At 64.8% G+C, this 114,423-nt stretch carries 99 protein-coding genes and 1 pseudogene (1 of these 100 running past the window's edge); 41 read left to right on the forward strand and 59 right to left on the reverse strand.

Features of this window, described 5'->3' with window-relative positions; translation table 11 throughout:
- Both P7F60_RS21000 and tal read right to left on the reverse strand, forming a co-directional pair.
- On the reverse strand, positions 1–161 hold the start of the coding sequence (locus P7F60_RS21000; RefSeq protein ID WP_277919647.1) for a DUF1345 domain-containing protein. The gene continues 517 nt to the left of window position 1, outside the view; only the first 161 of its 678 coding nucleotides appear in the window; its start codon is at positions 159–161; the stop codon falls past the left edge of the window.
- 116 nt (positions 162–277) lie between these two features.
- On the reverse strand, positions 278–1,237 hold the full coding sequence (gene tal, locus P7F60_RS21005; RefSeq protein ID WP_277919648.1) for a transaldolase: 960 nt from the start codon (positions 1,235–1,237) through the stop codon (positions 278–280).
- 191 nt (positions 1,238–1,428) lie between these two features.
- On the opposite strand from tal, the gene P7F60_RS21010 reads away from it, so the two are divergent.
- On the forward strand, positions 1,429–2,445 hold the full coding sequence (locus P7F60_RS21010) for a sugar-binding transcriptional regulator (protein ID WP_277919649.1): 1,017 nt from the start codon (positions 1,429–1,431) through the stop codon (positions 2,443–2,445).
- On the opposite strand, the gene P7F60_RS21015 is transcribed toward P7F60_RS21010, so the two are convergent.
- Both P7F60_RS21015 and P7F60_RS21020 read right to left on the reverse strand, forming a co-directional pair.
- Positions 2,442–3,314: a bifunctional helix-turn-helix domain-containing protein/methylated-DNA--[protein]-cysteine S-methyltransferase gene (locus tag P7F60_RS21015; protein ID WP_277919650.1), complete on the reverse strand. Its 873-nt coding sequence runs from the start codon at positions 3,312–3,314 to the stop codon at positions 2,442–2,444. The two genes, P7F60_RS21010 and P7F60_RS21015, sit on opposite strands and share 4 nt — an antisense overlap.
- A 72-nt stretch (positions 3,315–3,386) precedes the next feature.
- The gene (locus P7F60_RS21020; RefSeq protein WP_277919651.1) at positions 3,387–3,884 is read right to left on the reverse strand and encodes a DUF2244 domain-containing protein; all 498 of its coding nucleotides are present in this window, start codon (positions 3,882–3,884) and stop codon (positions 3,387–3,389) included.
- Positions 3,885–3,906: 22 nt separating this feature from the next.
- On the opposite strand from P7F60_RS21020, the gene nth reads away from it, so the two are divergent.
- Positions 3,907–4,677 (forward strand): endonuclease III, encoded by a 771-nt coding sequence (gene nth / locus P7F60_RS21025; RefSeq protein WP_277919745.1) that lies wholly within the window; start codon positions 3,907–3,909, stop codon positions 4,675–4,677.
- A gap of 4 nt (positions 4,678–4,681) precedes the next feature.
- Here the strand turns inward: nth and P7F60_RS21030 are convergent, their stop codons facing one another.
- A complete protein-coding gene (locus P7F60_RS21030; protein ID WP_277919652.1) occupies positions 4,682–5,389 on the reverse strand; it encodes a sulfate transporter family protein in 708 nt (235 codons plus the stop codon).
- A gap of 62 nt (positions 5,390–5,451) precedes the next feature.
- Positions 5,452–5,742 carry a hypothetical protein gene (locus P7F60_RS21035; RefSeq protein ID WP_277919653.1) on the reverse strand — a complete coding sequence of 97 codons (291 nt, stop codon included), beginning with the start codon at positions 5,740–5,742 and terminating at the stop codon, positions 5,452–5,454.
- A 272-nt stretch (positions 5,743–6,014) separates the two neighbouring features.
- On the opposite strand from P7F60_RS21035, the gene P7F60_RS21040 reads away from it, so the two are divergent.
- Positions 6,015–7,817 (forward strand): adenine deaminase C-terminal domain-containing protein, encoded by a 1,803-nt coding sequence (locus tag P7F60_RS21040; protein WP_277919654.1) that lies wholly within the window; start codon positions 6,015–6,017, stop codon positions 7,815–7,817.
- 7 nt (positions 7,818–7,824) lie between these two features.
- Here P7F60_RS21040 and P7F60_RS21045 read toward each other — a convergent pair whose 3' ends face one another.
- The 9 genes from P7F60_RS21045 to P7F60_RS21085 form a co-directional block, all read right to left on the reverse strand.
- A complete protein-coding gene (locus P7F60_RS21045) occupies positions 7,825–9,408 on the reverse strand; it encodes an FGGY-family carbohydrate kinase (RefSeq protein WP_277919655.1) in 1,584 nt (527 codons plus the stop codon).
- Positions 9,409–9,426: 18 nt separating this feature from the next.
- Complete coding sequence (locus tag P7F60_RS21050) at positions 9,427–10,104, reverse strand: HAD family hydrolase (RefSeq protein WP_277919656.1); 678 nt, start codon at positions 10,102–10,104, stop codon at positions 9,427–9,429.
- A 21-nt stretch (positions 10,105–10,125) separates the two neighbouring features.
- A complete protein-coding gene (locus P7F60_RS21055) occupies positions 10,126–11,607 on the reverse strand; it encodes a mannitol dehydrogenase family protein (RefSeq protein WP_277919657.1) in 1,482 nt (493 codons plus the stop codon).
- 65 nt (positions 11,608–11,672) lie between these two features.
- Positions 11,673–12,674, reverse strand: coding sequence for an ABC transporter ATP-binding protein (locus P7F60_RS21060; protein ID WP_277919658.1), 1,002 nt, complete (start codon positions 12,672–12,674; stop codon positions 11,673–11,675).
- 21 nt (positions 12,675–12,695) lie between these two features.
- Entirely contained in the window at positions 12,696–13,520 is an 825-nt protein-coding gene (locus tag P7F60_RS21065; protein ID WP_277919659.1) for a carbohydrate ABC transporter permease, read from the reverse strand.
- Between the two features lie 9 nt (positions 13,521–13,529).
- Positions 13,530–14,402 (reverse strand): sugar ABC transporter permease, encoded by an 873-nt coding sequence (locus P7F60_RS21070; RefSeq protein WP_277919660.1) that lies wholly within the window; start codon positions 14,400–14,402, stop codon positions 13,530–13,532.
- Positions 14,403–14,586: 184 nt separating this feature from the next.
- Positions 14,587–15,897: a sugar ABC transporter substrate-binding protein gene (locus P7F60_RS21075; protein ID WP_277919661.1), complete on the reverse strand. Its 1,311-nt coding sequence runs from the start codon at positions 15,895–15,897 to the stop codon at positions 14,587–14,589.
- Between the two features lie 146 nt (positions 15,898–16,043).
- Entirely contained in the window at positions 16,044–16,997 is a 954-nt protein-coding gene (locus tag P7F60_RS21080) for a sugar-binding transcriptional regulator (RefSeq protein WP_277919662.1), read from the reverse strand.
- 95 nt (positions 16,998–17,092) lie between these two features.
- Complete coding sequence (locus P7F60_RS21085) at positions 17,093–18,604, reverse strand: alkaline phosphatase family protein (RefSeq protein WP_277919663.1); 1,512 nt, start codon at positions 18,602–18,604, stop codon at positions 17,093–17,095.
- Between the two features lie 173 nt (positions 18,605–18,777).
- Between P7F60_RS21085 and P7F60_RS21090 the strand changes: the two genes are divergently transcribed.
- A complete protein-coding gene (locus tag P7F60_RS21090; protein WP_277919746.1) occupies positions 18,778–19,602 on the forward strand; it encodes a MerR family transcriptional regulator in 825 nt (274 codons plus the stop codon).
- Positions 19,603–19,664: 62 nt separating this feature from the next.
- Here the strand turns inward: P7F60_RS21090 and P7F60_RS21095 are convergent, their stop codons facing one another.
- The 5 genes from P7F60_RS21095 to P7F60_RS21115 form a co-directional block, all read right to left on the reverse strand.
- Positions 19,665–20,555 carry a DMT family transporter gene (locus tag P7F60_RS21095; protein WP_277919664.1) on the reverse strand — a complete coding sequence of 297 codons (891 nt, stop codon included), beginning with the start codon at positions 20,553–20,555 and terminating at the stop codon, positions 19,665–19,667.
- A gap of 141 nt (positions 20,556–20,696) precedes the next feature.
- Complete coding sequence (locus tag P7F60_RS21100) at positions 20,697–21,311, reverse strand: alpha/beta hydrolase (protein ID WP_277919665.1); 615 nt, start codon at positions 21,309–21,311, stop codon at positions 20,697–20,699.
- Between the two features lie 13 nt (positions 21,312–21,324).
- Positions 21,325–22,257 carry a VOC family protein gene (locus P7F60_RS21105; RefSeq protein WP_277919666.1) on the reverse strand — a complete coding sequence of 311 codons (933 nt, stop codon included), beginning with the start codon at positions 22,255–22,257 and terminating at the stop codon, positions 21,325–21,327.
- Positions 22,258–22,459: 202 nt separating this feature from the next.
- Positions 22,460–23,161 (reverse strand): uracil-DNA glycosylase, encoded by a 702-nt coding sequence (gene ung / locus P7F60_RS21110; RefSeq protein WP_277919667.1) that lies wholly within the window; start codon positions 23,159–23,161, stop codon positions 22,460–22,462.
- Between the two features lie 85 nt (positions 23,162–23,246).
- Positions 23,247–24,287 carry a glycoside hydrolase family 5 protein gene (locus tag P7F60_RS21115; protein ID WP_277919668.1) on the reverse strand — a complete coding sequence of 347 codons (1,041 nt, stop codon included), beginning with the start codon at positions 24,285–24,287 and terminating at the stop codon, positions 23,247–23,249.
- Positions 24,288–24,555: 268 nt separating this feature from the next.
- On the opposite strand from P7F60_RS21115, the gene P7F60_RS21120 reads away from it, so the two are divergent.
- Positions 24,556–25,893: an O-antigen ligase family protein gene (locus tag P7F60_RS21120; RefSeq protein ID WP_277919669.1), complete on the forward strand. Its 1,338-nt coding sequence runs from the start codon at positions 24,556–24,558 to the stop codon at positions 25,891–25,893.
- 32 nt (positions 25,894–25,925) lie between these two features.
- On the opposite strand, the gene P7F60_RS21125 is transcribed toward P7F60_RS21120, so the two are convergent.
- From P7F60_RS21125 to P7F60_RS21140, 4 genes are all read right to left on the reverse strand, one after another.
- On the reverse strand, positions 25,926–27,884 hold the full coding sequence (locus tag P7F60_RS21125; RefSeq protein WP_277919670.1) for a nucleoside-diphosphate sugar epimerase/dehydratase: 1,959 nt from the start codon (positions 27,882–27,884) through the stop codon (positions 25,926–25,928).
- Between the two features lie 158 nt (positions 27,885–28,042).
- Entirely contained in the window at positions 28,043–28,603 is a 561-nt protein-coding gene (locus P7F60_RS21130) for a sugar transferase (protein ID WP_277919671.1), read from the reverse strand.
- Between the two features lie 101 nt (positions 28,604–28,704).
- A complete protein-coding gene (locus tag P7F60_RS21135; protein ID WP_277919672.1) occupies positions 28,705–29,607 on the reverse strand; it encodes a DMT family transporter in 903 nt (300 codons plus the stop codon).
- Between the two features lie 111 nt (positions 29,608–29,718).
- On the reverse strand, positions 29,719–30,198 hold the full coding sequence (locus P7F60_RS21140) for a class I SAM-dependent methyltransferase (RefSeq protein WP_277919673.1): 480 nt from the start codon (positions 30,196–30,198) through the stop codon (positions 29,719–29,721).
- 108 nt (positions 30,199–30,306) lie between these two features.
- On the opposite strand from P7F60_RS21140, the gene P7F60_RS21145 reads away from it, so the two are divergent.
- Positions 30,307–31,470, forward strand: a complete 1,164-nt coding sequence (locus P7F60_RS21145) for a DUF3095 domain-containing protein (RefSeq protein ID WP_277919747.1) — start codon at positions 30,307–30,309, stop codon at positions 31,468–31,470.
- Here P7F60_RS21145 and P7F60_RS21150 read toward each other — a convergent pair.
- On the reverse strand, positions 31,460–32,761 hold the full coding sequence (locus P7F60_RS21150) for a nucleotide sugar dehydrogenase (RefSeq protein ID WP_277919748.1): 1,302 nt from the start codon (positions 32,759–32,761) through the stop codon (positions 31,460–31,462). The genes P7F60_RS21145 and P7F60_RS21150 overlap by 11 nt on opposite strands.
- A gap of 309 nt (positions 32,762–33,070) precedes the next feature.
- On the opposite strand from P7F60_RS21150, the gene P7F60_RS21155 reads away from it, so the two are divergent.
- The 14 genes from P7F60_RS21155 to P7F60_RS21220 all read left to right on the forward strand — a co-directional run bounded on the left by P7F60_RS21155 (position 33,071) and on the right by P7F60_RS21220 (position 51,598).
- Complete coding sequence (locus P7F60_RS21155) at positions 33,071–34,417, forward strand: adenylate/guanylate cyclase domain-containing protein (protein WP_277919674.1); 1,347 nt, start codon at positions 33,071–33,073, stop codon at positions 34,415–34,417.
- Positions 34,414–35,391 carry a polysaccharide lyase gene (locus P7F60_RS21160; protein WP_277919675.1) on the forward strand — a complete coding sequence of 326 codons (978 nt, stop codon included), beginning with the start codon at positions 34,414–34,416 and terminating at the stop codon, positions 35,389–35,391. Before P7F60_RS21155 ends, P7F60_RS21160 begins: the two co-directional genes overlap by 4 nt.
- A gap of 136 nt (positions 35,392–35,527) precedes the next feature.
- Complete coding sequence (locus P7F60_RS21165; protein ID WP_277919676.1) at positions 35,528–37,417, forward strand: ABC transporter ATP-binding protein; 1,890 nt, start codon at positions 35,528–35,530, stop codon at positions 37,415–37,417.
- A complete protein-coding gene (locus tag P7F60_RS21170) occupies positions 37,414–39,339 on the forward strand; it encodes an ABC transporter substrate-binding protein (protein WP_277919677.1) in 1,926 nt (641 codons plus the stop codon). The genes P7F60_RS21165 and P7F60_RS21170 overlap by 4 nt, the downstream gene beginning before the upstream one ends.
- A complete protein-coding gene (locus P7F60_RS21175; RefSeq protein WP_277919678.1) occupies positions 39,339–40,337 on the forward strand; it encodes an ABC transporter permease in 999 nt (332 codons plus the stop codon). Before P7F60_RS21170 ends, P7F60_RS21175 begins: the two co-directional genes overlap by 1 nt.
- Positions 40,334–41,512: an ABC transporter permease gene (locus P7F60_RS21180; RefSeq protein ID WP_277919679.1), complete on the forward strand. Its 1,179-nt coding sequence runs from the start codon at positions 40,334–40,336 to the stop codon at positions 41,510–41,512. The genes P7F60_RS21175 and P7F60_RS21180 overlap by 4 nt, the downstream gene beginning before the upstream one ends.
- Before the next feature lie 84 nt (positions 41,513–41,596).
- Entirely contained in the window at positions 41,597–42,808 is a 1,212-nt protein-coding gene (locus P7F60_RS21185) for a glycosyltransferase family protein (RefSeq protein ID WP_277919749.1), read from the forward strand.
- 4 nt (positions 42,809–42,812) lie between these two features.
- Entirely contained in the window at positions 42,813–44,054 is a 1,242-nt protein-coding gene (locus P7F60_RS21190) for a glycosyltransferase family 4 protein (RefSeq protein WP_277919680.1), read from the forward strand.
- A complete protein-coding gene (locus tag P7F60_RS21195) occupies positions 44,051–45,196 on the forward strand; it encodes a glycosyltransferase (protein WP_277919681.1) in 1,146 nt (381 codons plus the stop codon). The genes P7F60_RS21190 and P7F60_RS21195 overlap by 4 nt, the downstream gene beginning before the upstream one ends.
- Positions 45,197–45,362: 166 nt before the next feature.
- On the forward strand, positions 45,363–48,062 hold the full coding sequence (locus tag P7F60_RS21200) for an ABC transporter transmembrane domain-containing protein (RefSeq protein WP_277919682.1): 2,700 nt from the start codon (positions 45,363–45,365) through the stop codon (positions 48,060–48,062).
- 104 nt (positions 48,063–48,166) lie between these two features.
- On the forward strand, positions 48,167–48,625 hold the full coding sequence (locus P7F60_RS21205; protein ID WP_277919750.1) for a Crp/Fnr family transcriptional regulator: 459 nt from the start codon (positions 48,167–48,169) through the stop codon (positions 48,623–48,625).
- Between the two features lie 106 nt (positions 48,626–48,731).
- On the forward strand, positions 48,732–49,733 hold the full coding sequence (galE, locus tag P7F60_RS21210; RefSeq protein WP_277919683.1) for a UDP-glucose 4-epimerase GalE: 1,002 nt from the start codon (positions 48,732–48,734) through the stop codon (positions 49,731–49,733).
- 30 nt (positions 49,734–49,763) lie between these two features.
- Complete coding sequence (locus P7F60_RS21215) at positions 49,764–50,855, forward strand: glycosyltransferase family 4 protein (protein ID WP_277919684.1); 1,092 nt, start codon at positions 49,764–49,766, stop codon at positions 50,853–50,855.
- Complete coding sequence (locus P7F60_RS21220; RefSeq protein WP_277919685.1) at positions 50,852–51,598, forward strand: polysaccharide deacetylase family protein; 747 nt, start codon at positions 50,852–50,854, stop codon at positions 51,596–51,598. The genes P7F60_RS21215 and P7F60_RS21220 overlap by 4 nt, the downstream gene beginning before the upstream one ends.
- On the opposite strand, the gene P7F60_RS21225 is transcribed toward P7F60_RS21220, so the two are convergent.
- Both P7F60_RS21225 and P7F60_RS21230 read right to left on the reverse strand, forming a co-directional pair.
- Positions 51,585–52,415, reverse strand: a complete 831-nt coding sequence (locus P7F60_RS21225; RefSeq protein WP_277919686.1) for an MBL fold metallo-hydrolase — start codon at positions 52,413–52,415, stop codon at positions 51,585–51,587. The genes P7F60_RS21220 and P7F60_RS21225 overlap by 14 nt on opposite strands.
- A 303-nt stretch (positions 52,416–52,718) precedes the next feature.
- A complete protein-coding gene (locus P7F60_RS21230; RefSeq protein ID WP_277919687.1) occupies positions 52,719–54,188 on the reverse strand; it encodes a GumC family protein in 1,470 nt (489 codons plus the stop codon).
- A gap of 135 nt (positions 54,189–54,323) precedes the next feature.
- On the opposite strand from P7F60_RS21230, the gene P7F60_RS21235 reads away from it, so the two are divergent.
- The 3 genes from P7F60_RS21235 (at position 54,324) to P7F60_RS21245 (ending at position 58,841) form a co-directional block, all read left to right on the forward strand.
- Positions 54,324–55,877 (forward strand): hypothetical protein, encoded by a 1,554-nt coding sequence (locus P7F60_RS21235; RefSeq protein ID WP_277919688.1) that lies wholly within the window; start codon positions 54,324–54,326, stop codon positions 55,875–55,877.
- 190 nt (positions 55,878–56,067) lie between these two features.
- Entirely contained in the window at positions 56,068–57,255 is a 1,188-nt protein-coding gene (locus P7F60_RS21240) for a glycosyltransferase family 4 protein (protein WP_277919689.1), read from the forward strand.
- The gene (locus tag P7F60_RS21245) at positions 57,252–58,841 is read left to right on the forward strand and encodes a hypothetical protein (protein ID WP_277919690.1); all 1,590 of its coding nucleotides are present in this window, start codon (positions 57,252–57,254) and stop codon (positions 58,839–58,841) included. The genes P7F60_RS21240 and P7F60_RS21245 overlap by 4 nt, the downstream gene beginning before the upstream one ends.
- On the opposite strand, the gene P7F60_RS21250 is transcribed toward P7F60_RS21245, so the two are convergent.
- Positions 58,831–59,910: a cellulase family glycosylhydrolase gene (locus P7F60_RS21250; RefSeq protein WP_277919691.1), complete on the reverse strand. Its 1,080-nt coding sequence runs from the start codon at positions 59,908–59,910 to the stop codon at positions 58,831–58,833. The two genes, P7F60_RS21245 and P7F60_RS21250, sit on opposite strands and share 11 nt — an antisense overlap.
- Positions 59,911–59,935: 25 nt before the next feature.
- The gene (locus tag P7F60_RS21255) at positions 59,936–60,640 is read right to left on the reverse strand and encodes a WecB/TagA/CpsF family glycosyltransferase (RefSeq protein WP_277919751.1); all 705 of its coding nucleotides are present in this window, start codon (positions 60,638–60,640) and stop codon (positions 59,936–59,938) included.
- Positions 60,641–61,171: 531 nt separating this feature from the next.
- Between P7F60_RS21255 and P7F60_RS21260 the strand changes: the two genes are divergently transcribed.
- Positions 61,172–63,733, forward strand: coding sequence for an FAD-dependent oxidoreductase (locus P7F60_RS21260; RefSeq protein WP_277919692.1), 2,562 nt, complete (start codon positions 61,172–61,174; stop codon positions 63,731–63,733).
- A 69-nt stretch (positions 63,734–63,802) separates the two neighbouring features.
- On the opposite strand, the gene P7F60_RS21265 is transcribed toward P7F60_RS21260, so the two are convergent.
- The 5 genes from P7F60_RS21265 to P7F60_RS21285 form a co-directional block, all read right to left on the reverse strand.
- The gene (locus tag P7F60_RS21265; RefSeq protein ID WP_277919693.1) at positions 63,803–65,803 is read right to left on the reverse strand and encodes an EAL domain-containing protein; all 2,001 of its coding nucleotides are present in this window, start codon (positions 65,801–65,803) and stop codon (positions 63,803–63,805) included.
- 8 nt (positions 65,804–65,811) lie between these two features.
- The gene (locus tag P7F60_RS21270; protein ID WP_277919694.1) at positions 65,812–66,291 is read right to left on the reverse strand and encodes a molybdopterin-dependent oxidoreductase; all 480 of its coding nucleotides are present in this window, start codon (positions 66,289–66,291) and stop codon (positions 65,812–65,814) included.
- A gap of 187 nt (positions 66,292–66,478) precedes the next feature.
- Positions 66,479–68,413 carry a methyl-accepting chemotaxis protein gene (locus P7F60_RS21275; RefSeq protein ID WP_277919695.1) on the reverse strand — a complete coding sequence of 645 codons (1,935 nt, stop codon included), beginning with the start codon at positions 68,411–68,413 and terminating at the stop codon, positions 66,479–66,481.
- Between the two features lie 343 nt (positions 68,414–68,756).
- Positions 68,757–69,767 (reverse strand): AraC family transcriptional regulator, encoded by a 1,011-nt coding sequence (locus tag P7F60_RS21280; RefSeq protein ID WP_277919696.1) that lies wholly within the window; start codon positions 69,765–69,767, stop codon positions 68,757–68,759.
- 54 nt (positions 69,768–69,821) lie between these two features.
- Positions 69,822–69,968 carry a hypothetical protein gene (locus tag P7F60_RS21285; RefSeq protein ID WP_277919697.1) on the reverse strand — a complete coding sequence of 49 codons (147 nt, stop codon included), beginning with the start codon at positions 69,966–69,968 and terminating at the stop codon, positions 69,822–69,824.
- A 390-nt stretch (positions 69,969–70,358) separates the two neighbouring features.
- On the opposite strand from P7F60_RS21285, the gene P7F60_RS21290 reads away from it, so the two are divergent.
- Positions 70,359–71,084 carry a LuxR family transcriptional regulator gene (locus P7F60_RS21290; RefSeq protein WP_277919698.1) on the forward strand — a complete coding sequence of 242 codons (726 nt, stop codon included), beginning with the start codon at positions 70,359–70,361 and terminating at the stop codon, positions 71,082–71,084.
- A 12-nt stretch (positions 71,085–71,096) separates the two neighbouring features.
- Here the strand turns inward: P7F60_RS21290 and nadC are convergent, their stop codons facing one another.
- The 4 genes from nadC to P7F60_RS21310 form a co-directional block, all read right to left on the reverse strand.
- Positions 71,097–71,954: a carboxylating nicotinate-nucleotide diphosphorylase gene (gene nadC / locus P7F60_RS21295; RefSeq protein WP_277919699.1), complete on the reverse strand. Its 858-nt coding sequence runs from the start codon at positions 71,952–71,954 to the stop codon at positions 71,097–71,099.
- A gap of 1 nt (position 71,955) precedes the next feature.
- Positions 71,956–73,497 (reverse strand): L-aspartate oxidase, encoded by a 1,542-nt coding sequence (locus P7F60_RS21300; protein ID WP_277919700.1) that lies wholly within the window; start codon positions 73,495–73,497, stop codon positions 71,956–71,958.
- Positions 73,494–74,465, reverse strand: coding sequence for a quinolinate synthase NadA (gene nadA / locus P7F60_RS21305; RefSeq protein WP_277919701.1), 972 nt, complete (start codon positions 74,463–74,465; stop codon positions 73,494–73,496). The genes P7F60_RS21300 and nadA overlap by 4 nt, the downstream gene beginning before the upstream one ends.
- 68 nt (positions 74,466–74,533) lie before the next feature.
- Positions 74,534–75,433 (reverse strand): hypothetical protein, encoded by a 900-nt coding sequence (locus P7F60_RS21310; protein WP_277919702.1) that lies wholly within the window; start codon positions 75,431–75,433, stop codon positions 74,534–74,536.
- 182 nt (positions 75,434–75,615) lie between these two features.
- Between P7F60_RS21310 and P7F60_RS21315 the strand changes: the two genes are divergently transcribed.
- The 3 genes from P7F60_RS21315 (at position 75,616) to P7F60_RS21325 (ending at position 79,682) form a co-directional block, all read left to right on the forward strand.
- Positions 75,616–76,584 carry a helix-turn-helix domain-containing protein gene (locus P7F60_RS21315; RefSeq protein ID WP_277919703.1) on the forward strand — a complete coding sequence of 323 codons (969 nt, stop codon included), beginning with the start codon at positions 75,616–75,618 and terminating at the stop codon, positions 76,582–76,584.
- Between the two features lie 99 nt (positions 76,585–76,683).
- Positions 76,684–78,090, forward strand: coding sequence for an aldehyde dehydrogenase family protein (locus P7F60_RS21320; RefSeq protein WP_277919704.1), 1,407 nt, complete (start codon positions 76,684–76,686; stop codon positions 78,088–78,090).
- Positions 78,090–79,682, forward strand: a complete 1,593-nt coding sequence (locus tag P7F60_RS21325) for a GMC family oxidoreductase N-terminal domain-containing protein (protein ID WP_277919705.1) — start codon at positions 78,090–78,092, stop codon at positions 79,680–79,682. The genes P7F60_RS21320 and P7F60_RS21325 overlap by 1 nt, the downstream gene beginning before the upstream one ends.
- Positions 79,683–79,739: 57 nt before the next feature.
- Here P7F60_RS21325 and P7F60_RS21330 read toward each other — a convergent pair whose 3' ends face one another.
- The 8 genes from P7F60_RS21330 to P7F60_RS21365 form a co-directional block, all read right to left on the reverse strand.
- The gene (locus tag P7F60_RS21330) at positions 79,740–80,132 is read right to left on the reverse strand and encodes a nuclear transport factor 2 family protein (RefSeq protein ID WP_277919706.1); all 393 of its coding nucleotides are present in this window, start codon (positions 80,130–80,132) and stop codon (positions 79,740–79,742) included.
- Between the two features lie 94 nt (positions 80,133–80,226).
- Complete coding sequence (locus tag P7F60_RS21335; protein WP_277919707.1) at positions 80,227–81,015, reverse strand: SDR family oxidoreductase; 789 nt, start codon at positions 81,013–81,015, stop codon at positions 80,227–80,229.
- A 146-nt stretch (positions 81,016–81,161) separates the two neighbouring features.
- Entirely contained in the window at positions 81,162–81,971 is an 810-nt protein-coding gene (gene hpaI / locus P7F60_RS21340; RefSeq protein ID WP_277919708.1) for a 4-hydroxy-2-oxoheptanedioate aldolase, read from the reverse strand.
- Between the two features lie 12 nt (positions 81,972–81,983).
- Positions 81,984–82,787 carry a 2-oxo-hept-4-ene-1,7-dioate hydratase gene (hpaH, locus tag P7F60_RS21345; protein ID WP_277919709.1) on the reverse strand — a complete coding sequence of 268 codons (804 nt, stop codon included), beginning with the start codon at positions 82,785–82,787 and terminating at the stop codon, positions 81,984–81,986.
- Between the two features lie 3 nt (positions 82,788–82,790).
- Entirely contained in the window at positions 82,791–83,657 is an 867-nt protein-coding gene (locus P7F60_RS21350) for a fumarylacetoacetate hydrolase family protein (protein WP_277919710.1), read from the reverse strand.
- 110 nt (positions 83,658–83,767) lie between these two features.
- Positions 83,768–84,748, reverse strand: coding sequence for a 3,4-dihydroxyphenylacetate 2,3-dioxygenase (gene hpaD, locus P7F60_RS21355; RefSeq protein ID WP_277919711.1), 981 nt, complete (start codon positions 84,746–84,748; stop codon positions 83,768–83,770).
- 39 nt (positions 84,749–84,787) lie between these two features.
- On the reverse strand, positions 84,788–86,302 hold the full coding sequence (gene hpaE / locus P7F60_RS21360) for a 5-carboxymethyl-2-hydroxymuconate semialdehyde dehydrogenase (protein ID WP_277919712.1): 1,515 nt from the start codon (positions 86,300–86,302) through the stop codon (positions 84,788–84,790).
- Positions 86,303–86,370: 68 nt separating this feature from the next.
- The gene (locus P7F60_RS21365; RefSeq protein WP_277919713.1) at positions 86,371–86,763 is read right to left on the reverse strand and encodes a 5-carboxymethyl-2-hydroxymuconate Delta-isomerase; all 393 of its coding nucleotides are present in this window, start codon (positions 86,761–86,763) and stop codon (positions 86,371–86,373) included.
- A 151-nt stretch (positions 86,764–86,914) separates the two neighbouring features.
- Here P7F60_RS21365 and hpaR point away from each other — a divergent pair, with 151 nt between their 5' ends.
- Entirely contained in the window at positions 86,915–87,385 is a 471-nt protein-coding gene (gene hpaR / locus P7F60_RS21370) for a homoprotocatechuate degradation operon regulator HpaR (protein ID WP_277919714.1), read from the forward strand.
- Here hpaR and P7F60_RS21375 read toward each other — a convergent pair.
- From P7F60_RS21375 to P7F60_RS21400, 6 genes are read right to left on the reverse strand one after another with little or no spacing between them, the layout of a single operon-like run.
- Positions 87,375–88,361 carry a phosphotransferase gene (locus P7F60_RS21375; protein WP_277919715.1) on the reverse strand — a complete coding sequence of 329 codons (987 nt, stop codon included), beginning with the start codon at positions 88,359–88,361 and terminating at the stop codon, positions 87,375–87,377. The genes hpaR and P7F60_RS21375 overlap by 11 nt on opposite strands.
- 4 nt (positions 88,362–88,365) lie before the next feature.
- Complete coding sequence (locus P7F60_RS21380; RefSeq protein ID WP_277919716.1) at positions 88,366–89,649, reverse strand: aspartate aminotransferase family protein; 1,284 nt, start codon at positions 89,647–89,649, stop codon at positions 88,366–88,368.
- Between the two features lies 1 nt (position 89,650).
- Positions 89,651–91,009 (reverse strand): aspartate aminotransferase family protein, encoded by a 1,359-nt coding sequence (locus tag P7F60_RS21385; RefSeq protein ID WP_277919717.1) that lies wholly within the window; start codon positions 91,007–91,009, stop codon positions 89,651–89,653.
- A gap of 12 nt (positions 91,010–91,021) precedes the next feature.
- Entirely contained in the window at positions 91,022–91,666 is a 645-nt protein-coding gene (locus P7F60_RS21390) for an HAD-IA family hydrolase (RefSeq protein WP_277919718.1), read from the reverse strand.
- Positions 91,663–92,919 (reverse strand): Tm-1-like ATP-binding domain-containing protein, encoded by a 1,257-nt coding sequence (locus tag P7F60_RS21395; protein ID WP_277919719.1) that lies wholly within the window; start codon positions 92,917–92,919, stop codon positions 91,663–91,665. Before P7F60_RS21395 ends, P7F60_RS21390 begins: the two co-directional genes overlap by 4 nt.
- A complete protein-coding gene (locus P7F60_RS21400; RefSeq protein ID WP_277919720.1) occupies positions 92,916–93,704 on the reverse strand; it encodes an IclR family transcriptional regulator in 789 nt (262 codons plus the stop codon). The genes P7F60_RS21395 and P7F60_RS21400 overlap by 4 nt, the downstream gene beginning before the upstream one ends.
- Positions 93,705–93,956: 252 nt before the next feature.
- Between P7F60_RS21400 and P7F60_RS21405 the strand changes: the two genes are divergently transcribed.
- The 8 genes from P7F60_RS21405 to P7F60_RS21440 all read left to right on the forward strand — a co-directional run bounded on the left by P7F60_RS21405 (position 93,957) and on the right by P7F60_RS21440 (position 103,784).
- On the forward strand, positions 93,957–95,408 hold the full coding sequence (locus P7F60_RS21405) for an APC family permease (RefSeq protein WP_277919721.1): 1,452 nt from the start codon (positions 93,957–93,959) through the stop codon (positions 95,406–95,408).
- A 61-nt stretch (positions 95,409–95,469) separates the two neighbouring features.
- The gene (locus P7F60_RS21410; protein ID WP_277919722.1) at positions 95,470–96,948 is read left to right on the forward strand and encodes an aldehyde dehydrogenase; all 1,479 of its coding nucleotides are present in this window, start codon (positions 95,470–95,472) and stop codon (positions 96,946–96,948) included.
- Positions 96,949–97,040: 92 nt separating this feature from the next.
- The gene (locus tag P7F60_RS21415; RefSeq protein ID WP_277919752.1) at positions 97,041–98,477 is read left to right on the forward strand and encodes an amidohydrolase; all 1,437 of its coding nucleotides are present in this window, start codon (positions 97,041–97,043) and stop codon (positions 98,475–98,477) included.
- A gap of 59 nt (positions 98,478–98,536) precedes the next feature.
- On the forward strand, positions 98,537–99,721 hold the full coding sequence (locus P7F60_RS21420) for an ABC transporter substrate-binding protein (RefSeq protein WP_277919723.1): 1,185 nt from the start codon (positions 98,537–98,539) through the stop codon (positions 99,719–99,721).
- Positions 99,722–99,889: 168 nt separating this feature from the next.
- Complete coding sequence (locus P7F60_RS21425) at positions 99,890–100,759, forward strand: branched-chain amino acid ABC transporter permease (protein WP_277919724.1); 870 nt, start codon at positions 99,890–99,892, stop codon at positions 100,757–100,759.
- On the forward strand, positions 100,746–102,458 hold the full coding sequence (locus P7F60_RS21430) for an ATP-binding cassette domain-containing protein (protein ID WP_277919725.1): 1,713 nt from the start codon (positions 100,746–100,748) through the stop codon (positions 102,456–102,458). The genes P7F60_RS21425 and P7F60_RS21430 overlap by 14 nt, the downstream gene beginning before the upstream one ends.
- Complete coding sequence (locus tag P7F60_RS21435; RefSeq protein WP_277919726.1) at positions 102,455–103,156, forward strand: ABC transporter ATP-binding protein; 702 nt, start codon at positions 102,455–102,457, stop codon at positions 103,154–103,156. The genes P7F60_RS21430 and P7F60_RS21435 overlap by 4 nt, the downstream gene beginning before the upstream one ends.
- A gap of 121 nt (positions 103,157–103,277) precedes the next feature.
- Entirely contained in the window at positions 103,278–103,784 is a 507-nt protein-coding gene (locus tag P7F60_RS21440) for a DUF1993 domain-containing protein (RefSeq protein WP_277919727.1), read from the forward strand.
- 42 nt (positions 103,785–103,826) lie between these two features.
- Here P7F60_RS21440 and P7F60_RS21445 read toward each other — a convergent pair whose 3' ends face one another.
- The 3 genes from P7F60_RS21445 to P7F60_RS21455 form a co-directional block, all read right to left on the reverse strand.
- A complete protein-coding gene (locus tag P7F60_RS21445; protein WP_277919728.1) occupies positions 103,827–104,666 on the reverse strand; it encodes a nucleotidyltransferase domain-containing protein in 840 nt (279 codons plus the stop codon).
- Between the two features lie 102 nt (positions 104,667–104,768).
- Positions 104,769–105,281 carry a flavin reductase gene (locus P7F60_RS21450; protein ID WP_277919729.1) on the reverse strand — a complete coding sequence of 171 codons (513 nt, stop codon included), beginning with the start codon at positions 105,279–105,281 and terminating at the stop codon, positions 104,769–104,771.
- Between the two features lie 13 nt (positions 105,282–105,294).
- A complete protein-coding gene (locus tag P7F60_RS21455) occupies positions 105,295–106,860 on the reverse strand; it encodes a 4-hydroxyphenylacetate 3-hydroxylase N-terminal domain-containing protein (RefSeq protein ID WP_277919730.1) in 1,566 nt (521 codons plus the stop codon).
- Between the two features lie 97 nt (positions 106,861–106,957).
- Between P7F60_RS21455 and P7F60_RS21460 the strand changes: the two genes are divergently transcribed.
- Positions 106,958–107,851 (forward strand): AraC family transcriptional regulator, encoded by an 894-nt coding sequence (locus P7F60_RS21460; RefSeq protein ID WP_277919731.1) that lies wholly within the window; start codon positions 106,958–106,960, stop codon positions 107,849–107,851.
- Here the strand turns inward: P7F60_RS21460 and P7F60_RS21465 are convergent.
- Genes P7F60_RS21465 through P7F60_RS21480 form a run of 4 tightly spaced genes read right to left on the reverse strand, consistent with a single transcriptional unit; the run spans position 107,830 to position 111,800 of the window.
- Entirely contained in the window at positions 107,830–108,969 is a 1,140-nt protein-coding gene (locus tag P7F60_RS21465) for a P1 family peptidase (RefSeq protein WP_277919732.1), read from the reverse strand. The two genes, P7F60_RS21460 and P7F60_RS21465, sit on opposite strands and share 22 nt — an antisense overlap.
- Before the next feature lies 1 nt (position 108,970).
- Complete coding sequence (locus P7F60_RS21470; protein WP_277919733.1) at positions 108,971–109,801, reverse strand: ABC transporter permease; 831 nt, start codon at positions 109,799–109,801, stop codon at positions 108,971–108,973.
- A gap of 11 nt (positions 109,802–109,812) precedes the next feature.
- Positions 109,813–110,712, reverse strand: a complete 900-nt coding sequence (locus tag P7F60_RS21475) for an ABC transporter permease (protein ID WP_277919734.1) — start codon at positions 110,710–110,712, stop codon at positions 109,813–109,815.
- The gene (locus tag P7F60_RS21480; RefSeq protein WP_277919735.1) at positions 110,709–111,800 is read right to left on the reverse strand and encodes an ABC transporter ATP-binding protein; all 1,092 of its coding nucleotides are present in this window, start codon (positions 111,798–111,800) and stop codon (positions 110,709–110,711) included. The genes P7F60_RS21475 and P7F60_RS21480 overlap by 4 nt, the downstream gene beginning before the upstream one ends.
- Positions 111,801–111,963: 163 nt before the next feature.
- Between P7F60_RS21480 and P7F60_RS21485 the strand changes: the two genes are divergently transcribed.
- From P7F60_RS21485 to P7F60_RS21495, 3 genes and pseudogenes are all read left to right on the forward strand, one after another.
- Positions 111,964–113,010: a spermidine/putrescine ABC transporter substrate-binding protein gene (locus P7F60_RS21485; protein ID WP_277919736.1), complete on the forward strand. Its 1,047-nt coding sequence runs from the start codon at positions 111,964–111,966 to the stop codon at positions 113,008–113,010.
- Between the two features lie 61 nt (positions 113,011–113,071).
- The gene (locus P7F60_RS21490; protein WP_277919737.1) at positions 113,072–113,926 is read left to right on the forward strand and encodes a MurR/RpiR family transcriptional regulator; all 855 of its coding nucleotides are present in this window, start codon (positions 113,072–113,074) and stop codon (positions 113,924–113,926) included.
- A gap of 226 nt (positions 113,927–114,152) precedes the next feature.
- A pseudogene (locus P7F60_RS21495) lies at positions 114,153–114,363 on the forward strand (transposase); the annotation flags it as partial.
- Positions 114,364–114,423: the final 60 nt, after the last annotated feature.

Raw genomic sequence — 114,423 nt, forward strand, 5'->3', positions numbered from 1 at the left:
CCCGCCACCCAGCTCGTCAGCAGATTGTCCGTCGACCAGACGGCGGAGGTCAGCAGGAAAACCGCGATCCCGACGACCACGCCGACCACGATGCTCTGGTGCCGGCGCATGAAGACCAGCGGCGTCAGCCGGCGGGAGGGAAGGTTGCTGTTCGGATCCATGCGTGACCTTTGTGCGCGATGCCCTTGGTCTAACACGGCTTTTCCCCCTCGACAAATACGAACGCCGGCGGCCTTCCGGCCACCGGCGTCATGCTTCGAAAATGGCGGGCGGCCGATCAGGCGGCGGCCAGTTCCTTCTTGACGAGCTCGCGCAGCGCACCGAGATCCTTGGCGAAGGCGCGGATGCCTTCGGAGAGCTTTTCGGTCGCCATCGCGTCTTCGTTCATCATCCAGCGGAAAGTCTTTTCGTCGATATTGACCGGCGCGTCGGCGGTGATCGCGTCGGGCGAGAGCTTGCGCTCCAGCTTGCCCTCGTCCTTGGCCAGTTCATCGAGCAGCGCCGGGCTGATCGTCAGGCGGTCGCAGCCGGCCAGCGCTTCGATTTCGCCGGCATTGCGGAAGGAGGCGCCCATGACGATGGTCTTGATGCCGTTCGCCTTGTAGTAATTGTAGATGGCGCGCACGGAAACGACACCCGGATCCTCCTCGGCCGTGTAGTCCTTGCCGGTCGACTTCTTGTACCAGTCGAGGATGCGGCCGACGAAGGGCGAGATCAGGAACACGCCCGCATCGGCGCAGGCGATCGCCTGGGCCTTGCTGAACAGCAGCGTCAGGTTGCAGTCGATGCCTTCCTTCTGCAGCACTTCCGCCGCGCGGATGCCTTCCCAGGTCGAAGCCAGCTTGATGAGGATGCGGTCGCGCTCGATACCGCGCTCCTTGTAGGCGGCAATGATCCGGCGCGCCTTGGCGATCGAGGCTTCGGTGTCGAAGGACAGGTCGGCATCGACCTCGGTCGAGACGCGACCGGGAACGAGGTTGACGAGGGCCGCACCCACGGAGATCGCCAGACGGTCGGCGACCGAGGCGACGACGGCGTCATCGCCGCCATTCTGCGACTTGCCCCATTTCACCGCTTCCTTGACGGCGTCGGCGAACATCGGCGTGCCCAGCGCCTTCAGCACGATGGTCGGGTTGGTGGTGCAATCCACCGGCTTCAGGCGGGAAACCGCCTCGATATCGCCGGTATCGGCGACCACGGTGGTCATGTCGCGCAATTGCTCAAGCTTGGAAGTCATCTCGCAAATCCTCCTGGATATCCGGGACCATGCCTGCGGTCTACATGCACAACGCTCGACCTTGGGGCAGGTTCGTTGCCCCGGACTATCGACCGCATCTGCGGGAAAAGTCAAGAACATTTGCCTACCAAGATTGACATAAGTGTCAGACTACCCAATATTTCGCCACAAAGATTTTGGCGGGAGGCTTCGTGGTCAAGCTCAGACGCGGCACGCATACGGCCCTCTCCGAGGCGAATTCGCTACGGCTCAGGGCCGCCTGGCTCTACTACAACCAGGGCCTGACGCAAAAAGACGTGGCAAGCCAGCTCGGCATCAGCCGCACCACCGTCATCCGCCTGCTCGATGAGGCTATGAAGCGGCAGGAAGTGCAGATCTGGATCAATGAGGGCATCGACGATTGCGTCGAGCTGGCGATCAAGCTCGAGCGCGCCTACGGGCTGGACGAAGCGATCGTCGTGCCGGCACCGGCCGTCGCCAATGCCGAGACACTGGCCAAGGGCGTCGGCGTGGCGCTCGGCCAGTTCCTGTCGGAGGTCATCGTCGACGACATGACCATTGGCGTCGGCTGGGGGCGGACAATGACCGCCTCGCTCGCCAGCTTTCGCCCGCCGCGCCGGGAAAACTGCAAGGTCGTGTCGCTGCTCGGCGGCATCGTCGCCGTGCATGTCACCAACCCCATCGATTATTCCTGGCGCTTAGCAAGCCAGCTCGGGGCGGAATGCTACATGTTCCTGGCGCCGCTGCTGGTCGATTCGGTCGAGACCAAACGCAACCTCATCGACAGATGCGGCCTCGACCGCGTCTATCGGCTAGCGGAAAAGCTCGACCTCGCCATCGTCAGCTGCGGCGATATCGGGCCGCATTCGACGTCGCTGTCGGAGGGCTGGATTTCCAAGGCGGAGCTGAACGAGCTGATCGCCGCCGGCTGCGTCTGCGACACGATGTTCAATTTCCTGGATAAGGACGGCAATTCCGTCGATCACTCGATCAACCAGCGGGTCATGTCGATCGATCTCGACACGCTGAAGAAGGCGAAGCATATCGTGCTGTCCTCCGGCGGCACGCATCGCGCCCAGGCGATCCGCGCCACCATCCGCCGCATCGGCTGCAACACCCTGATCACGGATGAAAGTGCGGCCCGCGCGCTTCTGGATCTGGCGGAGCCGCCCGCCGAGGCCGAAATCACGGCGGACGAAAAAGTTTAAACCTGTGCCGATTCCCAGCCGAGCATGGCGCGCTTGCGCGTCAGGCCCCAATGATAGCCGGTGAGCGCCCCGTTCTTGCCGAGCGCCCGGTGGCAGGGCACGACGAAGGAGATCGGGTTGCGCCCGACCGCCGCGCCCACGGCGCGCATGGCGGTCGGCTGGCCGATGTCGTGGGCGATGTCGGAATAGGTGACCGCCCTGCCGAGCGGAATCTTCAGCAGGCTTTCCCAGACACGCACCTGGAAATCCGTGCCGATCAGCACGACGCGCAAGGGACGGTCGGCGCTCCACTGTCCGGGCTCGAAAATGCGTTTCGCGTATTCGGCCGTCGCGGCACTGTCTTCCACATAGGCGGCATTCGGCCAGCGGCAGGTCATGTCGTCGAGGCAGGCCTTTTCCTCGCCGGGATCGGCGAAGGCCAGGCCGGCGAGCCCGCGCTCGGTCGCCATCACCAGCGCGATGCCGAAGGGCGACGGGTAGAAACCGTAACGGATCGTCAGTCCCTGGCCGCGCGCCTTCCATTCGCCCGGCGACATCGCCTCGTGGGTGACGAACAGGTCGTGCAGCCGGCCGGGGCCGGACAGGCCGACCTCGATCGAGGTTTCGAGCAACGGCATAGCCTCCTGCCGCAGAAGGCGCTTGGCATGGTCGAGCGTTACGGCCTGCAAGAACCCTTTGGGCGACAGACCGGCCCAGCGGGTGAACGTCTTCTGCAACTGCGTCGGCGACTGACTGAGTTCGGCGGCAATTGCCTCCAGCGACGGTTGGTCGCGATAATCGGCGCTGATGAGTTCGATCACTTGGCGAACGGTCTCGTACTCGGAGCCGTCCGGGGTGATGTCCTTTTCGAGAGTGGCAACGATATTCATGGGTCTATCTCCTGAAAGCCGAGAAAACACCCTTTGGCGGCTGGATACCACCCGTTTCTTGCCGCTACGGAACTAAACGCGTCGCTTGACGGTTGCCAAAGCGCCGGTCAGGGCGCGTGCGAAGCTTTCGCGGTCGTCGGGATTGAGGAAAGAGCCGATATCGGTACGCTGCCCCTCGCCCGTTACATGCATGGAAACGATGCCGATCTCGGAATGGCGGCGCACGCGAAACCGCGCCCAGAAGGGATTGAAACGATGCTCCACCATGCGCCCCGAAGGCGCGAACTTGCGGATCGACAGGCGGGTGCGCGACACCGTCACTTCCTCGCGCGCCTTGCCGGAATAATAATTGAGCAGGAAAGCGCCCCAGAGCAGCAGAAAATCAAGCCCGAAGAACAGGCCGACCGGCCAGGCGCCCGAGACCAGAAAAAACACGCCATGCCCGAAACACAGCACCCCGGTCAAAAGCAACAGCACACGAAAGCCCTTCGCACCGAGCGAGCGGTATGGCACGAGTTCGGCGGCGAAGACCGGCTGCTCGTTGGTTGGATCGGCGTTGCCTTGGGCCATGATGCAAGATTATAGCATGTTCATGAAAAATCCGAAGCCGCAATCCAGCACCCAAACCTTGAAAAAGTCAATTGCCGCACCGCGCCGCAAGCCGGCCTTGGCGAAGAGCGCCTATAGCAAGGCGGAGGTGAAGGAGATGTTCCGCCGCTTCTCGGTGCAGAGGCCGGAGCCGACCACCGAGCTGGAATATATCAATGCCTTTACCCTGCTGATCGCCGTGGTGCTCTCGGCGCAGGCGACCGATGCCGGCGTCAACAAGGCGACGCGCAAACTTTTCCAGATCGCCGACACGCCGGAGAAAATGCTGGCGCTCGGCGAAGACGGCGTGCGCGAGCATATCAAGACGGTCAACCTGTTCCGCAACAAGGCCAAGAACGTCATCGCGCTCTGTCGGCGGATGATCGACGAATTCGGCGGCGAGGTGCCGGGTAACCGCGAGGATCTGATGTCGCTGCCGGGCGTCGGGCGCAAGACGGCGAACGTCATGCTGACCACTTTCTTCGGCGAGATCGCGCTGGCGGTCGATACGCACATCTTCCGTATCGCCAACCGCATCCGACTCGCGCCCGGCAAGACGCCGGACGAGGTCGAGCAGAACCTGTTGCGCACCATCCCGAAACATTACCTGCGCCATGCCCATCACTGGCTGATCCTGCATGGCCGCTATGTCTGCAAGGCCCGTCGCCCGGAATGCGAGCATTGCATCATCGCCGATCTCTGCCGGGCGCCGGAAAAGACCTGCGACATCCCCGCGCCGCTGGTGGAACTGCCGTCCCAGCACGCTCCCGCCTGACGGATCAGGCGAAACCGTCGCGCTTCGACAGCATCTTGTGCAGATGCACCATCAGCGCGGCCGCAAACAGCGGCGTCAGCAGGTTGACGATCGGGATCGCCAGGAAGGCGGCGATCAGCAGTCCCGCCGCAAACACCGTTCGGCCATGGCGGGCGCGATAGTCCCGCGCCTCGGTCGGCGTTCGAAACCGCATGGCGGCGAACTCGAAGAATTCCCGCCCGAGCAGGTAGCCGTTGACCAGGAAGAAGGCGACCAGGTTGACGCCGGGCACGAACAGAAGCAACAGCGCGACGATATTGCCGACGATAAGGACGCCGAGAAAGCCGATCGAACTGCGCAGCGCCTTGAACAGCGGCAGCGCCCGGCCGGGCGGATCGGCGGGATAATCGCGTTTTTCCACCACCTCCGCGACATCATCGAGGAACAGGCCGGCGATCAGCGCCGTCACCGGCGAGATCAGCAAGGCCAGCGCCAGCGCCAGCCCGATGCCGGCGAAGATCGCGAAGACGAAGCTCAGCCAGCCGGCCCAATCGGGAATGCCAGGCAGGAAGGCATCGATCCACGGTAGCGCGAAGGCGATGAACAGGGAGCGCAGGCCGAACCACAGGCCGACCAGCACCACCAGCGTCAGCCCCAGCACTTTCCAGAACACCGCGCGCGTTTCCGCCGCGAACAGATTGACGAGAGCCAGCCTCGCGGCGTCGATGATCATGCGCACTTCCTTCGTGGTTGCGCCCCACGATTTAGGCAGCGCCGGCGATGACGGCAAGGGTGTCAGGCGTCGGAATCTATCCAGACCGGCGCGACCGGCAGGCCGGCCGCCACATGCTCGAAATAGCCCTCGATGATCCGCTTGGAGCGGGCGATCACCTGCGGGTCGTCGGAGATCAGCGTCACCGTCAGCCCGTGCTCGCCCGCCTGCAGCCGCGCCATGCCGCCGCCCGGAAGCGAAACCTGCGAACAGCCGCCGCCGGCATCCGGTTCGGTATCGGTGAACTCCCGGGACATCTGCTGTACGTAGCGCATGGCGAGCGGCGTTTCGAAAGTCCCGGTGGCGATCGGCATCGGTCACTCCTGCTGGCGCAGTTCCGGAAGATCAGGCCGGCCCGGAAATGCGAAACTATCCCCTGGTGCAAGGTAGCAGGAAAAATCGGGATGCCCAACCGGCCCATGCGGGTAAGCCCGCCCGATCACAGTTTCGTGAGAAGCCTGTTTCGAGAAATCGGGACCGCCCTTGCCTTGCGGGGCGATTGCTGTCCATCATGGCGCGGTTTCCGCCGGATTCGGCCCTGCGCCGCCGGCCGCCTTGCAGGCCCCATGATTGATTGGACGATAGTATGAGCCGTTTGACCCGTTTTTCCGTCGCGCCCCTGTCCACCCTCACCCGCCGGCTGGCCGACGTCGCTTCCGGCCGCGCCACGCCAGACCTGGTGATCGGTGGGGCGCGCGTGCTCTCCACCTATTCGGAACGCATCCTGCCCGACCGCGAGATCTGGGTTAGCAACGGCCGCATCGCCGCCGTCAAGCCGGCCGGCAGCTATCGCGGCGATGGCGCGAAACGCTATGACGCGAAGGGCGGCATCATCGCGCCGGGCCTCGTCGATCCGCATATCCACATCGAATCCTCGATGGTGACGGCCTGCGCCTATGCCGAGGCCGCCCTGCTCAACGGCACGACGACGATCTTCTGCGACAGCCACGAAATCGGCAACGTCATGGACGTCGCCGGCGTCGAGGCGATGTTGGAGGATGCCCGCGAGGCGCCGCTGTCGATCTTCCTGACCGTGCCCAGCACCGTGCCGGCGACCTCCGCCGAGCTGGAAACCGCCGGCGGCGACCTGACGCCGGACAAGATCGCCGCTTTGTTCGACAAGTGGCCGGAGGCGGTTGCGCTCGGCGAGAAGATGGATTTCGTGCCCGTCGCCATGGGCGACGAGCGCAGCCATGCCATCCTCGCCGCCGCCCTGTCGCGCGGCCGGCCGGTCAGCGGCCATGTCTATGGCCGCGAATTCGTCGCCGCCTACGCCGCCTCCGGCGTCACCGACACGCATGAGGCCATCGACCGCGATATCGCCGATGACCTGCTGGAGGCCGGCGTCTGGCTTTTCCTGCGCGGCGGCCCGCCGACGACGCCCTGGCATTCCCTGCCGCAGGCGATCAAGACGATCACCGAGCTCGGCGCCTCGCACAAGCGCATCGCGGTCTGCACCGACGACCGCGATGCCGACGACCTGCTGCTGTTCGGCATGGACTGGGTGACGCGCGAGGCGGTCAAATACGGCATGAAGCCGGAACAGGCGTGGTCGATGGGCTCGCTGCACGGCGCCACCCGCTTCGGCATGGAAAACGAGATCGGCGGCCTCGGCGGCGGCCGCCGCGCCGACCTCGTGCTGCTCGACGACGACCTGAAGCCCGTCAATACCTGGTATGGCGGCGAGCTGTTGGTCGAGGACCGCAAGGTGACGCCGCTGCTCGACGCCGCGCTTTCCAACCGTTACCGCTATCCGGAAGCCGCCTACCACACCGTCAAGCTGCCCAAGGCGATCAGGTTGACGCCGGAACTGCCGACCGAAAGGGTGATCGCCCATACGATCAAGACGGAGCTGCCGGGCATCACCCTCGGCCATGTCACCGTCGAACTGGAGCCGGCCAACGACTGGCAGGCGCATTTCGACCGTCACGGCCTGTGCTTCGTCACCGTCATCGAGCGTCATGGCAAGTCCAACGGCAATGTCGCCTATGGCCTGCTCAACAATTTCGGCCTGAAGAACGGCGCCGTCGCCTCCTCGGTCGGCCATGACAGCCACAACATCATCATCGCCGGCACCAACGAGGCCGACATGCAGGTGGCGCTGGAAGCCATCGGCAAGACTCAAGGCGGGGTCTGCGTCGTCTCCGAGGGCAAGGTCACCGCCATGGTGCCGCTGCCGATCGCCGGCCTGCTCTCCGACAAACGCGTGCATGAGGTGGCGGACGCGGTGAAGGCGCTGAAGGTCGAATGGCAAAAAGCCGGCTGCACCATCGCCTATATGGGCTTCAACCTCATTCCGCTCTCCGTCATCCCGGATATTCGCATCACCGACAAGGGGAATGTGCTCGTCCCGGAAATGCGCATCCAGCCGCTGTTCGAGCCGGCTTGAGGGCCGCTTACGCCATCGTGTCCAGCTCGGCGCGATGGCGCAGCATGGCGAGAAAGCGACGGTAGTCGCGGTCATAGCCTGAGCGGGCATCGGGATTGGGACGCCGCTCCTGCCCAGTGGGCGTCATTGCCCGGCCGGCGGCGGCGAGATCGGGATGCAGGCCGCCGGCAACGGCGGCGCCCATCGCCGTGCCGAGCAGCACGGAATCGGGCATGTCCGGCACGATGATCGTGCAGCCGGTGACATCGGGATAAAGCTCCATCATCAACGGGTTCTTCAGATGCCCGCCGGTGACATGCAGCCTGTCGATGCCGTAGCCGTAATCGCGCATCACCTCCAGAACATGGCGGATGCCGAGCGCGATGGCGACGCAGGCGCGCCAATAGAGCGTGCAGAGCCCATCGAAGGACGTATCGAGCGTCAACCCGCTGATGACGCCGAGCGCATGCGGATCGGCGGCCGGCGAGCGATTGCCATGGAAATCCGGCAGGATATGGATGCGCTCGCCAAGGCTTGCGCCATGGATAGCGCGCAGCTCCCGCGCCCGGACGATGATGCGGGCGTGCAGCTCAGGCGTCGGCGGCCCGCCGGCGGCATGCATCCGCACCACATGATCGAGTAGCGCGCCCGCCGCCGATTGTCCGCCCTCCACCAGCCAGTAGCCGGGCAGCAGGGCGTCGAAATACGGCCCCCAGAGGCCGCGCGTCGGCTTGGCGTCGGTCGACAGGCTGACAAGGCAGCTCGATGTGCCGGCGATCAGCGCCAGTTGCCGCTCCATCCGCTCGGGATCGTCGGCGAAGGCGCCGAGCACGCCGAGCGCCCCGGCATAGGCATCGACCATGCCGGCCGAGACCCGCGTCTGCGTCTCCAGCCCGAGATCCGCCGCCGCCTGCGATGTCAGTTGCCCGACGCCGGCGCCGACCGCCACCGCCGTTTCCGGCAGGCCGCCGCGTTGCAGCAGATCGTCGAGGCCGATGGCCTGCAGGAAATCGGACTGCCAGCCGGGGGCGACATGGCCGAGATAATTCCATTTCGGCGTCAGCGTGCAGCGCGATCTGGCATGGCTGCCGCTGGCCCGCCAACTCAGGAAATCGGCGAGGTCGAAGATGTAGCCCGCCCGCTCCCAGATCTGCGGCAGGTTGGCCTTCAGCCACATCAGCTTCGGCATCTGCATTTCCGGCGACATGAACTGGCCGGAATAATCCATCACCGGGTGCCGGCTCGCCGTGCAGCGGTCAGCCTCGGCGGTGGCGCGGTGGTCCAGCCAGACGACGGTATCGAGGCTGGCCTCGCCCTTGGTCGAGACGCTGAGCGGCCGGCCCTGCCGGTCGCGCACCACCAGCGAGCAGGTGGCATCGAACCCGATGGCGCCGATCTGCGCCGGCTCGATCTCCGCCGCCTCGCGCGCCGCGCGCACCGCATGACAGACGGCGGCCCAGATGTCTTCCGAATCATGCTCGGCGTGATCCGCGCATGGCCGGTGCATAAGGATGGGATGTTCGCGCCGGGCTTTCAGCCGGCCCGCAAGATCGAAAATGCCGGCGCGCGCGCTGCCCGTGCCGACGTCGACCGCAACGACATGATCCCGCATCCGGTTGATTTCTCCGCCCTATTTCCCGTACCGGTCCACAAGGTGGAGCAAATCGGTCATCGCGTCAAATGTCGCGTCCGGCGCAAGCGCGGCAAGCTGTTGACGATAGGCCGGCTGGACGGTGTGGGAGCCGCCGGTGAAGGCGAAGACGGTCATGCCTGCCGCCCGCGCCGCCTGGATGCCGGCCGGGCTGTCCTCGATGACGATGCAATCGGAAGGTGCCGTCTGCATCTCAGCAGCCGCATGCAGGAAGAGATCGGGCGCCGGCTTGCCGCGCGTCACCATCTGCGCCGAAAAGATATGCGGCTCCAGCCGGTCGATCAGGCCGGTGACGGTCAGAGACAGGCGGATGCGTTCGAGCTGGCTGGACGAGGCGACGCAACGCCGCAAGCGTAGCGCATCCAACGTCTCGGCGATGCCGGAGATCGGCTTCAGCTCGCTGCGGAAGCGCGCATAAAGATCGGTGCGGATGCGCTCCAGGAAGGCATCGCCCACCGCAAGGCCGAATTCGTCGTGCAGGCAATCGGTTACCGCCTTCAGGCTGCGCCCCAGGAAGCGCTCATAGGCGCCGACCTCGTCGATGTCGGCGCCGATATCGCGCATGGCATTGACCAGCACGGAGATGGAGACCGGTTCGCTGTCGACCAGAACGCCGTCGCAGTCGAAGATCACCAGTTTCCCCGCACTCACCGCCATGACGCCGCTCGCTTCCTGAGTTTACTCCGCCAGCTTGCCGTCGAGGTAAAGCTGCAATGTCTGCCGCGTACCCTTTTCCCAGAGCGTGCGCAAGGCATGGGCGAAGCGACGGCGGAACAGGTCGGATTTGCCGACGTCGCCGAAAATGTCGTCGAAGACGAGGAAAGCGTCGGGATCGTCCTTGGCCTTCGCCGCCGCCGCTTGCAGCCGGCCGGCATTGGCATCGTTGAAGACGATCGCCTTGCCGCTGTCGGAGGTGCCCGCGAAATAGCGGCACCACAGCGCCGAGACCAGCGACAGGCCGACGATATCCTCGCCGCGCGCCAGCCGGTCGGCGGTCGACGGCAGGATGAATTTCGGCTGGCGGTTGGAGCCGTCCTGGGCAAGACGCGGAATGGTGTCGGCGATCTTCGGATTGGAGAAGCGACGCTCGATCAGCGCGTAATAGTCGTTGAGGTCGGTATCCGGCACCGGCGGGATGACCGGAATGATCTCGTCGCGCTCCAGCTTGCCGAGGAAGGCGCGGATATCGGCATCCTCCATCGCCTCGTGGACGAAATGGATGTCGAGCAGCGCCGCCGGATAGGCGATGGCCGCATGGCCGCCGTTGAGGATACGGATCTTCATGTGCTCGTAGGGCGTGACGTCAGGCACGAACTGGACGCCGACCTTTTCCAGCCGCGGGCGGCCGAGCGGGAACTTGTCCTCCAGCACCCATTGCTTGAACTCTTCGCAGAAGACCGGCCAATTGTCCTCGATGCCGTATTCGTCGCGCAGCAGGTCGATTTCCCGCTGCCCGGTCGCCGGCGTGATGCGGTCGACCATGCCGTTCGGGAAGGCGACATTCCTGGCGATCCAGTCGGCGAAGGCCGGATCGGACAACCGTGCCGTGCCGATGACGGCGGCGGCCGTCACCTTGCCGTTATGAGGAATGTTGTCGCAGGACATGACGGTGAAGGGTTCGATGCCCGCCGCCCGGCGCGCCTTCAGCCCGGCGACGATCAGCCCGAACACGGTCTTCGGCGAGGACGGCGCATTGCCGTCGGCGACGATGGCGGGATGGCCGGGGTTGAATTGGCCTGAGGCGTCGATGAAATAGCCGCCCTCGGTGATGGTCATCGAGACGATGCGGATTTTCGGATCGGCGAGGCCTTCGACGATCGCCCGGGAATCGCCGGCCGGCAGGATGCCGATCATCGGCTGGGTGACGCGGGCGCCGCTCTTGTTGTTGTCCTGCTCGACGACGGTGGTCAGAAAATCCTGGGCCGCCAGCTTGTCGCGCATCGCCGCATCCGAGGGCAGCACGCCGGCGCCGATGATCGCCCAGTCGTGATCCTCGCCGGCATTGAACAGGTCGTCGAGGTAGACGGCCTGGTGTGCCCGGTGGAAATTGCCGACGCCGAAATGCACGATGCCGGCCGACAGGTCCGCGCGGTCATAGGCCGGCACCGCCGCGGTGGCGGAAGCTTGCGGCAGCGTGGCGAGCGAAAGTTTCACAGTCATCTTGTGTCTCCGGGAATGTCTTGGAGAAGAGGCATTGTCCGGCGGCAGTGTCCGCCGCCGGCCGGTCAGGCAAGGGCATTGCCGTTGGCGTCGAACCGATGGATGCGGTTCGGGTCGGGGGTGATGAACACGGTGTCTCCGTGATTTACGGCGAATTCGCCACTGGCGCGCGCCGTGACGAGGCCGATGCCGTCGACATTGATGTGCAGGAAGGTGTCGGCCCCGAGATGTTCGGCGACCGTCACCGTGCCGCGCCATTCGCCCTCGCTAGTCGACATCGTCATATGCTCGGGCCGCACGCCGACGGTGGCGGCATTCCGCGCCTGCGCATAGGGTCCGGTGACGAAATTCATCTTCGGCGAACCGATGAAGCCGGCGACGAACAGGTTGCGAGGCGAACGGTAGAGTTCCAGCGGCGAGCCGACCTGCTCGATATTGCCGGCATTGAGCACGACGATCTTGTCGGCCATGGTCATGGCCTCCACCTGGTCGTGGGTGACATAGATCATCGTCGTCTTGAGCTGCTGGTGCAGCTCGCTGATCTCGATGCGCATCGAGCCGCGCAGCGCCGCATCGAGGTTCGACAGCGGTTCGTCGAAGAGGAAGGCCGAGGGCTGGCGCACGATGGCGCGGCCGATGGCGACGCGCTGGCGCTGGCCGCCGGAAAGCTGGCCGGGGCGGCGTTCGAGATAATTGGTGAGGTTGAGGATGCGGGCGGCATCTTCGACCTTCCGGTCGATTTCGGCTTGCGGCATCTTCGCCATCTTCAGGGGGAAGGCGATGTTCTTGCGCACGCTCATATGCGGATAGAGCGCATAGGACTGGAACACCATGGCGAGTTGGCGCTTGGCCGGGGCCTCGCCGGTGACGTCCTTGCCGTCGATCTCGATGACGCCGGAGGTGGTGTCCTCGAGGCCGGCGATCAGGCGCAGCAGCGTGGACTTGCCGCAGCCGGAGGGACCGACGAAGACCACGAACTCACCGTTCTCGATGGTCAGGTCGATGCCCGGAATGACGGCGGTGTCGCCGAAGGATTTGTTGACTTTCTTAAGGACGATCTTGCCCATGTTTCTCTTTCCCCGAATTTCTTATTTAACCGCGCCGAAGGTCAAGCCGCGCACCAACTGCTTCTGGCTGAACCAGCCCATGATCAGGATGGGGGCGATGGCGAGCGTCGAGGCCGCCGAGAGTTTCGCCCAGAACAGCCCCTGCGGACTGGAGAAGGAGGCGATGAAGGCGGTCAGCGGCGCGGCATTGGTGGTCGTCAGGCGGATCGTCCAGAAGGCTTCGTTCCAGGCGAGGATGATGTTGAGCAGCATGGTCGAGGCAATGCCCGGCACCGCCATCGGCGTCAGCACATAGACGATCTCGCCCCAGAGCGAGGCCCCGTCCATGCGCGCCGCCTCCAGGATTTCGCCCGGAATTTCGCGGAAATAGGTGTAGAGCATCCAGACGACGATCGGCAGGTTGATCAGCATCAGCATGATCGTCAGCCCGATGCGGCTGTCGAGCAGGCCGAGATCGCGAAACAGCATGTAGATCGGAAACAGCACGGCGACAGCCGGCATCATCTTGGTGGAGAGCATCCACATCAGGATGTCCTTGGTGCGACGGCTCGGCGCAAACGCCATCGACCAGGCCGCCGGCACCGCGACGATCAGCGCCAGCACGGTGGAGCCGAGCGACAGGATCACGGAATTCATGAACGGCGTGAAATAGTCGTACTGGCTCTGGACGTCGCGGTAGCTTTCCAGCGTGAAGGACGGGATCAGGTCGAAACCCTGGATCGCCTCCTGCTCCGACTTGAACGAGGTGATGATCGTATAGAGGATCGGAAAGAAGATCAGCAGCGCGACGGCCCAGGCCACGAGGGTGACGATGGCGGTACGCCGTGTCGAGACGGATCTTGCCATGATGCGCTCCTATCGGTCGAGGTTCTTGCCAACCGCCCGCATGGCGAAGAAGGCGACGATGTTGGCGAGGATGACGGCGATGATGCCGCCGGCGGAGGCCTGGCCGATCTTGAATTCCAGCGTCGCCTTCTGGGCCACGAGGAAAGGCAGGTTGGTCGATGCATAGCCGGGTCCGCCATTGGTGGTGACCAGGATTTCGGCATAGACCGAGAGCAGGAAGATCGTCTGGATGAGAATGACGACGGTGATGGCGCGCGCCAGATGTGGCAGCGTCAGGTAGATGAAGCGGTTGAGGAAATTGGCGCCGTCCATTTCGGCGGCTTCCTTCTGCTCGCCGTCCAGCGATTGCAGCGCGGTCAAGAGGATCAGCGTCGCAAACGGCAGCCATTGCCAGGCGACGATAATGATCACCGACAGCAGCGGATACCGCCCGAACCAGTCGATCGGCTCGAGGCCGACGGTGCGCATCAGGTCGGCGAGCACGCCGTATTGGGCATGCATGATCATGTTCTTCCAAACCAGTGCCGCGACCGGCGGCATGACGAAGAAGGGCGAGATGACGAGGATGCGCACGAACCCCTGCCCCCACATCGGCTGGTCGAGCAAAAGCGCCAGCAGGATGCCGCCGACCAGCGTGATCACCAGCACGCTCGCCACGATCAGCAGCGTGTTGAGGATCGACCAGAGGAAGGCGGGATTGTTGAAGAACAGCAGGTAGTTCGAAAAGCCGACGAAGCCGTCGCGGATCGGGTTCAGCGGATTATACTGCTGGAAGGAGAACCACAGCGTCAGCGCCAGCGGCACCGCCATCCAGATCAGAAGCAGGCCCACCGACGGCGCCAGCATGAAGCGCGCCAGTGTCCTGGTTTGTTGCGTGGCCATTCCCATGCCCCTCCCATGTCTCATGGCCCTGCCGGGCTCCCGGAAACGGGGATGGCGGCCGGCCGTGAAATTCCCTGAACGTTTTCTGAGATTGTGTTGCCGGCGCGAAATGCGGCGCGGCCGGGCGCGCGCTTTGAAAAAGACCGCCCGGCGAACCGGGCGGCAAGTGCGTCCTCGGGAGACGTTACTGGATGTATCCGCCTTCGGTCATGGTGGCGGTTGCAGCGTCCTGGGCCTGCTTGAGGGCGTCGTCGACGCTCGTCTGGCCGGCAAGGGCTGCCGAGAAGAGCTGGCCGACGGTGGTGCCGAGACCCTGGAATTCCGGAATGGCGACGAACTGCACGCCGACATAGGGAACCGGCTTGACGGTCGGCTTGGTCGGGTCGGCCGCATTGATGCTGTCGAGCGTCATCTTGGCGAAGGGCGCCGCCTTCTGGTATTCCGGGTTGTCATAGAGCGACTGGCGCGTGCCCGGGGGAACGTTGGCCCAGCCTTCCTTGTCGGCGACCAGCTTCAGATAGTCCTTCGAGGTTGCCCAGGCGATGAACTTTTCCGCCGCTTCCGCCTTCTGGGTGCCGGCAGGAATGGCCAGCGTCCAGGCCCAGAGCCAATTGCCGCGCTTGCCGAGACCCTTGTCGGGGGCGAGCGCGTAGCCGACCTTGTCGGCGACGGTCGAGTTCTTCGGGTCGGAGACGAAGGAGGCGGCGACGGTGGCGTCGATCCACATGCCGCACTTGCCCTGCTGGAACAGCGCCAGATTCTCGTTGAAGCCGTTGGAGGAAGCGCCCTGCGGGCCGGCGTCCTTCATCAGCTTGACGTAGAAGTCGAGCGTTTCCTTCCATTCGGGCTGGTCGAACTGCGGCTTCCAGTTCTCGTCGAACCAGCGGGCGCCGAAAGAGTTGGACATGGCGGTCAGGAAGGCCATGTTCTCGCCCCAGCCAGCCTTGCCGCGCAGGCAGATGCCGTTGATGCCGGCGCTGCGGTCGGTCATCTTGCGGGCGGCGTCGGCGACGAAGTCCCAGGTCGGCGCGTCGGGCATCTTCAGCCCGGCCTTCTCCATCAGATCCTTGCGGTACATGACCATGGAGCTTTCGCCGTAGAACGGCGCGGCATAGAGCTTGCCGTCGGCGGACAGGCCGCCGCGGATGGCCGGCAGGATGTCGTTGACGTCGTAATCGGCCCCGAGCTTGTCAAGCGGCAGCAGCCAGCTCTGCTTGGCCCAGATCGGAACCTCGTAAGTGCCGATGGTCATGACGTCGTACTGGCCGCCCTTGGTGGCGATGTCGGTGGTGACGCGCTCACGCAGGACGTTTTCTTCCAGCGTCACCCATTTCAGGTCGATACCCGGGTTCTTCTTGGTGAAGTCGTCCGTCAGCTTCTGCATGCGGATCATGTCGCCATTGTTGACGGTGGCGATGGTCAGCGTTTCGGCAGAGGCGATACCGCCCAGCGCCAGCAGGGAGCAGGCGCCCAGCAGAAAAGTCTTCAATGTCATAAATCTTCCTCCCAGAAGAAAAGATGAGCATTCGCTTTGCTCATGGGCAATTACTCATCAATGCACATAAAATGTCAACCCGGATTCCGTGCTGCAATGCCGAAAGCACAACTCAGTACCTTGAAAACAAATCAATAAATTTTTGCTCAGACATTGAGCAAAAATTCGGCCGTTGCCTCATCTGTGATCAATCCGTTGAGCAGCCCGCCTTTCAAGGCGCCGGCGATGGCGCGCGCCTTGCGTTTGCCCATGGCGATGCCGATGACCACGGAGGTCTCGCGCGAGGGGATGGGAACGCTCGCCACCCGCTCGTTGACGGGGTCATTCAGCAACCTTCCCTGCCCATCGAAGATCCATCCGCAGATCTCGCCGGCCGCACCGGCGGCGATCAGCGTCTGCATCTCGTCGGCGGCGAGGAAGCCATCGACGCAGAGCGGCGCGTCGGGGCCGAGTTCGCCCACACCGACGAAGGTGACATCGGCCTGGGCGCCGAGCGCCAGCGTCGAGCGCACCAGCGCCTGCTGGTGTAGGAGTTCCCGCTCCTCGGCGGAGGAGACGAGCACCGGCAGCGGCATCGGGAAATGCCGCGCCTTGATGGCGTCGGCCATGGAGAAGACGACGTTGTAATAGGCGGCCGACCCGTCCGGGCCGATATTGCCGGTCAGCGACACGACGCGGTGCTGCGGACAGTCAAGCGCCGGCAGCTGGTCGACCGCGGCCTTCAGGGTGCGGCCGGTGCCGATGGCGAGGACGATCGGATCGGGCTTCTTCAGCCAGCGCTCGATTTCCGCCGCCCCTGCCTCGGCGATGCCGACCGTGGTCGAGGTCGAAGCCGGATCGCTCGGCACGATATCGACGTGTTTCAGGCCGTATTTGCGCATCAGGTCGCGGCCGAGTTCCAGGCAGGCGGCGATCGGATGGTCGAGCCGCACCTTGATCAGCCGCTCGGCGACGGCCAGCGACACGAGGCGCTGGGCGGACTGGCGCGAAATGCCCATGGCGCCGGCGATCTCGTCCTGGGTGCGGCCCGCCACGTAATAAAGCCAGCCGGCGCGCGCCGCATCGTCAAGCCGCCCACCCGTCTCAGACCGTTTCGCCATGTCCCCGCCCATGCAGTTTTTGTTTCGTTGCCGCCATCTTCATGCTTCGCGGTCAAATGCGCAACGGGCGGGCGGATCTTTCCCTTGAGAATACGTCAGCCCCGACGCACCGGCCCCTCCGCCGTCAGTTCGGTCAGCGCCAGCGTCTGGTCGAGATGGCGCGCGCGCAAGGCGAGCAGCCTTTCGGCATAGGCAAGCCGGGTCGAAAGATAGGCGGGTTCGGCGGCAACGTTGCGCAATTCCTGCGGATCGGCCCGGAGATCGAAGAGCAGCGGCAGCAGCCCGGCGAAGTGGACATATTTGAAATCGGCATCGCGCAGAACGGCAAGGTTGCACGCACTCGACGGCAGGCCGAAATGCGCCTCCGCCGCGCCGCCCGCGACATCGCGAAAATCGAATTCCCAGAAGGCGGCGTCGCGCCATTGCGCCGGCGCCTTGCCCTGCAGGAAGGGCACAAGCGAGCCGCCGTCGAGATGGTTACGGGCCGGGCTCGCCAGCCGTTCGGCGAGCGTCGTAAAAATATCCGCCGCGCTGGTGAAGTGCTCGACCACGCCGCCCGCCCCTGAGCCATAAGCGGGATCGCGGATGACGAGCGGAATATGATAGGAGCCGTCGAAAAAGCCGCTCTTGCCGAACGACCAGTGGTCGCCAGCCATTTCGGCATGGTCGGAGGTGAAGACGATGATGGTGTTGTCCCACACGCCACTGTCTTTAAGCGCCTGCCAGAGGCGGCCAAGCTGGGCATCGACCTCGGAAATCATGCCGTAATAGACGGCGCGGATGGTGGCGATCTCCTCCGTGCTCCAATCGGCAACGCTACCCTTGGCGCCATGGACAAAACTGCCCTTCGACTGGCCGGCGAGATTGGCGGCGACATAAGGATGCATCGCCGCCTCCGTTTCCCGGTCGCGCGCGCGGGCAAACACCTCCGGCCCCGGCGGCGCATACATGTCGTTATAGGGCGCCGGCACCACGAAAGGCGGATGCGGGCGCAGGAAAGACACATGCGCGAACCATGGCGCATCCTGCTCGCCGAGCCAGCGGATGAACTCGCCGGTGAGGAAGGCCGTCTGGGTTTCCTGCGCCGAATAGGCGGGGGCTGCGCGGTTGACCTCGGGCAGGTCGCCGGCCGGGCGATGGACGTCGCGGCTCGTCGCCTCGTCATGGCCACGGGCGCGCAGCCAGGAGAGCCATTGTTTCTCATGCTCGGGCAGCAATTGCCGCGTGGTGAAGCCGGTCAGCACGCCCTCGTAACTCTTCAGATGCGGATCGCCGGCCTGCAAGGCGCGCGGATCGGGCGCGGTGTCGGTATAGCCGAACAGGGTCGGATCGTAGCCGGCGCGGCGTGCCATCAGCGCAACATTGTCAAAACGGGCATCGAGCGGCGAACCGTTGCGGCAGACACGGTGGTTCATCTGGTAGAGGCCGGTATAGAGGCTGGCGCGGGCCGGCGAGCAGGGCGCGGCCCCGGCATAATGGCGGCGAAACAGCACGCCCCCGGTTGCCAGTTCGTCCACGGCCGGGGTTTTGACGACCGGATGGCCAATGGCGGACAGGCAATCGCCGCGCCACTGGTCGGCGGTGATGAGAAGGACGTTCGGCTTCATGGGCAAGGCTCCGGCGAGGCGTTCGCCCAGTCGAACCGGCATCGCCGCCGGAAGTCAAACCCTTCGTCGATGCTGTCCACAGCGCCCTGGCCCCGCCGGCGTTTTCTTTTGACGCGCCGCCCATTCGCGCTACAAGCGTGGAGGACGGTTTACCAATGGAGTGCAAGGCAGGCATGAGGCAAGGCCCGGCGATACGCTACAAGGTGGCGGAGGCGGCACGGCTGGCGGGGGTTTCCGCCTCGACGCTGCGGCTCTGGGAAAGCCAGGGCCTCGTCGTCCCCCATCGTTCCGAGACAGGCCACCGGCAATATAGCGCCGAGGACGTGGCGCGGCTGAAGCGCATCGCCTGGCTGCGCAGCGAGCGCGGCCTCAATCCCGCCGCCATCCGCGCCGCGCTCGATGCCGAGGAAAGCGCCCCGAAAGCGGAAGCCGCCGCCTTCGAGGCCGATGCGGCGACGCAAGGCCTGGGGCGCAAGCTGCGGGCGCTGCGCCACGGCCTCAACAAGACGCTGGAGGATGTGGCGAGCGACATCGGCGTCGCCGCCTCGGTGCTGTCGACGCTGGAGCGCACCTCGCAAGGGGTGACCTTCAAGGTGCTGCACGACCTCGCCGCCTATTACGGCACCACCGTCTCCCGGCTGTCAGGCGAGGATACCGAAGACAGCCGCGAACTGGTGCGCAACGGCGACTGGCGCGTCTGGCCGGCCACCTCGCCCGGCGTCACCGTGCAGCTTCTGGCCGAAGGGCCGCTGATGATGGATTGCCATCGCTTCGTGCTGGCCCCCGGCGCGGCCAGCGACGGCGCCTACAAGCATGAGGGCGAGGAATTCGTGCATGTGCTGGCCGGCCGTGTCGAGATGGTGCTCGATGGCGACCAGTTCTTCGATCTCGGCCCCGGCGATTCGCTCTATTTCGCCAGCCACCGCCAGCATTCCTGGCGCAACGCCCATGATGGCGAGACCGTGCTGTTGTGGATCAACACGCCGCCGACGTTCTGACCAAAGCATTTGCAGGAAAAGTGGACACCGGTTTTCCGTAGGGAAAGCGATAGAATAAGATCTCAAGCCGTTGCCGGCGCCCGGTTGCGGCGCATTTCCGCCCAGATATGGCCGAACAGGGCGGCGAGTACGATCGGGCCGCCGATCAGCGTCGCCTGAGACGGCATCTCATTCATGAACAGCCAGACCCAGAGCGGCGTGATCGGCACTTCAAGCGCCGTCAGCAGGCTGGCATCGGCGGCCGGCACCCAGCGCGAGCCGAAGGTATAGAGAATGAGGCCGAGCGCATTCTGCACCACTGCGAACAGCATGATCAGCCGCACGTCATGGCCGGCCAGCGCCATAGGCGCGGCGAACCAGATGGTGATCAGCGAACACAGCCAGGCCGAAAACATCATCGCCGGCAGCATATGCACGTCGCGATGCTTGCGCATGACGGTGGCGAACAGCGCGCCGCTCAGCGTCATCGCCAGCGCCAGCCCCTTGCCGAGCAGGCTGTTGCCGCTGGCATTACCGACATCACCGAGCATGACCAGCACACCGGCCAGCGCCACGGAGGCGGCGATCAAGGTCGCCCGGCTCGGCCGCTCGCCGATGGTGAGATAGGCGACGCCCGCCGTCATGAAGGGCAGCGTCGCATAGATGACCATCGCATCGGCGACGCTGGTGTAATAGATCGCGCCGAGGCCGGTGATCATACCGGTCGTCGACAGCACCGTCGCCCACAGCGTCGGCCAGCGCATGGCGAGCAGGATGCTCCAGGCGCGGCGACGCTCCAGATAGAGGAAGAACAGCCCGACCGCCGTGCCCGAAAACAGGCCGCGCACGCAGATGATCGTCATCAGGTCGGCCTGGATGCTGCGCATGAACAGGCCGGACAGCGACCAGGCCAGCGCCGACAGCGAGACGTACAGCACGCCAAGCCGATACTGCCTCTGTTCCGCCAGGGTCATCTCGAATCGTCCGGAAAGTTTGAAGATTGAAATTCCTATCGCCGCGCGCGGGCCGCGACAAGCGGCCGGCGGACGCAAACCGGCCTTTGTGAAAAATTCTTTTCGGGCGGCGAGGGGCGCAATGCGCCCCTGCGGCAGGGTTTAGCGGTAAGGCTTGAACAGGGTCTCGACAGCCGTGATCTCGTTCGGTCTGAGATCATGGCCGCCGGAATGCCAGACGAGCGTCATATCCGCGCGTTGCGCGGTAAAGTAATCGGCCAGCGCGCGGGTGAGATCAGGCGGGCAGATCGGATCGCGCTCGCCCGCAGTGATCAGCACCGCGCGGTCGGCGAGATCGGGATTGTCGGCCGGCCGGAACGGGATTAGCGGATGCAAAAGCGCCGCCGCGTCGAACAATCCGCGCTCGATCATAAGGTTGGCGAGGATGTTGGCGCCGTTCGAAAAACCGAGGCCGAGCACCGCGCCCGCCTGATGCGCTTGCGTCTGCGCGGCGACGAAATCGGCCATCTTGGCGGTAGCGCGTGTCAGATCCGCCATGTCGTAGACGCCTTCGCCGGTGCGGCGGAAGAAGCGAGCCGCACCGTATTCGGAAACGTCGCCGCGCGGCGAAACGATGCTCGCCTCCGGCAGCAGCCGGCTGGCGAAATCGAAGAACTGGTTTTCATCGCCGCCGGTGCCGTGGAAGGCGAACAGGATCGGTTTGCCGGGTGCCCCGGGGCGAACCCGGTGCACATAGGTTTCGGACTCAGTAGTCATGGTTCTGTCCTCCTCAGCCTTCGAGCGGCTGCAGATGCTGTTCCAGAAGGCTGCGCAGATGCGCGTGCTGGCTCGGCAGCTTCAGGGCTTCGCCCAGATGCGCCTTGTCCTCGTCACGCTCGAAGCCGGGCTCGTTGGTGGCGATTTCGAACAGCACGCCGCCCGGCGTGCGGAAGTAGATCGCCCAGAAATAATCGCGATCGATGACCGGGGTCACCTGATAGCCGGTATCCATCAGCGCCTTACGCACTTCGAGCTGCTTCTGGCGGTTCTCGACCGCGAAGGCGACGTGATGGACGGAGCCTGCGCCCTGCGCGGCGCGTGCGATGCTCGGCATAGTCTCCAGGTCGATCGTATGCGCGTCATTTCCACCGGGCACAATCATACGGGTGACACCGTCACGGCTTTCCAGCGGCTGATAACCCATGAAGCTCAGCAACTCCTTGGTCGCGCCCTCGTCACGCAAGCGCAGCGACACGGAATGGAAACCGCGGATGGCGTGATCGGCATCGAGGCCGGCGGCCGTCCAAGGCGCGCGGCTATCCTTCTCGACCTCAACCAGCGCGAAGCCGTCGCCGTCGGGGCCAGGGAAATGCAAGCGCTTCTCGCCAAAAGCCTCGTCGGCCTTCATGCCGTCGAGGCCGAGGCCCGACAGACGCTCCTGCCAGAAGCCGAGCGAGCCCTTGGGCACAGAGAAAAGCGTCGTACCAACTTCGCCGGTGCCGGGACGGCCGCGGGCGATATCCGGGAACGGGAAATAGGTCATGACGGTGCCCGGCGTACCGGTCTCGTCGCCGTAGTAGAGATGGTAGACGTCGGGCGCGTCGAAATTCACCGTCTTCTTGACGCGGCGCAGGCCGAGCGTGTGGGTGAAGAAATCATTGTTGGAACGGGCATCGGCAGCCATGGAGGTGACGTGGTGCAGCCCTTTGATCTGATCGATCATGATAAGCCCCTTTCGGACCGGAGACGGCCGGTTGTTTCCTTTGTTTCACGCAATTCCGGACGCAAAATCGCTACGAACTTTTGCTGGAATTGCTCTGGGCTCAAGATGATGCCAAGCCGGCTTTTGCGCCAGCCTCCGGGATCTCTACGGATTGTTCACTTGGCGTTGACGACAAGCCTTTATCGTTCATGATAGAATGATATCAGGCGGCCTCGACCCGCTCCGGCAGCCGCCAGTTGATCGGCTCGCGCCCCTGCCCTTCGAGAAAGGCATTCGCCTTGGAAAAATGCCGGCTCCCGAAAAAGCCGTTATGGGCCGAGAGCGGCGACGGATGCACCGATTTCAGCACCAGATGCCGCTTGGTATCGACGAAGGCCGCCTTCTTCTGCGCATAGGAGCCCCAGAGCATGAAGACGACCGGGTGCGGCTGCTCGTTGACGGCGCGGATGGCGGCGTCGGTGAAACGCTCCCAGCCCTTGCCCTGATGGGCGGCGGCGCGCCCCTCCTCCACCGTCAGCACGCTGTTGAGCAGCAGCACGCCCTGGCGCGCCCAGCTTTCGAGGAAACCGTGGCGGGCGGGGGGAATGCCGAGATCGGTTTCCAGCTCCTTGTAGATGTTGACCAGCGACGGCGGGATGCGCACGCCCGGCCGCACGCTGAAGCACAGCCCATGCGCCTGCCCCGCGCCATGATAGGGATCTTGGCCCAGGATCACCACCCGCACCTGGTCGAGCGGCGTCAGGTCCATGGCGCGGAAAAATTCGGCTCCACGTGGAAAGATGTGTTTTCCCTTGGCTTTCTCTTCCACCAGGAATTCACGCAGCTGCTGCATGTAGGGGCTGGAAAATTCATCGCCGAGCGCGAGCTTCCAGCTCTCCTCCAGTTTCACCGCCGTATCCGTCATCGCCGCCTCCGCTTGCCTGTCCGTGCCTTGATTGAGGGCGCGGGCGCGGCAGTGTCAAGATGCGAGGACCGTTTTCCCGGATCGCTCAGGCCTTGCAGCTGCCGCCCTTCTTGCGGCGGCCGATGGCGTCGATCAGCACCGGCAATTGCCCGCGATCGCCCTTGGCGGTCGGCTGGATGTTGAGTGCTTCGCTTTCCGGCCACCAGTCGCCGGCCGCCCAATAACTCCAGCCGAGCCAGACATCGCCGTTGCGCTCCAGCCGCCGCAGCACATTCGACAGCGCCTGCAGGCAAGTCTTGTTGGCGGGTACGCCGATCTCGCCGAGAAAACCCTTCTTGCCCTGCTTCCGCAGCCAGCCGGAGACGTCGGAAATCGCCTTCAGCCCGGCCGCCTCGCTGTCGCAATCGCTGCCACCGCCGGAGAAGTCATGGTTGAGATACTGGTGGAACTCATAGGCGAAATTGTCGACAGGATCGCGTACGCCGCCCATGACATCGGCATTGACGCCGTTCGGGGTGTTCTCGTGCCAGCTTTGGCCACCGGTATGGTTGGTGCCGGGCACCAGGATCAGGTTTTTGGCGCCCACCGCGCGGATCGCCGTGATCGCCGCGTTGGCAGCCTCCAGCCAGAGGCGCGCGTCGATACGGTTCGGCTCGTTCATCAGCCCGAAATAGACATGTCTGTCGTCCTGGAATTCCGCCGCCAGCCGGCCCCAGAAGCCGGCGAAGGCGGAGACGGGCACGCTTGTCGTGCCGATCTTCTCCTCGTCATAGGCCGCATAATTGTGCGGATCGAGGATGACGACCATGCCGCGGGCCCGCGCCGCCGCTACGGTCTCTTTGAGACGCCGCAGTTCGAGCGGGTCGAGCGCGGCGTCGAGCTTCGGCTGCAGATGCTCCCATTTGAACGGCAGGCGGATGACGTTCATGCCCTTGGCGGCGAAGTGATCGATCGTCTTGACCGAGGGATAGATATAATCCTTGCCGTAGACGCCGCGCCCCTGGCCGAAATCGGCCCCCGCGAGGTTGACGCCCTGCAGACAGGCGGCCTGCGCCGTCTTCAGACCGGTAAGCGACAGCGTCGCCGCCAGCAGCGTGGAGAGGACCGGACGAAGCGGAGGAACCATATCTGCAAACCTTTGCCTTATGCCGGACGACACGCCAAAACGTTGCGCCATGACCGCACCCGGCCGCTTTCTAGCACCGCGATTGCTAACGGCCCGCTAAGCCCTGTTGCAAAAGGCGACAAGCTGTGATCATCGGGCTGCGATCCATTCGAGGATCGACCGATGTTCGGGGGCGGCGCGCCGCCGCCGAAATTATGCCCGGAATGACGCGCAGGCGATGAGGCGGCGCTTGCGAACCGAACGGCCCGAATGCGGTGGAGACGAACACTTGGATGCCCTGAACGCTATCGAAACCCGTGTGAAACTGCCCGTGGCCCTTGCCGTTCTCGGCAGCCTTCTGTGGATCCTGATGGCGACCGCGACGGTCATCGAGAGCGACACCTACCGTTACGCCACCGTGCTGCTGACGCTGATCGGCGGCTATTATTCCTATACGCGGCTGTCCTTCGTGCGCATGCACTGGGCCGGCTGGCTGTGCATCGCCTGGACGCTCTATGCCGTCGCCCGCTTCCTGCTCCTGATCTACAGCTCGCCGGACCGCCAGCGCGGCGCGTCGGAATGGCTGTATTTCTTCCCGCTGTTCTTTCCCTTCCTGGGGGCGGCGCTGGTCGTCTACCGTCCCTATGTGTCGCGCATTCTCGCCGGCTATTTCGTGCTGGCGCTGATCTTCCTGCTGATCCTCACCGACTACCGCGGCATTCTTTCGGGCGAGCCGGTGACGCCGATGATCCAGCACAACCGCATCCATGGCGCCGTCGCCTGTGGCTTCATGCTGATCGGCGCGTTCTTCTGGATGATGCACAATCTCTGTCACCATGCATGGTCCGACTGGCGGCTGCGCCTGTCGGTGACCTGTACGCCACCGATCGTCCTGCTCAGCCTGCTCAACATCTTCGGCTCCAAATCGAAGGGCGTGTGGATGGCGATGGCGATCACCCTGCCGCTGATCTATCTGCTGGCGCATGGCTATATGCGCGCCCGCTTCATCCGCGTTCTCGGCGCGGCGATGGCGATCTGTCTGGTGGCCGGCATCGCGCTGTTCTGGGGCAATATCGCCCAGACGGCGGGGCCGACGATCAACGCTATCGGCGCGACCGTGCAGGAGCTTTCCAATTCCGGCGACGTCTCCTCCGCCGTCCATGACGCCATCCGCTCCGAGGATACGCCGCTGTCGATGAACGAGCGCATGCAGCTCTGGACCAATGCCTGGGAAATCTTTCGGACCTCGCCGATCTTCGGCCAGGGCAACGACTGGCTGGAGAGCTGGCAGAAGACCGAATATGCCAATGTCGGCTATACGCTGCTGCACAACGGCTATCTGGAGATCCTCGTGCGCCACGGCCTGTTCGGGCTCACCGTCTTTGCCCTGCTGCTCGCCGTCTTCGTCGATGCCATCACGCGCGCCCGGCGTCTCGGGCTGATGTCGCTGCAGGCGGCGCATGCCTATTATGCCGCGATCGCCTATTTCTGCCTGACGCTGCTCAGCAATTCCAACAATCGCCTGGCAATCGGGGAAAGCTTCTTCATGATCGTGGCGGCCATCGCCTTCCATTGCCTGATCCTGATCGAGATCCAGGAAAAAGGCTGGCCTGAGGAAAAGGCCTGAAGCTTTTCAGGGAAAAGCGGGGGCCGATAATATCAGGCCGCATGTTCCGAAGGCGCCGACGCCCGTTCGGCATTGATGAGATCGACGACCTCGCCGGTCGGCTTGTAGCCGGAAACGAGGGTCTGCAGGAAGGCGCGCGCCTCGACGATGTCGTTGCGGTCGAGGATCTCGTCCAGTTCCGCCAGTTTTGCTTCAAGCTCCGGCCACGGCAGAAAGTCCTCGCGCGCCTTCATGATGCGCGGATGCTGGGTCGGCATCGGATTGTCGCCGATCAGCAATTCCTCGTAGAGTTTTTCGCCGGGGCGCAGGCCCATGACCGCCAGCTCGATATCCCCATCGGGATTGTCGTCGTCGCGCACCGAATAGCCCGAGAGCTCGATGATGCGCCGGGCGAGATCGATGATCTTCACCGGCTGGCCCATGTCGAGGATGAAGAGATCGCCGCCCTGCGACATGGCGCCGGCCTGGATGACGAGCTGCGAGGCCTCGGGGATGGTCATGAAATAGCGGGTGATGTCGGGATGGGTCAGCGTCACCGGCCCGCCGTCGCGTACCTGCTGGCGAAACAGCGGCACCACCGAGCCGGAGGAGCCGAGCACGTTGCCGAAGCGCACCATGGAGAAGTTGGTCGCAGGTTCGCCACTGGCTGCGCCTTGGGCGGCAAGCGCCTGCAGCACCATCTCCGCCAGCCGCTTGCTGGCGCCCATGATATTGGTCGGGCGCACCGCCTTGTCGGTGCTGATCAGCACGAAATTCTTCACCCCCGCCTCGCGCGCCACGGTCGCGGCGGTCAGCGTGCCGAGCACGTTGTTGCGGATGCCCTCGGCCGGATTGTATTCGACCAGCGGCACATGCTTGTAGGCCGCGGCATGATAGATCGTCTCCGGCCGCCAACTGGCCATGATGTGGCGCAGGCGCTGGGCGTCGCGCACCGTGGCGATGAAGGGAATGATCTGGATATCAGACGCGCCGGCATGGTCGCGCAGCTTGGTCAGTTCCGAAAGGATTTCATAGAGCGCGAATTCGCTCTGCTCGACCAGCAGCAGGGTCGAGGGTCCGCATTTGAGGATCTGGCGGCACAATTCGCTGCCGATCGAACCGCCCGCGCCGGTCACCATCACCACGCGGCCGCGAATGTTTCGCTCCAGCAGGTCGCGCTCGGGCTCGACGGCATTGCGGCCGAGCAGATCCTCGATATCGAGTTCTCGCAGCGTCGAAACGGCGACACGGCCGGTGGCGATCGCCGTCAGATCCGGCAAAGTGCGGACATTGACCTTGGCCTTGCGGATGCTTTCGAGGATTGCGTTGCGGCGCCTGCGGTCGGCGGAGGGAATGGCGAGCAGCACGTCGCTGATGCCGAAGGCCTCGGCGATGCCGGCGAGGTCGCGCGGATCGTAGATCGGCAGGCCGCCCATGATCGAGCCCTGCAGGCGCTCGTCGTCGTCGAGATAACCGGCGACCTTGAGTTCGAGGCTGTTGGCGAGCGCGCCGGCGAGCTGGCGCCCGGCATTGCCCGCGCCATAGATCAGCACCTTGGACATGGAATTGCGGCGCAAGAGCCGGTGATAGGCATCCCCCAACCAATAACGCGTCAGCAGGCGCGACAGGCCGATGGCGATCAGGAGAAGCAGCGGCTGCAGCAGGCCGACGGTGCGCGGCACGCCCGGCACGCTGACGGCGGTGAACAGCGCCACGAACAGAAGCCCGTAGATCGCCACCGCCTTCAAGACGGTGATGAAGGCCGACCAGCCGGCATAGCGGAAGATGGCGCGGTAGAGCCCCATGACGATGAAGATCGGCAAGGCCAGCATCAACGACACGGCGACCGGCAACCATTCGATGCCCGACAGCGCTACCCAGCCATCGAGGCGGAAGCAATAAGCAAGCCAGACCGTGATGACGCACAGGCTCGCATCGACGCCGAGCGCCAGAAGCCGTTTGATGAAGCGCGGCAGGGCCAGGAACGGCGCCGCATATTTTTCCGCCAGCATCGACTGCCACTCAACCTTTCAGACGCGCCCGGCACGTCCCGAAGCGTTTGGTCGTGCCAAACCGCTGTAAGCCCTATATCACGACGATTTGATGTCCGCTGCCATCACAACCGCCAATCGGCGCGTTTCCCCCGCCCTGTCTCCCGAAAGCCTCGGTATCAATGGGCGACGCCATGGCGGCCGGCGACGCGGAAAAAGGTTTTCAACAGGATCTGCACGTCGAAGATCAGCGAGCGGCGACGCAGGTAATCCTCGTCCAGCCGCACCTTTTCCGGAACGGACAGCTCGTCGCGACCGTTGATCTGCGCCCAGCCGGTGAGGCCGGGGGCCAGCACATGCACGCCGCGCTCGGTGCGCAGCGCCACGAGGTCGTGCTGGTTGAACAGCGCCGGGCGCGGGCCGACGAAACTCATGTCTCCCTTCAGGATCGACCAGAGCTGCGGCAATTCGTCGAGGCTGCTGCGGCGCAGGAAGGAGCCGACCGGCGTCAGGTAGCTCTCCGGCCGCGCCAGCAGGTGTGTCGCGACCTCGGGCGTATCGATGCGCATGCTGCGGAATTTCGGCATGCGGAAGATGCGGTTGTTGCGGCCGACGCGATCCGACCAGTAGAGCGCCGGCCCCGGCGACGTCAGCCTGACCACCAGCGCGACCAGCGCAATCGGCACGGCAAGGACGACGAGCGCGACCAGGGCGATCGAAAAATCGAAAAGGCGCTTCAAAAGAGCTCCGACTGTGTGTAGCAAAAAGGCCTCGCAGGCTGCAAAACGCGCGCCTGCATATCAATTTCCGCGAATAACGGCAAGGCGGGCGCCACCGCCCTTCAGGCGGTGACGTTTTCCGCCATCGTCTTCTTCGCCAGGCGTCGCGCGATGACGCTCTCGCGCCAGATGGTGAAGATGCCGGCAGCGACCACGATGACCGAGCCGAGCACCACGTTCACGCCCAGCGTCTCGCCGAAGATCGTCGTGCCCAGCACCGAGGCGAAGACGAGTTGCAGATACATGATCGGCTGCACTGCCGCCGCATCCAGCACGTCATAGGCGCGGATCAGAAAATAGTGGCTGGAGATGCCGGTGAAGCAGAGCAGCAGCATCCAGATCGAATCGGTCGGCGAGAAGGTCACCCAGAAGAATGGCCCGACCAGCGTCATGACCACGGCGCCGCCGATGCCGGTGTAGAGGAAGCTGGTCATCGCCGAATCGTCGCGGCTCACATAACGCGTGGCGATGACGTAGAGGGCGAAGGTCAGCGCCGCCGCAAGCGGCACCACGACGCCGAGATCGAAGCCCTCGCCCTCCGGCTTGAGGATGACGAGCACGCCGATGAGACCGATGGTGATCGCGCTCCAGCGCCGCCAGCCGACGCGCTCGCCAAGCAACGGCATCGACAACAGCGCCACCATGATCGGCCCGGCCGAAAAGATCGCCTGCGAATGCGCCAGTCCCACCAGCTTGAAGGAGGTGATGACCAGCACGATCTGGGTGGCGAGCAGGACGCCGCGCAGCCATTGCAGGAGAGGCCATTTCGTCGCCGCCGCCTGCCGCAGGCTGCCTGCCCCGCGCCGCGCCATGACCACCGCGAAGGCGGCGAACGCCCAGAAGCGGATCATGGTGATGAAGATCGGCGGATAGGCGCCGCCGAGATGCTTCGATATGGCATCCTGAAGCGAGAAGATGACGATCGCCAGGAAGGCGAAGGTGTAGCCGCGGGTTTTCGTAGACATGCGCCCGTCATAGATCCGACCTCCGTGCCGTTCCATGGAAATCATGGGCCGACCGGGCGATTTCCGCCATTGCCGGGGCGATGATGCAGCCTCGCATCACCGTCCCTGCGCTCACGCCCGGCGATAGACGAAATAGCGCCCTACGGAAACGCTGTCCGGCAACGGCAAAGGATCGAGGTCCGGATGGTCGAGCGGCAGACCGCTGACGGCGATGCCGCCGGGGCGCAGGCTTTCGGCGGCGAGCGCTGGCAGCCAGGTCAGGGTCACCGCGTCCTTCTCGGCATAACCGGTGCCGATATCGGCATGGACGAGGGCGGCGCCGCAGCCGCGCCAGGCCAGCGCCGTCTCGGCGATCTCGCCGAGCACGATGTCGCCCGCCGGCGGACGCGAGGCAGCGTGGCAGCGCACGTCGCGATCGAAGGCGACGATGCGCCGGCCAGGCAGCATCTCGCGCAGGTGATCGAAAGTGCGGCCGTTGCCGAGCCCCAGTTCCAGCACCGGCCCCTCCATCGCGTTCACCGGCGGCGCGACGGCGTTCAGCACATCCCGTTGGGCGCTGACGCGGCGAATAAAACTGTCCAGTCGACTCATATGCTGTCCCGATCTTGGCCGAAGCATCCGGCAAGGCGTAATATGGCCGTGATATTGCGTCCGCAAGCGCCGGGCGCAAGACGATATCGGGAGGAATTTGCCTTGACCATGGTCGCGACGCATGAGGCAGAACGGTTCGAAGCGCCGGTTTTCCACCGCTTCGAAGGGGTCACCGAGATCGGCAATTATGCACCGCTGCCGGACGGCTGGTGGCTGGCGGTCGCCGATATCGTCGATTCGACCGGAGCGATCGATGCCGGCCGCTACAAGGACGTCAACATGGCCGGCGCCAGCGTCATTTCGGGCGTGCTGAACGCGCTCGGGCGCGACGACCTGCCCTTCGTCTTCGGCGGTGACGGCGCGCTGGTCGCCCTGCCGCCCTCGGGCGCGGCGGCGGCCACGCAGGCGCTGGCCAGTACCCGGCGCTGGACGCTGGAACAGCTCGGCCTGTCCATGCGCGCCGCCATGGTGCCGGTCACGGCCGCCCGCGAGGCAGGCCAGGACGTGCGCGTCGCCCGCTTCCGGCCAAGCGAATTCGTCACCTATGCGATGTTTGCCGGCGGCGGCGCGAGCTGGGCCGAACGGCAGATGAAGGCCGGACGCTTTTCCGTCGACCTCGCCCCCATCGGCGAAAAGCCCGACCTCACCGGCCTTTCCTGCCGCTGGAACCCGATCCGCTCGCGCCACGGCGTCATCGCCTCGATCATCGCCGTGCCGGACGAGGCCGCCGCCGACAGCGATTTCCGCGGCCTCGTCGGCGATATCCTCGGGCTGGCCGGCGGCGCGGAACGCGCCGGTCATCCGGTGCCGGAGGACGGGCCGGCGCCCGGCCTCTCCCATGCCGGCATGATGCTGGAGCTGAAGGCGGATCGCCTGCCCGGCCTGCGCCTGCGCCACAGGCTCGTCATCCTGGTCCAGGCAGCGCTGGTGCGCGTGCTCACGCGCACCGGGCTTCCGCTCGGCAGCTTCGATGCCGGCCGCTATCGCCGCGACATCGCCACCAACAGCGATTTCAGGAAATTCGACGACGGGCTGAAGATGACGCTGGACATCGACCGCGACCGGCTGGCGCGCATCGCAGAGCGGCTGGAACGGGCCTCCGAGGCCGGCATCTGCCGCTACGGCGTGCACATGCAGGAGGAGGCGCTGATGACCTGCCTGGTGCCGACGCCGCTGCAGCGCGACCACATGCATTTCATCGACGGCGCCTCGGGCGGCTATGCCGCCGCCGCGCTAGACCTCAAACGCAAGGCGGCGGCGCTCACGCCTTGACGATATGCGGGGCGGACACCCCCTTGCGGTGGAAGACATTGCGGGTGTCGACGATCAGCGGCGCCCAGCGCGCCAGGCTCTCGTAATCGACGGAATCGTGATCGGTCGATATCAGCACCGCGTCGACGCCTTTGACTGTCTCCTCATCGAGCATCACCGACCTGCGGCCGCGAAACGCGCCGTATTCGCGCGTCGGCGGGATCTCGGGCACATGCGGATCGAAATAGCAGGTCGCGCCGCCGCGCTCCTCGATCAGCTCGATCAGCTTCAGCGATGGGCTTTCGCGCGTATCCGGCACGTTCTTCTTGTAGGCGAGGCCGATCACCAGCACCTTCGAGCGGCTGAGCGCCTTGCCGCTGTGGATGTCCAGCGCTTCCGCCAGCCTGGTCACGACGTGCTTGGGCATCGCCGAATTGATCTCGCCGGCCAGTTCGATGAAACGGGTCGGCAGCTCGTATTCGCGCGATTTCCAGGTGAGGTAGAACGGATCGATCGGGATACAGTGACCGCCGAGCCCCGGCCCCGGATAGAAGGGCATGTAGCCGAAGGGCTTTGTCTTGGCCGCTTCGATCACCTCCCAGACGTCGATGCCCATCGCCTCGTAGACGACCTTCAGCTCGTTGACCAGGGCGATGTTCACCGCGCGAAAAATGTTCTCGGTGAGTTTGACCGCTTCCGCCGTGCCGTTGGAGGAGACGGGCACGAGGGTGCGCACCACCGCGCCGTAAAAGGCCTGCATCAGACGCGACGCGTCCGGTCCGTCGCCGGCAACGACCTTGGGGATGGTCGAGGTCTCGAAATCGCGATTGCCGGGATCCTCGCGCTCCGGCGAGAAGCCGAGAAAGAAATCGGCGCCGGAGGCAAGCCCGGTGCGCTCCAGGATCGGCTTGACCACGTCGTCGGTGGTGCCGGGATAGGTGGTCGATTCCAGCACGATCAACTGGCCGGGGCGCAATCTTTCGGCGATCGCCTGCGTGGTTCTGGTCACGAAGGACAGGTCGGGATCGCGATGGCGCGTCAGCGGCGTCGGCACGCAGATGACGATCACGTCGCAATCGGCAAGCCCCGCGAAATCCGTGGTCGAGCGAAAACGCCCCGCCGCCGTCTCGGCCGCGACCACCGCATCCGGCACCGCCTCGATATAGGAACGGCCGGCTTCCAGCGAAACGATCTTGGCGGCGTCGATATCGAAGCCGGTGACGCGAAAGCCGTTGCGGGCGACGGTCATCGCCAGCGGCAGGCCGACATAACCGAGGCCGATGACCCCGGCATGCGCCTCGCGCGACAGGATGCGGGAATGAAGGCGCTCGGCCTGGCTGGAAGATGGGGTCACGACAGATCGGTATCCGGGATGGTGGCGATGTGCTGGGGTCAAGAATCTCTGACCCCGATGCAGTTGGGATCAATTCGCGGCCGTGTCAAGCGGTGTGGCGGCGGGGGCAGCTTCACGAGACCGCGATGAGGCCGGTGGAAATTTGTCGGCCCGTTCGTCTGGTTTTACCCTCGGACGTGCTTATATCTTGCCAGCGGCAGGTGCAGCGAGTCGTCTCTCCCAGAGGGTCATGCGCCGGTTCGACGCCGCGATTTGTAAGGACTTGCGATGACCACACCGCGCGCCACCGTTTCCCGCACCCTGCTCGACCGCGTCAGCTCCTGGTTGAAGACTTCCGCCCTGCATGGCGTCGATCTCGAAACGTTGATCAAGGGCTTTTGCGAAAGGCTGGCCGCCGCCGGCTTGCCGCTCGTCCGGGTGCATCTGAGTTTCTCCATGCTGCATCCGCTCTACGATGCGCTCGGCTTCACCTGGGAGCGCGGCAAGGGCATTTCGGTCGAAAGTTTTCGAAAGGTGCTCGAGGGGCCGGATTCGGAGCGCATCCTGCGCAGCCCCTATTTCTACCTGCTGAGCAACAATCTCGACCACCTGCGCCGCCGCCTCGACCCCTCGGCGCCGGCGGAATTCCCGATCTTCGAAGAACTCTACGCGCTCGGCGCCACCGATTATTTCGCCTTCGTGCAATCCTTCGGCGACGGCAGCGGCCAGGGCATGCTGGGCTCGTGGACGACCGATCAGCCGGGCGGCTTCAGCGACGACATCATCGAGGCGCTGCTGCGCATCCAGAACAGCCTGGCGGTCGCCGCCAAGATGGCGGTGCTCGACAAGCTCGCCGACAACATGCTGACCACCTATCTCGGCGGCAATGCCGGCAAGCGGGTGCTTTCCGGCCAGATCCGCCGCGGCGATGGCGAGACGATCCGCGCCGCGCTGGTCATGGCCGACATGCGCCAGTCGACGCTGCTCGCCGAGCGCGAGGGCCGGCAGGCCTATATCGATACGCTCAACCAGTTCTTCGACGCCATCGCCACGCCGTTCAACCGCAATGGCGGCGAGATCCTCAGTTTCGTCGGCGACGGCTTCCTGGCCGTCTACCCTTGCGGGCGTCACCGCGAGCCCTCGCAAACCGCGACCCGCACCGCCATGGCCGCCGTGCGCCAGGCGACACTGCGCATGGCGGAACTGAACGCGGCGCGCAAGGGCAAGAGCCTGCCCGAGATCCGCTACGGCATCGGCCTGCATATCGGCAACGTCATGTTCGGCAATGTCGGCCTCAAGGACCGGCTGACCTTCTCTGCCTTCGGCGGCGCCGTCAACGAGGTGGAACGGCTGCAGGGGCTGACGAAGAAGTTCAACAAGCCGATCGTCGCCAGCCAGGCCTTTTCCACCTATTGCGGCGGCGACTGGGTGACGCTCGGCCAGGAACGGCTGCGCGGCATGCGCCAGAAGGTCACCATCCTGCTGCCCGGCGAGGACATGCTGAAAACCGATTGCCCGGAATGCATCGAAGGCGATAGGCTGGACGTCCAGTCCGAGGCCGAACGCATCATCCTGGCCTATCGCCAGCGGCGGCAGACGGACAGCAAGGACATGTTGGAGACGCTGCTGCAATGACGACATCGACGATTCGGGGCGCTCTTGCCGGCGTGCTCTTGCTTGCCGTGCCCGCCGCCACGCCCCTTTTCGCCGATCCCCTGCATGACGTCCTGGTCGATGGTTTCGACGGCCAGGATTTTTCGCCCGAGGGCGGGCTCTATTACCGCGAGAACGCCGAACAGAGCGCCGGCACCGTCACTTTCCAGAGCGCGGTCAAGCGCAGCGGCGCCGGCGCGCTGAAACTCAGCGTCAAACCCTTCTGCGCCGCCGACAGCGAGAACTGCAGCGAGCGCGCCGAGATCTGGGAAAAGACCAAGCTGCGCGTGCCCTACGATGCCGGCGTCTGGTATGGTTTCGCCGTGCGCTTCGCCGACCCCATCCCCTCGCAGGACCACCGCTACCTGATCGCCCAGTGGAAACGCGAGATCGGCCCGGAGGCGGAGGGCGATTTCAGCCCCTTTCTCGGCTTCCGCATGAACAACGGCAAGCTGTTCGTCACCGTCGAGACCAATTTTCATGACGGCGCCAGCATCGGCCCCAAAGGCGGCATGGCCGAATGCCCGGCCGGCCAGACGCCGGTCTGGCTGAGACCCGAAACCAACCAGATGCGGGCTCTCGTGGCGACCGACAGCGCCTTCAAACCCGAGGACGGCGCCATCTTCAACGCCTGCACCGACAAGATCACCGTGACGAATCGCGGCGCTGCCCTGCCGCAACCCTCGTCCGGCTGGATCGATTTCGCCGTGCTGACGAAGCCGGGACCGGACGGCGATGGCCGCATCGAGATCTTCGCCAACGACCGTTGGGTGGTGACCGTCAAGGGGCATATCGGCCATGCGGACATGGGGCTCGGCAAGAACCAGTATTTCAAGTTCGGCCCCTATCGCGCCGCCGACACGACGGACTGGACGCTCTATTACGACGATTTCCGCCGCTCGGCGAAATGCGAGGATGTTCTCACTGAAAAATCCCTCTGCGCAAAGCTGGACTGAGCCGGTTGTCAAGCCAGACGAAGACCCCATGGACAGGCCGGAAGTGCTTCGCTAAGCTTTGGATATTACGGGCGTCTGAGAACAATTCCGACGGAAGCGGGAAGGTTCGGAGAAGCGAGGCGGGAAAGCTACTGGCATGACTTCAGGCGCCGATTTGTTGCGCATCGAAAAGCTTCAAGTCTCGTTCGGGATGCTCGGCGGCACGCTGACCGCCGTCCGGGATGCAAGCCTGCGCGTGCTGCCCGGCAAGGTAACGGCGCTGGTCGGCGAATCCGGCTCCGGCAAATCGGTCATCAGCCAGGCGGTGATGGGCATCCTGCCGCAGACGGCGAGCGCCGGGGGACGCATCCTGTTTTCCGATCCCGAACGCGGCACAGGTCCGGTCGATATCCTCGCCATGCCCCGCGACGGACGCGCCATCCGCAGCCTTCGCGGCAGCCGCATCGGCAAGATTTTCCAGGAGCCGATGACCTCGCTGTCGCCGCTGCACACCATCGGCGACCAGGTGAGCGAGGCGCTGCGCATCCACGAGCCGGTATCGCGTGCCGAGCTGCGCGAACGCACCGAGGAAATGCTTGGCCTCGTCGGCTTCGCCAACCCGGCCCGCACCTTTTCCATGTACCCGTTCGAGCTGTCCGGCGGCATGCGCCAGCGCGCCATGATCGCCATGGCGCTGATCTGCCGCCCGGCGCTGCTGATCGCCGACGAGCCGACCACGGCGCTCGACGTCACCATCCAGGCGCAGATCCTCCAGCTACTGCGCGAATTGCAGACCAAGCTGAACATGGCGATGCTGCTGATCACCCATGATCTCGGCGTCGTCGCCAATGTCGCAGACGAGGTGGTGGTGATCTATCGCGGCGAGATCATGGAGGCAGGCACGGTCGACGACATCTTCCGCCGCCCGGCCCATCCCTATCTGAAGGGCCTGATGGCGGCGGTGCCGCATTTCGACATGAAGCCCGGCGAGCGCCTGCAGGCGCTGCGCGACATCCCCGTACAGGCCGACATGCTGATCGCCAAGCGTGCGAAGCGCCCGCAGGGCGGCTCCGACATCGTGCTGTCGGTGCGCGACCTCAGCAAGACCTTCACCACCCGCAAATCCGGCTGGCTGACCAAGCCGAAGGCAGCCGGCCATCCGGCCGTCGATCATGTCAGCCTCGACGTGCGTCGCGGCGAATGTCTCGGCATCGTCGGCGAGAGCGGTTGCGGCAAGAGCACGCTCAGCAAGATGATCATGCGCGCCGTCACACCCGACAACGGCACGATCATGTATTTCGGCGAAAAGCCGATCGACGTCTTGAATGCGCAGGGCGAGGAACTCAAGGCGCTGCGCGCCCGCATCCAGATGGTGTTCCAGGATCCGATCTCGTCGCTGTCGCCGCGCATGACGGTGCAGAACATCCTCAGCGAGCCCCTGGAGATCCATGGGCGCGGCACGCCGAAACAGCGCAAGGAATACGTGGCCAGGCTGGTGGAGGCGATCGGCCTCGACGAGCGCGCCCTCAACCGCTATCCGCACAGCTTTTCCGGCGGCCAGCGCCAGCGCATCGGCATCGCGCGCGCGCTCGCACTCGGACCGGACGTGCTCATCTGCGACGAGCCGGTCTCGGCCCTCGACGTCTCGGTGCAGGCGCAGATCCTCAATCTTCTCAAGGATCTGCAGGCCGATCTCGGCCTCACCTACATCTTCATCTCGCACAACCTCGCGGTCGTCGATTACATGGCCGACCGCATCGCCGTGATGTGCGGCGGGCGCATCGTTGAGCTTGCCCCGCGCGAGGTGCTGATGCGCAGGCCGGTGCATCCCTACACGCGGGCACTGCTGGCGGCCGTTCCCTTTGCCGATCCCGACCATCCGCTCGATTTTTCCGCGATCACCAGAAGCGGCGCGGCCGCGGCCGGCAACTGGGACTGCCGCTTTCGCGAGGAACCGGGCGAGGCGCCACTGGCGCCCGCCGATCTCGGGGACGGCCATCTGGTGCTGGCCAGGCGCGATGTCGATGCGCGGGAGCTTTGCCCATGAGCAGCGACCGGTTTCCAATCACACGCCGCGGCATTCTGGGCCTCATGGCTTCGGCGGCGCTGCCCATGCCGCGCGCCCTTGCCGCCGCGCTCGAGCCGCCGCTGCTGGCGCCGCTCGTCTACGAGGACATGCTGCCGGCGCTTTCCGACCGCGTGCCGCGCGAACCACGCGTCATCAAGCTGGCGGAGATGGGCCGCCAGCCCGGCCGCAACGGCGGCACGCTGCGCATGCTGATCGGCGGGTCCAAGGACATCCGCCTGATGACCATCTGCGGCTATTCCCGTCTCGTCGGATACAGCCCCACGCTCGAATTCATTCCCGACATCCTCGAAAGCTTCGAGAATGTCGACAACCGCGTCTTCACCTTCCGCCTGCGCACCGGCCATCGCTGGTCGGACGGCCATATGCTGACCTCCGAAGATTTCCGCTACTGCTGGGAAGACGTCATTCTCAACAAGCGGCTGCGCAAGGGCGGCCCGCCTTCCGAGCTTCTGGTCGAAGGCCAGAAGCCGCGCTTCGAGGTGCTCGATCAGCGTACGGTGCGCTATACCTGGCATGGTCCGAACCCGGATTTCCTGCCGAGCCTTGCCGCGCCGCAGCAACTCGTCATCTGCATGCCCGCCCATTACCTGCGCAATTTCCACCAGAAATACCAGGAGCCGAACCGTCTGGCCGGCCTCGTCAAGGAACAGCGGGTCGACGAATGGGTCGATCTGCACATCAAGATGTCGAACAGCTACCGCCAGGAAAATCCGGAGCTCCCGGTTCTGGAGCCGTGGCGCAACCGCACCAGGCCGCCGGCGGAACAGTTCGTCTTCGAGCGCAACCCCTTCTTCCACCGGGTCGACGAGAACGGCGCCCAGCTCCCCTATATCGACAAGGTGGTGCTGAACGTCAGTTCGGCGTCGATCATCGCCGCCAAGGCCTGCACCGGTGAGAGCGACCTGCAGGCGACCAGCGTCGATTTCACCGACTACACCTATATGAAGGACGCCGAGAAACGTTATCCGGTGCGCGTCGGGCTGTGGAAGGCGACGCGCGGCTCCAAGGTGGCGCTGCTGCCCAATCAGAATGTTTCAGACCCCGTCTGGCGGGCGCTGTTGCGCGACGTTCGCTTCCGCCGCGCCCTGTCGCTGGCCATCGATCGCGACGAGATCAACAAGGTCTCCTTCTTCGGCCTGGCGACGCCGAGCGCCGACACGATCCTGCCGGACAGCCCGCTTTACAAACCCGAATACGCCGCAGCCTATGCCAATCACGATCCGGCCGCCGCCAACGCGCTGCTGGACGCGATCGGGTTGGCCAACCGCAACGACGACGGCATCCGCCTGCTGCCCGACGGACGCGTGGCGCAGGTGGTGGTCGAGACGGCGGGCGAAAGCACGCTGGAAACCGACATTCTCGAACTCGTCGGCGATCACTGGCGCGATATCGGGATTTCGCTTTTCGTGCGCACCTCGCAGCGCGAGGTCTTCCGCTCGCGCACCATGGGCGGGCAGATCATGATGACCATGTGGCCGGGCCTCGAAAACGGCGTGCCGACCGCCGAGATGAACCCCGGGCAACTGGCGCCCACCCTGGACGACCAGTTGCAGTGGCCGGCCTGGGGGATGTATTATCTCTCGCGCGGCCAGAAGGGCCAGGCCCCGGACCTGCCGGAAGCCATCGAGCAGATCCGGTTGCTGCGCACATGGTATCAGGCGCGCAGCGACGCGGAGCGAACCGCCATCTGGGAGCAGATGCTGTCGAACTGGGCGGAGCAGGTCTTCTCGATCGGCATCGTCAACCAGACGCGCCAGCCCGTCCTGCGCTCGGCGCATCTGCGCAACGTGCCGGACACGGCGCTCTACGGCTTCAATCCCACCTCATTGCTCGGCGTGTATATGCCGGATACGTTCTGGTATTCGGAGGATACAGCCTGATGGCGCGCTACATTCTCTGGCGCATCGCCGCCATGATCCCGACGCTGTTCCTCATTTCGGCGCTCGTCTTCACCATCATCGAATTGCCGCCGGGCGACTATTTCGAAAGCTACATCGCCGAGCTTCAGGCCCAGGGCGAAGGCGTCGACATGGCCGAGATCGAGCAGTTGCGCGCCCGGTACGGCTTCGACAAGCCGCCGATCCTGCGTTATTTCCACTGGGTCGGCGGCATGCTGACCGGCGATTTCGGCTATTCCTTCGAGTACCAGCTTCCGGTCAGCGAGGTGGTCGGCGACCGACTGTGGCTCACCATCCTCGTTTCGGTGTGTACGATCATCGTCACCTGGCTGATCGCCTTCCCGATCGGCATCTATTCCGCCACGCATCAATATAGCTGGGGCGATTACGGCCTGACCTTTTTCGGCCTGCTCGGCATCGCCATCCCGAATTTCACGCTGGCGCTGATCCTGATGTATTTCGCCAATATCTGGTTCGGCGTCACCATCGGCCATCTGATGGATCAGCGCTTCCTTGGCGAGCCAATGAGCTGGGAAAAGGCGAAATCCATCCTCGAGCACCTGTGGATCCCGGTGATCATCGTCGGCACGGCCGGCACCGCCGGCATGATCCGAAGGCTGCGCGCCAACCTGCTCGACGAATTGCAGAAGCAATATGTCGTCACCGCCCGCGCCAAGGGGCTTTCACCCTTCCGCGCCCTGATCAAGTATCCGCTGCGCATGTCGCTGAATTTCTTCATCGCCGATATCGGCTCCATCCTGCCGCAGATCATTTCGGGGGCGGAAATCACCGCCATCGTGCTTTCGCTGGAAACCACCGGGCCGATGCTGATCAAGGCGCTGCAAAGCCAGGACATGTATCTGGCCGGCTCCTTCCTGATGTTCCTCGCCTTCCTCACCGTGATCGGCATGTTGATTTCCGATATCGCGCTCGCCTTCCTCGATCCGCGTATCCGTTTGCAAGGCGGGAGCGCCAAGTGACGTCATCGCCGCTGCCGGAACCCGGCGCCCCGCTTGCCCATTTCGTCTCGACCGCGCCCTTCGACCCGAACGAGGCGCCGCCGATCACCGATGCGCAGAAGGAAATCAGCAAGGCCTCGCAATTGCGCCTGATGTGGTGGAAGTTCAAGCGCCACAAGCTGGCGCTGGCCTCCGGCGTCTTCCTGGCGCTGCTCTACGCCTCGATCCTGATCGTCGAGTTCCTGGCGCCCTACAACCTGCATACCCGCCATGTCGATTTCATCCATTCGCCGCCGCAACGCGTGCATCTCTTCCATGACGGCAGCTTCGTCGGCCCCTTCGTCTACGGCCGCGACATGCGCCTCGACATGGATACGCTGCGGCGCATCTATACCAATCGCACCGACCAGGTGGAGCCGTTGCGCTTCTTCTGCCGCGGCGATGCATACCGGTTCTGGGGCCTGCTCGATGCCAATCTGCATCTGGTCTGCCCGGCCAAGGGCGGCCAGTTCTTCCTGCTCGGCACCGATCGTCTCGGCCGCGACGTGTTGTCGCGCATTATCTATGGCGCGCGCATCTCGCTGACCATAGGCCTCATCGGCATCTCCGTCAGCTTCGTGCTCGGCATTGTCATCGGCGGCCTCGCCGGCTATCGCGGCGGGCTGTTCGACCTGGTGACGCAGCGCATCATCGAGGTGCTTCAGTCGATCCCCTCGATACCCTTGTGGATGGCGCTCGCCGCCATCATGCCGGTGACCTGGAGCCCGATCCTGATCTATCTCGGCATCACCATGATCCTCGGCCTGCTCGATTGGACCGGGCTGGCGCGCGCCGTGCGCTCGAAGCTTTTGTCGCTGCGCGAAGAAGATTACGTGCTCGCCGCGCAACTGATGGGAGCGAAGACCAGCCGCATCATCGGCCGGCACCTGATCCCCGGCTTCATGTCGCACCTGATCGCCACGGCGACCATTTCGATCCCCGGCATGATCCTCGGCGAGACGGCACTGAGCTTCCTCGGCCTTGGTCTGCGCCCGCCGATCACCAGCTGGGGCATTCTTCTGACGGAGGCGCGCAGCGTCAGCGTCATCGCCTTCTATCCCTGGCTGCTGCTGCCGACCCTGCCGGTGGTTCTTGTGATCCTGGCGTTCAATTTTCTGGGAGACGGCTTGCGCGACGCGGCCGATCCATACAAGTGATGACGCAATGTCGAACAACACCAGCGCCGACGCCCTGAACCCCGCCCGGCCCGCACAACAGGTTCGCCCATGAACTCTCGTCCGATGACACACCGCTTCGAGGATGCCCGCATCCTGATGTACAGCCACGATACGTTCGGTCTCGGCCACCTGCGCCGCTGTCGCACGATCGCCCATTCGCTGGTCGAGGATTATCGCGGCCTCAATGTCCTGATCATCTCCGGCGCCACCATCGCCGGCGCCTTCGACTATCGGGTGCGGGTCGATTTCGTCAAAATCCCCAGCGTCATCAAGCTGCGCAACGGCGAATACACCTCGATGAAGACCCATACGGATCTCGGCGAGACGCTGAAGATGCGCCAGTCGATCATCCGCCACACCGCCGAAACCTTCGATCCCGACATCTTCATCGTCGACAAGGAGCCGATGGGCCTGCGCGGCGAGGTGGAGGAGACGCTCGCCTATCTCAAGGCGCGCGGCAAGACGCTGGTGCTGGGCCTGCGCGACGTCATGGACGCGCCGCACCTGCTGGAAGCCGAATGGAAGCGCGGCGACGTCCTCAACAAGATCGCCAAATTCTACGACCGCGTCTGGGTCTACGGCCCGCCGGATTTCTACGATCCGCTGGGCGGCATGGACGTGCCTGCGGCCGTGCGGGCGAAGATGGATTTCGTCGGCTTCCTGCAGCGCAGCGTCTCGTCGCTGCCGGCGCCCGAGCACGTGCCGCGCGGCGATTACATCCTGGTGACCACCGGCGGCGGCGGCGATGGCGAGGATCTGATCCGCGACGTCATCCGCGCCTATGAGGCAGACCCGACCCTGACCCACAAGGCGCTGATGGTGCTCGGCCCATACATGCCCGCCCACCAGCGCCAGGAGATGATGGAGAGCGCGGCAAAAATCCCCTACATCGAGGTCATCGAATTCGACAACCGCATGGAGGAGCTGATCGCCGGCGCCAGCGCCGTGGTGGCCATGGGCGGCTACAACACCTATTGCGAGATCCTCTCCTTCGACAAGCCGGCGCTGATCATCCCGCGCGTCATGCCGCGCGAGGAACAGTTGATCCGCGCCACCCGCGCCGCCGAACTCGGCCTGATCGACATGCTGCATCCCGACGAGGCCGGCGATCCCTTGCGCGTCGCCGCCGCCTTGAAGACGCTGCCCGACCGCAAGCCGCCCTCGACCGGCGCCGCCGGTGGTCTGCGCCTCGAAGGTCTGCCGAACATTTCCCGCATCGTCGGCGAATGGCTCGAAAACCGCGAGCACGGCAAGCTGCAGGTCATCAAGGGATAGAAGCGTGCAGCCGGACAGGAAGATCATCGTGGTGCTGAAGGGCTATCCGCGCCTTTCGGAAACCTTCATCGCGCAGGAATTGCGGGGGCTGGAAAAGGCGGGCTTTACGCTGTCGCTGGTGGCATTGCGCCGTCCGACCGACAAGAAGCGTCATCCCGTCCATGACGAGATCCGTGCGCCGGTGCATTATCTGCCGGAATATCTGCATGAGGAGCCGCTGCGCGTTTTTCGCGCGCTGCTCAAGGCGCGCAGGCTGCCGGGGTTCAAAAAGGCCTTTTCCGCTTTCCTGTCCGATCTCAAACGCGATTTCACCCGCAATCGCGTCCGCCGCCTCGGCCAGGCCGCCGTGCTCGCCGCCGAATGGCCCGACGATGGGCAGTGGCTGCATGCCCATTTCATCCACACGCCGGCCTCGGTGACCCACTATGCCAGCATGATGACCGGTACGCCCTGGACCTGCTCGGCCCATGCCAAGGACATCTGGACCTCGCCGGACTGGGAGCTGGAAGGCAAGCTCGCCGCCAATCGCTGGACGGTGACCTGCACCCGCAGCGGCTATGAGCACCTCAAGACCCTCGCCAACGGCCATGGCGCGGTCCATCTGAGCTATCACGGCCTCGATCTCGACCGCTTCGGCCACAACCGGACCCCGCGTCCCGACCGCGACGGCAGCGACGGCGCCGATCCCGTCACCATCCTCAGCGTCGGCCGCGCCGTGCCGAAAAAGGGCTACGACATCCTGCTCAAGGCCTTGGCGCGTCTGCCTGCCGATCTTCACTGGCGCTTCGACCATATCGGCGCCGGCCCGGAAACGGCGGCGATGAAGGCGCTGGCGGAAGAACTCGGCATCAGCGAGCGCCTGCGCTGGCAGGGCGCGCTCGACCAGAAGGATGTTTTGGCCGCTTATCGCAACAGCGATCTCTTCGCACTCGCCTGCCGCATCACCGCCGATGGCGACCGCGACGGGTTGCCGAACGTGCTGGTCGAGGCCTCCAGCCAGAACCTGCCCTGTATCTCCACCAATATTTCCGGCGTGCCGGAACTGATCACCGACGACGAGAACGGTCTGCTGGTTCCGCCGGAGGACCCGGAGGCGCTCGCCGCCGCGCTGGAACGCGCCATCCGCGATCCGGGCTTGCGCCGCCGTCTGGGTCAGGCCTCGGAGGCGCGGGTGCGCGCCCATTTCGACCATCACGCCAGCATCGGCCAACTGGCCGGCCTCTTTCGCCAGGAGTGGAGCGCATGACATCCGCGACGGGCCGCGGGCCAAAGGTGTTCTTCTACGTCCAGCACCTGCTCGGCATCGGCCATCTGGCGCGCGCCAGCCGCATCGCCGCCGCCATGGTCGAGGACGGGTTCACGGTCACCATGGTAACGGGCGGTACGCCGGTTGCAGGCTTTCCCGGCCCGGGCGTGAACCATGTGACGCTGCCCGCCATCGTCTCCGGCGATACCGGCTTTTCCGGCATCGCCGACGAGCACGGCAATCCCGTCGACGACGCCTTCAAGGCGCGGCGCACCGCGCTGCTGCTGGAAGCCTTCGCGACGGCGAAGCCCGATATCGTCATCATCGAGGCCTTCCCCTTCGGCCGCCGGCAGGTGCGCTTCGAACTGCTGCCGTTGCTCGACGCCATCGCCAGGGCCGAGCCCAAGCCGAAACTCTTGACCTCGCTGCGCGACATCCTGCAGGAACGGTCGAAACCCGGCCGCGACGAAGAAACCGTAACGCTGATCAACGGGCATTTCGACCATGTGCTCGTCCATGGCGACCCAAGCTTCATCCGCATCGAGGATACGTTTCCGCTGGCCAACGAAATTGCCGGCAAGGTCATCTATACCGGCCTCGTCGCCGCTCCGCCGCCGGCACCGCCCGCCGAGCGTTTCGATATCGTCGTCTCCGCCGGCGGCGGCGCGGTCGGGCGCGATCTGGTGCTTGGCGCCCGCGAAGCGGCGCGCACGCTTCCCCGCCTTGGCCGCTGGTGCCTGATCGCCGGCCCCAACCTGCCGCAAGCCGATTACGAGGCGCTGACCGCCGACCTGCCCGAGGGCGTCGAGGTCTTCCGCTTCCGCAAAGATTTCGCCAGCCTGCTGGGCGGGGCGCATCTCTCGGTATCGCAGGCCGGCTACAACACCGTCTGCGACATCCTGCGCGGCCGCTGCCGATCGCTGCTCATCCCCTTCGCCGCCGGCGGCGAGACCGAACAACCGACCCGCGCCCGCCGTCTCGAGGCCATGGGCCTCGCCCGTATCCTTGCCGAGACGGAGGTGAACCCGCAGACCCTCGCCGACGCCATCCGGGCGGCACATGCCCTGCCCGCGCCGCCGCCCTACACGCTCGATCTCGACGGCGCCCGCCGCACGGCCGCGATCCTGCGCGAACTGGCATAGCGGCAAAACCGCCACGCGAACCCGTCGAATTCGCCGCCGCGACGCAGGCGGCTTACAGCCGGCCGAAAACTTGATATGATTTCGTCCCCGGCCCCAAGGGCCGGGCGAGTCGAAAGCCTGCCGGCTCGAAGACGACAGACGGAGCTTTTACCGCTTGACCCCCTCCATGGACCAAAGACTCGGCCACTATATCTGGACCCATACCAAGCGGCAGCAGATCTGGATTCTCTTCATCGTCGCCCTGTCGATGATCCCCTATTTCCTGTCCTTCGACCTGCCCAAGCAGATCGTCAACGGCCCGATCCAGGGCAAGGGCTTCGAGACCGCCGGCGCGACGCAGACCTTCATGCGCATCGATTTCGACATGCCGCTCCTCGGCCATGTCGTGCTGTTCAACGGGCTGGAGCTCAACCGGCTGCAGACGCTGTTCGCGCTCAGCCTCGTCTTCTTGCTGCTCGTCGTCATCAACGGCCTGTTCAAGCTCTATATCAATACCTACAAGGGCCGGCTCGGCGAGCGGCTGCTGCGCCGCATCCGCTTCGAGCTGGTCGACCGGATCCTGCGTTTTCCGCCGAGCCAGTTCAAGCGCGTCAAGGGCGCCGAGCTCGCCAGCATGATCAAGGACGAGGTCGAGCCGCTCGGCGGTTTCACCGGCGATGCCTTCGTGCAGCCGGCCCTGCTCGGCGGCCAGGCGCTGACGGCGCTGATCTTCATCTTCATGCAGCATTTCTGGCTAGGCATGGTGGCGGCGATCATCGTCGCGGTGCAGGCGGTGCTGATCCCGCGCATGCGCCAGCGGCTGCTCGTCCTCGGCCGCCAGCGCCAGATCACCGCCCGCGAACTCTCCGGCCGCGTCAGCGAGATCGTCGAGGGCATCGCCACCATCCACGCCTACGACACCTCGAATTACGAGCGCGCCGACATTTCCGCCCGCCTCGGACGCATCTTCAAGATCCGCTACGATCTCTACCAGTGGAAATTCCTGGTCAAGTTCATCAACAATTTTCTCGCCCAGGTGACGCCCTTCCTGTTCTACTGCATCGGCGGCTATCTGGCGCTGAACGGCCGGCTCGACGTCGGCCAGCTCGTCGCCGTCATCAATGCCTACAAGGACCTGCCGGGACCGCTGAAGGATCTGATCGACTGGGACCAGACGCGCCAGGACGTGCAGGTCAAATATGTACAGGTGGTCGAGCAATTCCAGGTCGACCGTATGATGGACCCGTCGCTGCAGGCGCTGTCTAAGGCTGCGGGCGATTCCCGCCACCCGCTGGCCGCGGTCAACCTGTCGCTGGTCGACGACAGCGGCGCGCGCCTGATGGAGCGGGTGTCGCTGCAGATCGCCAAGGGTGAGCGGGTGGCCATCATCGGCGGTGAGGCGCTGGCCGAAGCCGCCGCCCGCATCCTGGCCCCGGAAGCCGGCCGCATCGCGCTCGGCGGCGACGACATCTGGGATCTGCCGGAATCGCTGACCGGCCGGCGTATTTCCTATGCCGCCAGCGACGTCTACCTGTTTTCCGGCACGCTCGGCGACAACCTGTTCTACGGGTTGAAGCATGCGCCGTTGAAGCCGCCCACCTATGACGGCGAGGCCGCCATCGATCACAAATGGGCGCTGACAGAGGCAAGGCTGGCCGGCAACCCCGAATACGACATCAAGGGCGATTGGATCGACTATGCCGAGGCTGGCGCCGATGGTCCGGACAAGCTGTTCCGTCCGGTGCGGGCCGTGCTCGATGCCGTGCAGCTTTCCAACGATATCTTCGACCTGGCGCTACGCTCGACCTTCGATCCCGCCCGCCATCCCCAGCTTGCCGACCACATCGTCGACATGCGCAGCGCGCTGCGCGACGAACTGGAGCAGGCGGGCCTGCGCGGTCTCGTGTCGATGTTCGAGGCCGATTCCTACAATCGCGAGGCGACGGTGGGGGAAAACCTGCTGTTCGGCACCGCCACCGGCCTGAGCCTCAAGGGTCGCGCCATCGGCCAGAACCCCTATTTCCGCTCGGTCATGGACCGCACGGGCCTGGGACCGCGCCTGTTCCGCATGGGCTACGAGATCGCCGAAAACGCCGTCGAACTCTTCGCCGACCTGCCGCCGGACCATCCCTTCTTCCAGCAGCTCACCTTCATGACCCCGGACGACATTCCGGAATACCAGCAACTGCTGCAGAAGCTGCAAGGCAAGAGTTTCGAGGAGGCCAGCGACAAGGATCGCTACAAGATCATCAAGCTGAGCTTCGCCTATATCGAACCCCGCCACCGTTTCGGCCTGCTGAACGACGAGCTGATGGCCAAGATCGTCGAGGCTCGCCACATCTTCCATGACAACCTGCCGGAGGAGCTGGAAAGCGAATTCGAGCGCTATGACGCCGAAAAATACATGGCATCGGCCAGCCTGCTCGACAACGTGCTGATCGGCCGCATCAGCCACAAGCATGCCGATGGCGCCGAGCGGGTCCGGGCCATGGTGCGCAATGTCGTCAACAAGCAGGGGCTTTACGACGACGTGCTGGCGGTCGGGCTGGATTTCGACGTCGGCGCCGGCGGACGACGCCTCGCCGTCACCCAACGCCAGAAGCTCGGACTGGCCCGCGCCCTGATCCGCCGTTCGGACTACTACCTCTTCAACCGGCCGCTACCCGGCCTCGACCATCGCCTTCAGGACGATATCGTTCACCGGGTGCTCGAACTCGTCGATCAGGCGAGCGAAAAACCGGCGCTCATCTGGGTGCTGTCCAATCCGTCGCTCTCGGGGCAGTTCGATCGCGTGGTGGTTTTTGACCGCGGTGTGTTGACAGCGGACGGTCCACCCGAAACACTGGCGGAAAAAGCGCAAGGACGGAAAGAACGCGTGTCATCTTGAACGGCTAGAAGCGGTTCAGGCAAAGCGCGACAGGCGTTTTGCCGGACTTGCAGAAACGAAGAGGCGGGAGCGGATCGATTGAGGATCCGAGGATGATGAACACCATGCTGCTCAAAGACGAAGTGCAATCGCTCAAGCAAGTGCCGCTGTTTGCGGGCATTCCGCCGGCAAAGCTGAAGCTGCTTGCCTTCACCTCCGATCGGGTCAGCTATGGCGCCGGCGAAGTTCTGTTCCGGCAGGGCGATATCGGTGACGCCGCCTATGTCATCCTCTCCGGCAGCGCCGAAATCCTCGCCGATTCTCCCAACGGCCCGATCAAGATCACCGAACTCGGCACCAATTCCATCGTCGGCGAGATCGCCATCCTCTGCGACGGCGTCCGCACCGCCACCGTCATGGCCGCCATGCCGATGGAGGCCCTGCGCATCCGCAAGGAAATCTTCCTGAAAATGCTGGCGGATTTCCCCGAAATCACCATCGAGGTGTTGCGGGTGCTCGCCGAGCGCCTCAGCCACACCACGTCCGAACTGACCGAGGCCCGCAGCCGCCAGCGCAATTCGTGACGCCGGAACCGCGTCACGCCGTTTCACAAAGCGTATCGCCGCGCCCGGTTAAGAATAAAATCATCTGGGCGGTCGTATCGTCTGTCGGCTGGATGGGGGGAACACGATGTCGAATGGAAACGTGCTGGTCGTCGGGGGCGCGGGCTATATCGGCTCCCATACCTGCCTGACGCTGGCCGAGCACGGCTTCACCCCCGTCGTCTACGACAATTTCTCCAACGGTCACCGTGAATTCGTCAAATGGGGGCCGCTTGAGGAGGGCGATGTCCGCGACCGCGCGCGGCTGGCGGCTATTTTCCGGCAGTATCAGCCGGTCGGCGTCATGCATTTCGCCGCGCTGATCGAGGTCGGGCAATCGGTCAAGGAACCGGCGGCCTTCTACGACACCAATGTCATCGGAGCGCTGAGCCTGATCGCCGAGGCCAGGGCGGCGGGCATATCGGCCTTCGTCTTCTCCTCCACCTGCGCCACCTACGGCCTGCCGCAACGCATGCCGATGGACGAGACGCATCCGCAAGCACCGATCAACCCCTATGGCCGCACCAAATGGATCGTCGAGCAGGCGCTGGGGGATCTCGATCGCTACGGCGGTTTCCGCTCGGCGATCATGCGCTACTTCAATGCCGCCGGCGCCGATCCCGAGGGGCGCATCGGCGAATGGCACGAGCCGGAAACCCATGCCATCCCGCTGCTCATCGATGCCGCACTCGGTCGGCGTCCCGGCTTCACCGTCTTCGGCACGGATTACGACACCCGCGACGGCACCTGCGTGCGCGATTACATCCATGTGCTCGACCTGGCGGATGCGCATGTGCGGGCGCTGCGCTACCTGATGGAAGGCGGCGCCTCGACGGCAATCAATCTCGGAACCGGCACCGGCGTGACGGTGCGTGAGTTGATCGGTGCCGTCGAGGATGTCTCCGGCGCCGGTTTTCCGGTGACCTTTGCCGGGCGGCGCGAAGGGGACGCACCACTTCTGGTCGCCGACAATGCCCGGGCGAAAACCGTGCTCGGCTGGGAGCCGAGGCATGACCTGCACGCCATCGTCGAAACCGCCTGGAACTGGCATCGCAGGTCGAACCTGCTGGGCGCGCGCGCCGGCAATTGACAGGGCGGAGCGGGCTTTCTAGCAAGAGGCATGAAGATCGCCTTTTACGCGCCGCTCAAATCGCCTTCGCATCCCGTGCCCTCCGGTGACCGGCTGATGGCGCGGCTGCTGATCGAGGCGATGCGGCGCGCCGGCCATATCGTCTTCGCCGCCTCTGAACTGCGCAGCTTTACCGCCGCAGCCGATGACCCCGCCGATGCGGATATCAGGGCGGCGGCGCTGGACGAAATCGAGCGGCTTTCGGCGCTTTGGCAGGCGCAGGGTGCGCCCGATGTCTGGTTCGCCTATCATCCCTACTACAAGACGCCCGACCTGATCGGCCCGGCGCTCTGCCGCCGCTTCGGCCTCGCCTATGTCACGGCGGAGGCCTCCTATTCGCGGCGGCGCAACCTCGGGCAATGGGCACGCGCGCAGGCCGAGGTTCTGGAGGCGGTGCGGCTGGCGGCGGTGAATTTCTGCTTCACCGCCCGCGACCGGCAGGGACTGGAACAGGTCGCGCCCGAGGCGCGCTTCGCAGCGCTTGCGCCCTTCCTCGATACCGCACCCTTCGCGGCCGTCACGCCGCATCCGCGCCCCGGCCAACTGATCGCGGTCGCCATGATGCGGCCGGGCGACAAGATGGCGAGCTTTTCCATGCTTGCCGACGCGCTCGACCGGATCGCCGACGAGGACTGGACGCTGTCGATCGTCGGCGATGGAAAAATGCGGGGCGAGCTGGAGCGGCGTTTCGCCGGTTTCGGGCCGGAGCGCATACGGTTTCATGGGGAGCGCTCGGCGGACGAGATCGTCGCCCTTCTCGGCGACAGCGCGCTCTATGTCTGGCCGGGCTGCGGCGAGGCCTATGGGCTGGCCTATCTGGAAGCGCAGGCGGCCGGCCTGCCGGTGGTGGCGCAGGCGACCGGCGGCGTGCCGGAGGTCGTGCGCGCCGGCGTCACCGGGCTGTTGACGCCGGAGGGCGATGTCGCTGCCTATGCGGCGGCGGTGCGGCGCCTATTGCGCGATGACGCCCTGCGGCGGGAGATGGCCGGCGCGGCGCGCGCCTTCGTGCTCGGGGAGCGGTCGCTCGACCGGGCCTCGGGCGTGATCGACGATTATCTGGGAAAGGCGATGGCCGGGCAATGAGCATGACGCAAGCATTCACGCCGTTGATGCGGGAACTGGATCGCTGGCAGGCGGCGGGACGCATCGCCGATTTCTGGCTGCGCGACGACGACGCCACCGAACCGTCGCCGGCACTCGACCGGCTGCTGGCGCTCTGCGCCGGACACGGCGCGCCGGTGACGCTCGCCGTCATTCCCGCGCCGACCGGCGACGCGCTGGTGCAACGGCTGGCGACAGCGCCGCTGGCGGAAGTCGCCGTGCATGGCTGGGCGCATGTCAACCATGCGCCGCCTTCCGAGAAGAAGCAGGAGCTGGGCGGGCATCGCCCGGCATCGGTCGTGCTCGCGGAATTGCAGCAGGGCTTCGCGAAGCTGCAGGGCCTGCATGCCGCCCGCTTCGCGCCGCTTCTGGTGCCGCCGTGGAACCGCATCGACCAGGCATTGCTGCCGGAACTTGGCGGCCTCGGGTTTCGCGCGCTGTCCGTCTTCGGGCCGGAAAAAGGCGGGGCGATGCTGGAGATCAACACCCATGTCGACCTGATCGACTGGCATGGCACGCGCGGCGGCCGGCCGCCCGAGGCGCTGGTGGCGGAGATCGTGGCGCGGCTTCAGGAGATGGAAACCACCGGCGGGGTCATGGGCTTCCTCACCCACCATCTCGTCCATGACGAGGCCGCCTGGGCATTCTGCGCGGCTCTGCTGTCGATCACGGCGGGGCACCCTGCCTGCCGCTGGCGCAGGGTGGCGGAGTTCACAGATCGATGACCTGACCGTCGCGGCCGGCGAAGGCGCCGGGGAAGTCGGCCTGGGCCTGTTTCTCGATATCCAGCAACTCGTCATCGGTGCGCGCCGGCAGGTGATGGATGAAGCCGACGCTTTTGGTCTGGGCCAGTTTGGCGAGGCGAACGGCCTGCTGCCAGCTCGAATGGCCGTAGCCGCGATAGCGCTCCATCTCGCTGTCGAGATAGGTGCAGTCGTAGAGAAACAGGTCGCAACCGTCGATCAGCTTGAGGACGACCGGATCGAAGATATCAGGCGTATGCTCGGTATCGGTGACCATGACGACGCTGCGGCCGCCCCATTCGACACGATAACCGACCGCGCCGCCTGGATGCACGAGATTGGCGGTCCTGATGGTGATGCCGGGGCGCGGATGCAACACATCGCCGGGATGGAAATCGCGCGTCTCGACGCGGGCGGAACAGATATCCGGCTCGACCGGAAACCATGGCGGCCGCATCAATTGCCGCACCATTTCGCGCGTGGTCATCTTCGGGCCCATATGGCCGGACCACAACGTCACCGCGGCGCGCGATTTGTAGAGCGGCACGAAATAGGGCAGGCCGATGACGTGGTCGTAATGAAAATGCGAGAAGAAGATATCGATATCGGCGACACCTTCGGCCAGCAGCGCGTCACCCGCCTCGCGCAGGCCAGAGCCGGCGTCGAACAGCAGCCGGTGCGGCCCGCATTGCATCTCGACGCAGATCGTGTTGCCGCCGAACGCCCGAAACTGCCGTCCCGAAACAGGCAGGCTGCCGCGTGTGCCCCACAATCGAATACGAAATGACTTGTCGCTCACGCTTGCCTACTTCCCCGTCGCCCTTTGCCTCGTTCGCGCGTCAGGAGCCCGATCCGCGTCGAAAGCACCATCCGCTTCTCCGGGCGGAAAACCGCCGCGCGCGTTTTCCGGACATGCTTTAGCCGCGCAAAGGTGCCGCTTTCCTTGTCCTCACGCAAAATCCTCGCGCATTGTCCGCGAAACGCTCTACCATCCCTGCCTTAAGACATCATTGTTTGGACCGGCCAAAATCCGGTCATCTTCAATATGATAGACAATGTCTCGCCGTTATGCGAGTCGCGAAATCATCTGCGATTCCTCCGCTCAGCGAGCGCGGCGGAGGGATTTCAACTCCATCAGCACCACCAGGAAGATGGCCGCGATGATGCCGAGGACGACGACGGCCGGCGCGACGAGGATCATCGGCGGCCGGGTTGAGACAAGCGGCGCGACGGCGGCGGAGACGATGCGCACATTGTCGTTCGGCAGCAGCGCCAGCTCGTAGGTTTCCTTGTTGCGGCTGAGAAGCTGCTGGTAAAGCTCGCGATTGGCGGTCGCCTCGCGTTCCAGCGCGGCGAGTTGCACCTTGGCGGCGTCGGTGCGCGAGATCGACTTCGCCAGTTCCCGCACCTGGTTTTCAAGCTGCGCCTGCTTTTCGGCATTGACGTCGCGCTCGGATTTGAGCTGGCCGACCATGCGCTGGCGCTGCTGGGCGATCTGCGCATCCAGCCCGTCGATCATGTGCTGGGTTTCGGCCAGACGCGGATGGCGCGGGCCATAGGTCAGGGTCTGCTGGTCGCGCTGCTGCATCAGCGCCGCCCGCTGGCGGCGCAGATAGGAAAGCTGTTCGCTTTCCTCGTCGGTCTGGCCGGGCGTGCGGGTATAGGTACCGGTCGCCTTGCTCTCGTCATAGCGCGCCTGCGCCTCCTCGGCCGCGCTCTTGATGGCGGCGAGCTGCTGGCTGATGTCGCTGAGCTGGCGCGTCTGCACCGTATTCTGCTCGTCGAGATAGACGATGTTGTTGTCGGCCTTGAAGCGGGCGACGGCCTCTTCCGAGGCGTTGACCTTGCTGCGGATCTCCACCAGCCGGTCCGACAGGGTGCGGACGGCGTTTTCGGTGGCGCGGCTGCGCGAGCCGTTCTGGGTTTCGGCAAAGGCCGTGGCGACGCCGTTGGCGATGCGCGCGGCTTCGGCGCCGCTGCGATCCTTGGCGGAAATTTCCACCAGATAGGTGGCGCCCATGCGTTCGGCGGTGACCGCCTTGCGGAATTTCGCCAGCGCCTTGAGGTCGTCGACGCTGCCGGTCCAGCTCGCGCCGTTCGGCAGCAGCTTCAACCGTTCCAGAAGGTCGATCAGGAACCCGTCCGAGCCGACCACGCGCACCATGCTTTCCAGCACCGCGGCATCGGTGCCGATCGCCGGCAGCACCTCCTGCTGCAGCGTCACCTTCTCGTCGCGCGGATCGATGAAGACGATGGCCGAGGCCTTGAACGGAAAGGGAATGAAATAGATGGCGGCGAGCGCCAGCGCCGAAAACACCGCCGCGATGACCGCGATCGTCAGGTCGCGGCGCAGGATGAGTGCCAGCAACGCCCTCGGATCGAAAAACCCGTCGCGCGGCGGGCCGGGCGGCGGTGGCGCAGCCTCGCGCGGCGGCCGCTCTTCCTTCTCCTCGACGGCGGGCCGGGCTGAGGCGGCGGGCGGATTCTCGATGTCGCGCGCGCTCAGCCGCTCCCGTTTTCCGGGCGCGTTCCATGACCGCACAGGTCTGCCGGGCATATCCCAAGCCGACATCCAAAAAGGCTCCTCGTCGCAGGCCCGCGGACGGGCTTTACCGAACGTAGAGGGAATTGTTAAACCTGCGGTTAACCAAACGGTGACCGCAGGCAACTAGACTGCGGGCGGGATCAACCGGGAGCGGCAGGCGCAATGGCGAACGTGTCCATACGGCATGACGGGCCGCAACGCGCCGCTGGCACGGCGCCCGAAACGGACAGGCCGTTGCTCGAGACAGCGATCCGCGCCCTGGCGACCGTCGCCGGCGCGCTCTTCATCGTCGCCCTGCCGCTGGTCGCCAATGCCGCCCATTCCGCGCTCGGCCTGCTGACGCTCGCCGCCCTCGTCATTCCCTGTGCATTGCTGTCGCCGGCGACCCTGGTCGCCACCATCTTCTGCGGCTTCATCTTCCAGAACACCATCGTCTCGATGCTCACCGGCTGGGTGGCGACGAAGGCCGAGTTCGACATGATGCGCGCCTATAATTTCTTTACCGTCTGCATCGCCTGGGCAACCGTCGCCTCTCAGTTTCTGGCCGGTCGCCTTCCCGGCCAGCCCGCCCTGATGCCGTTCCTGAAAGCCTCCGTCGCCGCGCTGGCGTTGATCGGCGTTTATTTTCTGCTCGGCTTTGCGTTGTACGGCACGCTGGCGATCGTCAACCTGCGCAACATCGCCACGCCGCTCCTGCTGTTCCAGATCAGCGTCGTGCTGTTTGCCAGCTTGCCGCTGCGGCCCGGGCCCGCGCTGACGCTGATCGGCCTGCTGCTGCTGTTCTGCGGCCTTGCCGAATTCCTGTTTCGCAACGACTGGCTGGTGCTGACCAACGGCGCCGCCTACTGGAACCTCACCACCGGACCGAACTGGGCGACGCTCGCCCTCGACAAGCAGGTGCGCGAGACCGGCCTTGTCGCCGGCGGCCTGCTCGACACGTTCCGCATCAGCCTGTTCAATTCGCCGCTGTTCGCCGATCTCGATATCGCCATGCTGCGCCTGTTCGGTCCGAACATGCATGCGATCAGCTTCGCCTATTGCCTAGCCTTCTTTTCGCTGTTCACGCTCTATCGCGGCCGCATGCTGCAGGCGCTGGCCTTTATCGTGCTGCTGGTGCTGGCCAGCGCCAAGGGGCCGGTGCTGGTCTTTCTGCTGGCCGGCGTGAGCTGGATCGTGTTCCAGTTGCTGGGCAGCCGCGTCGCACTGGCGCTGCATCTCCTCGTGCTTGCCGTCTATGCCGTCAGCGGCGTGATCCTCGGCATGCGCATCGGCGATTTCCATGTGCTCGGGCTGATGGCGGGCCTTGCCGAATTCGTCGCCAATCCGCTGGGGCGCGGCATCGGCGCCGGCGGCAACCTGTCGCCACTGTTTTCGACCATCAACTGGTACGAGGCCCAGGCCGTGGGACGCACGCCTTTTCCGGTGGAAAGCTCGGTCGGCGTGCTGCTCTACCAGATGGGCATCGCCGCCTTCGCGGTCATCGGCGTCTATGCCTGGATCGCCTGGCGGCTGCTGGCGCTCGCCCGCTTCACCCGCAATGCCCTGCATGCCGCATTCGCCTTCGCGCTGATGGCGCTGATCGTCAACGGCCTGTTCCAGGAAGAGGCCTATTTCGCGCCGCTGGCGCTCTCCATCTACATGGCGCTGGCCGGCATGATGCTCGGCGCCGGCGTGCGCACCGGTGCGATCGGCGGCCCGCAATTTACGGTTAAATAGCCACGATCCCGCAGCTATAATGCATCCAGCGCGTTTCTTTTAAGCCAATCTTACCGGTTTGACGTTTGCATGGGTCCAATCGGCATGCCGCCGGCAGGGATTGCGGGCAAGGGCATGCACGCAACCGGAAGACTGAAGGCGCTTCGCCCGCGGGGATCGTGGCGAGAGCGCCGTAGGGAGTTGGAAGATCATGGCGGTTCGCGGCACGACACGCCCCACGCGCCTGCTGTTTGTCCAGACGCAGGCGGAAATGGCGGGTGCGCAGGAAATCTCCCGCATCCTTGGCGAGGCGCTGGCGCGCCCCGGTCCGGCCGGCGAGCCGGCCTATGACGTGCATCATCTGTTCCTCTACCGGAAATCCGCCGGCTGCGACGATTTTCCCAACGCCCATTTCGCAGCACGGGAGCGGCCGGGAAATCCGCTGGCCAAGGCCGCCTTCTTCGCCCGTCTGGCACTGATGATGCGCGCGATCGGCGCCGATGTCGTGCTGCCCTTCCAGCATTACGGCAATATCGTCGCCGGACCGCTGGCGCGCCTGATCGGCACGCGCCGCATCATCGCCAACCATGTTTCTGCGCCGGCGACGATCAGCGGCACCGTGCGCCGCCTCGACCGGCTTCTCGGCCTGGCCGGCGCCTATGACGTGATGACGGTCAATTCGCAATCCACCTGGCGCGACTACATGGCCTATCCCGAGCGCTACCGCCGCCGCATCGTGCATGTGCCGCACGGCTTCGCGCGCAAGACCGCGACGCTCGACAAGGCCGCCGCCCGCTGTGCGCTCAACCTGCCGGAAACGGCGGCGCTGCTCGGAACGGTGGCGCGACTGCATCCACTCAAGCGCATCGACCTTGCCATGAAGCTGCTGCCCGGCAATCCAGACCTGCATCTGGCGATCGCCGGCCAGGGGCCGGATGCCGACCGGCTGCAGGCGGTCGCCGCCACCCTCGCTATCCGCGACCGGGTGCATTTCCTCGGCGAACGCCGGCCGGACGAGATCGGCCTGCTGCTTGCCAGCCTCGATGTCTTCGTCTTTCCCAGCGAAGCCGAAACCTTCGGCCTCGCCGCCGTCGAGGCCGCCGATGCCGGCATCCCGGTCGTCTCTCACGATATGCCGGTGATGCGCGAAGTCCTGCAGGTGGAGGGGGCGCCTTGCGCCCTGTTCGTCGATGCCGCCGATACCGAAGCCTTTGCGGCCCGGGTGCGCAGGTTGCTTATCGACCGCGCCGAATACGACCAGCTGTCCGCGCTCGGCCGGCAGCTTGGCGCTGCGCATTCGCTGGAGGCGATGGTCGCCAGCTATCGCGCCCTGATCGAAGGTACGGCGCCAGCGGGCTGGCCGCTGCCGCAGCCCGCACGGACGGGAAAAGCGGCATGAGTGCGCCGCCACACCTCTCGCGCATCGCCATCCTCGTCGAGCGGGATGCGTTGTCGCTGTGGGTCATGGCGCTCGCCAAGTCCTTGGAAAGCCGCATCGGCGCGGAGATCGCCGTCGTCGTCAGCGATCTCGCCGGCGGCTCCGGCGAACCGGCCTTCGGCACGCTGCTCAACCTCGAAACGCTGGTGGTCCGGCGCGGCCGCGCCTGCTGGTCCGACCGCATCACCCCCGATTGCCTCGGCAAATACCGCCAGCGCGCTATCGGCGCGGCCGACCTGATCGTCGATCTGACCGCCGCCGGCGTCGCCTCGCCCTCCATCCCGATCCTGCGGCCGACTTTCCAGGATCGGCTGGGCGAAGCCGGGCTCGCCGGCTTGCTGCTGCTCGGCATCACTCCGGAAATCGTCGTCGAGCGCATGGAACCCGGCGGCGATGCGCCGCGGGAACTGGTCCACGGCGTCGCCTCGCTTGAAGCCGCCGCCGGAATCGGCGGCGGAATGGAAGCCGTCTGGTCGCGGCTGCTGCTGATGCTGCTTGCGGCCATCGAGAAGCGCGGCATGGTCTCGCCGATGCGCGAGCCGCCGCAGAAGCCGGCGCGCGCCGTGCGCCGGCGCGATCTCGTGCGCTACAGCGCCCGGCTTCTGGCCGCAACCGCTGCCCGCGCCGCCTATCGCCTCTGCTTCCACGGGCCGCACTGGCGGATCGGCTGGCGCATCACCGATGCCGCCAACGATGTCTGGAATCGGCGCGACCTCGCCGGCGTCACCTGGAACGTGCTGCGCGATCCCGTCGACCATTTTTATGCCGACCCCTTCCCGTTCATCCGCGATGGCCGGCGCCACATCTTTTTCGAGGCGCTGGACCATCGCACGCAGAAGGGCATCATCGCCTGCTCGGTCTTCGGCGCGGACGGCAAGCCCGGCCCCGCCGTCCCAATCATCGAGGAACCATGGCACATGTCCTATCCCTTCGTCTTCGAGGCGGAGGGAGCAACCTGGATGATCCCGGAATCCTCTCTCAGCGGCGAAATCACGCTGTACCGCGCCACCGATTTTCCGCTGCGCTGGGAGCGCCATGCCACGCTGGTCGACAATGTCGAGGCGGCGGATGCGACCATCGTCTCCCATGGCGGCAAGCTGTGGATGTTCGCCGTCACCCGCCAGGACATCGGCGGCTATTCGGATACGCTGGCGATCTGGATGGCCGATCGCCTGACTGGCCCGTGGCGGCCGCATGGCGGCAATCCGGTGCTGATCCACGACCGGCTTGCCCGCCCCGCCGGCCATATGCTGCATCGCGACGGCGCTCTGCTGCGCCCGGTGCAGGATTGCCGCAATGGCTACGGCGCCGGCTTGGGGCTGGCGCGCATCACCCGGCTCGACGAGGAGCATTTCGAGCAGGTCGTCGAGACCTGGTTGAAACCCGGTCCCGGCTGGCCTGGCCGCAAGTTGCACACGCTGAACCGCTTCGGCGATCTCGAAGTCATCGACGGCGGCGTCTTTCGGCCGAAATGGGAAAGCGCCGCCCGGCTGATCGACCGGCTCTACGAGCCCGTCTCCACCACACCGCAACCCGTCAGGGCTTGACGATCCCGGTGAGCGCCTCGACGACGCCGGCATCCGGCAGGTGGGTCCGCGCATCCATCAGGCTGAAGCCGTCCTGAAAATCCCAATGGGTCCAGCCGATGCAGCGGTCGCGCGCCAGCCGCGCGACGAGGCCGAGCCAGACGAGCCGCGATTCCCGTGGCGATGCAAAGGTCAGCGCCCCGAATTCGTTGACGATGACTGGCCGGTCGTTGCGCTTAGACCAGTCGGCCATGGTGTCGAAAGCACCCGTCAGCAGCGCCTCGTCCCAGGGCGTCTGCAGCGAGCGGGCCAGTTGCTGCGCCGCCTCCGCATGGCCCTCGGCCTTCAACTCGGCAAGCTGCCGGCGCACCGCCGGCGTCTCGCGCGTCGCCGGGAAAGGCAGGCCCTTCAGGAGACGCAAGGGGTCGTCCAACGGACCCCAGGTCAGGCCCTGATGGGTAAAGGCGAAGGGGTCGTAATAATGGACGGCATACACGACGTTGCGGTCTGCGAAAGGCTGCATGCCAGCCAGCATCTCGTGCCGCTGCGGCCCGGAGGGGCCGACGATGACCGTATGTTCGGGCAGATCGATGCGCAATTGCCGGATCAGCCGGTCGGCGGTGCGCATCCACACCGCCTGGTCGATCTCCGGTTCGTTGAGCAGTTCGATGGCGACCCTCTGGGGATCGAGGCTGCGCGCCACCGGTGTCAGCCGTTTCCATAGGGTGGAGAGCCGCCGGAAACCGCCCTCCGGGTCGGCAGCGAATTGCGGCCCGATGTCGCCGCCGGCATGCAGGTCGAGGGAAACGGCATAATCGAGGCTGATGAGGAAGATCGCCTGGTCGTAGATCGCAGAAAGATAGGCGGCGGCATCCGCGCCCTCCAGCCGGCTGTGATCGATCGGCAGGCGGATATGGGTGAAATCGTCGGCCCGCAATGCCCGCAACTGCTGCAGTGTCGGGTGGCGCTCGGCTTCCGGCGCATCCCAGCCGGTGAGGTTCACGCCGCGCTGCAGGGCCTGCAACAGCGACGGATTGGGGAAATCCGGCAGAGCGCATTCCGCCGCCCCGGCCGCGCTTGCCAGCGGCATCAGCCACAGGATGGCGCCAAAAATCCTAGTCCGAATTGCGCAGGAGAGCATAGATTGCGACCGGATTGGTAACCAGGTAACGCCGCGCCAGCCGGCGCGGCTCCAGACACATGCGATGCAGCCATTCCAGCCCCGCCTTCTGCATCCAGAGCGGCGCGCGCGCATTCTTGCCCGACAGGAAATCGAACAGCCCGCCGGCGGTTTTCACCACGCCGACGCCGGTGAACCGGTCGAGGTTGCGCTTGACGAAGGCCTGTTCCAGCGGAAAGCCAAGGCCGATCCAGAGAATATCCGGCCGCGCCTCGCGAATATCCGCCACCACCCTCTCCTCCTCTTCGGGGGTAAAATAGCCGTTGCGGCGCCCGGCGAAGGTCAGCCCCGGATAGGCGGCGCGCATCGCCTCGACGGCGCGGCGGTTCACCTCTTCGCTGCCGCCGAGGAAATAGAAGGAGACACCCTCGCTTTCGGCCCGGCGGGCCACGGCATGGACGAGATCCGTGGTCGCCACCCGCTCGCTGATCGGCGTCGTGGAGCGCATGCGCGAGATCAGCACCATCGGCATCCCGTCGGCATGAATCTCGTCCGCCTCGTGCATCAGCGCCCGAAAGCGCGCATCGGCGCGACACATGGCGATCACCTGGCCGTTGGCCGAGGTGGAATAATAGGGACGTGGCGCGCCGTCGCGCGCGGCCAGCGCATGGGCGATGAAACTGTCGGCGGCCGCATCCATCGACACCTGGGCGATCTGCAGCCCTCCCAGCCGTACACTCGGCGGGCAGCGGGGCGCGGGCCCTGCCGATCCGTTGTCCTCGTTCATAGCCCGCAGCATCTTTCCCAGCCTTTCACGGAGGGCATCCGTATCGTCTCAAATCCAGTCCCAACCATACAGGCCATACAGCGACAAGAACAAACATGCTCGCATGCGATGGTTAATTTTACCGCCGCAACCTATGGGAGCCGCCAGTTTTCCCCCGTCGTGCGGCCGATTCAGGCCAGGCTGTCTCGCCGCGACACAGGAAACATGCTCCCTTCCGGGACGAAAGGCCTGTCCCGACACCGGCTGGTCGCCATCATAACATCGAAAAACGCGCCAGGCGAGGCAACTCTTCGAGGAAGCCTTAACCATGCGCGGCGGAATGGGGGCGGGCGCCTTCTTGCCCACGGGTCGGAAGCATGAGCGTAGAATGTCGCAGACAGGCTTCAATTCCCCGGGAACAAGCCCTAGAATTCGCGGCAATATCATAAATGGGGTCTCATCAGCATGGCAGAGTTTCCGCAAAAGGCGAAAGTCGTCATCATCGGCGCCGGCGGCATCGTCGGCGCATCTATCGCGCATCACCTGATCGAGCGTGGATGGGACGACATCGTCGCCATCGACAAGTCGGGCATTCCGACCGATATCGGCTCGACGGCGCACGCCTCCGACTTCTGCTACACCACCAGCCACGACTACCTGTCGGTCTGGACAACCCAGTACTCCATCGACTTCTTCGAGAAGATGGGCCACTACGCCCGCATCGGCGGCCTGGAAGTGGTGCGTACCGGCGATGAAGCCTGGATGGAGGAAATCAAGCGCAAGCTGTCCTCCGCCAAGGCCTTCGGCACCCGCGCCCATTATGTCTCGCCGGCCGAGATCAAGAAGATGTTCCCGCTGATCGAGGAAGACCAGGTAATGGGCGGCATGTTCGACCCCGATGCCGGCCTGGTCATTCCGCGCTCGCAGACGGTCGCCGGCAAGCTCATCGACGCCGCCGAAAAGACCGGCAAGCTTGCCGCCTTCGCCAACACCCCGGCGCAATCGCTGATCGTCGAGAACGGCCGCATCAAGGGCGTCGTCACCCATCGCGGCACGATCATGGCCGATCACGTCGTCGTCTGCGCCGGCCTCTGGGGCCGCCTGATCGCCGAAATGGTCGGCGAAGATCTGCCGGTCATGCCGGTCGACCATCCCTTGACCTTCTTCGGTCCGTACAACGAATTCGAAGGCACCGGCAAGGAAATCGGCTTCCCGCTGCTGCGCGACCAGGGCAATTCCGCCTATATGCGCGATACCGGCGACCCGAAGACCACCGAGGGCGGCCAGATCGAATGGGGTTATTACGAGACCGACAATCCGCGTCTCTGCCATCCGCGCGACCTGCTCGAAAAGCATGAGGCCCGCCTGTCGCCCTCGCAGCGCGACCTGGAAATGGAACAGATCCTCGCGCCGCTCGAACGCGCCATGGAACTGACGCCGATCCTCGGCGAACTCGGCTACAACGAAGGCCATTCCTTCAACGGTTTGTTGCAGGTTTCGGCCGGCGGCGGCGCATCCTGCGGCGAGAGCCAGAAGGTGCGCGGCCTGTGGTATTGCGTCGCCATCTGGGTCAAGGACGGCCCCGGCTACGGCAAGCTGATCGCCGACTGGATGACCGACGGCCGCACCGAGATCGACCATGCCTCGATCGACTATGCGCGCTTCTATCCGCACCAGTTGACGGAAGAATTCATCGAAAACCGCTGCCGCGAAGCCGCCCAGAAGATCTACTTCCCGGCGATCCATCCGCGCGAACCCTATGCCACCAGCCGCAACGTCAAGCGCTCGCCCTTCAACGCGCGCGAGAAGGAGCTTGGCGGTTACTTCATGGAACTCGGCGGCTGGGAACGCGCCCACGGCTACGCCGCCAACGAGCATCTGCTCGAAAAATACGGCGACCGCGTACCGGTGCGCGAAAACGAATGGGACAACCGCCATTTCTGGCGCGTCTCCAATGCCGAGCATCTGGCGATGAGCGAGGATTGCGGCATCGTCAACCTCTCGCATTTCCACATGGTGGATATCGAGGGTCCCGACCATGTCGAGCTCTTGGAATGGCTTTGCGCCGCCAAGATCGGCGGTGACGCCAATATCGGCAAGGGCATCTATACCCACTTCCTCGACGACGAGGGCATGGTGCGCGCCGACTTCACCGTCTTCCGCATGGCCGATCGCTGCCGCCTCGTCAACGGCGCCGATGCCGGTCCGCGCGACTTCCATTACATGAAGCGCGTCGCCGAGGATCGCGGCCTCGACGTCACCATCACCGACGTTTCGGAAAAGTTCATCACCATCGGCATCTGGGGCCCGAATGCCCGCGAGACGCTGAAAAAGGTGGTTGCCGATCCCGCCGGCCTCGATGTCGAAAACTTCCCCTTCGCATCGATCAAGCAGATCGAGATCGCCGGCAAGCCGGTCACCGCCTTCCGCATTTCCTATGTCGGCGAGCAGGGCTGGGAGCTGCACATGAAATACGAGGACGGCCTCGCCGTCTGGGATGCGCTGCGCTCCACCGGCGTCATGGCCTTCGGCGTCGAGACCTATGCCAACTCGCGCCGCATGGAAAAGAGCCTGCGCCTGCAGAACGCCGACCTGCTGACCCAATACAACCTGATCGAGGCCGATCTCGCTCGCCCGAAGGTCAAGGACGCCGACTTCCGCGGCAAGGCCAAGCATCTGGAATACAAGGCCCGCGACCACCAGCCGGCCATGCTCTGCACGCTGGTCATGACCGAAAACACCGACGCCAAGGGCGTGAAGCGGTATCCGGTCGGCTCGCTGCCGGTCATCGATCCGGACACCGGCGCGGTGCTGGTCGACGAACTCGGCCGCCGTTCCTACACGACCTCCATCGCCTTCGGCCCGACCATCGGCAAGAACATCGCGCTCGCCTACCTGCCCTGGTCGCATTGCCAGATCGGCCGCAAGCTGCAGGTCGAATATTTCGCAGAGACCTATCCGGTCGAGGTGGTCGGTATCGGCTACAAGCCGCTTTACGACCCGGAAAACCTCAAGCCCCGTACCTGATCGGGCAGTGCTATCGAACAGAAAGCGTCCGCCGCAAGGCGGGCGCTTTTTTCATGCGTGGAGGATTGGTCAGCCGAGGCCGACGCGCGACAGCGGCGGCAGGAAGACGCTGGTACGGCCGGCCGGTTCCGGGGCCGATGTCTCCCCGCGCAGGCCGGGCAGGTCGCCAAGCGGCATCGGCCGGCCGAAGAGATATCCTTGCATCTGGTCGCAGCCCAGCCGTTTCAGGCATTCGAACTGCTCTTCGGTCTCGATGCCCTCGGCGGTCGTTGCCATGCCGAGGCTGCGGGCGACGCCGATGACCAGCTCGACGATGGCGATCGCATCCGAACCGGTGGTGACGTCGCGGATGAAGGAACGGTCGATCTTGATCTTGTCGAAGGGAAAGCCACGCAGACTGCCGAGCGAGGAATAGCCGGTGCCGAAATCATCCATGGCGATCTGGATGCCGAGCCCCTTCAGGCTTCTGAGCGTCTGCAGCGTGTGTTCGTTGCGGTCGAGCAGCACGGATTCGGTGATTTCCAGTTCCAGCCGGCCGGGCTCGAGTCCGCCATGGGCGAGCGCCGCCATCACCTTCCGTTCCAGCGCCTTGCTGCGGAACTGCACCGGCGACAGGTTGACCGCGACCTTCAGCGGCGCCTGCCAGCCGGCGGCATCGGCGCAGGCGGTGTGCAGCACCCATTCGCCGAGCTCCTGGATGATGCCGGTCTCCTCGGCGACCGGGATGAAATCGGAGGGCGCCACCTGGCCGCGCAGCGGATGGTTCCAGCGCAGCAGCGCCTCGTAGCCGCTGACCGCGCGCGTGCCGGCATCGACCACCGGCTGGTAAAACACCTCCATCTCGCCATTGGCGAGCGCCTTTTGCAAATCGACCTCGAAGGAGGTGCGGTCAAGGATGCGGGTATGAAGCTCCGGCCGGAAGACGCAGACGCGTCCACGCCCCAGCCGCTTTGCTTCGTAAAGCGCGAGATCGGCATGCTTGAGCAGTTCGTCCGACCCGACACCCTCCTGCGACAGCGCCAGCCCGACGCTGGTGGCGACGGCGATCTCGCGCTCGGCCAGCAGGTAAGGCAGCGCGATCTCGGCGATCACCCGATCGGCGAAAACGCAAGCCTCGCGCTCCGACAAAGCGGCGCTGAGGATGATGAACTCGTCGCCGCCCAGCCGGCAGACGAGATCGCCGGGTTCGACCAGCCGCGACAGCCGCCCGGCCACCGCCCGCAACAGCGCATCGCCGGTATCGTGGCCGAGCGTGTCGTTGACGTTCTTGAAACCGTCGAGGTCGAGCAGCAGAATGGCGACATGGACCCCTTCCGCGCGGGCCGCGATGCGCGCTTCCAGTTGCTCGCGAAACAGCATCCGGTTGGGAAGCCCCGTCAGCGCGTCGTGATGGGCGGCATGAGCGAGCTTGTCGTTGCGCACCTGCAATTCGCCCGAGGCGATGCGCAGGTCGGCAGCCAGAACCTGCATGCCGTCATGGGCGCGGTTGAGCAGCCGGTTGTGATAAAGCAACAGGACGATCAGGCTGATGCCGCAGACGATCAGGCCGCCGGCCAGCCCGGTATAGATCCGGTGCAGCCGGGTCAGCGCCTCGTATTGCGTATCGATACGCTGGGCGTCGTATTCGGCGGCATAGGACGCCATGGCCGTCATGGCGCCATCGAGGTCGGCCATCTCGGCCAGCATGGCGCGCACGTCGAGCGGCGCGTCGCCATAGACCCCCGCCTCCAGCTTCGTCAGCACCTGATGCAGCCGGTCGAGCGTCTCCTGCTGGTGCGGATCGGCGTCGATCAGTTGCCGCAGCGTGCCGTGCTGGAGGATATCGAGCCGGCCGATCATGATGTCGAGGCGCAGCCGCACCTCGTCGAGCGTGCCGCTTTCGACGCCGAGCCCGTAAGCGGCCAGGCGATGCTCCAGCCGCATGTATTCGGACACCGACTGGCTCACCGCCCAGGAATCGTTGTGATGGGCGACGTTCTTCAGCATCGCCTGCCGCTGCGTGATCACATAGGCGATATAGCTTGTGGCGACGATAAAACAGACGATGACGATGGCGAGCAGTTTCTTCATGGCGCCACCTACCGGACCACCAGCCGGCGCACCTGCCAGGCGGCGCGGCGATAGAAGATCTCGGCCTGCAAACGCGGATCGGAATCGAAGGGATAGATGATGAACAGCGGCCCCTTGCCACGCACCGGCATATAGGCGCCATCCTGCTTCAGCGCCAGCACGACCCCGAAACGCCCGAAATCCTCGATCGGGATATCCACGACATAATCGTTGAGGGCCACCGCCGTTACCGTCGTGCCGGTGGCGCCGACCCGCTCCATCAGCTCGGCCAGCGGCACGCCGTCGAATCTCAGCGTGCCGTCATACCAGGGCGCATGGGTGATCACCGTCGCCTGCCGCATCGCCTCCAGCATGGCAAGGTCGAATTCGGCCTTGTCGCCCGTGTTGGTGATGGCGATCTTTCCGGAAATGCTGAGGATCGGCGCTCCGGTCGGCGCGGGCAGGTCGCCCGCCAGAGCGCCATGCGCGACCAGGAATACAGGAACCAAAAGACCGAAAAGAATTCGCGCCGCTCCCAATGGGATCTCCCTTCTGTCGCGAAAACGTGAGACAATTTCCCTAAATCTTTGCAAAGACAGCCAGTCGCCTTCTATCAAACCTACATCTTTCCCTTGTTATTTTTAGCGAAAAACCCTCCGCACGGTTGTGCGGAGGGTTTTTACGGTTATCGCGGACTCAGAACTCCTGCCAGTTATCCTGGGCCGCCACGGCGGCATTGCTGGCGAAGGCGGCCGCGACCTTGCGGCCCAGCGCGCGCACCGGCGAAGCGACCGGAGCTTCGGCGCCGGACACGGTTCGCACCGGGCGGGGTGCGGCAGCGGCGGTGCCGAGCTTGAACTGCGCCAGCAACTGGTTGAGCGAGGCGACCTCGCGCGCCAGCCCATGGCTGGCAGCTGTCGACTCCTCGACCATGGCCGCGTTGCGCTGCGTGTCCTGGTCCATCTGATTGACGGCGGTATTGATCTGCTGCAGGCCGGAGGACTGTTCCTGCGCCGCCTCGACGATCGCAGCGATATTGCGGTCGATGTCGTGAACCTCCGAGACGATGGTCGTGAGCGCCTTGCCGGTCTCGCCGACCAGTTCGACGCCTTCCTGCACCTGGCCGTTCGAGGTGGTGATCAGCGCCTTGATCTCCTTGGCGGCATGGGCCGAGCGCTGCGCCAGTTCGCGCACTTCCTGGGCGACGACGGCGAAGCCCTTGCCGGCTTCGCCCGCGCGCGCTGCTTCCACGCCGGCATTCAACGCCAGGAGATTGGTCTGGAAGGCGATTTCGTCAATGACGCCGATGATGTTGGCGATCTCCTCGGAGGACTTTTCGATGCGCTCCATCGCGCCGATGGCGCGGCGCACCACCTCGCCGGATTGCTCGGCATCGTGGCGGGCGCGGTTGGCAAGCGCGCCGGCCTCCTGGGCACGGCGGGTGGAATCCTTGACCGTCGTGGTGATCTGCTCCAGGGCTGCGGCGGTTTCCTCGACGGCCGCCGCCTGCTGCTCGGTGCGCTTGGCAAGATCGTCGGCGGCCGCACGGATTTCCCTGGCGCCGGCATCGATGCCGCGGGCGTTTTCGGAAACGCTGGCCAGCGCCTCCTGCAGCTTGCCCGCGGATGCGTTGAAATCGCTGCGCACCGCATCCAGCGTCTCGGTGAACGGCTGTTCGATGCGATAGGAGACGTCGCCGTCCGACAGCTTGGCAAGCGCGATCGCCAGGTTGTCGACGGCAAAGCGGACATCGGCGGCCTCACGGGCGCGCTGCTCCTCGCGCGCCAGGCGCTCCTTTTCCGACAGGCTGCGATTGGCGTCGGCTTCCTGCTCAAGCCGGATGCGCTCGCGCGCATTCTGCAGGAAGACCTCGACAGCCTTGGCCATCTGACCGACCTCGTCGCCGCGCGTCATGCCGGGAATGGCGTCCTGCACATCGCCGCCGGCGAGGCTGCGCATCCGTTCCTGCAGGCTGCCGAGCGGCCCGGTGATCTCACGCGTGGCGACCAGCAGGCCGGCGCCGAAGGAGGCGGCGAGCGCGGCCGCGATCACCGCCAGCGAATAGATGACGGTGCTGCTGTTGCCGTCCGAAATCGTTGCCGCCCGCTTTTCCAGCTCGATGCGCAACGCGTCGGTGAAGGCGCGCAGGCGCTTGCCGAAATCGGCGGCCTGCATATCGAGATCGGCGATCCTTTCGCGGAAGGCCTGCGCCTCGCCCCTGGCGTTTCCATCGGCCAAGGCTTGCAGAGCCGTCTCGATGCCGTGCATCTCGGCGACGAAACCGTCGATTGCGGCCGCCTTTTCTGGCAGGTGACCCCTGGCTTCGTTCATCCGTTCGTACATCTGTTGCGAATTCGTCTTGAGGTCGTCGAGTGCGAAGCCGATTTCGCCGGATTGCGGATCGTGAAGACCTGTCCTGTAGGCATCGTAGAACAGGCTGACGAAATTGCGGTCGGCGCGGGCGATCTGGCGCAGCGCGACCGCATCCGCATTCACGAACCGCGTATAGACCGTGTCGCTGGTCTGGAATTCTCGCCCCATATAGGCTGCACCACCAAGAGCGACCACCGAAACGGCCGTCAGCACCGACAATATTTTGACCTTGATTTTTGCGCTTGTCAGAAAAGACATTGCCTGACCTTTATATCTGAAAATGGCGGTTGCGGTCCGGTCGATGCGCCAATCCCGAAGTCGCCATGGCATGCGGCGGCGAACACGGGGATCGCAAGCATCCGAGGTTTTCGGCTTGCCGACCGGGACCGCAGACCGAGACATCCGGCCCGCCGCATGTGAGGGATGCCGCTGCAATTCATTCGAGCGACGTGGAGGAAAGCATCGGGTTCGAATACCCGCGTGGATATCCGGGTTCCCGCATGAGTTGACCCTGGTTGCGGAAAGTAAAGAAAACACTAGCTCTGCAGGACGCGCCGTTTTTGGCTGCGCAAAAGGGATATGTTTGAGGAAATCGGACAAATTATACCCGGCTGAGCGGCTGTTCCAGCGCGGCGCGCCGCTTCGTATCCGACGGGCTTTCGCCATAGGCCATGCGGTAGGTCGCGGAAAACCGCCCAAAATGGAAGAAGCCCCATTTCAGACAGATCTCCTTCACGGAGCGGTCGTTCAGCGGATCGGAAAGGTCCGAGCGCGCCGCCTCCAGACGGATGCCGCGCAGATAGGCCGCCGGCGTCGTGTCCTTGAAAGCGCGAAAGCCGTTTTCCAGCGCCCGCACCGAAATGCCGGCATCGGCGGCGACCATGCCCATGGTGATCGGCTTGTCGATATAGGTACGCATGAACTCGACAGCGCGGTGAATGTGGCGTGGCGCGATGAGTGACGGGGTCTGGTCGAGCAGGTAGGAAAAGCGATGCGGCACGTTGCGCGCCAGAAGATCGGTCAGCGCCTGCGCCAGATGCGCCATGGCCAGCGGCGATTGCAGCAGCGGCCCGCCATGGCGCATGCCGTCGATCACGGTCTGAAGCAGCATGTCGATCACCTGCCCTTCCCGGGTGGCGGTGTCGAGGATGGGGCGAAGATCGAGCGAACCGCTGAACGGCTTGTCGATCAGGGCTGCGACGGTCTGGGAGACCAGCGACCAGTCGAGGAAGACGACATCGTGGACATTGAGGTCGCCGCGCACGAAAAAGCGCTCCGCCTCGCAATTGTTGGTGAACGTGATGCGGCCGGGAAAGCCCTCGATCGTGGTCTGGCCAAGCCTGGCGTTCAGCGCCCCCATGCGCGGCAGGGCGATCGACAGCATTTCCGGCGTGTCGCTATTGGAGCGCAGATCCCACTCGCCGCGATAATGGCCGCTGACCAGCGTCATCAGGCCGTTGGAGCGCAAATCCGCCCGCCAGCGGAAATCCCGAAGCGCCGTCGTGGGCGCGGCGTCGAAGCCCCCGAATTCCGCAGTCAGCGTATCGTGCATGCTTTCGAAGCCGCTGCCCTGGAACCGCCATCCGGGTTCCGGTTTGTTCTTGTCCAGCATTTTCCGACATTCCTCCCCTCATGCCTGCAGTCTTTTCTTTCACCGCCCCCGTCATCACCGGCCGATGGCTTTGCCCGACCACCTCCTCCAGATGCCTGCGGTCGGCTTGCAGCCCGCGATGTTCACTCCCTCCGTATTGCGCGGCGGCGGCTTGTTTCCCGTCGGCGTCGGCGAAACAGCGGACATGGAATCGATGTCCATGCTCCGTGTCGGTCTGTCACCCCGCTACCGGGCAACGGGCCGGTCCGCCATTTTCGCCGCAGCCGGCGACCGCGCAAACCGCTAGGGTAAACACTTGTTAATCGCGTCGCAGAACAATAGAATTCGGCGCAAATCAAAGGTTTGGTGGGCTATTCCCATCGGATGCGCCGATTTTGCCAGTTGTTCCAGCCTCTTATCCAATAGCTTTACCGGGCGGTTTTGAAAGTTCCGGCCTCCTTCCTTGCTCAAAAGCTCGCCACAGGCGAATTTATCGAACGAAATACAATCAATGCGTTTGTTCGATCGTCCCGAATAGCTCTTGCAACTTGCGATATGGCAATCGTAATATTGGCGGGCGGCAGGCAGAACAGTTCATCGCTTCGGGTCGGAATGCATAACAAATACCTTTTCCTATCGGAAAAAGCCGTCGAGCAGATACGATCAGCGAAAGACAAGGACGAACTCGGAAACGCGATTTCCCGGGCATTGGGAGATCTGGGTTTTCAGTCCTTCCATTTCAGTTGCTTCAAGAAGGACAAGGACGAACTGGTTTACGATCCCACCTGCTGCGCCTGGGCCGGGGATTTTTTCGAGGCCTATCGCCGCGAGGACTGGAACGCGGCCAATCCGCTGCTGAGACGCTCGATACTGGAATGCAACACCTTCGCCTGGAGTGCGGCCGACAATCCCACCGACACCGATTACCAGCGCTACATGGGTTTTCTGCGCGATGGCGGCATCCAGAGCGGCGTCATCGTCCATGTCGCCACCGGCAATACCATGAGTGGTATCTCCGCCGAGATGGCGACGGCGCAGAGCTTTTCACTTGATATCGTCAAAGCCGTGTCGATCGTCACCCAGGCGGCGATGATGCGTGCCGAACTGCTCGGCATCGGCAAGGCTTCGGCCATCGAGGAGAGCATTGCCGGGCGGCTTCTCACCGCCACCCAGCTTGAGATCCTTAAATGGGCGGCGGAGGGAAAATCCAACAGCGACATCGCCACGATCATGGGCATGTCGAAGCGCGGCATCGACTATCACATGGGGGAAATCCTGCGCAAACTGGGTGTCGCCACCCGGATCCAGGCGATTTCCACCTATTTTGGACAGCGCTGACAGCAAACGCCGTCAGGCCGAGCCGACATAGTCGAGGCCGATGTCCAATGTCGGGGCGCTGTGGGTGATCCAGCCGACCGAGAGCAGGTCGACGCCGCTTTCGGCAATCGCGGCGGCAGTCGCCGGCGTGATGCCGCCGGAGGCCTCGGCAATCGCCCTGTTATCGATAATGCCGACCGCCTCGCGCAGCAGGTCGGGCGTCATGTTGTCGAGCAGCACGGCATCGACGCCCTCGCCCATCACCTCGCGCAACTGGTCGAGCGTATCGACCTCAACCTCGATCTTGACGAGATGGCCGACATTGGCCTTGGCGCGGCGGATCGCCTCTTTTACGCCGCCGGCAATGGCGACGTGGTTGTCCTTGATCAGCACGGCATCATAGAGCGCGAAGCGATGGTTCATGCCGCCGCCGGCGCGCACCGCCTGCTTTTCCAGCGCCCGCAGGCCCGGCGTCGTCTTGCGGGTGCAGACGACGGAGGCCTTGGTGCCGGCAACGGCCGCGACGATGCCGGCGGTGACGCTGGCGATGCCGGAGAGATGGCCGAGGAAATTCAGCGCCGTGCGCTCGCCCGTCAGCAGCAGCCGCGACGGCCCCTCGACGGTGAGGATGCGCTCGCCCGGCGACAGCCTTGCGCCATCGCTAACATGGCGGGTGACGGTGAGCCCCGGATCGACCAGCCGGAAGGCCAGTTCGGCGGCATCGAGGCCGGCGACCACCCCCGGCTGGCGTGCCGCCGCCACCAGCGTCGAGCGATGCCCGGCCGGGATGACCGCATTCGAGGTGATATCGCCGGCAAGGCCGAGATCCTCGATCAGCGCGGCGCGCACGATGGGTTCGAGGATCACATGCGGCAGGGGAGCAAGAAACATCTCAGGCACTCCGGGCAAGGGGATGGGTGAGCGCCGCGCCGGCATGGGCGCAGACTTCGGCAAAGGTCATCCGCCGCCGCGCAGGCAACGAAGCGGTCAAGGGATAATCGGTACGGGCATGGGCGCCGCGCGATTCCGCGCGCAGCAGCGCGAAGACGGCGATGGAGAGCGCCACCATGGCCGGATCGGCGGCAGTCCCTTCCGCCTCCACCAGCGGCAGCAGGGCTTTGACGGCGTCGCGCAGGTTTTCGCCGTCGCGCAGGACCGAGAGGTGGCGTGACACCACGGCACGCACCGCCGCCGGATCGGCTGATGGCGGCAGGGTCGAATCCACAAACGGCCGGACTTCGCCGACCGGCTGACCAGCAATATCCTCGGCGGCGTTCAGGCCCATGACCGCCGCTTCGAGCAGCGAGTTGCTGGCCAGCCGGTTGGCGCCGTGCAGGCCGGTCGCGCCGGCCTCGCCGACGACCCAGAGGCCTTCGACGGAACTGCGCCCGTCGAGACCGGTGGCGACGCCGCCCATGTGGTAATGCACGGCCGGGCGCACCGGGATCGGCTGGCGGGCCGGATCGATGCCGGCCTGCCGGCATAGCCCGTCGATGCGCGGAAAACGCGCCGCGAAGCGATCGCCCAGCGCAGGACGCGCATCGAGGAAGACGCGACCGCCCCGGGCGATCTCGGCGCTGATGGCGCGCGCCACGATATCGCGCGGCGCAAGTTCCGCGCCCGGCCGGTCGGCCATGAAGCGTTCGCCGCGCTCGTTGATGAGGATCGCGCCCTCGCCGCGCACGGCCTCGCTGACCAGTCCCAGCGGACGGCCGGGACCGTCGAGCGCGGTCGGGTGGAACTGCACGAATTCCATATCCGAAAGCACTGCGCCTGCGCGCGCGGCAAGCCCGATGCCCTGCCCCCAGTTGCCGGAGGGGTTGGTGGTCGCCTCGTAGAGACCGCCGAGCCCGCCGGTTGCAAGGACGACATGCGCGGTCGGCAGCAAGGCCGCGCCGCCGGCATGGTTGCCGAGCAGCCCGGCGATTTTTCCGTCCCGCATCACGAGGCGGCGCACCTCGAAACCGGAGAGAACAGCGATCGACGGCGTGTTTTTGACAGCGGCGATCAGCGGTCGGATGATCGCGGCCCCGGAACTGTCGCCCTCGGCATGGAGAATGCGGCGGCGGCTGTGCGCGGCCTCTAGCCCCAGGGCATAAGCACCATCCGCATCACGGTCGAAGCGGACGCCGAAGGCTTCCAGACGGGCGACGAGATCGGGCGCCCGCGCCAGAATGGCGGAGGCTGCGGCCTCGTCGCAAAGCCCGGCGCCGGCGGCGAGCGTATCGGCCAGATGCAGGCCGACGCCATCATCCGCGCCGATGGCGGCGGCGAGGCCGCCCTGCGCCCAGGCGCTCGACGTTTCCTCGCCAAGCCCGGCGCGGGTGATCAGCACGACGGGACGCGGGGCGAGCGCCAACGCCGTCATCAGCCCGGCCAACCCGCTGCCAACCACGGCAACGCGGCCGGCGAGCCTGTCCAAAAATTCGGTCATATCGCAAGCATCCTTTCCACTGCGCGGCGCGCGCCCTCGGCGACAGCGGGATCGACCGTCACTTCATGGCGGTTTTCCTCCAGCGCGGTGCGGATATTGGCGAGCGTGATGCGCTTCATATGCGGACACAGATTGCAGGGGCGGATGAACTCCACCTCCGGATGCTGCACGGCGACATTGTCGCTCATCGAGCATTCGGTGAGCAGCACGACGCGGGCCGGCTTCTTGTCACTGACATAATCCGACATGACCGCCGTCGAGCCGGCGAAATCGGCTTCCGCCACCACCTCCGGCGGGCATTCGGGATGGGCGAGCACGACGACGCCGGGATGGGCCTCGCGCAGGTCGCGCACATCCTGCGCGTTGAACAGCTCATGCACCTCGCAATGGCCATGCCAGGCGAGGATTTCCACATCCGTCTCCCGCGCCACATTGCGCGCCAGATATTCGTCGGGGATCATCAGCACCTTGGGCACGCCGAGCGACTCCACCACCTTGCGGGCATTGCCCGAGGTGCAGCAGATGTCGGAGGCCGCCTTCACCGCCGCCGAGGTGTTGACATAGGTGATGATCGGCACGCCGGGATGGGCCTGTCGCAGCAGCGCCACGTCCTCCGGCGTGATCGAATCCGCCAGCGAACAGCCCGCCTGCATGTCGGGGATCAGCACCGTCTTCGAGGGGTTCAGGAGTTTTGCTGTCTCGGCCATGAAATGCACCCCGGCCAGCACGATGACATCGGCATCGACCTCCACCGCCTTGCGCGCCAGCGCCAGGCTGTCGCCGACGATATCGGCGACGCCGTGGAAAATATCCGGCGTCTGGTAGTTGTGGGCGAGGATCACCGCATTGCGGCGGCGCTTCAGGTCGAGGATGGCCTCGACATCGGCCTCGTGCGACATCCACTCCGCCCGGGGCATGACGCGGCTGACACGATGATAGAGCGAGGCTGCGGAAACCGGGGAATTCATGGCGACTCCTTTTTATACTCGTTTTGAGTATATCCGGGACGCAGTGTTATTCTCGATTTGAGTTTATGTCAATTGCGGGAAAGAGGGAGTTTCGTGCCCGACATGGCCCTCTCTTCGAGCACGGCATGGCGATAGCGAAACAGCTTGGCCGGCCGGCCGCCGGTGCCACTGGTCATCTCGCCGGTTTCCTCGATCAGTTCCTGCTGGTCGATCAGGCGGCGGAAATTCGGCTTGTGCAGGGTCAGCCCCGCCAAGGCCTCCACCGAGCGCTGCAATTGCAGCAGGGTGAAATTCTCCGGCATCAATTCGAAAACGACCGGACGGTATTTGATCTTGGCGCGCAGCCGGGCGATGCCGGTGGCGAGGATGCGGCGGTGATCGGCAAACATCGGCCGGCCGCCGGCCGGATGTGCCGCGCCGCCGGCTTCCGCCACCAGCCCGGCCTCATACATCAGCTCGTAGCGCTGCAGCACCAGATCCTCGTTCCAGGCCGCCCCCGCAAGCCCGAAGGTGAAATCCACTCGCCGCTGGCGAAGGTCGCGCCGCTTCGGTTCCGCGCCCGCCCATTCCGTCAGCCGCGCGGCGATGCCGTCCAGAATTTTCGGCCGGCCCTGGCGGTGATCCTCCCACGGGAAATAATCGTACCAGCCGTGCCAGCCGGGACGGCCCGCCCCCGGCGCCGCCTGCTCGCGCACCAGGCCGAGATAGCTGATCGAGATCGTCCGCCCCGTCGCTTCGTCGGTGCGGTCGCGGTCGGCAAAGGTGTAGAGCTGTTCGAGATAGCCGATCGGATGGCCGGTCTGGTCGCCGACCCATTCGCGCAAACCCGCCTGTAGGCTGCGATGGCCAAGCTCGAACGGGCCGGAGGGCAAGGCAAACCCGCCCTGCACCGTCATCACCCGCGGCGCGTCGCCGGTGACCGCCGCCAGCACCGCGATGAGTTCAGCATGGGCAAGTCCAGTGGTCACGACGGTCCTATCCTCAAACGATAAAATGGCTTTTCGCTTTTGCCATATCCGCTGGAAGAAGCCAACGCGATGCCACCCCGACTTGCTTAACAGGTGAATTACATTGACTCCCGCACGCGCCGGGCGCATCCTTGAGCCGACGCGCCTTCGCCAAGGCGACCGTCCTTTGTTGGGAGGCAAAGTTGGATCTCGTTCAGCACAAGAGCCTCGTGCCCGAGGCATGGTCCACCGTATCCTACGACCAGTGGGCCGACGACCTGCGTTCGATCTGCGGCAATTTCAATCCCAAGACGGTGGAGCGCGGCGACGCCGTGCTCGGCGCGGCCCGGCGCATCGATGTCTGCGGCATGGAGTTCGCCCATGTCTCCAACGATCTCGATTGCGTGCGCCGTGGCTGGGACGACATCCGCCGCGATCCCCACGAACATCTGTTCCTCATCGTCCAGATCGAGGGAAGCTGCGGGCTGGAGCATGGCGACCGCCAGACCGTCCTCGATATCGGCGAATGCATCCTCGTCGATTCCACCCGTCCCACCACCTTCTATTTCGGCGGCCGTTTCTCCAACCACATCTCGCTGCACCTGCCGCGCCAGATGATGTATTCCGACAGCCGCATCCATTTCGACATCGCCCGCAAACTCTCCGCCTACGATCCGATGGCGCAGATGCTGCATGCGCTGATAGCCAAGATCATGATGACGGCGGAAGCGGATTCGGCCTCGCCGCATCTGCGGCAGCTGATGTTCACCGCCACGCGCCAGGCGTTTCATTCCAGCCGCGACAGCGAGCCGCTGCATGCCCTGCATGACAGCGCCAGCAAGCGGCTGCAGATGGTCGACCTGCTGATCGACCGGCATCTCACCGAAAACGACCTCTCCGCCCGCTGGCTGGCGACACGGCTCGGCATCTCAATCCGCACGCTGCAGCAGGATTTTCAAGGGGTGGGCGTCACCTGCACCACTATCATCCGCGATAAGCGGCTGCGGCTCGCCAAGGAAAAGATCGAGCAGCTCAAGGAGCAGAAATCCGGTGGCACCATCGCCGAGGTCGCCTATTCCGCCGGTTTCAACGACATTTCCTATTTCAACCGCAGCTTCAAGGAATTGTTCGACTGCGCCCCGACCGACCTGCTGAGAAGCAGGGAACGGTAATGCGCTGCGTTCCGGTCCAAGCCGGGGCGCGCTTCTCCCCAAGACGGCCGATGGCCGCGCGGCGATACTCCTCCCGACACGTCAAGGGAGGACAGGACTTTGAAGCAGTACACGCTGCTCATCGGCGGCGAACGCGTCGCCACGCTCAACCACGCCGAAGTGCGCAATCCGTCGACCGGCGCGGTCGTCGGGCTGATGCCGCTGGCGAGCCAAGCCGATCTCGACCGCGCGGTCGCCGCCGCAGGCACCGCCTTCGCGCACTGGTCGAAGACCACGGATGCCGAGCGGGCCGAGGCCTGCCGCGCCATCGGCGAAAAGCTCTCCGACCATGCCGAAGAGGTCGCCCGGCTGCTGACGCTGGAACAGGGCAAGCCGCTGAACGGGCTCGGCTCGCGCTTCGAGTTGGGCGGCGCGCTCGCCTGGACACGCCACACCGCCGAACTCAGCCTGCCGGTCGAGGTGGTGCAGGACGACGAGCAGGGCCGCGTCGAGCTTCACCGCAAGCCGATCGGCGTCACCGGCTCGATCACGCCGTGGAACTGGCCTGTCATGATCGCCTGCTGGCACATCATTCCCGCCGTGCGCGCCGGCAATACGGTGGTGATAAAACCCTCGCCGCTGACGCCGCTCTCCACCATCCGCCTGGTCGAGATCATCAACGAGGTGCTGCCGGCCGGCGTCGTCAACGTCGTCACCGGCGAGAATGCCATCGGCGCAGCGCTCTCGGCCCATCCCGGCATCGCCAAGATGACCTTCACCGGCTCGACCGAAACGGGCAAGAAGGTAATGGCCTCGGCGGTCGCGACGCTGAAGCGTCTGACGCTGGAACTCGGCGGCAACGATGCCGGCATCGTGCTGCCCGATGCCGATCCGGCCAAGATCGCCGAAGGCCTGTTCTGGGGCGCCTTCATCAACAACGGCCAGACCTGCGCGGCGCTGAAGCGGCTCTACGTCCATGACAGCCTCTATGACGAGGTCTGCCAGCGGTTGACGGATTACGCCGCCAATATCCGCGTCGGCGACGGCCTCGACGAGGCGAGCATTCTCGGCCCGGTCCAGAACGCCATGCAGTTCAACAAGGTGCGCGAGCTGGTCGAGGATTCCAAGGCCCATGGCGGCCGCATCCTCATCGGCGGCGAGGCGCCGGGCGGCGACGGTTATTTCTATCCGGTCACGCTGGTGGCTGATGTCGACAACGGCGTGCGGCTGGTGGACGAGGAGCAGTTCGGCCCGGTGCTGCCGATCATCCGCTATCGCGATCTCGACGAGGTAATCCGCCGCGCCAACGACAATCCCGCCGGCCTCGGCGGCTCGGTCTGGTCGGGCGATCCCGAAAAGGCCCGGGCGGTCGCGCTGCAGCTCGAATGCGGCTCGGTCTGGATCAACAAGCATGGCGCCATCCAGCCGAACGCCCCCTTCGGCGGCGTCAAGCAATCCGGCATCGGCGTCGAATTCGGCGTCGACGGCCTCAAGGAATTCACCACCATCCAGACGGTGCTGAGCTGATGGGCGCGGTTTACGATTATATCATCGTGGGCGACGGTTCCGCCGGCTGCGTCGTCGCCAACCGCCTCTCGGAAAACCCCGCCAATCGCGTGCTGCTGATCGAATCCGGCCGGCGCGACAGCGATCCCTGGATCCATATCCCCGCCACCTTCTTCAAGGTGCTGGGCAAGGGTATCGACATCCACCCCTATGCCTCCGATCCGCAGGCGGGCCTGAACGGCCGCCCCTCCATCGTGCCGCAAGGCAATGTGCTGGGCGGCGGCTCCTCGGTCAATGCGATGATCTATATTCGCGGCCATCGCAACGACTACGATACCTGGTCGCAGATGGGCTGCCGCGGCTGGTCCTATGACGAGGTGCTGCCGGTCTTCAAGGCCTTGGAAAACAACAAGGCCCTGAACGGCGACTATCATGGCCGCGAGGGCACGCTTGCCGTGTCCAATCCCCGCCACCGCCATCCGCTGTCGGAAGCCTTCGTCAAGGCCGCCGTCGAGGCCGGCCTGAAGCCGAATGCGGATTTCAACGGCGCGGAGCAGGAAGGCGTCGGCTTCTACCAGAGCACGACCAACAACGGCCGGCGCTGGAGTTCGGCCATGGCCTTCCTGCGCGAGGCGGAAAAGCGGCCGAACGTCACGGTGCTGACCGAAAGCGAGGTGGCGCGGGTAGTCTTCGAAGGCCGCCGCGCCGTCGGCGTCGCGCTGCTCGACGGCACCGTCTACCGCGCCACCCGCGAGATCGTGCTCTGCGCCGGGGCCATCGCCACGCCGCGCCTGCTGCAGCTTTCCGGCATAGGCAACGGCGCGCACCTGTCGTCGCTCGGCATCGAGGTCGTCTCCGACCTGCCCGGCGTCGGCGAGAATTACCAGGACCATCTGGAAGTGCCGGTCCAGGCCGAAACCCGCCAGCCGATCTCCATCCTCGGTCATGACAAGGGCCTGAAGGCGGTCGGTCACATGCTGCGTTACCTGACCTCGAAACAGGGCCTGCTCTCCTCGAACGTCGTCGAATGCGGCGGTTTCGTCGACACGGCCGGCACCGGCCAGCCGGATGTGCAGTTCCATGTCCTGCCGGTGCTGATCGGCTTCGTCGACCGCGAGCCGGAGCCGGGCCATGGCTTTTCCATCGGCCCCTGCTATCTGCGGCCGCGCTCGCGCGGCTCGATCCGCATCGCCTCGGCCGATCCCGCCGCCAAGGTGGATTTCGACGCCAATGCGCTGGCCGACCGCGAGGATGTCGAGACGCTGATGCGCGGCGTCAAGGCAGCGATCCGCATCCTCGATACGCCGTCGATGCGAGCCGTCGTCAAGCGCCGCCTCCTGCCGCGCCCCGGCGTCGAAAACGATGCCGCCGCGCTGGAAGCCTATATCCGCCAGACCGCGAAAACCGTGTTCCATCCGGCCGGCACCGCGAAGATGGGCCGCGAGGACGACCCGATGGCGGTGGTGACGCCGGAGCTGAAGGTGCGCGGCGTCCACGGCCTGCGCATCGCCGACGCCTCTGTCATGCCGACGCTGGTCTCCGGCAACACCAATGCCCCCTGCATGATGATCGGCGCCCGCGCCGCCACCTTCATGGCACGCGGTCCGCGCTGACCTGCTTCGCCGGCGCGGATGGCAAGCGCCGGCGGACCAGGCCGCAGCTTTCGCCCTTCAGGCGCGCATTGCCTCCGCGACCCGCAAGGTGTCGGTGAACTGTTCGAAGCGGCGGATTTTGCCGTCAGCCACGCCCCAGACATGCACGACACGCACGTTCATCGCCTTGCCGGTCGCTTTGCAACGGGCCGTATAATTGCCGATCGCCACCACATCGTCGCCGGCATCCAGCAACCGCTGGAGCGTGAAGGTGTAATCGTCCCAGGCCGAACCGAGCGCGGCAAAGACATTTTCGACGATGGCCTGCGGCCCGACATAGGTGCCGGCGCAGGGAAAGCCGTCCATCTCCGTCCAGCGGCAATCCTCGGCGATGTCGGCAAGCATGCCGTCCATGTCGCGGCGATCATTGGCATCGTAGTGGCTCTTGACGATTTCGAAGGCTGTGCGCATCGGGCAAACTCCTTGGCGATATTAAAATGTTAGAATTCACTTACGGACAAAGAGCAGGTCCTTCCGGAATTTCATGGCTGTGTGGTGCTTTTCTTCAATCGGCAAAAGCCAGCGTCGGCAAATCGACGGTGCCGGCGCCGCCGTCCACGGTCAGGATGGCGCCGTTGATCATCGCCGCCTCGGGCGAGGCCAGGAAGCAGACGGCATTGGCGACTTCGTCCGCCGTCGCCGGGCGGCCGAGCGGCACGTCCTTGGTGACCAGCGCATAGGCTTCCTCCACCGAGTTCAGCTTGAATTTCTCGATGACCATCTGCATTTCCTCATCCGCCATCGGCGTCGAGACCCAGCCCGGGCAGACGGTATTGGTGCGCACGCCGAAGCGGCCGTAATCGCGCGCCAGCGACTTGGCGAGGCCGATGCAGGCATGTTTCATGGTGACATAGCCGGCGGCATCCGGCCCGGCGAACAGGCCCGCGATCGACGACAGCACGACGATGCTGCCCTTGGAACGCATCAGGTGCGGCAGCGTCTCGCGCGCCGAGACGAAGGCGGTGTTGAGGTTGAGGCGGGTGGCCAGAGCCCAGGTTTCGTCACTCATCGAAACGGTCGGGCCGACGCCATGGCCGCCGGCATTGGCGATCAGGATATCGACGCCGCCGAGCTGCTCAGCGGTCGCGGTGACGGCGGCCTTCATGCTGGCGGTATCGGCGGCATCGGCGGCGAAGACGGAGGCGCCGATCTCCTCGGCCACGGCCCTGAGCGGCTCAGGCCGACGCCCAACGAGCGCTATCCTGCCGCCTTCGGACGCGATGCGCCGCGCCACCGCCGCCCCGATGCCCGTGCCGCCACCGGTGATGATAGCAACCTTGTTCTGGAAACGCATATGGTCCTCCCTTTCTGTCGTTCGATCATGCGCCGAAGCGGAACGCCCGTCGCGTCCGGTCCTGCACTTCCTTTTGTCTGAGACTGCACTGGCAGATCCCGCTCTAACGAAAAAAGGCGGCCCGACCGGACCGCCTGTTTGCTGGCTTAATAAACCTTGCTGTCCGGCCCGGGATGCGCCGCCGCCTCCGCGGCCTTGAAATCGGCCAGCAATTTGGTGGTCGCATTGGCGAGCAGCGTCACATCGTTGCCGATGGCGACGAAGGTGGCGCCGAGATCGAGGTAACGCTTGGCGAGCGCCAGGTCGCCGGTCAGGATGCCGGCCGCCTTGCCATGGGTCTGAATGCGCTTCAGCGCATCCTCGACCGCCGCCTGCACTTCTGGCGCGCCCGGCTTGCCGAGATAACCCATGTCGGCGGCGAGATCGGCCGGGCCGATGAAGACGCCGTCGACGCCCTCGGTGGTGGCGATGGCGTCGAGATTGGCGATGCCGGCACGATTTTCCACCTGCAGCAGCAGGCAGACCTCGTCATTGGCCGTCTGCAGGTAATCGGGAATGCGGTTGAAGGCAGACGCGCGGGCCAGCGCCGCGCCGACGCCGCGCACGCCATGCGGCGGGTAGCGCACGGCCTTGACCATGGCTTCCGCCTGTTCGCGGCTGTCGACCATCGGGATCAGCAATGTCTGGGCGCCGATATCGAGCAATTGCTTGACCATCCAGGTCTCGCCGATCGGCGGGCGGATGACGGCATGGGACGCCGTGCCCTTCATCGCCTGCAATTGCGAGACGAGCAGCGGCACGTCGTTGGGCGCATGTTCGGCATCGAGCAGCAGCCAGTCGTAGCCGGCCCCGGCGCAGATCTCAACCGTATAGGGATTGGCGAGCGCCTGCCACAGGCCGATCTGGGCCCGGCCTTCCTTCAGCGCTGCCTTGAACGTGTTCTTGGGAGCATGCATGGGAAACACTCCTTAGAGGAAATGGCAGGCGATGGTGCCGTAAGACCCGAAATCGGCATTGATCGTATCACCGTGACGCGCCTCGACCGGACGGATGAACGAGCCGGCGAGCACGATCTGCCCCGCCTCGATACCGTCGCCATACTGGGCGAGGCGATTGGCGAGCCAGGCGATGCCGCGGGCCGGATGGTTGAGCACGCCGGCCCCCAGCCCGGTCTCCTCGACCTCGGCATTGCGCGAGACGATGGCGCCCATCCAGCGCATGTCCACCTGGTCCGGCCGCATCTGACGCCCGCCGATGACGATGCCGGCATTGGCGGCATTGTCGGAAATCGTATCGACGATGCTGCGCGCCTTCTTCGTCTCGGGATCGACACGCAACACGCGGGTGTCCAAGATCTCCAGCGCCGGGGTGATGTAGTCGGTGGCGTTGAGTACGTCGAAGATGGAAACGTTGGGGCCTTTCAGCGGCGCCTTCATCACGAAGGCGATTTCCGCCTCGATGCGCGGCTGAATGAAGCGATCGGCGGGGATGACCGCGCCGTCCTCGAACAGCATGTCGTCGAACAGCACGCCGGAATCGGGGATGTCGATATTCAAGGCATATTGCATCGCCTTGGAGGTAAGGCCGATCTTCCAGCCGATGACCTTGCGGCCGCCGGCGATCTTCTGCTTCACCCAGGCGGCCTGCACGGCATAGGCATCATCCATGCTCATGCCGGGATGCTTCAGCGACAGCAGGCCGATCTGCTTGCGGCTTTCCTCGGCGCCATCGAGGGCACTGGCGGCAGCGTCGATCTCTTGCGCGTTCAGCATGGCTTACACCTTCTCGTCGGCGATGGTGTTGCGCAGCATGCCGATGCCCTCGGCCTCGACCTCGACCACGTCGCCCGGCTTCAGCCAGATCGGCGGATCGAAGCGGGCGCCGGCCCCCGTCGGCGTGCCGCACACGATGACGTCGCCGGGAACCAGCGTGGTGAAGGTGGAGATGTAATTGATGATCTTGCGGAAGGAGAAGATCATGCGGCTGGTGCGATCCTGCTGGCGCACCTCACCGTTGACGCGGGTTTCGAGCCTGATGTCGGCAAGCTGGCTCTCGTCGGTATAGGGCACCAGCCAGGGGCCGATGGAGCCGGTGGCGTCGAAATTCTTGCCCTGCGTCACGTTGAACTTCGCGTGGCGCACCCAGTCGCGGATCGTGCCCTCGTTGCAGAGGGTGAGCGCGGCGATATGGTCGAGCGCATCGGTCTCGGAAATCCGCCGGCCGCCCTTGCCGATGACGATGGTGACTTCGCCCTCGTAATCGAGCTGCGGGCTTTCCGGCGGGCGGATCAGCGGCCGGTCATGGCCGGTGAAGGAACGCGGGAAGCGGATGAACAGCGAGGGATTGGAGGGTGCTGCCTGCCCGTCTTTGTATTCCTCGTTGCGGTCGGGGAAATTGACGCCGACGCAGATGATCTTTTCCGGCGATGGAATCGGGATCTCGTAGGTGATCTCGGAGAGCGGGATATCGGCCGGGAGGCCCTCGCCCTCTTCCGCCAGCCTGGCCAGCGCCCCGGCCTCGATGACCTCGCGCAGCGTCGGCCAGGTTTTTCCGTGCCGCGCCGAGAGATCGACGACGCCGTCCTCCTTCAGCAAACCGTAACCGCTGCCCTTGGCGGTCGAGAAACTCAACAATCTGGCCATCTGCGCCTCGCTTTTCCTGTCTGTGCCGGGGCTTCGCCGCCCCGTATTCCTCACCGAAGTCCCCTCTCCCCGCAAGCGGGAAGAGGGTCAGGGTGAGGAGCCATTCTACCTTACGGCGCGACGATCGGCTGCGCCTTCAGCACGCTGTCGCGCGGCTCGGCGCCGGCGAACAGGCTGCCTTCCTCGAACCAGGATTTCGGCGCCGGCGCGCCCCACAGCGTCTGGCGCTGCGGATCCTTCAGATCCCACTTGATCGGCTCCAGGTCGGGGTCGACCGTCTGGTAATCCGAGCAGTAGATCTCGATGCGATGGCCGTCGGGATCGCGGATATAGAGGAAGAAGGCATTGGAAATGCCGTGACGGCCGGGGCCGCGCTCGATGTTCGGCAGCCAGCCGGTGGTCGACATCAGGTCGAGCAGGTCGATGATGTTGAGCGGCGTCGGCACCCAGAAGGCGGTGTGGTGCAGGCGCGGACCCTTGCCGTTGGTGAAGGCGATGTCATGGACGCCGCCCTTGCGGTGCGTCCAGGCTGCCCAGAGACGGCCGGTTTCCTCGTCGGCGGTGTATTCCGTCACGCGGAAACCGATCTCGTTGTAGAAGGCGACGCTTTCGTCGACATTGGGCGAGAAGCAGTTGAAATGATCGATGCGCAGCGGCTTCACGCCCTTGTAGAGCGCGTATTTCTGGTGGATCGGCGGCAGGCGGTCCATCTTGGAGTAGAACTCCAGCGGAATGCCATGCGGATCGCGGGTGCGGAAGGTTCGGCTCTGGTAAGGACGCTCGATCCATTCGACCGGCAGGCCCTTGCCCTTGAAGAAATGCTCGGCCTTGTCGAGGTCTTCTTCGGAATAGACCTTGAAGCCGAGGTCGCGGGCTTCGGCCTTGTCGGCCTTCTTGAGCACGATGCAGTGATGGCCGCGCTCTTCCAGCGCCCGCAGATAGATCGTGTCCTTGTCCTCGTCGGTCACCTGCAGGCCGAGCGTATCGACATAGAAGGCGCGCGACTTGGCAAGATCGGTGACGGCGAGTTCGACGTGGCTGAGGCGCACGATGTTGAAGGCTGGGTAGAGATTGGGGGTCGGTAGGGCCATGATTTCCTCCTCAAAGTGTCGGGTGCGGCGAGTGGGCGCTCAGCCGCCGAGTTTCTGGATGGCGTGCGCCGAGTTGGCAAAGGCGACGTTCTTGGTTTCCATGTAGAAATCGAAGGACCAGTCGCCGCCGTCACGGCCGATGCCGGAGTTCTTGACGCCGCCGAACGGCGTCGGCAGATGGCGGACGTTTTCGGAATTCACCCAGATCATGCCGGCTTCCAGCGCATCGGTGAAGCGGAAGGCGCGGGTGACGTCGTTGGTCCAGAGATAGCCGGTCAGGCCGTATTGCACGTCGTTGGCAAGCGCCAGCGCCTCGGCCTCGTCCTTGAACGGGATAGCGGTCAGGACCGGGCCGAAAATTTCTTCCTGGGCGATGCGCATCTGGTTATGGGCGCCGGTGAACAGCGTCGGCGAGACATAGCAGCCGCCGCCCGGACCATCGAATTTTGCGCCGCCGGCGGCAACGGTCGCACCTTCGCCACGGCCGATCTCGATATATTCCAGCACCTTCTTTTCATGCACCGGATGGATCAGCGGGCCGACGACGGTTTCCGGGTCGAGCGGGTGACCGACCTTGATGCGCTTGGCCTTTTCGGCGACCAGTGCCGTGAACTTGTCGTAGACGCTTTCCTCGACCAGCAGGCGCGAGGACGAGGTGCAGCGCTCGCCGTTCAGCGAGTAGATCATGAAGACGGCGGCATCCGCCGCGCGCTCCAGGTCGGCATCGGCGAAGACCACGACCGGGTTCTTGCCGCCGAGTTCGAAATGCACGCGCTTGAGGGTATCGGCACCCTGCTTCATGATCATCGAGCCGGTGCGGCTTTCGCCGACGAAACCGATGGCCTTGATCGCGGGATGTTCGGTCAGCGCCTTGCCGGCGTCTTCGCCGAGGCCGTTGACGAGGTTCCAGACGCCCTTCGGCAGGCCGGCTTCCTCGGCGATCTCGACCAGCAGGCGGGCGGTGAGCGGCGAGAATTCGGCCGGCTTGTGGACGATGGTGCAGCCAGCGGCAAGTGCCGGCGCAATCTTCCAGGTCGACAGCATGAACGGCGTGTTCCACGGCGTGATGATGCCGACCGGGCCGATCGGCACGCGGGTCGTCAGGTTGACCTGGCCGGGGCCGCGCAGCGCCTTGCCGTCACGGGCTTCCGGGGCGCGGTCGGCGAAGAAGCGGAAGTTTTCCGCGCCGCGCAAAGCGGCCTTGGCCATGAACTTCAGCGACTGCCCGGTGTCCATGCATTCGACGAAGGCGATTTCTTCGGCCCGCGCCACGATGGCGTCGGCGATCTTGTGCAAAAGCTTCTTGCGGGCCGTGCCGTCCATCGCCGCCCATGCCGGGAAGGCAGCCTTTGCGGCTTGTGCCGCGCGGTCGATATCGGCAGCCTTGCCGCGCGCGACCTGGGCCAGCGGCTTCAGGTCGACCGGCGAGATCGTCTCGAAGGTGGCGCCGTCGGCGGCCGCAACGTCTTCGCCGCCGATGCGGTTCAGGACGCCGTTTTCGAATTTCTGCAGATAGGCTTTCGCCTTGGCAATGTTTTCGTCGAGCTTGGACATGGGGTCACTCCGTCAGCAAAAGGGGTTGCCGGCAGCGGACGTCAGCGCGCCGGCGCGGATGAAATGGATCAGGCCTGCTTGTCGCGCAGGCGGGGATGGATGGCGTTCTTCTTCCAGCTCAGCTCCGCGTCGATCTCGCGGATCTCCAGCGTCAGCGCGAAATGCGGGGTCGCAAACAGCGGCGCCAGGAAGTCGGTGACCGTGGCGAAAATCGCCTCCCCGGTCTGCTTCTTCTCCTCGGCGCTGCGGCCCTTGCCGATGCGGAAGGACATGTCGATGAAGCCGTTTTCGGGCAGCAGGTCGGCCACGGCATAGGCATCGGCGCGCAAGGCCCGCACCCGCACGGCGCCAAGCTCGAACAGGCCGGTCGTCATGATCGTCGCATGCACCGCCTTGCACAGCCCGTCGAAGTCGACTGATACATCGAGATTGGCGGAATATTCCATGGTGAAATGCGGCATGGTCCCTCCCTTCTGGATTGCCCCGCATTGCCGGGGCCTTTCTTATTATATTTAACATGTTAATGATATTGTCCGATGTGTCAAGCGGCTTGTTCACCCGAAAAATCGGCGCGCGATTGAAAAGGACGGAAAAATGCACCATAGAGCCAGCATGCAAGACACTCCGTCCAAATCCAAATTGCCGCAGGATGCGCTGTTGCCGCGCAACACCCGCCGTTCCCTGCCGATCGCGCTGTTGCGCGCCCGCGAAGCGGTGATGACGCATTTCCGCCCGATGCTGGCCGAGCACGACATCACCGAGCAGCAATGGCGCGTCATCCGCATCCTTGCCGAAGCCGGCACCGTCGATGCCTCCGACATGGCCGATCGCGCCTTCATCCTGGCGCCCAGCCTGACCCGCATCATCCGTTCGCTGGAAGAGCGCGGCATCATCACCAAGGCCAAGGACGACAATGACGGCCGGCGGGTGCTGTTGCGCATCACCCCGGCCGGCCTCGCCATCATCGACGAGGTGGCCCCGGAAAGCCGCCTCATCTACGAAACGCTCGAAAAGCGCTTCGGCGGCGAGCGCATCGACCAGCTTCTCGACATGCTGGACGAACTGGCGAGCATCAACGACTGACCTCTTCGGCCAGCGCCCGCACATCGGCGACATAGCGTTTCAGGCGGGCGGCGTTGTCGGGCAGATCCGGCCGCGCCGCCGCCCAGCCGATATAGGTGAGCGCCCGCAACAGCAGGAACAGCGGCAGGTGGACGAATTCCGCTTTTGCCTGCGGCCGCACCGCGGCATAACCCGCCAGCAGCGCGTCGCGCAGATCGGCAAAATCCGCCTCGCGCCGGTTGCGCAGTAGCGTCGTCGCCAGTTCGAACAGGCGGAAGCCAAAACCGCAATCGTCGAAATCGATGAAAGCCACCCCCTCGCCCTGCACGAAGACGTTTTCGCGCACGAGGTCAGCATGGATCAGGCCGTAACCCAGCACTGGCGCCAATGCCGAGAGTTTTTCCGAGAGTTTTTCGCGCAGGCGCGTCAAGAAATCGCGGTCCTCGGGCGACAAGGCCTCGCAATCCCAGAACCGGCCCCAGAAGGGCGCTTCGCCCAAGAGGCCGGCGGCATCCCAGGCCGGGCGCTCGAAACCGTCGGCTTTCGAAAACGCATCGGCCGCATCGTGCATGCGCGCCATGTCGCGGCCGATGGCGGCGAAGATCGCCGGCAGGTCGCGGCCTTCGCGCGGCAGCGGTACGCCGGTTTCACCGAGCGGCTCGCCCTCCACCCAGCCGATCAGGTCGGCATAATGCGGCACGTCTCCATCCGCTTGCAAAGCGACGAGCAATGTGCCGCCGGTGGCCGGGATCGGCTCCGGCACGGCAAGACCGTGCCGGCGCAGATCCGCCATCCAGGCCAGTTCCGAGGCAAGGGCGGCTTGCGAGTGATACGCCGGGCGATGCAGACGCAGCGCCGCCGACCTGCCATCGGCGAGGCGCACCTTGAACACCGCGTTCTCGCGGTATTTCAGCAATTCGGGCACTTGGCCCAGCAGGTTCCAATGGGCAAGGGCGGCCTTCGCCCTCGCCGTCAGGGTTTCGACGATGCCGTCCATGGTCTCACAACCCGCCCAGTACGTCGTCGAGCGTCGACAGCATGAAGTCGGCATTCTCCTTGGTGAACGGCATGGGCGGGCGGATCTTGGTGGCGTTCTGGTGAATGCCGAGCTTGCCCATCAGCACGCCGCGCTCGCGCATCTCGTTGATGACGCGGGTGGCGATGTCGGAGGCCGGGGTCTTTTCCTGGCGGTCGAGCACCAGCTCCGCGCCGAAGAACAGACCGCTGCCGCGCACATTGCCGATCAGCGCATGCTTTTCCGCCAGTTTCTGCAGGCCCTGCCGGGCGTAGGCGCCGACCTCAAACGCATTGGCTTGAAGCTTTTCCTCCTCCAGCACGTCGAGAACGGCCATGGCCGCCGCGCAGGAGACCGGATTGCCGCCAAAGGTGTTGAAATAACGGAAAGCCTTGCGGAAGGCATTCAGCGTGTCCGAACTGGCGACAACGCCGCCAATCGGATGGCCGTTGCCCATCGGCTTGCCGAGGGTGACGACGTCGGGAACGATGCCTGCCTTCTGGTGGCCCCACATATGGGTGCCGGTGCGGCCGAAACCGGGCTGCACCTCGTCGCAAATGATAAGGCCGCCCGCCTTGCGCACGGCGGCGACGGCCGGCGCGAGGAAGTTCTCCGGCAGATCCGGAAACCCCTCATTGGCAAAGAAGGGATCGATGATCAGCGCCGAAAAACCGAAGGGGCTTTCCTGCAAGGAGGCAATCGCTTTTTCCACCTCCGCCGCCCAAGCCTCCGCAAACGCCTGTCCGCCCTCGCCGCCGAGCGGTCGATAGGCATCCGGGGCCGGCACGTGGCGGACATGGCCGCCATAGCCGCCGACCGGCGGCATGCGCGTCGAAAGCTGCGACACCGCCGCGGTGTTGCCGTGATAGGTGAAGTTGGTGGCGATCACGCCGGTCTTGCCGGTCACCGCCTGCGCCATGCGGAGCGCCACGTCATTGGCCTCGCTGCCGGTGCAGGTCAGGATCGCGGTATCGAGGCTCTTGTCGAAGGTCGCCGTCAGCCGCTCGACATAGTCGAGAATGCCCTCATGCAGGTAGCGCGTATGGGTGTTCAATGTCGAAGCCTGGCGGCAGATCGCCTCGACGACGCGCGGATGGCAGTGGCCGACATGCGGCACATTGTTGTAGCAATCGAGATATTTGCGCCCGTCCGCATCCCACAGCCACACACCCTCGCCCTTCACCAGATGGACGGGGTCGTTGTAGAACAGCGACATGTTCTTGCCGAGCAGCCGCTCGCGGCGTTCGCGCAATGCCTGTTCGCCGCTCATCTCACTGCCCCTTCGCGGCGGTCAGGCCGGCATCCAGCGCCGAGACGATTTTCTGCACATCGGCGGCGGTGATGACCAGCGGCGGCGAGATGATGACGTTGGCGCCTGACGTGCGGACCATGACGCCCTCGTCATAGGCGACGTCATAGACCTTCTGCACGACGTCCTTGGCGGCCGCACTTTTCTTGGCGCGGTCGGAGACAAGCTCCACCGCCGCCATCAGGCCCCTGCCGCGCACGTCGCCGACCAGCTCATGCTTGGCCTTCAGGCCTTCCAGCCCGGCCATCAGCTCCGGCCCACACGCGGCGGCATTGGCGGCGGTGTTGACGCGGGCGGTTTCCTTCAGCGTCGCAAGCGCGGCTGCTGCGCCCACCGGATGGCCGGAATAGGTGTAGCCGTGGCCGATGGCGCCGAAAGCGGTCTTGTCGGCTTCGAACACGCTCGCCACCTTGTCGGAGATCATCACCGCGCCGAAGGGGAAATAGCCGTTGGTGATCGCCTTGGCGGTGGTCATCATGTCGGGCTTGACGCCCCAGCCGCGCGAGCCGGTCCAGGCGCCGGTGCGGCCGAAGGCGGTGATGACCTCGTCGGCGATCAGCAGGATGCCGTGCTTGTCGCAGATGGCGCGCATCAGCGGCATGAAGGTCTCATGCGGCACGATGACGCCACCGGCCCCCAGCACCGGCTCCATGATGAAGGCGGCGATGGTATCGGCGCCCTGGAAGGCGATCTCGTCCTCGAACTGGCGGGCAATCGCCTGTGCAATCTCAGCCGGATCGGTGGTGTTGAAGGGGTTGCGATAGGGATAGGGCGCGGCGAGATGGAAGACGCCGGGCAGCAGCGGCTCGTAGTTGCGGCGGAAATTGGCATTGCCGTTGACCGAAGCGCCGCCGAAATGCGTGCCGTGATAGCCCTTCTTCAGCGCCACGAACTTGGTACGCTCCGGCTGGCCGTTGATCTTGTGGAACTGGCGGGCGAGCCTCAGCGCCGTCTCGACCGAATCCGAACCGCCCGAGGTGAAGAAGGCGCGGGTCAGCCCGTCTTCCTTGAAAAATTCGGCCAGCTCATAGGAAAGCTCGATCAGCGGCGAATTGGTGGTGCCGCGGAAGGTCGAGTAATAGGGCAGCTCGTCGAGCTGGTCGCGGATCGCCTTCTTTACCGGCTCGCAGGAATAGCCGAGATTGACGTTCCACAGCCCGCCGACGGCATCCAGTACCTTCTTGCCGTGGATATCGACGACCTCGACGCCCTCGGCGGCATTGATGATGCGCGGCGGCTTTGCCTGCATCTCGGCCGGATGCGCCATGGGATGCCAGAGATGGCGGGCATTGTTCTCGATCAGGAAGTTGGAATCGCGCATGGGGATATCCTTTCAAATTCCAAGCATTTTCAGGGCCTGCGCATAAGAATCGGCAGGCCGGGTCACGTCGAAATGCACATAGGGAAGGCCGACGGCTTCGGCCCCCTCGATATTCTTCTTCTGGTCGTCGACGAACACGCAATCCGCCCGGTCGATGCCCACTTCCGCCAGCACCTGCTCATAGGCGCGCGGATCGGGCTTGAGGATTTTTGTATAAGTCGCATCGACGATGACGTCGAACAGCTCGATCAACGGGAAACGCTTGCGGAATTCGACGCCGTAGAACAGGTCGAGTTCGTTGGAGAGGATGGCGAGCTTCAGCCCGGCCTCCTTGGCGCGCAGGATGGCGTCTCGCGCTTCGGGACGCAAGACCAGTTCGGCATCGGCGCCGCGCGCTCGCTGCACGAAAGTCTTCATGTCGTCCCACTCTTCGCCGAGCATCGCGCCGACTTCGCGGGTGCGGGTCATCCAGTAATCGCGCTCGGTGATTTCGCGCGCCTGCATCGAGACCCAGAGCGGGTCGGTCGAGGGGTCGAAGGGACCGCGCCAGGTCAGCGTGCCCGCCGGCAGCCCGAGCGCCCGCTCGGTGATGTCATGCGTCTCGAACAGCGTGCGGGTGACGACACCGCCGAAATCGAGGATCAATGCCTTGTTCATGCAATGCGGCCCTTCTCGATGATGCCTTCGGCGACCCAGCGATCGAAAACTTCCAATGCCTTGGCGGCGAAAGCCGGGGTGTTGATATGGGTATCGACCTCCTCGAAGGCGACGGAGGCGGGCACCGCCTTGCGCATCTCGTCGAGGAAGGCGTCGAGCGCTTCCGGCTCGTGCAGCGGTTCGCCCGCCTGGTCCCATTCCTGGATGCCCCTGGCCGGCAGGATGAAGGCGACCGGGGCGGCGGCGGCTTGCAGCTTGGCGGCGACGACATGGGCGACGTCGCGGCGATGCTGCGCCGAGACGGTCACCGAACCGATCAGCCGGTTATGGGCATGGTAGGGCCGGTCGGCGAAGCGCTCGGGCGCGGCGGCCCAGGCGGGAATATCGACCATGTCGATGGCGCCGGGGGCGACGATCTGCGGAATGCCGGCGCGGCCGGCATTTTCGAGGCGGTCCGGCCCCGAGGTGACCACCGAGCCGTTATGGGCATTGGTGACTTCCTGGATGCAGAAATCGAAGACGGCGGCAAAGCCCTTCTTGGCCGCCACCGCCTCATAGGCGCGCCCGCCCATGCCGGTGGAATGGAAGACGGCGACGTCATAGCCGCGCTTTTCCAGCTCGGGCTTCAGCATCTTCATGTATTTGAGGCAGGAGGAGCCGAGCGAGGTCATGCCGATCAGCGGCCGTTCGCGGCCGGGCTTTTCGCTGGCCTTGGCCGCGCCGACCACGGCGCCGCAGGCCTGCGACAGCACCGCGCGGCAGATCGGGTTGAGGCCGTAGAGCCCGCCGGCCCACAGGATCATCATCAGGTCGGGCGCGATGCGCTCGGGCGGCAAGAGATGCGAATAGGCGATGGTCGAGACGATGAATTTCGGCACGCCGATCGGCAGAACGGCAGCGACGTCGAGCGCCAGATCCGTGCCGAGCGAACCGCCGAGCGCGATCACGCCGTCGACTTCGCCGGCCTCGTAGAGACGGCGCACCAGCCCGGCAGCCCCTTCGGCCATCAGCACCATGGCGGTGTTTTCGTCGCCGCTGTCGATGATCGCCTGGATGGTGGTGCCGGCGCTCGCAGCGATGTCATGCTTGGAATGATCCGGCATATAGGGCGGATCGCCGAGCACGCTGACATCGACCATGATCGGCAGACCGCCGGCCTGGCCGATGACATCGGCCATGAACAGCAGTTCGTCGCTCTTGGTGTCGCCAGTGCCGATCACCAGAATTTTGGGCAGACGGGCGCTTGCGCTCATCGACCGTTCCTCCTCGATTGATTGGGGGGACGGATCTGCCGATCGGTCCCGAAAAAAGCTGCGGAAATGGCCTCGGCGGCCGCGCGGACTGCGGCGCCATAATCCAGAACGACGTCCTCTCCGGTGCGCACCAGCGGCGCGGCGACCGTGATACAGCCGATCGGTCGCGCACCCGGCCCGGCGATCGCCGAGGACATGCTGACGACCCCGAGCTCGCGGCCCTGGCGGCTGATGGAAAAGCCCCGCGCCCGCGCCTCCGACAAGCGTCGACGCAGAATGGCGGGATCGACGATGGTGAACTCGGTATAGGCGGCCAGCGGCCTGGTCAGCTCCGCTTCGATCACCTCGTCGGGAGAGGCCGCCAGAAAGGCAAGGCCGGAGGCGGTCGCATGCGGCTGCAGCACCGTGCCGACATTGACGAAGACGCGGTGGGCGTGCGGCGATTCCTCCACATGGATGGTGGAGAGGCGGCCGTTGGAAAATTCGGAGAGGTGCACGGTCTCTTCCGTGCGCTCGGCAAGCTGGCGTAGAAAAGGCAGCGCCGTGCTAAGGAAGGGGTAGCGCGCCTCGCGGATGCGCGCCAGGCGCAGCGGTGCCGCGCCGATGCGGTATTTCCGCGTCTCGGGCAGTTGTTCGACGAAGCCGTGCTTTTCCAGCTCGACCAGGAAACGACGCGTGGTCGCCTTGTCGTAGCCGCAGGCCTGCGCGATCTCCGTCAGCCCCGCCTCGCAGTCGAGCCGGGACAGGACGTCCAGAAGCGTCAGGGCCTTGCCGATGGTGCTCATTGTGTTCTCCTCAGGTCAAGCACCGGACCCTGTCCACCACGCCTCTCCGGGCGTTTCGCATGGCAGAGATACTTAACATGCGAATTAACTTGACAGGAAGCGGAGCGATTTGCAAGTCTATATTTGAAGCACAGGTTCACATAATGAACCAGCGTTTTCCGGCCTCAAGATGAAAAAAATGCCGGGCGCAAGCTTCCGCCTATGGGCCGCGATTGGAGCGCGGCCATTGCAAATCCAAGGGGAGCTGACATCATGACCAATCCGCAAGTGCCGGCCCAGGAGGCCAACCAACTGCGCAAGAACAGCCTCGGCGTCGGGGCTGTGACCTTTCTCGTCGTTTCCGCGGCCGCGCCGCTGACGGCGGTCGCCGGCGGCGTGCCGCTGTCGATGCTGCTCGGCAACGGCCCGGGCATACCGCTGACCTTTCTTTTCGTCACCGCCATCCTTCTCTTCTTCTCGGTCGGCTATGTCGCCATGGCCCGCCATATCCGCAATGCCGGTGCCTTCTATGCCTATACGGCGCAAGGCCTCGGCGGGATGATGGGCGGTGCCGCCGCCCTCGTCGCCATCCTCGCCTACAATGCCATGCAGATCGGCGTCTTCGGCCTGTTCGGGGCCGCCACCTCCGGCTTCTTCGCGGGGCTCGGCATCGACCTGCCCTGGTGGGTCTGGACCTATGTCGGCATCGCCGCCGTCGCCGTGCTCGGCTATCGCCGCGTCGATCTCTCGGCGCGCGTGCTGACCGTGCTCGTCATCCTCGAATATCTCGTGGTGCTGGTCATCGATGCCGCCATCCTGTTCAAGGGCGGCGACAGCGGGCTGACGGCGGTGCCGTTCACGCCCTCCGCCTTCATGAGCGGCACGCCGGCCATCGGCATCCTATTCTGCTTCGCCGCCTTCATCGGCTTCGAGGCGACCACCATCTACAGCGAGGAAGCCCGCGATCCCGCCCGCACCGTGCCGCGCGCCACCTATATCTCGGTGCTGATCATCGGCCTGTTCTACATGCTGACCTCCTGGCTGATGGTCACCGGCGCCGGGTCCGACAAGCTGGTCGGCGAGCTGCAGGCCTTGGCCGATCCGACCACCTTCCTGTTCGGCCTTGCGGAACGGTACGTCGGCCACTGGATCATCCCGGTCATGAACCTCTTGTTCGTCACCAGCCTGTTTGCCGGCGTCGTCGCCTTCCACAACGGCGTCGCCCGCTACATGTATGTCGCCGGTCGCGAAGGCTTGTTGCCGCGCAGCCTCGGTGTCACCCATCCGGTGTTCCAGAGCCCGCATGTCGGCTCCGTCGTCCAGACGATCATCGCCGTCCTCGTCGTCGGCCTGTTTGCGGTCACCGGCCAGGATCCGGTGCTGGCGCTCTTCTCCTGGCTCACCAATGTCGGTACGCTGGCGATCATGCTGCTGATGACCTTCACCGCCTTTGCGATCGTCGTCTTCTTCGGCCGCCGGCCGGAGTTGGGCGGCAGCGCGCTCGCCACCCGCATTCTGCCGGTGCTGACCGGCGTCATCCTCGCAGCACTGGTCGTCTACATCGCCGTCAATTTCGGCAGCATCGCCGGCGCAAGCGGCGCTCTCGCCGTCTTCCTGCCGGGGCTGGTGCTGATCGCCGTCGTCATCGGCTTCATCCTCGCCGCCCGGCTGAAGGGCGCGGATGCGGCCGGCTTCGCCCGGCTCGGCGCCGGCCAGGCCGCCTGATCCAAACATGAGGGCGGCCGGAAACGGCCGCCGTCAAATTCGCTATTTCGAGGATACCGCCATGCAAGACAAGATCGATCATCTCCGCCAGCAGGCGGTTTCCCCGCAGGGCCTGTTCATCGACGGGCGCTGGCAGGAGGCGGCCGAGGGCCGCACCATGGCGGTGGTCTCGCCCATCGACGGCAAGCCGCTGACGACGCTCGCCGCCGCAAGTGCGGCCGATGTCGACCGCGCCGTCGCCAGCGCCCGCAACAGCTTCGAAAAGGGCGTCTGGGCGAAAGCCGTGCCGGCCGAGCGCAAGAAAGTGCTGCTCAAGATCGCCGAGCTGATCGAAAAGCATGCGCTGGAACTCGCCGTTCTCGGCGTGCGCGACAACGGCACCGAAATTTCCATGGCGCTGAAGGCCGAGCCCGGCAGCGCCGCCGGCACCTTCCGTTATTATGCCGAGGCGATCGACAAGGTCTATGGCGAGATCGCCCCAACCGCCGAGAACGTGCTCGGCCTTATCCACCGCGCCCCCGTCGGCGTCGTCGCCGCCATCGTGCCGTGGAATTTCCCGATGATGATCGGCGCCTGGAAGATCGCCCCGGCGCTCGCCGCCGGCAATTCCGTGGTGCTGAAACCGGCCGAGGGCGCGTCGCTGACGCTGCTCCGGCTTGCCGAACTCTGCGCCGAGGCAGGCCTGCCGGAAGGCGTGCTTAACGTCGTCACCGGCGAAGGCCGCGTCACCGGCGAGGCGCTGGGCCTGCACATGGATATCGACGTGCTCGCCTTCACCGGCTCTGGCCCGGTCGGGCGCAAGCTGCTCGAATATTCCGCCCGCTCCAACCTCAAGCGTATCTATCTGGAGCTTGGCGGCAAGTCGCCCAACATCGTCTTCGCCGATGCGCCCGATCTTGCCCAGGCAGCAAAGGTTTCCGCCTACGGCATCTTCCGCAATTCCGGCCAGGTCTGCGTCGCCGGCTCCCGCCTGCTGGTCGAGCGTTCCATCGCCGAGGAGTTTTCCGAGAAGGTGGCGGCCATCGCCGCCGCGATGAAAGTCGGCGATCCCCTGCATCTCGCCACCGAAGCCGGCGCCATCTCCAGCGAAATCCAGCTGCAGAAGGATCTGGGCTTTGCCGAACAGGCACTCTCCGAAGGCGCGAAATTGCGCACCGGCGGCGCGCGCATCCTCGAAGAAACCGGCGGCTTCTACATGCAGCCGACCGTCTTCGACGTCACGCCTTCGATGACGCTGGCGCGCGAGGAAGTGTTCGGGCCGATCCTGTCGATCATTCCTTTCGACACGGAAGAGGATGCCCTTGGCATCGCCAATAGCAGCGAATACGGCCTTGCCTCCGCCGTCTGGACGGCCAACCTGTCGCGGGCGCATCGCATGGTGCGCGGCATCCGCGCCGGCGTCGTGCATGTCAATACCTATGGCGGCGCCGACAACACCGTGCCGCTCGGCGGCGTCAAGCAATCCGGCAACGGCCACGACAAGTCCTTGCACGCGCTCGACAAATATGTCGACCTCAAGACCGCCTGGATCCAGCTCTGAGGCATCGCCCCGCCCGGCGGCCGCTCGCAATGGCCGCCGGCATCGGATCAAAAAATATTTAACGTGTGAATTATATTGACACCGGCCCGCACATGATGGGCGGCCAGGCCGACCTGTTCGAGACCCAGATCGCCGCCGGCGCTTCGGTCGACGATATCTGCGCCCATGTGCGCGCCCAGGCGGAAGCCGCCGGCCCCGGCCAGTGGATCGTCGCCAACCAGTGGGGCGCCGACATGATCACGGCGCTGAACAGCGAGGCGTCGCTGGCCAAGCTCGACGCCGCCGGCCTCGGCCATCCGGTGCTGCTGCGCGACGAGACCATGCACAATCGCTGGGTCAACAGCGAGGCGATGCGCCTGTCGGGCATTTCCGACAACCAGCCCGACCCGCCGGCCGGCGCCTTCGGCCGCGATCCCGCCACCGGCCGTCTGACCGGCCTGCTGATCGAATCCGCCGCCGGCATCGTCGAGCGTGTCGCCGCCGACCACTTCACCGAAGCGATGGGCGAAGCCGCCGTCGCGCGCGCCGTCGAGATCGTCAATTCCTACGGCGTTACCGCCTTCCAGGACGCCGCCTCGGTGCTGCCGATCCTCAAGGCCCTGACCGGCCTCGACGCCAAGGGCGAGCTGACCGCCTGGGCCGTCACCTCGCTGCCGCTGATCGAGCCCTCCTTCATGTTCGGCCTTTCCGGCGACGAGCTGCTGGCGCTGCGCGACGAATACCGCACCCGCCACGTCCATCCGAACTACACCAAGATTTTCCTCGACGGCGTTCCGGGTGCGCGCACCGGCGCCTTCCACGACGCCTATGTCGACGATGCGGCGCATCCCCACGGCTATCGCGGCGAAGTGCTGGTCACCTATCCCGACCTCGTCAAATATGTCGACAAGTCGGAAAAACTGGGCATGGGCCTGAAGATCCATTGCGCCGGCGATTATGCCGTCACCGAGATGCTCGACGCCGTCGAGGCGGTGCGCCATTTCAACGGCCCGACCAAGGTGCTGCACCACATCGCCCATGCCAGCTATATCCGCCACGAGGATGTCGCGCGCTTCGCGCCCCTCGGCGTGGTCGCCGATCTCTGCCCGATGATCTGGTATCCGACGACCTTCCTCGAGGGACACAAGGAAGCCATGGGCGAGGAACGCGCCACCCGCTTCTGGCCGATCGCCGACCTTCAAAAGACCGGCGCTTTGCTCGCCGGCGGTTCGGACTGGCCGGTCATCCCCGTGCCCGATCCGCTGACCGGCATCGAGGGTATGGTGACCCGCCAGAATCCGTCCGGCGCCTTCCCCGGCGTTTCGCTGTGGGCCGAGCAGGCCATCGACCTGGCCACCGCCATCCGCATCTTCACGCTCAATTCGGCCATCGCCATGGGCATTTCGCAGGAAACCGGCTCGATCGAGCCCGGCAAGTCGGCTGACATCATCGTCCTCGACCAGAATGTTTTCGACGTGCCGGCGAACCGCATCGCCGCCACCAAGGTCGTGACGACATATTTCGAAGGCCGCGCCGTTTATCGGCGCTAACGTCTTCAAGGGAGAACGCCTGCGGCAGCAGCCAAGGGTAAACAGGGAAAGGGAGCAGCATGACATCCACCAGAACCATTTTCCTCGCCTCCGCGGCGACGGCGCTCGGCCTCTTCGCCGCCAGCGCCTCGGCTGAGGCCGCGCCGACCTGCGCGAATGGCCCGATCCAGATCGGCGCCGTCTCCACCGTCACCGGCGTCTCGGACTTCTCCGACGCGCCCAAGGCGACCGGCGCCGTCTTCAAGCAGCTCAACGATGCCGGCGGCATCAACGGCTGCAAGATCGAGTTCACGCTGGCTGACGACAAGGGCGACCCGCAGGTCGCCGCCCAAGCCGCCCGCGACCTGATCGACAACAAGGGCGTCGTGGCGCTCGCCGGTGGCGCCAGCCTGCTCGATTGCGCCGTCAACGCCGCCACCTACAGCCGCAACGACGTCATGGCCGTGCAGGGCGTCGGCGTCGATCCGCTCTGCTTCAATGCGCCGAGCGTCGCCCCGGTCAATGTCGGCCCCTATACGCTGAGCACCGCCGTGCTCGACTACGCCACCAAGGATCTCGGCGCCAAGAAGCTCTGCGCCTTCTTCATCATCATCGGCGGCACGCAGGAGGCCTATGCCAACGCCGTCGCCCGCTGGGAAAAGATGAGCGGCAACAAGATCACCCTGATCGACATGACCCTGCCGCCGCAGGGCGACCTGACGCCCTACGTCATCAAGGCCCGCGACGCCGGCTGCGATGCGGTCATGACCAACCAGGTCGAGCCGGGCGTCGTGCAGTGGGTCAAGACGGCCGATGCCCAGAAGGTCAGCGGCATCAACTGGCTGTTCCTCGCCCCGGGCTACACCGACGGCGTCGCCAAGGCGCTGGCCGACAGCAAGCAGCCGGTCTATGTCGGCACCGAATGGGAGCCCTACACCGAGACCGGCAGCGAGGCCAATGCCGACTGGATCAAGACCATGGATGCGGCCGGCCTTGCCAAGACCGCCTTCTCGCAGGGCGGCTATCTCGCCGCCAAGGTGCTGATCGACACCATCTCCGGCATCGACGGCGAAGTCACCCGCGAAGCCGTGACCGCCGCGCTGAAGGAAGGCAAGGAACTCAAGTACCCGATGGCCGGCAGCACCTATGTCTTCGGCGACGCCAAGACGCATTCGCCGATGCAGGCCACCAAGGTCATGCAGCTCGTCGACGGCAAGTGGACGGTCAAGACCAAGGACTGGTTCACCCTGCCCAAGGCTGAGTAACACCGTCTGACACGGCCTGCCCCGCGCGCGGGGCGGGCCAACACGGCAGCGGAACCGTTCCAGCGCCGATTTTTCCGACCCCTTGGCCGCGCCCGGAGGAGGGCCGCCCCAAGGGACGCGACCGAAGACAGGATGCGCCGCTTGCGCATCGGCCCCGGAGTTCCGGACATGAATTCTCTTTTTACGGCTGCCGTCGCCGGGCTATCGGCCGGCGGTGCTTACGCCATACTCGGCGTCTGCGCCATCTTCACCTATCGGCTGGTCGCCGTGGTGAATTTCACCGGGGCCGCCATCGGCGCCATCGGAACCTTCGTCATGGTGACCTTCGTCGAGCTTGGCATGCCGCTGCTGCCGGCCGTGCTGCTCGGCGTCGCCGCCGGCGCGCTTGCCGGCGTGCTGATCGGCCTGGTCATGACCACCTGGTTCGCCAACACCAACGCCTCGACCAAGGCGGCGGTGACGGCGGCGCTGCTGGTCGGCATCATCGCCGTCGGCCTGCGCCTGACCGGCGGCCAGCATCCGCATTATTTCCCCGAGGTCATTCCCGGCTCCGCCTTCCGGCTTGCCGGCGTCGAGGTCACCTGGGCGGCGGTAACGACACTCATCCTGTCGGTCGCCTTCACCGTGCTGACCGAACAGTTCCTCGCCCGCACCCGCACCGGCCTGCAGCTTCGCGCCCTGTCGCAGCGGCCGATGGCGGCCGAGCTGATCGGCATTCGCGTGCGCCTGCTGGCGCTCGGCGTCTGGGCGGTCACCGGCGCCGTCACCTCCTTCGCGCTGATGATCATCGCGCCGTTGCGCTCGCCGGACTTTTCGTCGCTCAGCCTGCTGGTCGTGCCGGCGCTGGCGGCGGCGCTTATCGGCGCTTTCTCCAGTTTCCGCGCCGCGCTGGTCGGCGGTGTGATGATCGGCCTTCTCGAAGGCGGCGTCAGCGCCATCGATGCCGTCAGCCAATACCGCAGCACCGTACCTTTCCTTGTCATTCTTGCCGTCCTGTTGTGGTCGCAAAGAGGAGCCCGCTGGGATGAAGCACGCTAGTTTCCGCGCCGCCGTCACCACCGCCCTGTCGCTTGCCGTTCTCGGCGCCGTCATCCTGCTCCTACTGCCGAAATACTGGGTCTTCCTGCTGACCGCCGTCTTCATCGTCGGCATCGCGCTGCAGAGTCTCGGCCTCGTCACCGGCCGCACCGGTATGATCTCGCTCTGCCAGATGTCCTTTGCCGGCGTCGGCGCCTGGGTGACGGGTTATCTCAACCTGATCGAGGCGCCGGGCGGCCTTGCCGTCTGGATGCTGGTCGGCGGTCTCGCCGCCGTGCCGGTCGGCGTCGCCATCGGCCTGCCGGCGCTGCGCCTGCGCGGCATCAACCTCGCCATCGTCACACTTGGTTTTGCCGCCGCCTTCGATACGGTGCTGGCGACCATCACCTTCCCCGGCCAGACGAGCTTCACCCAGGTCGCCCGCCCGGATGCGTTTTCCTCCGACCGCGGCTATTTCCTCTTCGTGCTGCTGGTCTACGGCATCATCGCCGTGGCGCTGGAATTCGTCAGCCGCTCGCGGCTCGGCGCCTCCTGGCTGGCCGTGCGCCATTCCGAACGCGCCGCCGCCGCCAACGGCATCTCCATCCCCCGCGCCAAGCTCAGCGCCTTTGCGATCAGCGCCTTCATCTCCGGCGTTTCCGGCGGCTTGCTGGCCGGTTATCTCGGCACGCTGGTCTCCGAAAACTTTTCCATGATGCAGTCGCTCGCCTTGTTCGCCGTCGCCACCATGGCCGGCGCGCATTTCACCCTCGGCGCCATTGCCGGCGGCATGATGATCGTGCTGTTCCCGGAGCTTCTGCGCCGGCTGAACCTGCCGCAGGACGTCGGCAACGTCTTCTTCGCCGTCGGCGCGGTGCAGGCCCTGTCGAGCGGCGAGACCATCGCCGAGACCTGGACGCGGCTGGCCCGCAAGCTCGGCCCGAAACGCAAGGTGGAAGCCGCCGTCGCAGCCGGTTCATTGCCGGAAAAAACCGCCCACCCCGCTGGCATCGCTCTGGAAGTGCGCGATGTCACCGTCCGCTACGGCGCGGTGACTGCGCTTTCGGGGGTCAACCTGACGGTGCCGGCCGGCACGGTCGTCGGCCTGGTCGGCCCGAACGGTGCCGGCAAGTCGACGCTGGTCGATGCCATCGCCGGCTTCCTCTATCGTTATGACGGCTCGATCCTGCTGAACGGCAAGCCGCTCGAAGGCCTGTCGGCGACGTCGCGCGCCAATATCGGCATCCGCCGCACCTGGCAGACGACCCGCATCGCGCCGGAACTGCGCGTCGGCGAATATATCCGCCTGGCCAGCGGCCCGATCAGCGCCACGGAGCTGGAAAGCCTGCTCGCCTGGTTCGGCTGCCCCGGCCCGGATACGCCGATCGGCACGGTCGATGTCGGCACGCGCCGCCTGCTCGACGTCGCCGGCGCGGTCGCTTCCCGTGCGCCCGTCATCCTGCTCGACGAGCCGGCCGCCGGCGTTTCCTATGACGAGGCGCTGAAGCTCGGCGAACGCATCGCCGCTATCCCCGCGACCTTCGGCAGCGCCGTGCTCCTGATCGAGCACGACATGGACCTCGTCCGCCGCGCCTGCTCGGCGATCACCGTGTTCGATTTCGGACGCGTCATCGCCTCCGGCGCGCCGGCCGAAGTGCTGAACATGCCGGTGGTGCAAAAGGCCTATATGGGCATCGAATTCGAGGAGGCAGCGGAATGACCACGTTTTCGATCAAGGGCCTGCAGGTCGACCGCGCCAGCATCCCCGTCATTCGCGGCATCGACGTCGAGGCCAGGGGCGGCGAGATCAGCGTGCTGCTCGGCTCCAACGGCGCCGGCAAGACCACCTTCCTGGAAAGCCTGTCGGGCATCATTCCCGTCCGCGCCGGCTCGATCGGCCTCGACGGCACGGAACTGACCAGGCTGCGCGCCGGCGCCCGCGCCAAGGCGGGGCTGAGCCATGTCGAGCAGGGCCGCACCGTCTTTTCCGAGATGACGACGGAGGAAAACCTCAAGGTCGCGCTGCATCCCGATGCCGATCTGAAAGAGGCCTACGACCTGTTTCCCGAGCTTTTGCAGCGCCGTGACGTCAAGGCCGGCATGCTCTCGGGCGGCGAGCAGCAGATGGTGGTCATCGCAAGATCCATCGTCAACCGGCCGCGCGTCATCCTGATCGACGAAATGTCTTCCGGCCTCGCCCCCGTCATCGTCAACCGCCTGATGCGGGCGGTGCGCCAGCTTGCCGACGACGGCATGGCGGTGGTGCTGGTGGAGCAGTTCGCGGCGCTCGCGCTCGCCATCGGCAACCGCGCCTATGTGCTACGCCGCGGCCAGATCGTCTATGACGGCGGGTGCGAGGCGCTCGCGCGCGATCCCGCCCATCTGCACAAGCTCTATCTCGGCGACGCCGCCGCGTAACACGGAAAAACCGAAGGGGCGGCGTCATTATCGTGACGCCGCCTCCTGAAAGACGGCTGCACAGCACCTATCTGTAGCCCGGCCTTGCGGCCGCGCCGTCTTTCATCCAGAGGGTTTTCCCATGTCGATCTCCGCCTACGACCTCTCCATCCCCACCTTCCAGCGCGGCTTTGCCGTGCTTTCCAAATTGCTCGACAAGGCCGAGGCCTTGGCGGAGGAGAAGAAATTCAAGCCGGAAGTGCTGGTCAATGCGCGGCTGGCCCCGGACATGTTGTCGCTTGCCGGCCAGATCCAGCGCCTCAGCGACACCGCCAAGGGTGCGGCGGCCCGCCTGACCGGCACCGAGGCGCCGAGCTTCCCCGATGACGAGGTGACGCTGGCCGACCTGCGCGCCCGCATCGACAAGACCACCGCCTACCTCGCCTCCTTGCCGGAATCCGCCTATGCCGGCGCCGAGGAACGCGACGTGGTGCTGAAGACGCGCCAGCAGGAAGTGCATTTCACCGGCAAGGATTATCTGCTGACCTACGCCATCCCGAATTTCTACTTCCACCTGACGACCGCCTACGCCATCCTGCGCCACAACGGCGTCGCCGTCGGCAAGCTGGACTTCTTGGGCCGTACCTGAGCCAATACGGAAAGGGCCGCATCATTTCAGGTGCGGTCTCTTTCACAGATGTCCACCGCCGGCCTTCGGCGCCGCCGCAAGCCCCTGCCAGTCGATAGAATCGCCGAGGGTGGCGCCCAGTTTTCGGAGCGTGGCTCTTTCAAAGCCTTCCGGCCACGGAAGACCCAGCCTTGCCGCCAAACCATAGGCGCGCGGCAGGAATTGCCGGGCGATATGGAAATGGGCCTCGATGATCTCGTTCCTGTCCGGCTTGGGGAATGGAAGGGATAGCAGCAGGGCCATATCCGGCGGGGGAAGCGCCTTGCTCAGATGCAGCGCTCCGCCGCGACCGGCGGACGCGGTCTCCTCGAGCATCAGGTTGGTGAGATGGTTGCGCAATATGCCGGCTCCGGTGACGGCCACGAGGTATTCACCCCTGCCGATGACGACATGCAGCAAGCCGAGGACCCGGATGAATTCGTCGATCAAGAATTTCACCTTGTCGGGATCCGGGCCTTTCTCGGCGAGGCTTTCCGGCAGGGTCTCGTAAAGGCCGTCCCGGTCGATCAGCGGCTTGACGCTTTTGCGGGCGCGGCCGGCAAAAGCCGAAGGCGGCATCAGGGAGAGATCGAAGCGCAGCCAATCGGCGGTGATCGCATTCAGCAGCACCTTTTCCTGGCCACGACGGTTCCAGAAAACGATCGGCGCGATGCTCTCCAGAATACCACGCCATACTGCAATCATGTCTTCATGGGCGTCGGGCTCGACAAGCGCGATCAGATCGATGTCGCTGAAGCTGTCGGCGGTTCCCTGCCCATAGCTGCCGCCAAGGAAAAGACCGCGCATCCTCGTATGATGGATCATTTCGGAGACGACGTAGCCGATGAATTCTCCTTGATCCATTCCGCTTGTCCTTGTGCATGATGCCATGACTGGCAGACAGAATGTCTCGCAGAAATGGTTTCGGCAAGCCGGCCGGCGAGCGACAGGCTCGCCGGTTTCATGTCATCCGCCGAAACTGCCCATCTGACTGGGAATGTTGACATAGGCGCGGTCGAAATAGAGCAGCGCATTGCCGTCGGTGCGCGAGCGGATGTCGACGATTTCACCGAGAAGAATGTGATGCGTGCCGACGAGGCGAGCTTCCGTCAGCCGGCAATCGAAGGAGACGATGGCATCGGCAAGCGCATGGCTGCCGGAGGGCAGGTCCACCCATTCCGCCGCCGCGTAACGCGCCGACATATCCGCCTGCTGGCCGGCGAAATAGCCGGCAAGCGTCTGGTGGTCATGGGCGAGCACGTTGACGCAGAAGCGGCGGTTTTCGAGAAACAGCCCGCATTGCTCCGACCGGCCGTTCATGCAGACCAGCAGCGTCGGCGGCTCGTCGGTGACCGAGCACATGGCGGTGGCGGTGAACCCGCCGCGCCCGGCGGGTCCGTTGGTGGTGATGACGTTGACGGGGGCGCAGACCCGCGCCATCGCATTGCGGAAATCGGCCTTGGAAATGCGCTCCTCCATCGCTTTTCCTCCCTTATGCCTGGCCGAGGGGCGGCAGCCAGGTATCGCCCGTCCAGCCGTTCTCGTCGTAATCGTCCATGCACTGGTCGACCAGCGCTTCCATCTCGCGCATCCGCCCGCCGCGCTCGGCGCCGCGCAGAACCTGCAGGCGAACCTCTTCCGGCGCGCCGGCATAGTTGAGCTCGTAAAGCGCATGGCGGCCGCCGAATTCCGTGCCGGTCGCATCCCAGAGCAGCTTCATGATCTTGATGCGCTCCTTGTGGCTCATATTGTCGGAGCCGCGCACATATTGCGCCAGGTAGCGGTCGATCTCGGGATTGTTGAAATCCTTGGCGGAGGACGGCAGGTAGATCAGGCCGGAGGCGACCACCTTGCGCACCGTCTCGATGACGCGTGGATAGGCCTCCGACATGAAGGTGCGATAGGAAAGCGCCGCTTCCATATTCGGCAGCACCGCGCCGTTGGCCCAGGGCTGCGGATTATAGGCCATGGCGTTGGAGAAGCTCCAGAACATGTGGCGCAGCGCGATGACTTCGCCGAGTGCGGCCTGGTTGCCGCGGAAGGCGTCGCCGCCGGTGGCGCGCAGTGCCTTGGCGAGCAGGCCGGCGATGAAATCCAGCTTCACCGCGAAACGCGTGCAGCCCTGGAAGCAATAGCCATGCATGAAACCCGAGGCCGGATGGAAGGACAGGATTTTTTGCGCATCGCGCAGCACCAGCACGTCTTCCCAGGGAACGAAGACGTTGTCGAGCACGAGGATCGCATCGTTCTCGTCGAAACGCGACGACAGCGGATAATCGAAGGGATGACCGACCGTATTGGCCGTCTGCTCATAGGAAACGCGGCAGAACATCTTGATGCCCGGGGCGTTCATCGGCACGATGAACATCACCGACAGCGACGGGTCTTCGGTGACGGTCGCCGAACTCTGGGCGAGGAAGTTGTAATGCGTCAGCGCCGAGGAAGTCGCCACGACCTTGGCGCCGGAAACGTAGATGCCGGCATCGGTTTCCTTGGTGATGTGGACGAAGACGTCCTTCACCTGGTCGGCGGGCTTGTGGCGGTCGATCGGCGGATTGACGATGGCGTGGTTCATGAACAGCGCCGCTTCCTGGGCGCGCCTGTGCCAGGCGAGCGCATTGTCCTTGAAGGGGCCATACCAATCGGCATTGGCGCCGAGCGTGTTCATCAGCGCCGCCTTGTAATCGGCGGTGCGGCCCATCCAGCCATAGGACATGCGCGCCCAATCGGCGATGGCGCCCTGCTGGGCGACCAGTTCCTCGGAGGAGCGGGCGACGCGGAAATATTTGTGGGTATAGCCGCCATTGCCGGTATCGGTCGGCGAGGTCAGCCGCGCCTTGGTCTTTTCGTCATGCAGCGCATCGTACATGCGGGCAATCGAGCGGGCGGAATTGCGCATGGAGGGATGCGTGGTCACATCGGCGATACGCTCGCCGTTGATATAGACCTCGCGGCCATCGCGCAGCGACTCCAGATATTCCGCGCCGGTGAACGGCCGGGTCTTGTCGGCGCGGTGGTCCTCGGCGCGCTGCGAAGCCTGACGAAGATGGGTGTGCATGCATTCCTCCTTTGACTTTCGTCAGGAATAGACCTTGCCAGCCGCAAGCTCCATGGACAGAATGGCAAAATCGATTGTACTTTTTTCGGCAGGATGCATGACGGGCGCCGTTCCCTCCTATTTCGTCTATGGCGAGCCGGACAGGCCGCTGGATGTGGGATTCATCCATGTGGAGACGGTCATGGCCCGGAAAGGCCTGCATCTCGGCGCCGTCGACGCCCATCGCCACGACCATCTGTCGCAGATCACCTATTGGACGAAAGGGCGCGGCCGCTATTTCTACGAGGACCGGGCCGTGGACTTTTTCGCGCCCGCCATCGGCTTCATGCCGAGCGGCGTCGTGCATGGCTTCGAGGTCGATCCGGCAAGCTCGGATGCCATCGTCGTCTCCATCGCCGACGATGCGCTGATGGCGATTAGGGCGCAGACCATCCTGCCGCTCGACCGGCCGCTGTTCCTCGCCGAACCGCCCGAAAACCCGCATTGGGCCGGCATCGACGCCATCCTGCGCCGCCTCGAAAGCGAATATCACCAGGGCCGGTTCGGCATGGAAAAGGTGCTGGCCGCGCTGACCGGCGTGGTGCTGACCGATATCGCCCGCCTTGCCCATGACGGGCCGGCGGAAGCAGCCGAAGCCGGGCCGCTGGCGCTGGCACGGCGCTTCCGCGCCCTGGTCGACCGGCATTTTCGCGACAACTGGCGCATGGAGCGCTACGTCGAGACACTGGCCACGACGCCGCATCTGCTGGCGCGTGCCTGCCACGAGGCCTTCGGTCTCGCGCCCAAGGAATTCGTCAGCGAGCGGCGAATGCTGGAGGCCAAGCGGCTGCTGCTGTTCACCGTCCGCTCGGTGGAAGACATCGCCTATGAGCTGGGGCTGAAGGACGCGGCCTATTTCTCCCGCGTCTTCAAGGCCTCCGAAAACCTGCCGCCCGGCGTCTGGCGGGCGGCGCGGCTGGGAAGCGGGGGTCAGACCGCCAAGCGGCCGTAGCTGCGCATCACCTCGCAGAGATGGCCATGGTCGATGGCGCGAATGAGAAAGCGGTCATAGACCGTGCCGCCCAGATCTTCGGCCGCCAGCATGGCGTTGACCACCGCCTCCTCGACGGCATCGACGGCGGCCATGTAGACCGGGTCGAGCGGTTCGTCATTGACCATCTCCACCTGCAAAAAGGGCTCGGCGCGATGCTGCATCGGGCGGGCATTTGCGGTGGAGAAGGCGAGGAAGATATCGCCGGAATTGTTGCCGCCCGGCGTGCCGTTGCGGCCGATGCCGATGGCGGCGCGGCGCGCGAGGCGCTTGAGCTGATGCGGCATCAGCGGCAGGTCGGTGGTGATGACGACGATGATCGAGCCGCGCTCCTGCAACTGGCTCTGCGGCGTGCCATCCTGCATGTGGCGTCCCACCGGCACGCCGCCGATGGTCAGCCAGTCGCGCTGGCCGTGATTGGCCTGCACCATCGCGCCGACGGTAAAGGTCCGTCCGCCGAAGTCTACGAGGCGCGAGGCCGTGCCGGTGCCGCCCTTGAAACCATAGGTGATCATGCCGGTGCCGCCGCCGCAATTGCCTTCCTGCACGGGACCGGAGGCGACGCTGTCGAGGGCGGCGCGCACGTCGGCCTCGGTGACGGCGAGCGCGTTGATGTCATTCAGCGCCCCGTCATAGGTCTCGGCGATGACCGGCATGATCCAGAGGAAATCGTCGGTCTGGTAGGTCGAGGCATAGCGGTCGATCATCCAGCGCACCGTCGCATGATGCGCCATGCCGACGCCATGGGTATTGGTGATGACGACCGGCCCGAGGAAATAACCGCCATCCTCGATCCAGTGCGTGCCGGTCATCTCGCCATTGCCGTTGAAACGATGGACGCCGGCATAGACGGGCACCGGGGTCTCCGAAAACATATGCGGCAGGATGGCGGTGACGCCGGTGCGCACCGGGCGGGCGCGGCCGGGACGCGGTTCGTTCTCGATCATGGTGCGGTAGCCGACGCCGATGCCGGCGACATCGGTGATCGCATTGTACGTGCCGGTGCGGCCGGTGAAGGGCAGGCCGAGATCGCGGCCACGAGGTTTGGGAGAATTGGGCTTATAAGTCTGGAAGGTCATGTCATTTCTGCCGGGAACGAAGATAGAGGCCGAAGGAGGCCACGAGGAAAGAGAAGGTCAGCATCATCACCGCGATCGCATTGATCTCCGGCTTGATGCCGCGTCTTAGCATCGCGAAGATGAACATGGGCAGCGTCGTGACATCGACGCCGGCGATGAAATACGTGATGACGAGATCGTCCATCGAGATGATGAAGGCGAGCAGCCCGCCGCCGAGAATGCCGGGCATCAGTTGCGGCAGGATCACCTTGCGGAAGGTCACCCATTCATTGGCGCCGAGATCGGCCGAGGCATGTTCCAGCGTCCGGCCCATGCCGGCAAGCCGCGCCGAGACGACGATGAACACATAGGAAATCAGGAAGGTGCATTGGCCGATGATGATCGTCGTCAACCCCAGATGAATGCCGGCGCTGACGAAGAAGATCAGAAGCGCGATACCGAGCACGATATCCGGCATCAGCATCGGCATGAACAGCGCCACCTGATAGAAACGCTTGCCGAGGAAATTGTAGCGATGCAAAGCGAGCGCCATCGCCGTGCCCAGCACCGTCGAGACGAGGGTGGTCGCGCCGGCGATCTTCAGGCTGTTGAACACGGCGGCGACGAGCTGGTCGGTGGATTCGATATAGAGGGCACTTTCCGAAACCGTCGTCTTGAAGCCGAGAACCTGGGCATACCATTCGGTGGTGAAGCCGCTCCAGACCATCATGGTGACCGGATTGGCATTGAACGAATAGACGGCGATCAGCACCAGCGGAATATAGATGAAGGCGAAGAACAGCACGGTGTAGAGCGTCAGGGTGCCGTTGAACAGCGCGCGGGCGATTTTCATGGCGCAGCCTCCTAGCGCGACAGGGCTTCGGCGGCGTTGCGCCGGCCGGAGAGGATGACATAACCGGTCAGCAGCACCAGCATCACGGCCATGACCATCATCGCCAGCGCCGAGCCGAACGGCCAGTTGCGCGCCGCGAGGAACTGGCCCTCGATGAGATTGCCGAGCATCATCACCTTGGCGCCGCCGAGCACCGCCGGCACGACGAAATTGCCGAGCGCCGGAATGAAGACAATGACCGAGCCGCCGAGAATGCCGGGCGCCGTCAGCGGCAGGATGATGCGGAAGAAGGTGCGCACCGGCCCGGCGCCAAGATCGAGCGAGGCCTGCACCAGCCGCCAGTCCAGCTTCTCGATGCTGGCATAGACCGGCATGAACATGAAGGGAATGAAGACATAGACCATGCCGAGCACGATCGCCCCGTCGGTATAGATCATCTCCAGCGGCCGGGCGATGATGCCCGTCCCGATCAGCGTCTCGTTGATCAGCCCGGTCGGGCGCAGGATCATCACCCAGACGAAGAGGCGCACGATCAGGCTGGAAAAGAACGGCAGCGTGATCAGGAACAGGCAGAAATTCTTCCATTTGTCCGGCAGCCGGCTGATGTGGAAGGCGGCGGGATAACAGACGAGCAGCGTCGCCAGAACCGTCACCGCCGCGATCTTCAGCGAACGGAAGAAGATGGCGATATAGACCGGATCGTATTCCTCGAAGGCCGGATCGGCAAAGCCGAGAATACGGCCGAAATTATGCGGGTAATAGGTCCATTCCACCCCGCCATAGAGGCCGGGCGCCAGAAAACTGGTGACCACCATGATGCCGAGCGGAATGGCGAAGAAGAAAGCGAGGAACAGCGTCACCGGTCCGAGCAGGACGCCGATCTGCAAACGCCGCTGGTTGGCGAGCTTCATCGCGCCCCCTCCCCTTCGCAGAGCAGGTGGACGCTGTCCGGATCGTAATACCAGCGCGCCGTCTGCCCCGGCTGCAGGGCGCCGACCGCGCCCTTTTCGCCGGCCGGCACCTGCGCCACCAGCCGGCGGCCGGAGGCGGTATGCCCGAAGAGTTCGAAGGACGAGCCGACGAAGACGATCTGGTCGAGGGTGATGTCAAGCGCCGGGGCATTGTCACAGCGCGAGACCAGCGAAAAATGCTCCGGTCGCACCAGCGCCGTGCCCTTGGCCGACGCACGGTCATGGCCGCCATGGCGCAGCACCGTGCCGTCCTCCAGCACGAAACCGCCGGCCTCGTCGCGCCCGTCGAGCAGGTTGCTGGCGCCGACGAAGCTGGCGACGAAGGCATTGACCGGCTTGTCATAGATGGTGCGCGGTGCATCGAGCTGCTGGATGCGGCCATTGGCGAGCACCGCCACCCGGTCCGACATGGTCAGCGCTTCCTGCTGGTCATGGGTGACGAAGATGAAGGTGATGCCGAGGTCGTTTTGCAGCGATTTCAATTCAAGCTGCATCGCCTCGCGCAGATTCTTGTCGAGCGCCGACAACGGCTCGTCGAGCAGCAGCACCTTCGGCCGCGCGACGATGGCGCGCGCCAGCGCCACGCGCTGCTGCTGGCCGCCGGAGAGCTGACGCGGCAGGCGCCCTTCCATGCCGGAAAGCCCGACCATTTGCAGCACCGCCCGGACGCGCTCCGTGCGCTCCGCCTTGCCGATGCCGGCGACTTCAAGCGCATAGCCGGTGTTCTGACCGACCGTCATATGCGGAAACAGCGCGTAATTCTGGAAGACGGTGTTGACCGGCCGGCGATAGGGCGGCCGGTCGGTCATGTCGACGCCGTCGATCTCGATGCGACCGGCATCCAGCTCGACGAAACCGCTGATCGCCTGCAGCAGCGTGGTCTTGCCGCAGCCGGAGGGCCCGAGCAGCGTGATGAATTCATTGCGGCCGATATCGAGATCGATACCGTCCAATGCCGTGACCTTGCCGCCTTCCGGCGTCGCAAAGGCCTTGGCGGCCGAGACCAGCCGCACGATTGCATCCCGCATGTTTCGTTCCCCGAAATGTTATCAAATTAACTCTTGCGTGATTTCGGTATGTTGATATCATTTTTTCGTACAAGTCAACGCCCCGAAGGATCCGGTCTTTCCGTGCTTGCTTGCGGAAAAAACGAGCGGGATCCCGAAGGGAAATCCGACAAGGGGAACACCAATGACGACGTTGAAAAGCGCCCTCCGGCGCCTGAGCCTTATTGCGTTTACGGCACTGACCCTGCCCGCCGGCGCCTTCGCCGACGAACTGAACATCTACAACTGGGGCGAATACATCAATCCGGCCGTGCTGCAGAAATTCGAGGAGGAGACCAAGATCAAGGTCAATCTCTCGACCTATTCCTCCAACGAGGAAATGCTCGCCAAGATCCAGGGCGGCGCCAGCGGCTACGATATCGTCTTCCCGTCCGTGCATATGCAGGACATCATGTCGAAGCTCGATCTGCTCGAAAAGACCGACATCGACACCTATGAAGGCTTCAAGAACATCGATCCGCGCTTCCTGCGCGCCAAGAGCGACCCGAAGGGCGAATATTGCCTGCCCTACGCCTTCGGCACGGTCGGCATCCTCTACAACCGCAAGGTTCTCGGCAAGGATGTGGTGGGCTGGAAGGATCTGCTGGCGACGGTGAAGGAAAAGGGCCTGAAGATCACCCTGCTCGACGACATGCGCGAAGTGCTGGGCGTCGGCCTGATCCTCAACGGCCATTCGGTCAATTCGACCAATGCCGAGGAATTGCAGCAGGCGGCCGATACGGTGATCGCGATGAAGCCCTATGTCGCCGCCTTCACCTATGATTCCCGCCCGATGGTCGGCTCCGGCGACGTTGCGGCGGCCCATTTCTTCGTCGGCAGCATGATCGACGTCTTCGGCAACCCGAAGGATCTGGGCTATGTCATCCCCGAGGAAGGCGCGACCATGTACCAGGAAGACATCTGCGTGCTGAAAAGCGCGCCGAACAAGGAGAACGCCAGGAAATTCCTGCAATTCTACACCCGCCCGGAGATCGCCGCGCTCAACGTCTCGCAGCAGACCAACGGCACGCCGAATGTCCCGGCCCGTCAGTTGACGCCGGAAAACATCAAGAATAGCAAGGAAATCAATCCGACCGACCAGACCATGGAGCGGTTGCAGATTTTCCAGGATCTGGGCGCCGGCCTGCGCCAGCTCGACCGGGTCTGGACCAAGGTGAAGACCGCGCAGTAAAAGGCGCGTTTCAAACTCCGCCCGCCAAAGCGGGCGGAGAAAATGCTCGGAGGGGACGACTGTGGCGAAAGACATTGTCACGCGCCTGCAAAGCGCAGACCTGCGCAAATCGAAGACCGACAAGCTGATCGCCCAGTATATCGAGCGCAATCTGGCCGAACTGCCGTTCGAGACGGCGAAATCCATCGCCGCGCGGCTCGGCATTTCGCAGATGACGGTCGGGCGCTACCTGCGCCGCCTCGGCTTCGACGGTCTCGACGAGATGAAGACGGCGCTTAGGCGCGGCCGCTCCAATCCCGCCTGGCAGGTGAAAGGCCCGGTCGCCCGGCTGCAGCAGGATATCCGCGAGGGCAAGCTGCTCGCCGGCCTCGTGCAGCAGCAGATCGACAATCTCGGGGTCGTTTACGAGCTGATGACCCAACCGGAATGGCAGCAGACCATCGATGCGCTGATTTCCGCCAGCGAAGTCTATGTCGCCGCCTACCAGAATGTGCGCGGCATCGCGCAATATTTCGCCTCGCAGCTTTCCTATTCGCGCCCGCGCGTCTCCTTCATGGACGGGCTGAACGGCACCTATGCCGAAGCGCTCGATGGTTCGGTCGAGGGCCGCGTGCTCTTCCTGCATGACGTGCGCCGTTTCGCCTCCAAGGCCCGGCCGCTGGCGGCCGAAGCCCGCCGCGCCGGCGTCAAGGTCATCCTGCTCACCGACGAATTCTGCCCCTGGGCCAGCGAGGTCGCCGATATCGCCCTGATCGTCCCCGGCTCGCATGGCCCCCTCTGGGATGGCGCCGCCACCATGACGGCGGTCATGGACCTGATGCTCTCCAACATCATCGTCCTCATCGGCAACCAGGTGGACGAGCGCGTCCAGACACTCACCCGCCTGCAGGACATTTTTGGCGATTTCGAGAGCTGACTTCTATTCCAGGGTCTGCGACCGAAATCTGGACGCAGACCCTGGAAGAATCTCGGGAGAACTGCAGAAATGACTTGAAAAAACGCGTCAAGAATAGCTTGAAAACAATTGGCATACTAAGTGTCATGACCGATGCGTTCTTTGTCGATGCCAGCGGAGAGTTCGCGGTCGTCCACGCCGCAAAACGAAACCATCGTGGAGTGCCCCCTTTCGACCTGACAGGCTTATGTATAACGACTATCGACGCATCGAAGTGATCACCGGCGACGTCCTAGCGGAAGCTGCAGATTATCGAGCAGAGTTTTGAGCCGTGCGAGACCGTTTCGTCGATCACCAGACTTCATGGGGTTGCGCCGAATCTTCTGTGTCGATGGCGCAGACTTCCGAGGGAACAAGGAATGACTGCTTTGGATTTCGACAACCGGCTCGTCAGAAACCACGGCTGCAGCACCTCCCTCATTCAAGAGCCTGCGCCACCGGTAAAGCAGATTGGGCGC

This window comes from Rhizobium sp. YJ-22 (assembly GCF_029601685.1).
GTDB lineage: Bacteria > Pseudomonadota > Alphaproteobacteria > Rhizobiales > Rhizobiaceae > Metarhizobium.

Coding starts and splice junctions, on each gene's coding strand:
- tal (WP_277919648.1), bottom strand. CDS start 1,237: ATGACTTCCAAGCTTGAGCAATTGCGCGACATGACCACCGTGGTCGCC.
- P7F60_RS21015 (WP_277919650.1), bottom strand. CDS start 3,314: ATGAATATCGTTGCCACTCTCGAAAAGGACATCACCCCGGACGGCTCC.
- P7F60_RS21020 (WP_277919651.1), bottom strand. CDS start 3,884: ATGGCCCAAGGCAACGCCGATCCAACCAACGAGCAGCCGGTCTTCGCC.
- nth (WP_277919745.1), top strand. CDS start 3,907: ATGAAAAATCCGAAGCCGCAATCCAGCACCCAAACCTTGAAAAAGTCA.
- P7F60_RS21030 (WP_277919652.1), bottom strand. CDS start 5,389: ATGATCATCGACGCCGCGAGGCTGGCTCTCGTCAATCTGTTCGCGGCG.
- P7F60_RS21035 (WP_277919653.1), bottom strand. CDS start 5,742: ATGCCGATCGCCACCGGGACTTTCGAAACGCCGCTCGCCATGCGCTAC.
- P7F60_RS21040 (WP_277919654.1), top strand. CDS start 6,015: ATGAGCCGTTTGACCCGTTTTTCCGTCGCGCCCCTGTCCACCCTCACC.
- P7F60_RS21045 (WP_277919655.1), bottom strand. CDS start 9,408: ATGCGGGATCATGTCGTTGCGGTCGACGTCGGCACGGGCAGCGCGCGC.
- P7F60_RS21050 (WP_277919656.1), bottom strand. CDS start 10,104: ATGGCGGTGAGTGCGGGGAAACTGGTGATCTTCGACTGCGACGGCGTT.
- P7F60_RS21055 (WP_277919657.1), bottom strand. CDS start 11,607: ATGACTGTGAAACTTTCGCTCGCCACGCTGCCGCAAGCTTCCGCCACC.
- P7F60_RS21060 (WP_277919658.1), bottom strand. CDS start 12,674: ATGGGCAAGATCGTCCTTAAGAAAGTCAACAAATCCTTCGGCGACACC.
- P7F60_RS21065 (WP_277919659.1), bottom strand. CDS start 13,520: ATGGCAAGATCCGTCTCGACACGGCGTACCGCCATCGTCACCCTCGTG.
- P7F60_RS21070 (WP_277919660.1), bottom strand. CDS start 14,402: ATGGCCACGCAACAAACCAGGACACTGGCGCGCTTCATGCTGGCGCCG.
- P7F60_RS21075 (WP_277919661.1), bottom strand. CDS start 15,897: ATGACATTGAAGACTTTTCTGCTGGGCGCCTGCTCCCTGCTGGCGCTG.
- P7F60_RS21080 (WP_277919662.1), bottom strand. CDS start 16,997: ATGGCGAAACGGTCTGAGACGGGTGGGCGGCTTGACGATGCGGCGCGC.
- P7F60_RS21085 (WP_277919663.1), bottom strand. CDS start 18,604: ATGAAGCCGAACGTCCTTCTCATCACCGCCGACCAGTGGCGCGGCGAT.
- P7F60_RS21090 (WP_277919746.1), top strand. CDS start 18,778: ATGAGGCAAGGCCCGGCGATACGCTACAAGGTGGCGGAGGCGGCACGG.
- P7F60_RS21095 (WP_277919664.1), bottom strand. CDS start 20,555: ATGACCCTGGCGGAACAGAGGCAGTATCGGCTTGGCGTGCTGTACGTC.
- P7F60_RS21100 (WP_277919665.1), bottom strand. CDS start 21,311: ATGACTACTGAGTCCGAAACCTATGTGCACCGGGTTCGCCCCGGGGCA.
- P7F60_RS21105 (WP_277919666.1), bottom strand. CDS start 22,257: ATGATCGATCAGATCAAAGGGCTGCACCACGTCACCTCCATGGCTGCC.
- ung (WP_277919667.1), bottom strand. CDS start 23,161: ATGACGGATACGGCGGTGAAACTGGAGGAGAGCTGGAAGCTCGCGCTC.
- P7F60_RS21115 (WP_277919668.1), bottom strand. CDS start 24,287: ATGGTTCCTCCGCTTCGTCCGGTCCTCTCCACGCTGCTGGCGGCGACG.
- P7F60_RS21125 (WP_277919670.1), bottom strand. CDS start 27,884: ATGCTGGCGGAAAAATATGCGGCGCCGTTCCTGGCCCTGCCGCGCTTC.
- P7F60_RS21135 (WP_277919672.1), bottom strand. CDS start 29,607: ATGTCTACGAAAACCCGCGGCTACACCTTCGCCTTCCTGGCGATCGTC.
- P7F60_RS21140 (WP_277919673.1), bottom strand. CDS start 30,198: ATGAGTCGACTGGACAGTTTTATTCGCCGCGTCAGCGCCCAACGGGAT.
- P7F60_RS21145 (WP_277919747.1), top strand. CDS start 30,307: ATGGTCGCGACGCATGAGGCAGAACGGTTCGAAGCGCCGGTTTTCCAC.
- P7F60_RS21155 (WP_277919674.1), top strand. CDS start 33,071: ATGACCACACCGCGCGCCACCGTTTCCCGCACCCTGCTCGACCGCGTC.
- P7F60_RS21160 (WP_277919675.1), top strand. CDS start 34,414: ATGACGACATCGACGATTCGGGGCGCTCTTGCCGGCGTGCTCTTGCTT.
- P7F60_RS21165 (WP_277919676.1), top strand. CDS start 35,528: ATGACTTCAGGCGCCGATTTGTTGCGCATCGAAAAGCTTCAAGTCTCG.
- P7F60_RS21170 (WP_277919677.1), top strand. CDS start 37,414: ATGAGCAGCGACCGGTTTCCAATCACACGCCGCGGCATTCTGGGCCTC.
- P7F60_RS21175 (WP_277919678.1), top strand. CDS start 39,339: ATGGCGCGCTACATTCTCTGGCGCATCGCCGCCATGATCCCGACGCTG.
- P7F60_RS21185 (WP_277919749.1), top strand. CDS start 41,597: ATGACACACCGCTTCGAGGATGCCCGCATCCTGATGTACAGCCACGAT.
- P7F60_RS21195 (WP_277919681.1), top strand. CDS start 44,051: ATGACATCCGCGACGGGCCGCGGGCCAAAGGTGTTCTTCTACGTCCAG.
- P7F60_RS21200 (WP_277919682.1), top strand. CDS start 45,363: ATGGACCAAAGACTCGGCCACTATATCTGGACCCATACCAAGCGGCAG.
- P7F60_RS21205 (WP_277919750.1), top strand. CDS start 48,167: ATGCTGCTCAAAGACGAAGTGCAATCGCTCAAGCAAGTGCCGCTGTTT.
- galE (WP_277919683.1), top strand. CDS start 48,732: ATGTCGAATGGAAACGTGCTGGTCGTCGGGGGCGCGGGCTATATCGGC.
- P7F60_RS21215 (WP_277919684.1), top strand. CDS start 49,764: ATGAAGATCGCCTTTTACGCGCCGCTCAAATCGCCTTCGCATCCCGTG.
- P7F60_RS21220 (WP_277919685.1), top strand. CDS start 50,852: ATGAGCATGACGCAAGCATTCACGCCGTTGATGCGGGAACTGGATCGC.
- P7F60_RS21230 (WP_277919687.1), bottom strand. CDS start 54,188: ATGTCGGCTTGGGATATGCCCGGCAGACCTGTGCGGTCATGGAACGCG.
- P7F60_RS21235 (WP_277919688.1), top strand. CDS start 54,324: ATGGCGAACGTGTCCATACGGCATGACGGGCCGCAACGCGCCGCTGGC.
- P7F60_RS21240 (WP_277919689.1), top strand. CDS start 56,068: ATGGCGGTTCGCGGCACGACACGCCCCACGCGCCTGCTGTTTGTCCAG.
- P7F60_RS21245 (WP_277919690.1), top strand. CDS start 57,252: ATGAGTGCGCCGCCACACCTCTCGCGCATCGCCATCCTCGTCGAGCGG.
- P7F60_RS21250 (WP_277919691.1), bottom strand. CDS start 59,910: ATGCCGCTGGCAAGCGCGGCCGGGGCGGCGGAATGCGCTCTGCCGGAT.
- P7F60_RS21255 (WP_277919751.1), bottom strand. CDS start 60,640: ATGGATGCGGCCGCCGACAGTTTCATCGCCCATGCGCTGGCCGCGCGC.
- P7F60_RS21260 (WP_277919692.1), top strand. CDS start 61,172: ATGGCAGAGTTTCCGCAAAAGGCGAAAGTCGTCATCATCGGCGCCGGC.
- P7F60_RS21265 (WP_277919693.1), bottom strand. CDS start 65,803: ATGAAGAAACTGCTCGCCATCGTCATCGTCTGTTTTATCGTCGCCACA.
- P7F60_RS21275 (WP_277919695.1), bottom strand. CDS start 68,413: ATGTCTTTTCTGACAAGCGCAAAAATCAAGGTCAAAATATTGTCGGTG.
- P7F60_RS21280 (WP_277919696.1), bottom strand. CDS start 69,767: ATGCTGGACAAGAACAAACCGGAACCCGGATGGCGGTTCCAGGGCAGC.
- P7F60_RS21285 (WP_277919697.1), bottom strand. CDS start 69,968: ATGGACATCGATTCCATGTCCGCTGTTTCGCCGACGCCGACGGGAAAC.
- P7F60_RS21290 (WP_277919698.1), top strand. CDS start 70,359: ATGCATAACAAATACCTTTTCCTATCGGAAAAAGCCGTCGAGCAGATA.
- nadC (WP_277919699.1), bottom strand. CDS start 71,954: ATGTTTCTTGCTCCCCTGCCGCATGTGATCCTCGAACCCATCGTGCGC.
- P7F60_RS21300 (WP_277919700.1), bottom strand. CDS start 73,497: ATGACCGAATTTTTGGACAGGCTCGCCGGCCGCGTTGCCGTGGTTGGC.
- nadA (WP_277919701.1), bottom strand. CDS start 74,465: ATGAATTCCCCGGTTTCCGCAGCCTCGCTCTATCATCGTGTCAGCCGC.
- P7F60_RS21325 (WP_277919705.1), top strand. CDS start 78,090: ATGGGCGCGGTTTACGATTATATCATCGTGGGCGACGGTTCCGCCGGC.
- P7F60_RS21330 (WP_277919706.1), bottom strand. CDS start 80,132: ATGCGCACAGCCTTCGAAATCGTCAAGAGCCACTACGATGCCAATGAT.
- P7F60_RS21335 (WP_277919707.1), bottom strand. CDS start 81,015: ATGCGTTTCCAGAACAAGGTTGCTATCATCACCGGTGGCGGCACGGGC.
- hpaI (WP_277919708.1), bottom strand. CDS start 81,971: ATGCATGCTCCCAAGAACACGTTCAAGGCAGCGCTGAAGGAAGGCCGG.
- hpaH (WP_277919709.1), bottom strand. CDS start 82,787: ATGCTGAACGCGCAAGAGATCGACGCTGCCGCCAGTGCCCTCGATGGC.
- P7F60_RS21350 (WP_277919710.1), bottom strand. CDS start 83,657: ATGGCCAGATTGTTGAGTTTCTCGACCGCCAAGGGCAGCGGTTACGGT.
- hpaD (WP_277919711.1), bottom strand. CDS start 84,748: ATGGCCCTACCGACCCCCAATCTCTACCCAGCCTTCAACATCGTGCGC.
- hpaE (WP_277919712.1), bottom strand. CDS start 86,302: ATGTCCAAGCTCGACGAAAACATTGCCAAGGCGAAAGCCTATCTGCAG.
- P7F60_RS21365 (WP_277919713.1), bottom strand. CDS start 86,763: ATGCCGCATTTCACCATGGAATATTCCGCCAATCTCGATGTATCAGTC.
- hpaR (WP_277919714.1), top strand. CDS start 86,915: ATGCAAGACACTCCGTCCAAATCCAAATTGCCGCAGGATGCGCTGTTG.
- P7F60_RS21375 (WP_277919715.1), bottom strand. CDS start 88,361: ATGGACGGCATCGTCGAAACCCTGACGGCGAGGGCGAAGGCCGCCCTT.
- P7F60_RS21380 (WP_277919716.1), bottom strand. CDS start 89,649: ATGAGCGGCGAACAGGCATTGCGCGAACGCCGCGAGCGGCTGCTCGGC.
- P7F60_RS21385 (WP_277919717.1), bottom strand. CDS start 91,009: ATGCGCGATTCCAACTTCCTGATCGAGAACAATGCCCGCCATCTCTGG.
- P7F60_RS21390 (WP_277919718.1), bottom strand. CDS start 91,666: ATGAACAAGGCATTGATCCTCGATTTCGGCGGTGTCGTCACCCGCACG.
- P7F60_RS21395 (WP_277919719.1), bottom strand. CDS start 92,919: ATGAGCGCAAGCGCCCGTCTGCCCAAAATTCTGGTGATCGGCACTGGC.
- P7F60_RS21400 (WP_277919720.1), bottom strand. CDS start 93,704: ATGAGCACCATCGGCAAGGCCCTGACGCTTCTGGACGTCCTGTCCCGG.
- P7F60_RS21405 (WP_277919721.1), top strand. CDS start 93,957: ATGACCAATCCGCAAGTGCCGGCCCAGGAGGCCAACCAACTGCGCAAG.
- P7F60_RS21410 (WP_277919722.1), top strand. CDS start 95,470: ATGCAAGACAAGATCGATCATCTCCGCCAGCAGGCGGTTTCCCCGCAG.
- P7F60_RS21415 (WP_277919752.1), top strand. CDS start 97,041: ATGATGGGCGGCCAGGCCGACCTGTTCGAGACCCAGATCGCCGCCGGC.
- P7F60_RS21420 (WP_277919723.1), top strand. CDS start 98,537: ATGACATCCACCAGAACCATTTTCCTCGCCTCCGCGGCGACGGCGCTC.
- P7F60_RS21425 (WP_277919724.1), top strand. CDS start 99,890: ATGAATTCTCTTTTTACGGCTGCCGTCGCCGGGCTATCGGCCGGCGGT.
- P7F60_RS21430 (WP_277919725.1), top strand. CDS start 100,746: ATGAAGCACGCTAGTTTCCGCGCCGCCGTCACCACCGCCCTGTCGCTT.
- P7F60_RS21435 (WP_277919726.1), top strand. CDS start 102,455: ATGACCACGTTTTCGATCAAGGGCCTGCAGGTCGACCGCGCCAGCATC.
- P7F60_RS21440 (WP_277919727.1), top strand. CDS start 103,278: ATGTCGATCTCCGCCTACGACCTCTCCATCCCCACCTTCCAGCGCGGC.
- P7F60_RS21445 (WP_277919728.1), bottom strand. CDS start 104,666: ATGGATCAAGGAGAATTCATCGGCTACGTCGTCTCCGAAATGATCCAT.
- P7F60_RS21450 (WP_277919729.1), bottom strand. CDS start 105,281: ATGGAGGAGCGCATTTCCAAGGCCGATTTCCGCAATGCGATGGCGCGG.
- P7F60_RS21455 (WP_277919730.1), bottom strand. CDS start 106,860: ATGCACACCCATCTTCGTCAGGCTTCGCAGCGCGCCGAGGACCACCGC.
- P7F60_RS21460 (WP_277919731.1), top strand. CDS start 106,958: ATGACGGGCGCCGTTCCCTCCTATTTCGTCTATGGCGAGCCGGACAGG.
- P7F60_RS21465 (WP_277919732.1), bottom strand. CDS start 108,969: ATGACCTTCCAGACTTATAAGCCCAATTCTCCCAAACCTCGTGGCCGC.
- P7F60_RS21470 (WP_277919733.1), bottom strand. CDS start 109,801: ATGAAAATCGCCCGCGCGCTGTTCAACGGCACCCTGACGCTCTACACC.
- P7F60_RS21475 (WP_277919734.1), bottom strand. CDS start 110,712: ATGAAGCTCGCCAACCAGCGGCGTTTGCAGATCGGCGTCCTGCTCGGA.
- P7F60_RS21480 (WP_277919735.1), bottom strand. CDS start 111,800: ATGCGGGATGCAATCGTGCGGCTGGTCTCGGCCGCCAAGGCCTTTGCG.
- P7F60_RS21485 (WP_277919736.1), top strand. CDS start 111,964: ATGACGACGTTGAAAAGCGCCCTCCGGCGCCTGAGCCTTATTGCGTTT.